Annotated in this window: 66 protein-coding genes and 4 pseudogenes (1 of these 70 only partly in view); 50 read left to right on the top strand and 20 right to left on the bottom strand. The window is 72.4% G+C overall.

Translation table 11 applies throughout. The features are described 5' to 3' along the window. From ACZ7DE_RS03470 to truA, 8 genes and pseudogenes are all read left to right on the top strand, one after another. Nucleotides 1-99: pseudogene (locus ACZ7DE_RS03470) on the top strand (type I methionyl aminopeptidase); the annotation flags it as partial. A gap of 763 nt (nt 100-862) precedes the next feature. Continuing rightward, entirely contained in the window at nt 863-1084 is a 222-nt protein-coding gene (gene infA, locus ACZ7DE_RS03465; RefSeq protein ID WP_003948620.1) for a translation initiation factor IF-1, read from the top strand. 72 nt (nt 1085-1156) lie between these two features. After that, entirely contained in the window at nt 1157-1270 is a 114-nt protein-coding gene (gene rpmJ / locus ACZ7DE_RS03460) for a 50S ribosomal protein L36 (RefSeq protein WP_004984509.1), read from the top strand. Nucleotides 1271-1490: 220 nt separating this feature from the next. Further along, the gene (gene rpsM, locus ACZ7DE_RS03455; RefSeq protein ID WP_020132619.1) at nt 1491-1871 is read left to right on the top strand and encodes a 30S ribosomal protein S13; all 381 of its coding nucleotides are present in this window, start codon (nt 1491-1493) and stop codon (nt 1869-1871) included. A gap of 65 nt (nt 1872-1936) precedes the next feature. Further along, nucleotides 1937-2341: a 30S ribosomal protein S11 gene (gene rpsK, locus ACZ7DE_RS03450; protein WP_010354218.1), complete on the top strand. Its 405-nt coding sequence runs from the start codon at nt 1937-1939 to the stop codon at nt 2339-2341. A 125-nt stretch (nt 2342-2466) separates the two neighbouring features. Further along, a complete protein-coding gene (locus tag ACZ7DE_RS03445) occupies nt 2467-3489 on the top strand; it encodes a DNA-directed RNA polymerase subunit alpha (RefSeq protein WP_003966937.1) in 1023 nt (340 codons plus the stop codon). A 117-nt stretch (nt 3490-3606) separates the two neighbouring features. After that, nucleotides 3607-4089, top strand: a complete 483-nt coding sequence (rplQ, locus tag ACZ7DE_RS03440) for a 50S ribosomal protein L17 (RefSeq protein WP_470757435.1) — start codon at nt 3607-3609, stop codon at nt 4087-4089. A 142-nt stretch (nt 4090-4231) separates the two neighbouring features. Beyond that, on the top strand, nt 4232-5089 hold the full coding sequence (truA, locus tag ACZ7DE_RS03435) for a tRNA pseudouridine(38-40) synthase TruA (protein WP_470757433.1): 858 nt from the start codon (nt 4232-4234) through the stop codon (nt 5087-5089). 55 nt (nt 5090-5144) lie between these two features. On the opposite strand, the gene ACZ7DE_RS03430 is transcribed toward truA, so the two are convergent. Beyond that, nucleotides 5145-6020 (bottom strand): hypothetical protein, encoded by an 876-nt coding sequence (locus ACZ7DE_RS03430; RefSeq protein WP_470757430.1) that lies wholly within the window; start codon nt 6018-6020, stop codon nt 5145-5147. Between the two features lie 435 nt (nt 6021-6455). Between ACZ7DE_RS03430 and rplM the strand changes: the two genes are divergently transcribed. From rplM to glmM, 3 genes are all read left to right on the top strand, one after another. Further along, nucleotides 6456-6899, top strand: a complete 444-nt coding sequence (gene rplM, locus ACZ7DE_RS03425) for a 50S ribosomal protein L13 (RefSeq protein WP_020132189.1) — start codon at nt 6456-6458, stop codon at nt 6897-6899. Between the two features lie 44 nt (nt 6900-6943). Beyond that, on the top strand, nt 6944-7465 hold the full coding sequence (rpsI, locus tag ACZ7DE_RS03420; RefSeq protein WP_470757428.1) for a 30S ribosomal protein S9: 522 nt from the start codon (nt 6944-6946) through the stop codon (nt 7463-7465). 267 nt (nt 7466-7732) lie between these two features. After that, a complete protein-coding gene (glmM, locus tag ACZ7DE_RS03415) occupies nt 7733-9091 on the top strand; it encodes a phosphoglucosamine mutase (protein WP_470757426.1) in 1359 nt (452 codons plus the stop codon). A gap of 95 nt (nt 9092-9186) precedes the next feature. Here glmM and ACZ7DE_RS03410 read toward each other — a convergent pair whose 3' ends face one another. Both ACZ7DE_RS03410 and coaA read right to left on the bottom strand, forming a co-directional pair. Next, entirely contained in the window at nt 9187-10119 is a 933-nt protein-coding gene (locus ACZ7DE_RS03410; RefSeq protein ID WP_470757424.1) for a DUF389 domain-containing protein, read from the bottom strand. A gap of 16 nt (nt 10120-10135) precedes the next feature. Beyond that, a complete protein-coding gene (gene coaA, locus ACZ7DE_RS03405) occupies nt 10136-11104 on the bottom strand; it encodes a type I pantothenate kinase (RefSeq protein ID WP_470757422.1) in 969 nt (322 codons plus the stop codon). A gap of 223 nt (nt 11105-11327) precedes the next feature. On the opposite strand from coaA, the gene glmS reads away from it, so the two are divergent. Next, a complete protein-coding gene (gene glmS, locus ACZ7DE_RS03400) occupies nt 11328-13175 on the top strand; it encodes a glutamine--fructose-6-phosphate transaminase (isomerizing) (protein ID WP_470757420.1) in 1848 nt (615 codons plus the stop codon). A gap of 303 nt (nt 13176-13478) precedes the next feature. Here the strand turns inward: glmS and ACZ7DE_RS03395 are convergent, their stop codons facing one another. Then, nucleotides 13479-15236 carry a M16 family metallopeptidase gene (locus tag ACZ7DE_RS03395; RefSeq protein WP_470757418.1) on the bottom strand — a complete coding sequence of 586 codons (1758 nt, stop codon included), beginning with the start codon at nt 15234-15236 and terminating at the stop codon, nt 13479-13481. Next, the gene (locus tag ACZ7DE_RS03390) at nt 15233-16222 is read right to left on the bottom strand and encodes a hypothetical protein (RefSeq protein WP_470757416.1); all 990 of its coding nucleotides are present in this window, start codon (nt 16220-16222) and stop codon (nt 15233-15235) included. The genes ACZ7DE_RS03395 and ACZ7DE_RS03390 overlap by 4 nt, the downstream gene beginning before the upstream one ends. A gap of 157 nt (nt 16223-16379) precedes the next feature. Between ACZ7DE_RS03390 and ACZ7DE_RS03385 the strand changes: the two genes are divergently transcribed. From ACZ7DE_RS03385 to ACZ7DE_RS03360, 6 genes are all read left to right on the top strand, one after another. Further along, on the top strand, nt 16380-16751 hold the full coding sequence (locus ACZ7DE_RS03385; RefSeq protein ID WP_470757414.1) for a holo-ACP synthase: 372 nt from the start codon (nt 16380-16382) through the stop codon (nt 16749-16751). A gap of 45 nt (nt 16752-16796) precedes the next feature. Beyond that, nucleotides 16797-18236 carry an NAD(P)H-hydrate dehydratase gene (locus ACZ7DE_RS03380; RefSeq protein ID WP_470757412.1) on the top strand — a complete coding sequence of 480 codons (1440 nt, stop codon included), beginning with the start codon at nt 16797-16799 and terminating at the stop codon, nt 18234-18236. Nucleotides 18237-18573: 337 nt separating this feature from the next. Then, nucleotides 18574-19737, top strand: a complete 1164-nt coding sequence (alr, locus tag ACZ7DE_RS03375) for an alanine racemase (protein WP_470757410.1) — start codon at nt 18574-18576, stop codon at nt 19735-19737. Between the two features lie 88 nt (nt 19738-19825). Continuing rightward, nucleotides 19826-21079 carry an alpha/beta fold hydrolase gene (locus tag ACZ7DE_RS03370; protein ID WP_470757407.1) on the top strand — a complete coding sequence of 418 codons (1254 nt, stop codon included), beginning with the start codon at nt 19826-19828 and terminating at the stop codon, nt 21077-21079. Further along, a complete protein-coding gene (tsaE, locus tag ACZ7DE_RS03365; RefSeq protein WP_470757405.1) occupies nt 21045-21578 on the top strand; it encodes a tRNA (adenosine(37)-N6)-threonylcarbamoyltransferase complex ATPase subunit type 1 TsaE in 534 nt (177 codons plus the stop codon). Before ACZ7DE_RS03370 ends, tsaE begins: the two co-directional genes overlap by 35 nt. 162 nt (nt 21579-21740) lie before the next feature. After that, nucleotides 21741-21911 (top strand): hypothetical protein, encoded by a 171-nt coding sequence (locus tag ACZ7DE_RS03360; protein ID WP_470757403.1) that lies wholly within the window; start codon nt 21741-21743, stop codon nt 21909-21911. A 120-nt stretch (nt 21912-22031) separates the two neighbouring features. Here the strand turns inward: ACZ7DE_RS03360 and ACZ7DE_RS03355 are convergent, their stop codons facing one another. After that, a complete protein-coding gene (locus ACZ7DE_RS03355; protein WP_470757401.1) occupies nt 22032-22577 on the bottom strand; it encodes a hypothetical protein in 546 nt (181 codons plus the stop codon). Nucleotides 22578-22689: 112 nt separating this feature from the next. Between ACZ7DE_RS03355 and tsaB the strand changes: the two genes are divergently transcribed. The 4 genes from tsaB to ACZ7DE_RS03335 are packed head-to-tail and all read left to right on the top strand — an operon-like array spanning nt 22690 to nt 25255. Further along, entirely contained in the window at nt 22690-23343 is a 654-nt protein-coding gene (tsaB, locus tag ACZ7DE_RS03350) for a tRNA (adenosine(37)-N6)-threonylcarbamoyltransferase complex dimerization subunit type 1 TsaB (protein ID WP_470757398.1), read from the top strand. Between the two features lie 41 nt (nt 23344-23384). After that, entirely contained in the window at nt 23385-23894 is a 510-nt protein-coding gene (gene rimI / locus ACZ7DE_RS03345; RefSeq protein WP_470757984.1) for a ribosomal protein S18-alanine N-acetyltransferase, read from the top strand. After that, entirely contained in the window at nt 23887-24984 is a 1098-nt protein-coding gene (tsaD, locus tag ACZ7DE_RS03340) for a tRNA (adenosine(37)-N6)-threonylcarbamoyltransferase complex transferase subunit TsaD (protein WP_470757394.1), read from the top strand. Before rimI ends, tsaD begins: the two co-directional genes overlap by 8 nt. 10 nt (nt 24985-24994) lie before the next feature. Then, on the top strand, nt 24995-25255 hold the full coding sequence (locus ACZ7DE_RS03335; RefSeq protein ID WP_470757392.1) for a hypothetical protein: 261 nt from the start codon (nt 24995-24997) through the stop codon (nt 25253-25255). Between the two features lie 24 nt (nt 25256-25279). Here ACZ7DE_RS03335 and ACZ7DE_RS03330 read toward each other — a convergent pair whose 3' ends face one another. The 4 genes from ACZ7DE_RS03330 to ACZ7DE_RS03315 all read right to left on the bottom strand — a co-directional run bounded on the left by ACZ7DE_RS03330 (nt 25280) and on the right by ACZ7DE_RS03315 (nt 31206). After that, the gene (locus ACZ7DE_RS03330; RefSeq protein ID WP_470757390.1) at nt 25280-26311 is read right to left on the bottom strand and encodes a peptidoglycan-binding domain-containing protein; all 1032 of its coding nucleotides are present in this window, start codon (nt 26309-26311) and stop codon (nt 25280-25282) included. A 90-nt stretch (nt 26312-26401) separates the two neighbouring features. Further along, complete coding sequence (locus ACZ7DE_RS03325; RefSeq protein ID WP_470757388.1) at nt 26402-27376, bottom strand: hypothetical protein; 975 nt, start codon at nt 27374-27376, stop codon at nt 26402-26404. Further along, nucleotides 27373-28827: a M48 family metalloprotease gene (locus ACZ7DE_RS03320; RefSeq protein ID WP_470757386.1), complete on the bottom strand. Its 1455-nt coding sequence runs from the start codon at nt 28825-28827 to the stop codon at nt 27373-27375. Before ACZ7DE_RS03320 ends, ACZ7DE_RS03325 begins: the two co-directional genes overlap by 4 nt. Before the next feature lie 75 nt (nt 28828-28902). Further along, the gene (locus ACZ7DE_RS03315; RefSeq protein WP_470757384.1) at nt 28903-31206 is read right to left on the bottom strand and encodes a beta-xylosidase/alpha-l-arabinosidase; all 2304 of its coding nucleotides are present in this window, start codon (nt 31204-31206) and stop codon (nt 28903-28905) included. A 163-nt stretch (nt 31207-31369) separates the two neighbouring features. Between ACZ7DE_RS03315 and ACZ7DE_RS03310 the strand changes: the two genes are divergently transcribed. The 8 genes and pseudogenes from ACZ7DE_RS03310 (at nt 31370) to ACZ7DE_RS03275 (ending at nt 48483) form a co-directional block, all read left to right on the top strand. Beyond that, the gene (locus ACZ7DE_RS03310) at nt 31370-32428 is read left to right on the top strand and encodes a LacI family DNA-binding transcriptional regulator (protein WP_470757382.1); all 1059 of its coding nucleotides are present in this window, start codon (nt 31370-31372) and stop codon (nt 32426-32428) included. Between the two features lie 116 nt (nt 32429-32544). Next, nucleotides 32545-33903, top strand: coding sequence for a glycoside hydrolase family 10 protein (locus ACZ7DE_RS03305; protein WP_470757380.1), 1359 nt, complete (start codon nt 32545-32547; stop codon nt 33901-33903). A 92-nt stretch (nt 33904-33995) separates the two neighbouring features. After that, nucleotides 33996-35050: pseudogene (locus ACZ7DE_RS03300) on the top strand (LCP family protein). Between the two features lie 107 nt (nt 35051-35157). Then, nucleotides 35158-35514 carry a YciI family protein gene (locus ACZ7DE_RS03295; protein WP_470757378.1) on the top strand — a complete coding sequence of 119 codons (357 nt, stop codon included), beginning with the start codon at nt 35158-35160 and terminating at the stop codon, nt 35512-35514. A 199-nt stretch (nt 35515-35713) separates the two neighbouring features. Continuing rightward, nucleotides 35714-36943, top strand: a complete 1230-nt coding sequence (locus tag ACZ7DE_RS03290) for an RNA polymerase sigma factor (RefSeq protein ID WP_470757982.1) — start codon at nt 35714-35716, stop codon at nt 36941-36943. Between the two features lie 152 nt (nt 36944-37095). Further along, nucleotides 37096-41430 (top strand): LamG-like jellyroll fold domain-containing protein, encoded by a 4335-nt coding sequence (locus ACZ7DE_RS03285; protein WP_470757376.1) that lies wholly within the window; start codon nt 37096-37098, stop codon nt 41428-41430. A gap of 147 nt (nt 41431-41577) precedes the next feature. Next, nucleotides 41578-47973: an RHS repeat-associated core domain-containing protein gene (locus tag ACZ7DE_RS03280; protein WP_470757980.1), complete on the top strand. Its 6396-nt coding sequence runs from the start codon at nt 41578-41580 to the stop codon at nt 47971-47973. A 12-nt stretch (nt 47974-47985) separates the two neighbouring features. Further along, nucleotides 47986-48483: a hypothetical protein gene (locus tag ACZ7DE_RS03275; RefSeq protein ID WP_470757374.1), complete on the top strand. Its 498-nt coding sequence runs from the start codon at nt 47986-47988 to the stop codon at nt 48481-48483. A 14-nt stretch (nt 48484-48497) separates the two neighbouring features. Here the strand turns inward: ACZ7DE_RS03275 and ACZ7DE_RS03270 are convergent, their stop codons facing one another. Next, complete coding sequence (locus tag ACZ7DE_RS03270; protein WP_470757373.1) at nt 48498-49673, bottom strand: THUMP-like domain-containing protein; 1176 nt, start codon at nt 49671-49673, stop codon at nt 48498-48500. Nucleotides 49674-49980: 307 nt separating this feature from the next. Here ACZ7DE_RS03270 and ACZ7DE_RS03265 point away from each other — a divergent pair, with 307 nt between their 5' ends. From ACZ7DE_RS03265 to groL, 4 genes are all read left to right on the top strand, one after another. Then, nucleotides 49981-50877: a polysaccharide deacetylase family protein gene (locus ACZ7DE_RS03265; protein ID WP_470757371.1), complete on the top strand. Its 897-nt coding sequence runs from the start codon at nt 49981-49983 to the stop codon at nt 50875-50877. Beyond that, nucleotides 50874-51680, top strand: a complete 807-nt coding sequence (locus ACZ7DE_RS03260; RefSeq protein WP_470757369.1) for a polysaccharide deacetylase family protein — start codon at nt 50874-50876, stop codon at nt 51678-51680. The genes ACZ7DE_RS03265 and ACZ7DE_RS03260 overlap by 4 nt, the downstream gene beginning before the upstream one ends. A 350-nt stretch (nt 51681-52030) precedes the next feature. Further along, entirely contained in the window at nt 52031-52339 is a 309-nt protein-coding gene (gene groES / locus ACZ7DE_RS03255; RefSeq protein WP_020132158.1) for a co-chaperone GroES, read from the top strand. A 112-nt stretch (nt 52340-52451) separates the two neighbouring features. Beyond that, complete coding sequence (groL, locus tag ACZ7DE_RS03250; protein WP_470757367.1) at nt 52452-54077, top strand: chaperonin GroEL; 1626 nt, start codon at nt 52452-52454, stop codon at nt 54075-54077. Between the two features lie 100 nt (nt 54078-54177). On the opposite strand, the gene ACZ7DE_RS03245 is transcribed toward groL, so the two are convergent. The 3 genes from ACZ7DE_RS03245 to ACZ7DE_RS03235 form a co-directional block, all read right to left on the bottom strand. After that, entirely contained in the window at nt 54178-54885 is a 708-nt protein-coding gene (locus ACZ7DE_RS03245; protein ID WP_470757365.1) for an ester cyclase, read from the bottom strand. An 89-nt stretch (nt 54886-54974) separates the two neighbouring features. After that, nucleotides 54975-55748 (bottom strand): SDR family NAD(P)-dependent oxidoreductase, encoded by a 774-nt coding sequence (locus ACZ7DE_RS03240; RefSeq protein ID WP_470757363.1) that lies wholly within the window; start codon nt 55746-55748, stop codon nt 54975-54977. A gap of 96 nt (nt 55749-55844) precedes the next feature. Beyond that, on the bottom strand, nt 55845-56513 hold the full coding sequence (locus ACZ7DE_RS03235; protein WP_470757361.1) for an MOSC domain-containing protein: 669 nt from the start codon (nt 56511-56513) through the stop codon (nt 55845-55847). An 80-nt stretch (nt 56514-56593) separates the two neighbouring features. Between ACZ7DE_RS03235 and ACZ7DE_RS03230 the strand changes: the two genes are divergently transcribed. Then, the gene (locus ACZ7DE_RS03230; protein WP_470757359.1) at nt 56594-57517 is read left to right on the top strand and encodes a LysR family transcriptional regulator; all 924 of its coding nucleotides are present in this window, start codon (nt 56594-56596) and stop codon (nt 57515-57517) included. Between the two features lie 59 nt (nt 57518-57576). Here the strand turns inward: ACZ7DE_RS03230 and ACZ7DE_RS03225 are convergent, their stop codons facing one another. Then, the gene (locus ACZ7DE_RS03225; RefSeq protein WP_057584636.1) at nt 57577-57906 is read right to left on the bottom strand and encodes a WhiB family transcriptional regulator; all 330 of its coding nucleotides are present in this window, start codon (nt 57904-57906) and stop codon (nt 57577-57579) included. Between the two features lie 380 nt (nt 57907-58286). Here ACZ7DE_RS03225 and ACZ7DE_RS03220 point away from each other — a divergent pair, with 380 nt between their 5' ends. From ACZ7DE_RS03220 to ACZ7DE_RS03205, 4 genes are all read left to right on the top strand, one after another. Next, a complete protein-coding gene (locus tag ACZ7DE_RS03220; RefSeq protein WP_003948568.1) occupies nt 58287-58898 on the top strand; it encodes a response regulator transcription factor in 612 nt (203 codons plus the stop codon). Nucleotides 58899-59301: 403 nt separating this feature from the next. After that, nucleotides 59302-59889, top strand: a complete 588-nt coding sequence (locus ACZ7DE_RS03215) for a sigma-70 family RNA polymerase sigma factor (RefSeq protein WP_189718553.1) — start codon at nt 59302-59304, stop codon at nt 59887-59889. A gap of 154 nt (nt 59890-60043) precedes the next feature. After that, a complete protein-coding gene (gene guaB / locus ACZ7DE_RS03210) occupies nt 60044-61546 on the top strand; it encodes an IMP dehydrogenase (RefSeq protein ID WP_470757356.1) in 1503 nt (500 codons plus the stop codon). Nucleotides 61547-61661: 115 nt separating this feature from the next. After that, nucleotides 61662-62786, top strand: a complete 1125-nt coding sequence (locus ACZ7DE_RS03205) for a GuaB3 family IMP dehydrogenase-related protein (protein ID WP_470757354.1) — start codon at nt 61662-61664, stop codon at nt 62784-62786. Nucleotides 62787-62911: 125 nt separating this feature from the next. Here the strand turns inward: ACZ7DE_RS03205 and ACZ7DE_RS03200 are convergent, their stop codons facing one another. Then, nucleotides 62912-64120 carry a nucleotide sugar dehydrogenase gene (locus tag ACZ7DE_RS03200; RefSeq protein ID WP_470757352.1) on the bottom strand — a complete coding sequence of 403 codons (1209 nt, stop codon included), beginning with the start codon at nt 64118-64120 and terminating at the stop codon, nt 62912-62914. Nucleotides 64121-64552: 432 nt separating this feature from the next. On the opposite strand from ACZ7DE_RS03200, the gene ACZ7DE_RS03195 reads away from it, so the two are divergent. Beyond that, nucleotides 64553-66259 (top strand): glycerol-3-phosphate dehydrogenase/oxidase, encoded by a 1707-nt coding sequence (locus tag ACZ7DE_RS03195; protein WP_470757350.1) that lies wholly within the window; start codon nt 64553-64555, stop codon nt 66257-66259. A 98-nt stretch (nt 66260-66357) separates the two neighbouring features. On the opposite strand, the gene ACZ7DE_RS03190 is transcribed toward ACZ7DE_RS03195, so the two are convergent. Beyond that, a complete protein-coding gene (locus ACZ7DE_RS03190; protein WP_470757978.1) occupies nt 66358-67380 on the bottom strand; it encodes a serine hydrolase domain-containing protein in 1023 nt (340 codons plus the stop codon). A 280-nt stretch (nt 67381-67660) separates the two neighbouring features. On the opposite strand from ACZ7DE_RS03190, the gene ACZ7DE_RS03185 reads away from it, so the two are divergent. The 5 genes from ACZ7DE_RS03185 (at nt 67661) to ACZ7DE_RS03165 (ending at nt 78258) form a co-directional block, all read left to right on the top strand. Continuing rightward, nucleotides 67661-69877, top strand: a complete 2217-nt coding sequence (locus ACZ7DE_RS03185) for a serine/threonine-protein kinase (protein ID WP_470757348.1) — start codon at nt 67661-67663, stop codon at nt 69875-69877. A gap of 177 nt (nt 69878-70054) precedes the next feature. Continuing rightward, complete coding sequence (locus ACZ7DE_RS03180; RefSeq protein ID WP_470757346.1) at nt 70055-72763, top strand: protein kinase; 2709 nt, start codon at nt 70055-70057, stop codon at nt 72761-72763. Between the two features lie 149 nt (nt 72764-72912). Then, on the top strand, nt 72913-74661 hold the full coding sequence (locus tag ACZ7DE_RS03175) for a serine/threonine-protein kinase (RefSeq protein WP_470757344.1): 1749 nt from the start codon (nt 72913-72915) through the stop codon (nt 74659-74661). 76 nt (nt 74662-74737) lie between these two features. Continuing rightward, nucleotides 74738-76378: a serine/threonine-protein kinase gene (locus ACZ7DE_RS03170; protein ID WP_470757342.1), complete on the top strand. Its 1641-nt coding sequence runs from the start codon at nt 74738-74740 to the stop codon at nt 76376-76378. A 92-nt stretch (nt 76379-76470) separates the two neighbouring features. Next, nucleotides 76471-78258: a serine/threonine-protein kinase gene (locus ACZ7DE_RS03165; protein ID WP_470757340.1), complete on the top strand. Its 1788-nt coding sequence runs from the start codon at nt 76471-76473 to the stop codon at nt 78256-78258. Here the strand turns inward: ACZ7DE_RS03165 and ACZ7DE_RS03160 are convergent. Continuing rightward, complete coding sequence (locus tag ACZ7DE_RS03160; protein WP_470757338.1) at nt 78255-79244, bottom strand: AraC family transcriptional regulator; 990 nt, start codon at nt 79242-79244, stop codon at nt 78255-78257. The genes ACZ7DE_RS03165 and ACZ7DE_RS03160 overlap by 4 nt on opposite strands. Before the next feature lie 86 nt (nt 79245-79330). Here ACZ7DE_RS03160 and ACZ7DE_RS03155 point away from each other — a divergent pair, with 86 nt between their 5' ends. From ACZ7DE_RS03155 to ACZ7DE_RS03140, 4 genes and pseudogenes are all read left to right on the top strand, one after another. Beyond that, the gene (locus ACZ7DE_RS03155) at nt 79331-80227 is read left to right on the top strand and encodes an MBL fold metallo-hydrolase (RefSeq protein ID WP_470757336.1); all 897 of its coding nucleotides are present in this window, start codon (nt 79331-79333) and stop codon (nt 80225-80227) included. A gap of 31 nt (nt 80228-80258) precedes the next feature. Continuing rightward, a pseudogene (locus tag ACZ7DE_RS03150) lies at nt 80259-81251 on the top strand (serine/threonine-protein kinase); the annotation flags it as partial. A 120-nt stretch (nt 81252-81371) separates the two neighbouring features. Next, complete coding sequence (locus ACZ7DE_RS03145; protein ID WP_470757334.1) at nt 81372-82997, top strand: succinic semialdehyde dehydrogenase; 1626 nt, start codon at nt 81372-81374, stop codon at nt 82995-82997. 29 nt (nt 82998-83026) lie between these two features. After that, nucleotides 83027-84811, top strand: a complete 1785-nt coding sequence (locus ACZ7DE_RS03140; RefSeq protein WP_470757332.1) for a GMC family oxidoreductase N-terminal domain-containing protein — start codon at nt 83027-83029, stop codon at nt 84809-84811. Between the two features lie 78 nt (nt 84812-84889). Here ACZ7DE_RS03140 and ACZ7DE_RS03135 read toward each other — a convergent pair whose 3' ends face one another. Both ACZ7DE_RS03135 and ACZ7DE_RS03130 read right to left on the bottom strand, forming a co-directional pair. Further along, nucleotides 84890-85951 (bottom strand): hypothetical protein, encoded by a 1062-nt coding sequence (locus ACZ7DE_RS03135; protein WP_470757330.1) that lies wholly within the window; start codon nt 85949-85951, stop codon nt 84890-84892. 720 nt (nt 85952-86671) lie between these two features. Then, nucleotides 86672-86980: pseudogene (locus ACZ7DE_RS03130) on the bottom strand (chorismate mutase); the annotation flags it as partial. 329 nt (nt 86981-87309) lie between these two features. Here ACZ7DE_RS03130 and guaA point away from each other — a divergent pair. Further along, nucleotides 87310-88781, top strand: partial view of a glutamine-hydrolyzing GMP synthase gene (gene guaA, locus ACZ7DE_RS03125; RefSeq protein ID WP_470757328.1) — the 5' portion only. The gene runs 109 nt beyond the window's last position; the window shows 1472 of its 1581 coding nt (coding positions 1-1472); the start codon lies at nt 87310-87312; its stop codon lies off the right edge, out of view.

Genomic DNA, 88781 nt, shown 5'->3' with positions numbered 1-88781 from the left:
TTGACGGAGGCGGGGCCGCTGGTGCTGACCGCGGTGGACGGTGGCAGGGCGAAGCTGGCGGAGCACGGTGTGGTGGCGGCGCCGGACCCGCTGGCCTGACGGTGGGACGGTCCGCCGGGCGGAGGCCGGCGCAGCCGCTCGAAGCTTGTGTGGCGCCCCGGCGCCACACCCGCGAGGGCGGCGTCTGGGATTGGTCGACTGGACGGTCATCACGACCGACGGGACGTGGTCCTCGCACTGGGAGCACTCGGTGGCGTTGACGGAGGCGGGGCCGCTGGTGCTGACCGCGGTGGACGGTGGCAGGGCGAAGCTGGCGGAGCACGGTGTGGTGGCGGCGCCGGACCCGCTGGCCCGAGGTCTCCTCCGGGGGCACGGGCGGGTCTTCTCGCCCCCGCCGCCCCTTCCCGTCCCGTCCCTGGGGGCTGCCGCCCCCAGACCCCCGCTTCGGCCCCGAAAGGGCCTCGTCCTCAAACGCCGGACGGGCTGGGGACGCGGACTGGGGGCTGGGGAGGCGGACTGGGGGCTGTGGCCCCAGACCCCCGCTTCGGCCCCCGAAAGGGCCTCGTCCTCAAACGCCGGACGGGCTGGGGAGGCGGACTGGGGGCTGGGGAGGCGGACTGGGGGCTGTGGCCCCAGACCCCCGCTTCGGTCCTCAATAGGTGCTCGTCCTCAGACGCCGGACGGGCTGGGCGAGGCCTGTGTCGCTTAAGGATCTCCCTCGTGGGGCAGACTTCTCGATTCGTGTTTCTGCGGGGGCTGACGTAGACTGACTCGTCGGCTCTCGTGCACCCGCATGTCCGCATGCGCCCGTAAGGGAAAAGGCGGGGGAGCCGATCAAGGTAGTCGATTCGAAGGGCGAAGCGTGGCCAAGAAGCAAGGTGCCATCGAGATCGAGGGCACTGTCGTCGAGTCTCTTCCGAACGCCATGTTCAAGGTCGAGCTCCAGAACGGCCACCAGGTCCTGGCACACATCAGCGGCAAGATGCGTATGCACTACATCCGCATCCTCCCTGACGACCGGGTCGTGGTGGAGCTGTCTCCGTACGACCTGACGCGTGGCCGGATCGTCTACCGGTACAAGTAGATCTTGCCCAGGTCCTCGTGCGCCCCGCGGGCGTTCGGGGTCGGCGGCAACTGACCCGGAGAACCTCACCCAATGAAGGTCAAGCCGAGCGTCAAGAAGATCTGCGACAAGTGCAGGGTGATCCGCCGTCACGGTCGGGTCATGATCATTTGCGAGAACCCGCGCCACAAGCAGCGCCAGGGCTGATCGCACACGGATCACACCCTCTGCATCGATATCGCAGAGACTTCGCGCGACGCGAGCTGAATATGTTCATACGCAGGGCCCGGGCGGGTTCTCCCGCCTGATACCCCCGGTTCGGAGGCCGGGGACCCAGTCCGTACCAAATCTCCCGTTGCGACGGAAGAGGCCGGCGGCTGGGGGTCGGTTCTGCGGAAGACCTCCGAGGATCAACTGGAGCCATTGAATGGCACGCGTTTCCGGTGTCGACATCCCGCGCGAAAAGCGTGTGGAGGTCGCCCTCACCTACGTGTTCGGCATCGGCCGGACCCTTTCCCAGGAGACGCTGGCAGCGACCGGCGTCGACCCGAACACCCGCGTTCGCGACCTCTCCGAGGAGCAGCTCGTCGCGATCCGCGAGTACGTGGACGCCAACATCAAGACCGAGGGTGACCTTCGTCGCGAGATCCAGGCCGACATTCGCCGCAAGGTCGAGATCGGTTGCTACCAGGGTCTCCGTCACCGTCGTGGTCTGCCGGTCCGCGGTCAGCGCACCAGCACGAACGCTCGTACCCGCAAGGGCCCGCGTCGCGCCATCGCCGGTAAGAAGAAGCCGGGCAAGAAGTAGTCCTCAGCGGACGCTCATCAGCGGTCTTCGCTGTAGGACCGACCACCTCCCGTAGGAGTTAATAGATGCCCCCCAAGGGACGTCAGGGCGCTGCCAAGAAGGTGCGCCGCAAGGAAAAGAAGAACGTCGCGCACGGCCAGGCGCACATCAAGAGCACGTTCAACAACACGATCGTGTCCATCACGGACCCGGCCGGAAACGTGATCTCCTGGGCCTCCGCCGGCCACGTCGGCTTCAAGGGCTCGCGCAAGTCCACGCCGTTCGCCGCGCAGATGGCTGCCGAGTCGGCTGCCCGTCGCGCGCAGGAGCACGGCATGCGCAAGGTCGACGTCTTCGTCAAGGGCCCGGGCGCCGGTCGTGAGACCGCCATCCGTTCCCTGCAGGCCACTGGCCTCGAGGTCGGCTCCATCCAGGACGTCACGCCGACCCCGCACAACGGCTGCCGTCCGCCCAAGCGCCGCCGCGTCTGACGCACGGTCGTCTCAGGTTTTTCCGGGTTTCGGGTGGCACGTCTCGTTGGAGATGTGCCACCCGTACCCTTGCAGTACCGAGTCGGGCGTCAAATAGCGGGCGCCCCTGACTGAAGGATTCATCCATGCTGATCGCTCAGCGTCCCTCTTTGACCGAAGAGGTCGTCGACGAGTTCCGCTCCCGGTTCGTGATCGAGCCGCTGGAGCCGGGCTTCGGTTACACCCTCGGCAACTCCCTGCGCCGGACCCTCCTGTCCTCGATCCCGGGTGCGGCGGTCACGTCCATCCGCATCGACGGTGTCCTGCACGAGTTCACCACCGTGCCGGGCGTCAAGGAGGACGTCACCGACCTGATCCTCAACATCAAGCAGCTGGTCGTGTCGTCCGAGCACGACGAGCCGGTCGTGATGTACCTGCGCAAGCAGGGTCCGGGTCTGGTCACCGCCGCCGACATCGCGCCCCCGGCCGGTGTCGAGGTGCACAACCCCGACCTCGTCCTCGCCACGCTCAACGGCAAGGGCAAGCTGGAGATGGAGCTCACGGTCGAGCGTGGCCGTGGTTACGTCTCCGCCGTGCAGAACAAGCAGGTCGGTCAGGAGATCGGGCGCATCCCGGTCGACTCGATCTACTCGCCGGTTCTGAAGGTCACGTACAAGGTCGAGGCCACGCGTGTCGAGCAGCGCACCGACTTCGACAAGCTGATCGTCGACGTCGAGACCAAGCAGGCGATGCGTCCCCGTGACGCCATGGCCTCCGCGGGCAAGACCCTGGTCGAGCTGTTCGGTCTCGCGCGCGAGCTGAACATCGACGCCGAGGGCATCGACATGGGCCCGTCCCCCACGGACGCCGCCCTCGCCGCCGATCTGGCGCTGCCGATCGAGGAGCTGGAGCTCACCGTTCGGTCGTACAACTGCCTCAAGCGCGAGGGCATCCACTCCGTGGGTGAGCTCGTGGCTCGTTCCGAGGCCGACCTGCTCGACATCCGCAACTTCGGTGCGAAGTCGATCGACGAGGTCAAGGCGAAGCTGGCCGGCATGGGCCTGGCCCTCAAGGACAGCCCGCCCGGATTCGACCCGACCGCCGCCGCCGACGCCTTCGGCGCCGACGACGACGCGGACGCGGGCTTCGTGGAGACCGAGCAGTACTGATCGGTTCCACCTCCGGGGCCCGCGCGAGCGGACCCCGGATCTCCGACAGGCGACCGCCTGCTCGGATACTGACCCCGGTACCTGATACGGCCGGGGCAGACACCTAGGAGAAACACCATGCCGAAGCCCACCAAGGGCGCCCGTATGGGCGGCAGCGCTGCGCACGAGAAGCTCCTCCTCGCGAACCTGGCGAAGGCGCTGTTCGAGCACGGCCGCATCACCACCACCGAGGCGAAGGCGCGCAAGCTGCGCCCGTACGCCGAGCGTCTGGTCACCAAGGCGAAGAAGGGCGACCTTCACAACCGCCGTCAGGTGCTCCAGGTCATCACGGACAAGAGCATCGTGCACACGCTCTTCACCGAGATCGGCCCGCGCTACGAGAACCGCCCGGGTGGCTACACCCGCATCACCAAGATCGGTAACCGCCGTGGCGACAACGCGCCCATGGCTGTCATCGAGCTGGTCGAGGCGCTGACGGTCGCGCAGGAAGCCACTGGCGAGGCCGAGGCCGCGACGAAGCGCGCCGCGAAGGACGCCGAGGCTGCTCCGGCCGCCGAGGAGACCAAGGCCGACGCGGCCGAGGAGTCCAAGGACGCGTAAGCGTTCCGCCGGGGACCGTGCGTTCGCGGCTACGGGTTCGTAGCGGCTTCTCGCGCGGTTCTCCGCGCCCCTTCAGGGCGATTGCGGGTCCGTTCCTCTTCAGGGACGGGCCCGCTTTTCGTGTTGCCGAGAGGATCTCTGTGTGAGTGACGAAGTACAGCCCGGGTTCGTGCGGGTGCGGCTGGACCTTTCCTATGACGGTTCCGAGTTCTCCGGATGGGCCAAGCAGGCCGCGGGACGGCGGACCGTGCAGGGGGAGATCGAGGACGCCCTGCGGACCGTCACCCGGTCCGGGGGGACGACATACGAGCTGACCGTGGCCGGGCGGACCGACGCCGGGGTGCACGCGCGCGGGCAGGTCGCCCACGTCGACCTGCCGGAGGAGGTCTGGCGCGAGCATCACGAGAAGCTGCTGAAGCGGCTCGCCGGGCGGCTGCCGAAGGACGTCCGGGTGTGGGCTCTGCGGGAGGCCCCGCACGGCTTCAACGCGCGGTTCTCGGCGATCTGGCGGCGGTACGCCTACCGGGTCACCGACAACCCCGGCGGGGTCGACCCGCTGCTGCGGGGCCACGTCCTGTGGCACGACTGGCCGCTCGACGTCGACGCCATGAACGAGGCCGCCGGGCGGCTCCTCGGGGAGCACGACTTCGCCGCGTACTGCAAGAAGCGGGAGGGGGCCACCACCATCCGCACGCTTCAGGAGCTGAGCCTGGTCAAGGGCCCCGACGGGATCATCACCGCCACCGTCCGGGCCGACGCCTTCTGCCACAACATGGTGCGCTCGCTGATCGGGGCGCTGCTGTTCGTGGGGGACGGGCACCGGGGGGCCGAGTGGCCGGCAAAGGTGCTCGCCGCGGGCGTACGGGACTCGGCCGTGCACGTCGTACGGCCGCACGGGCTGACGCTGGAGGAGGTCGGCTACCCGGCCGACGAACTCCTTGCCGCGCGCAGCAAGGAGGCGCGCAACAGGCGGACGCTGCCCGGGGCCGGGTGCTGCTGAGCCGGCCCCCCGCGCCCGCCTCGCCCCGCCTCGTGCGGGGCTCGGGCCGGCCCGGTCAGCTGTTGGCCGCTGCCGAGGCCTGGGCCTCGCCGCGGCGGCGGATCTGCTGGAAGGTGAATTCGGCCAGGTCGTCGCCCGTGGTGAAGACGGCCGTGTCCTTCGTCGTGACGTCCTTGCCGTTGGTGAAGCCGGTGATCGTGAAGTAGGCGTACCGGCCGTAGGAGTTGGTCGTCGAGCGGCAGATCGCGCCGTTGCAGAACGCCTTCACGTCCCCGCCGGTGAGGGCCTTGACGATGCTCTTGCTGTCGGCCTGGCTCTTGACCTTGAGGGCCTGGGCCTCGGTGTCGAAGACGGCCACCCCGACCGTGACCGCGATGCCGTCCTTGACATAGGTGACGCGCATGACACGGGTGCAGCCGTTGGCCGTGAGGATCTTGGTCAGCGTGCCGGCGGCGCCGGTGGCGCACGTGGTGCTGTCGGCCTTGGGGCCCTTCTTGTACACGGCCGAGCCCATGGTCAGCTGGGTACCGGGAAAGAGCAGGTCAGGACCGTTGGGGGCGGTGTCCTTGGCCTTGCTGGCGACGAATTCCTTCGGGTCCAGCGGGGGCGGGGCGCTGGTCGGCGCGAAGGACGGGGTGGCGGACGCGCTCGGCAGGTCGGCGGTCCCCGGCAGCGAGGACGTCGGCTGGTTCGCCTTGTCGCTGCCGTTCGCCGACACCACGGCCATGGCCACGGCGACGCCTATGGCGAGCGTGGCGAACGCGCCCCCGCCTATGAAGAGCAGCCGGCGGCGCTTGTTGCGCGTCTCGGACGCCTCGGCGAGCGCGGCCCAGTCCGGGGTCCGCCCGTCATCGCCGGTGGTCCACGGCTGCTGGGAGTTCGGTTTCCACGGATCCCACTGGGACTGAGGTCCCCCCTGCCCATAGCTCATGGGCCGCATCTTAGACGGGGAGCGGGGGGTGCTGTTCCGCCTCAACCGGCGCTGGAGTCCCCGGCATTCGGGGCGGGAGTGCGGGCAAACACGACATCTCCGGGTGGTTGGTACGGCATTCTCCCAGGCCGTCGTGCGGGGTGTGGCGCGGGACACTCCGGGCGGAGGTTTCCGGGCCTCGCTCCTGGCGAGAATGTCATGTTCACGGGTGTCCGTCGGCCCCGTTTTGACCCGACCCCCGGGGCGCGGGTATTCTGCTTCTTCGTTGTGTATTGGCTTGCTCTTCTCACGGGACGGGCCCTTACACCGGTCCACCGGGCCGATGACCAGCGACCAGCACGCGGTTTGCGTCACCGCAGTGCGGTCAGGGCTGTCGTGATCGTCTTCGGTGACCTTGTCAGGACCAATTCACTGAAGAAGCGAAGGCTACGAACCGTGCGTACGTACAGCCCCAAGCCCGGCGATGTGACGCGCCAGTGGCACGTCATCGACGCTCAGGACATCGTCCTGGGCCGTCTCGCCACCACTGCCGCGTCCCTTCTGCGGGGCAAGCACAAGCCGATCTACGCGCCCCACGTCGACACCGGTGACTTCGTCATCATCATCAACGCCGACAAGGTGCACCTCTCCGGCAACAAGCGGACCCAGAAGATGGCCTACCGCCACTCCGGGTACCCGGGCGGTCTGCGCTCCGTGCGCTACGACGACCTGCTCGCGAACAACCCCGAGAAGGCCGTCGAGAAGGCCGTCAAGGGCATGCTCCCCAAGAACACGCTCGGCCGTCAGATGCTCTCGAAGCTGAAGGTCTACAAGGGTGACGTGCACCCGCACGCGGCGCAGCAGCCTGTGCCGTTCGAGATCACCCAGGTCGCGCAGTAAGTCCGGCCACACCACCCCAAGCTGAAGAGAATCTGAGGAGAACCGTGGCCGAGACCACTGCCGAGCAGCCGCTCGAAGAGACCGAGCTCGTCGACATCGACAGCTACACCACCGAGTCCGAGGTCCCCGTCGAGGGTGAGTACACCTCGGAGTCCCTGGCCTCCCGCTTCGGCGAGGCCCAGCCGGCGGCCGGCCTGGGCCGTCGCAAGAACGCCATCGCCCGCGTCCGGATCGTTCCGGGCTCCGGCAAGTGGAAGATCAACGGTCGCACCCTCGAGGACTACTTCCCGAACAAGGTGCACCAGCAGGAAGTCAACGAGCCGTTCAAGGTTCTCGAGCTCGACGGCCGCTACGACGTCATCGCCCGCATCTCGGGTGGCGGCGTCTCCGGTCAGGCCGGTGCGCTCCGTCTCGGTGTCGCCCGCGCGCTGAACGAGGCCGACGTCGACAACAACCGTGGCGTCCTGAAGAAGGCCGGCTTCCTCACGCGTGACGACCGCGCGGTCGAGCGCAAGAAGGCCGGTCTCAAGAAGGCCCGCAAGGCCCCGCAGTACAGCAAGCGCTAAGCTTCGCTGCCTGCTCGTACGTATTCCGGGTCGGGCCGGGTTCGGTCCGCCCGCACGTACTCCGAACGCCCCGGCGGCACGCCACAGTGTCGCCGGGGCGTTCGTTTTCTCGCAGCCGTGGGCGTATAACGGCACAAGGTGCTCAAAGGCTTGTGTGATCGGATGTTCAGGGCATCAAATGCCTGAATGCGGGAGCCGCCGCAGACCGGCAAATGCGTCCGACGCGCCCGCACGGCTTTTGAAACTGACGCTTCCTCAGGAGGACAAGTGGGACGACTCTTCGGCACGGACGGCGTGCGCGGTGTCGCCAACGCGGATCTGACGGCCGAGATGGCCCTCGGCCTCTCGGTCGCGGCGGCGCACGTGCTGGCCGAGGCGGGCACGTTCGAGGGTCACCGGCCGGTGGCCGTCGTCGGACGGGACCCGCGCGCGTCCGGGGAGTTCCTCGAGGCCGCCGTGGTGGCAGGTCTGGCGAGTGCGGGTGTGGACGTGCTGAAGGTCGGCGTGCTGCCGACGCCCGCCGTCGCGTACCTCACCGGCGTGCTCGGCGCCGACCTCGGCGTGATGCTCTCCGCCAGCCACAACGCCATGCCCGACAACGGCGTCAAGTTCTTCGCCCGCGGCGGCCACAAGCTCGCCGACGAGCTCGAGGACAGGATCGAGTCCGTCTACGAGGAGCACCGCACGGGCGCGCCCTGGGACCGGCCCACCGGAGGCGGCGTCGGTCGCGTGCGCTCGTACAGCGAAGGGTTCGACCGCTACGTCGCCCACCTCATCGCCGTCCTGCCGAACCGGCTCGACGGGCTGAAGATCGTCCTGGACGAGGCGCACGGCGCCGCGGCGCGGGTGTCGCCCGAGGCGTTCACCCGGGCCGGCGCGGAGATCGTGACCATCGGCGCCGAGCCGGACGGGCTCAACATCAACGACGGGTGCGGGTCCACCCACCTGGACAAGCTGAAGGCCGCGGTCATCGAGCACGGGGCCGACTTCGGCATCGCGCACGACGGCGACGCGGACCGGTGCCTCGCCGTGGACCACACGGGCGAGGAGATCGACGGCGACCAGATCCTCGCCGTGCTGGCCCTGTCCATGCGGGAGCGGGGCGTGCTGCGCTCGGACACCGTTGTCGCGACGGTCATGTCCAACCTCGGCTTCAAGCTGGCCATGGAGCGCGAGGGGATCCAGCTGGTGCAGGCCGCCGTCGGCGACCGGTATGTGCTGGAGGAGATGAAGCAGCACGGATACGCGCTGGGCGGTGAGCAGTCCGGGCACGTGATCATCCTCGATCACGCGACGACCGGTGACGGCACGCTGACCGGGCTCATGCTGGCGGCTCGGGTCGCCGAGAGCGGGCGGTCGCTGCGGGAGCTGGCCTCCGTGATGGAGCGGCTGCCGCAGGTGCTGATCAATGTGCCGGACGTCGACAGGTCCCGGGTCGGGGACTCGGCCGAGCTCGCCGCCGCCGTCGGTGAGGCGGAGCGGGAACTCGGCTCCACCGGGCGGGTGTTGCTGCGGCCCTCCGGGACCGAGCCGTTGGTTCGGGTGATGGTCGAGGCCGCTGACATCGACCAGGCTCGGGCCGTTGCCGGGCGACTGGCCGATGTGGTGAAGTCCGCGCTGGGTTAGCCCGCGGGGCCGTTCCGAGGTGGGGGGCTGGGCGTCGCGGGCCGTGAGGTCGTCGTGGCTTGTCGTGCAGTTCCCCGCCCCCCTGGCCAGCGGTCCTACGCCTTGCTCGACCGTTGCCGTGGCCAGAGGGCCTTCTGGATCAGCAGGGTCAGCGTGCCCGCCAGGATGATGCCCAAGAGGTTCAGCAGCAGTTGCTCTGTCGAGCCCAAGGTCTGGCGGGTGTCGCCGTAGCTGAGGGCCACAGCGGCGTTGGCGGCCGCCGGGACCGTCGTCACCGAGATCGCGACGCCCACCAGGGCGCCGGATTTCGCCGACGTCAGGGAGAGCGTGCCGGCGGCTCCCGCCAGGACGGCGACGATGAAGGAGAAGGCGTCCGGGGCGTAGACGAAGCCGGTCTGGGGGCGGTCGGCGTCCAGTTGCTCCCTGCTGAACAGGCCGAGCGCGTCCATGAAGAGGCTGAAGCCGACCGTCACCGCGATCGCCGCGGCGAAGCCGACCAGCAGGGCGATCAGCGAGCGCAGGGCCAGGCGGGGAGCCCGCTGCACGATCGACGTCGAGACGCCGGCCAGTGGGCCGAACTCGGGGCCCACCGCCATCGCGCCCACGATGAGCACCGCGTTGTCCAGGACCACACCGCAGGCGGCGATCATCGTGGCGAGCGTGATGAACGCGACGTATGTGACGGAGAGCGTCGACTCCTCGTGGGTGGCGTCCGTGAGGTGCTCCCACAGGACCGCGTCGGCGGCCTCGCCCGGCGCCTCGGCCTCGGCCTTGTCGGCGCGCGCCGAGAGCGACAGGTCGATGTTCTCCACGGCGATCGAGCCGGTCTTGTCGAGGCCCAACTGCTGCAGCCCGGTGAGGAGTTCGTCCCCGGCCTCGCGCGCCACGTCGCACAGGACGACATCGCCGGCCGGGTTGCGGGCGGCGCCCGGCACGACGACGAGGTGGGTGGTTCCGACGGTGTTCTCGATCAGTCGGACCGCGGCGTCGGTGACGTCCGACGGTGTGATCAGGCGCAGGTGCAGCATGGGGGCAGGGTAGCCGTCAGAGTTTGCGCAGACTCAGGCGCTGCACCTTGTGGTCCTGGCCCTTGCGGACCACGAGGGTGGCCCGGCCGCGGGTCGGGGCGATGTTCTCCACCAGGTTGGGCTTGTTGATGGTGCGCCAGAGGCCGCGGGCGTAGTCGAGGGCCTCCTCCTCGGAGACCTGGGTGTACTTCCTGAAGTACGAGTCGGGGTTCTGGAAGGCGGTCAGGCGCAGTTTCCGGAACCGGCTGAGATACCAGCGCTCGATGTCCTCGGCGCTCGCGTCGACGTACACGCTGAAGTCGAAGTAGTCGGCGAGGCCGACGCGGGTGCGGCCGTCCTTGCCGGGGAGCGCGGGCTGCAGGACGTTCAGGCCCTCGACGATGAGGATGTCGGGGCGGCGGACGGTGAGTCGGCGGTCCGGCATGATGTCGTAGATCAGGTGGGAGTAGACGGGCGCTGTGACCTCGGCCTTCCCCGCCTTGATGTCGGCGACGAAGCGGGTCAGCGCGCGGCGGTCGTAGGACTCGGGGAAGCCCTTGCGCGACATCAGGCCGCGGGCTTCCAGCTCCTTGGTGGGGAGCAGGAAGCCGTCCGTGGTGACCAGTTCCACGCGCGGGTGCTCCGGCCAGCGGGACAGCAGGGCCTGCAGGAGACGGGCGACCGTCGACTTGCCCACGGCCACCGAGCCGGCGACCCCTATCACGAACGGCGTCCCGGACTGGGAGCCCTGTTCGCCGAGGAAGGTGTTCAGCGCGCCGCGCAGTCCGTCCGTCGCGCCGACGTAGAGGTTGAGGAGGCGGGACAGCGGAAGGTAGATGTCGCGCACCTCGTCGAGGTCGATGACGTCGCCGAGGCCGCGCAGCTTCTCGACCTCCTCGGCGGTCAGCGGCAGCGGCGTCTTCTCGCGCAGCGCGCTCCACTCGCTTCGGGTGAGGTCGACGTAGGGAGTCGCCTCCGGCCTGTGCCGGTGGGCGCTCCGGGGCATCGGGGGGACCGGGGAGATCACACTCCATTGTTAACGGAGTTTGAACGGGACGGTGGGTGGGCTCCGTCACGGTCCGGAGCACAGGCGGCGGGGCGAGGCGCCGGAGCGAGGGGCCGGGCCGGGGTGTGAGGGTCCGTTCGAGGGCGCGTACAGCCGTGGGAATTTCCGAATTCGGGCACGTGGAGGCTCTTTCGGGACGTGATTTCACCGTACGCTGCCGCTCATGTGCGGAATCGTGGGATACGTGGGGTCTCAGTCGGCGCTCGACGTCGTCATGGCCGGACTGAAGCGGCTGGAGTACCGGGGGTACGACTCGGCGGGCGTCGCCGTGCCGGCCGACGGGGGGCTCGCCGCCGCGAAGAAGGCGGGCAAGCTCGTCAACCTGGAGAAGGAGCTGACGGAACGGCCGCTGCCGGCGGGGACGACGGGCATCGGGCACACCCGGTGGGCCACGCACGGCGCACCCACGGACGTCAACGCCCATCCTCATCTCGACAACGCCGGCCGCGTCGCCGTCGTGCACAACGGGATCATCGAGAACTTCGCCGCGCTGCGGGCCGAACTGGGCGAGCGGGGCCACGAGTTGCCGTCCGAGACCGACACCGAGGTCGTGGCGCACCTGCTCGCCGAGGAGTTCTCGGTGACCGCCGACCTCGCCGAGTCCATGCGGCTGGTGTGCCGGCGGCTGGAGGGGGCGTTCACGCTGGTCGCGGTGCACGCCGACGAGCCGGACGTGGTGGTCGGGGCACGGCGGAACTCGCCGCTCGTGGTGGGCGTCGGGGAGGGCGAGGCCTTTCTCGCCTCGGACGTCGCCGCGTTCATCGCGCACACGCGGTCGGCGATCGAGCTGGGCCAGGACCAGGTGGTGGAGCTGCGCCGGGACGGCGTGACGGTCACCGGCTTCGACGGGTCCGCGGCCGACGTGCGCGAGTACCACGTCGACTGGGACGCCTCGGCCGCGGAGAAGGGCGGCCACGACTACTTCATGCTCAAGGAGATCGCCGAGCAGCCCAAGGCGGTCGCCGACACCCTGCTGGGCCGCATCGACGGCTCCGGGGCGCTGACCCTCGACGAGGTGCGCATCCCGGCCGCCGAGCTGCGGGAGATCGACAAGGTCGTGATCGTCGCGTGCGGCACGGCCTTCCACGCGGGCCTCATCGCCAAGTACGCCATCGAGCACTGGACGCGCATCCCGTGCGAGGTCGAGCTGGCCAGCGAGTTCCGCTACCGGGATCCCATTCTCGACTCGCGGTCACTGGTCATCGCCGTCTCGCAGTCCGGCGAGACCATGGACACGCTGATGGCGCTGCGGCACGCGCGCGAGCAGGGTTCCAAGGTGCTCGCCATCTGCAACACCAACGGGTCGACGATCCCCCGCGAGTCGGACGCCGTGCTCTACACGCACGCCGGGCCCGAGGTGGCCGTCGCGTCCACCAAGGCGTTCCTGACGCAGTTGGTCGCGTGCTACCTGGTCGCCCTGTACCTGGCCCAGGTGCGCGGCGCCAAGCGGGGGGACGAGATCCGGGCCGTCGTGCGGGACCTCGCGCGGATGCCCCGCGAGGTCGAGCGGGTGCTGGAGACCATGGAGCCGGTGCGGGAGCTGGCCCGGTCGCTCGCCGGGAAGGACACGGTGCTGTTCCTCGGGCGGCACGTGGGCCATCCCGTCGCGCTGGAGGGCGCGCTCAAGCTGAAGGAGCTCGCCTACATGCACGCGGAGGGGTTCGCGGCGGGGGAGCTGAAGCACGGGCCCATCGCCCTCATCGAGGAGGACCTGCCGGTCGTCGTCGTGGTGCCCTCGCCGCGCGGACGGTCCGTCCTGCACGACAAGATCGTCTCCAACATCCAGGAGATCCGGGCGCGGGGGGCGCGGACCATCGTGATCGCCGAGGAGGGGGACGACGCGGTGGTGCCGTACGCCGACCATCTCGTGCGGATTCCGGTCACGCCGGTGCTGCTGCAGCCGCTGGTCGCGACGGTGCCGTTGCAGGTGTTCGCGTGTGAGCTGGCCACGGCGCGGGGCAACGAGGTCGATCAGCCGCGAAACCTGGCGAAGTCGGTCACCGTGGAGTAGCTCCGCCCCGCCGGGGCCGCCGGTCTGGCCGGCGGCCTGGCCTCCGGCCCCGGCCAGCCGGGGCCGCGCGCCCGCCCTGCGGAAGCCCGCGCGGCTGGTCCGCCGGTCTGGCCCGCGTGTCTGGTCCGGTGGTCTGGCCCGCGTGCCTGGCCTGCCGGTCTGGCCCGGGCGCCTGGCCTGCGTGTCCGGGCCGCCCCGCTTGGCCCCCGTGCCTGGTCCGCCGGTCCGGCCGACGGGTTTGGTGCGCCTGCCAGGCCGTTCTCGGAGTGCCTCGATGGTGTCCGGGAGCGGCCCAGGCGGGCGTCAGGGGCGCCTGCGCTGCCGTCGTGCGGCGAACACCTTCCAGGTCGCGAAGACCAGCGGCGCCTCCAGGATCCAGACGCCCACGACCGCCTCCCACTCCGGGGCGGCGGCCGAGGCCTCGTCGGCCGTGACCACCGCGCACAGCAGGCCCCAGGCCGCCGCGAGCAGGCCGACGAGCCACAAGGCGGTGGTCCAGCCCCAGGTCGAGCGGCCGCCGGCCGCCGCGGCGGAGGCCCGCGGGCGTGGCTGCGGGATGTGGTCGGGCTCGCGGGCCGGCATCGGCACCCTCGCCCGCGCGGGCACGGCCGCGTCCAGCGCCGCGATCCGGTCCGCCGTGACACCCCGGTAGAGGGTCGGCTCCACGGTGACCGAGAAGCCGTCGTGGCCGGTGAGGACGCGGCCGCCGTCGGGACGGGTGGTCATCGCCGCGCAGGCGTCGTAGCGCACGGTGATCGGGCCCCCGGGGGTCAGCAGGCTCACCCCCTCGGAGCCGATGACCAGGGTGACGTCCTCGGACTCCAGGGACTGGTGGCGGGTGCCGGTGACCGCGGCCGTCGAGACCTGCGGGGCGAGGGTCGGGCCCGCCCACTCGACGCCGTGGCCCGGCACCTGCAGGAGCGCGTTGTCCCAGGCCTCCCGGGCGACCTCGTGCAGATCCCGCGTCGTCACCGCGTTCAGCTCCGCCTTGTGCTGCTCGGGGGTGAGGATGCGGTGCCCGAGCAGCAGGCTCAGCGCGTACGAGGGCAGGGTGGCGGCGCCCAGGTCGGGGGTGTCGTACATCTTGAGGAGCTTGCCGCGGACGGAGTCCAGCTCGGCCTGCTCAATACGGCCGGCGCGCAGCCGGGCGAGGGTGTCGACGAAGCCGCCGACGACCGCGTCCTGCTTCTGCGGAAGGGCGTCGGCGTACGCGGTGAGGGTCGCGAAGCCGGCGTCGCGCGGGGTGTAGTCGGCCTCCGCGGTGTAGGAGAAGCCGCCCTCCTGGCGCAGGTCCTGGAAGAGGGCCCGGCCGAGGACGTCCGCGAAGACGTTGGCCGCGGTGGAGCGGCGCAGCACCGAGGTGAGGACCACGTGACCGTCGTCGCCCCTGATGAACGCGGGGGTGGTGGGCAGGGCGCTGGTCGGGGCCGGCGCGGGGAAGCGGGAGCCCTGCGGGAGGGTGAGGTCCAGGCCGTCGGGGACGTGGTCGCTGGTGATCCACAGCACCGCGTTGTCCCTGGTGAAGCGGGTCTCGGCCCAGTGGCGGACCTGTTCGGGCGTCAGGCTCCAGGTGCCGAGCTCGCTGTAGCTGGACAGACCGTAGCTCTGGGCGCCGTAGCGCCACAGCGGCATCTGGTGCTGGGGTCCGCCGCCGCGGCCGGCGGCCTCCGTGCGCAGGATCTCCTTCTCGGTCTCCAGCCGCTGCATCGGCAGGTCCCGCAGTCCCGCGCACACGCTGTTGAGGTACCTGACGACCTCCTCCTCGCTGCCGGTGACGTGGAACAGGGTGTACGTGTTCGCCGTCGCGCCGTTGTAGTGCAGGTCGGACAGGCCGAGGCGGTGCAGGGCGAGGTGCTCGACGAGGTGGGTGACGCCGGCGGTGGCCAGGGTCTCGTCGGCGCGGCCCACCCGGAAGAAGAGACCGGCGGTGATCTCCTTGCCCGAGGCGGGGGCGTAGAGGGTGGGGATGTGGTCGGTGGTGGTGTGGGAGACCAGACCGCTGAGGGCGGCGAGGCCCTCGATGCCGTCGAGGCCGTCCTGCTCGTGGAGGTTCGTGGTCATCGGTGGGCGCCTCCTCGGGCTTCCAGAGCCACCTTGCGGGTCTTGAGGAACGCCGTCGTCCTGTCGGGCAGGTACTGCCAGGGGAACTCCGACGCGCGGTCGCCGAGGAAGGCGAAGTGCGGGGCCGCGTCCTGCCAGTGGTTGCCGAGCGAGAAGGCGAACGCGAACGCGTTGTGCGCGCCGATCGTGTTCCAGTCGGGCCGGTGATCGGCGTGCAGCACGGACACCTGGGCGGCGTGGCGCAGGTCGTCGCGGACCGGCAGGCCCCGCATGTAGGCCGCGTCCTCGCCGCTGTCCAGCTCCAGCCAGTGCTCGATGTGCGCGAGAGCGACCAGGGAGCCGGAGACCGACCCGTCGGGCGCGGCGGTCGCGCACTCCCGCGCGAAGCCGTGCGCCGCCTCCCAGGAGCCGCCCCACTTCGGGCACAGCTGCTGGAGCAGCTGCGTCTGGGCGCGGTAGTGGTGGGGGTGGTGGGCGGACAGCCGGTCGTAGCGGCGGCGCGCCTCGGCCTGCCCCAGCTGCAGACCGCGCGCGGTCAGCAGCCGGGCGGTCCAGGCGGGCGCGTACGCGGGCTGCTCGGCGCACACCTCGATCAGCAGCAGCTCGGCCCGGCGCAGCCAGTCGTGGAACTGGGCGAACTGGTCGCGGGAGACGTGCTGGGCGCGGGCGCCGCTGCGGATGTCCCAGCCGATGTGGATGTACCGCTCGGCGAGCAGCGTCCGCGGCAGCGGGTCGCCGGGCAGCTCGGCGGCCGCTCGCTCCAGGAAGTTCTCGACGCCCGGGATGTCGGCGAGGAGGCCGGCGGCCGTGGTGAGCCGGTCGGCCGAGCCGAGCCCGGCGAAGTAGGCCCGGACGGCCGGCCAGTCCCCGGCCTGCGCGGCGGTGCGCAGCGGCACCAGCTCGGGCGTGTTGTCGTACGGGTCGAAGGTCGGCCCCGAAGAGCCCGGCGGTCTGCCGTTGGTCGTGCCGCTGGTCGTGCTGGTCATGCCCCCGCCCCCTGGCGTCGCCCGTCCGCGGCGCGCGGGCTGGCCCCCCAGGGCGCGCGGCGGTGGAAGTCTGTTTCCGACGTGCTTCCGACTTGACGTGATCAAGTCGCCGCAGGCTAGCAGGGGGCTGTGACGGCGCGGCCTTAGGGTGCTCGGCATGAGCATCATCGGGGTCGGTATCGACGTGGCCGAGATCGAGCGGTTCGCGGCGTCGCTGGAACGGACGCCGGGACTCGCCCAGCGGCTGTTCGTGCAGAGCGAGCTGCTGCTGCCCAGCGGGGAGCGCCGGGGGGTCGCCTCGCTGGCGGCGCGGTTCGCGGCGAAGGAGGCGCTCGCCAAGGCGTTGGGGGCGCCGCCCGGGCTGCTGTGGACCGACGCGGAGGTGTACGTCGAGGACAGCGGGCGGCCTCGGCTGCGGGTGCGCGGCAGCGTCGCCGCGCGGGCGGCCGAACTGGGCGTCACGGGATGGCATGTGTCGTTGAGTCATGATGCGGGCGTCGCCTCGGCGGTGGTGGTCGCCGAGGGGTGAGCCGACCGCGTGCGGCGGCGGGGCGGGCCGGGGCAGACTCGACGTATGCGTACTGCCTACTGCGTCGAGACCGTCCGCCGTGCCGAGCGGGAGCTGATGGCCCGGGTCCCTGAAGGGGCCCTCATGCAGCGGGCCGCCGCCGGGCTCGCCGCCGCCTGCGCGGACCTGTTGGGCCGGGTGTACGGGCGGCGGGTCGTCCTGCTGGTCGGCAGCGGGGACAACGGGGGCGACGCCCTGTACGCCGGCGCGCGCCTCGCCCGGCGCGGCGCGGGGGTCACCGCGGTGCTGCTGGCGCCGGAGCGGACCCACGGCGCGGGACTGGCCGCCCTGTTGCGCGCGGGCGGACGCACGGTCGTCCCGGGCGGCGCCGGAGACGTCGTGCGGCGGGCCGACCTCGTGCTCGACGGCATCGTCGGGATCGGCGGCAAGGGCGGCCTGCGGCCGGAGGCGGCCGCACTGGCCGACCTCGTCGACGACGTACGGGCCGCCGTCGTCGCCGTCGATCTGCCCAGCGGCGTCGACGCCGACACCGGAGAGGTCCACGGGAGCGCGATCCGCGCCGACCTGACCGTCACCTTCGGCGTCCACAAGCCGGGGCTGCTCGTCGACCCCGCACGCGAGTACGCGGGCTCGGTGCGACTCGTCGACATCGGGCTCGGCGGCGAACTGCCCGCCGTGCCCGAGCTGGAGGCCCTGCAGCACGCGGACGTGGCCGCCCTGCTGCCGACGCCGGGCGGCGAGAGCGACAAGTACCGGCGGGGCGTCGTGGGGATCGCCGCCGGGTCCGCCCGCTATCCGGGGGCCGCCGTGCTGGCCGTCGCCGGGGCGCTGCGCGGCGGGGCGGGGGCCGTGCGGTACGTCGGTCCGGCCGGGGACGCGGTCGTCGCGCGGTTCCCCGAGACGCTCGTGTCCGACCAGGGGCCGAAGCAGGCCGGGCGGGTGCAGGCGTGGGTCGTCGGGCCGGGCGCCGGGGACGACGCGGCGACGGTGGCCGAGGTGCTGGCCGCCGAGGTGCCGGTGCTCGTCGACGCCGACGGGCTGCGGCTGGCGGACGCCGCAGCGGTGCGGGGGCGTACCGCGCCGACGCTGATGACGCCGCACGCCGGGGAGGCGGCCGCACTGCTGGGGGTGGCGCGCGAGGAGGTCGAGGGGGCCCGGCTGGCCGCGGCGCGGGAGCTGGCGGCGCGGTACCGGGCGACCGTGCTGCTGAAGGGATCGACGACGCTGGTCGCCGACGCGGGGGGCGCGGGCGTGGTCCGGGTCAACGCCACCGGAACGGCCTGGTTGGCCACCGCCGGGAGCGGGGACGTCCTGTCGGGGCTCGCGGGCTCGTTGCTGGCGGCCGGGCTGAGCGCGCTGGACGCGGGGAGCGCGGGCGCGTACCTGCACGGCCTCGCCGGACGCTTCGCCGCACACGGCGCGCCGGTGGGCGCCCATGACGTGGCCGAGGCGATCCAGCAGGCCTGGAGGGACGTACGGGACTGACGGGGCGTGAGGGAGCGGGCGGCGGCAGGCCGAGGCGCCGGGCTCGGTCGGTCCGGCGCCTCGCCAGGGCCTCCCTCGCCTCGCGAAGCCCGTGGCCGACGACCGGGACGAGGACCGGGAAGCACCTGTCACGTGCGGTGCCGGGGACATCACGAGGTCGGTCAGGGCGTTCGAGGCGAGGACGGCGAGCCCGAAGACCGGCGCGTCGGCCCCGATTCTCTTCCGTCGGAAGGCCCGCGGGGCCGGGGGCGTCCGAAGAAGGGCGACCGGGTCTGCGGGCGGGGGCAGTGGCCCGGCAGCGGAAGGGTTGTCCGGGCGCTCTGAGACACTGGGCGCGATGAGTGAGACTGCCGACCTGCCCGCCGCCCCGTCGCGTGCCCGTGCCGAGATCGACCTGGCCGCGCTGCGGGCCAATGTGCGGACCCTGCGTGCCAAGGCGCCGGGGGCGGCGTTCATGGCCGTGGTGAAGGCCGACGGGTACGGACACGGGGCTGTGCCGTGCGCCCGCGCGGCCGTCGAGGCAGGCGCCACCTGGGTGGGCACCGCCACGCCCGAGGAGGCCCTGGCCCTGCGCGCGGACGGCGGACTGCCGGCCGACGTCAGGATCATGTGCTGGCTGTGGACTCCGGGCGGCCCCTGGCGGGAGGCCGTCGAAGCCGGCCTCGACGTGTCCGTGAGCGGGCTCTGGGCGCTGCGGGAGGTCGAGGAGGCGGCGCGGGCCGCGGGCCGGACCGCCCGGGTGCAGCTCAAGGCCGACACCGGACTCGGACGCAACGGGTGCCAGCCCGGCGACTGGCCCGAGCTGGTGGCGCAGGCCCTGCGCGCCGAGGGCGAGGGGCTGCTCCGGGTCACCGGCCTGTGGTCGCACTTCGCCTGCGCCGACGAGCCCGGGCACCCCTCCATCGCCGCTCAGCTCGGCCGTTTCCAGGAGATGGTGGCGCACGCCGAGGAACGGGGCGTGCGGCCCGAGGTGCGGCACATCGCCAACTCCCCGGCCACGCTCACGCTCCCGCAGACCCACTTCGACCTCGTCCGCCCGGGCATCGCGATGTACGGCGTCTCGCCCAGCCCCGAGCTGGGCTCCTCCGCCGACCTCGGGCTGCGCCCGGTGATGACCCTCGCGGCCTCGCTGGCCCTGGTGAAGCACGTCCCGGGCGGCCACGGCGTGAGCTACGGCCACCACTACGTCACCCCGGGGGAGACGACGCTCGGGCTGGTGCCCCTCGGGTACGCCGACGGTGTGCCGCGGCACGCCTCCGGCACCGGCCCGGTGCTGGTCGGCGGCAAGTGGCGGACGGCCGCCGGCCGCATCGCGATGGACCAGTTCGTCGTCGACCTCGGCGGCGACGAGCCCGGACCCGGCGCGGAGGCGATCCTCTTCGGCCCCGGCGACCGCGGCGAGCCCACGGCGGAGGACTGGGCGCAGGCGGCCGGAACCATCGGATACGAGATCGTCACGCGCATCGGAGTGCGGGTTCCCCGCGTCTATGTGAATGAATGACGCGTCCAGCACCCGTCTCAGGTGAATGAGCAACAAGACGGGTAACCGGGCAGTCAGGTGACGGACTTCGGCCGAAGAGGAGCGGTACGTGAGCGAGAGCAGCGCGGAGGTGGTGGCGAGCGCCGCCACGGCGGTCGTCGCCGCCTCCGCCACGGGGGCGGCCGGAGGCTGGCGCCGGGCGACCGGCATCGCCGGCGCCGCGATAGGCGTGATCGCCGCGGGCGCCGCGGCCGGAGTAGCACTGGAACGGATGACCGTCGGGCGGGACATACGGGCGAAGGCCCGGCTCGCACTCGACTCGGCGGGGCCGTACGGCGGGCTCCGCGGCACTCCGGGCAAGGCGTACGCCGACGACGGCACCGAGCTGTACTACGAGGTCGACGACGTCGAGCCGCAGGGCGGGCCGGCGAACCGGCGGCGCAGGCTCTTCGGCCGCAAGGCCCCGCTCCCCGTCACCGTGGTCTTCAGCCACGGTTACTGCCTGAACCAGGACTCCTGGCACTTCCAGCGGGCGGCCCTGCGGGGCGTCGTACGGACCGTGCACTGGGACCAGCGCAGCCACGGCCGGTCCGGGCGCGGCAACGCCCAGGTCCAGGACGGCGTGCCGGTCACCATCGACCAGCTGGGGCGCGATCTGAAGGCCGTCCTCGACGCGGCCGTGCCGGAGGGGCCGATCGTGCTCGTCGGGCACTCGATGGGCGGGATGACGGTGATGGCCCTGGCCGCGCTGTACCCCGAGCTGATCCGCGAGCGGGTCGTGGCCACCGCCTTCGTCGGGACCTCGTCCGGGCGGCTCGGCGAGGTGAACTTCGGGCTGCCGGTCGCGGGCGTGAACGCGGTACGGCGGGTGCTGCCGGGGGTGCTGAAGGCCCTCGGGCAGCAGGCGGCCCTGGTGGAGAAGGGGCGGCGGGCCACCGCCGACCTGTTCGCCGGGATCATCAAGCGGTACTCGTTCGCCTCGCGGGACGTGGACCCGGCGGTGGCGCGGTTCGCCGAGCGGATGATCGAGGGCACGCCGATCGACGTGGTCGCCGAGTTCTACCCGGCCTTCACCGACCACGACAAGACCGAGGCGCTCGCCGCCTTCACGGACATGCCGGTGCTGGTGCTGGCCGGAATCGGGGATCTGGTCACGCCGAGCGAGCACAGCGAGGCCATCGCCGACCTGCTGGCGGAGGCGGAGCTGGTGCTCGTGCCGGACGCCGGGCACCTGGTGATGCTGGAACACCCGGAAGTGGTCACCGACCGGCTCGCCGACCTGCTCACCCGTGCGGGCGCCGTGCCCGCAGGGGCTACCGTGAACGGTTATGGAAGCACCAGCAGCACCGCACAACCCGGCTGAGCCCGAGCCGGCCGGGAACCGCGCGCAGATCGTCGTCGACTCCCCCGAGCAGATGGGCGAGCTGGGCCGCCGGCTGGCCGAACTGTTGCGCGCCGGCGACCTCGTGATGCTCAGCGGGGAACTCGGCGCGGGCAAGACGACGCTCACCCGCGGCCTCGGCGAGGGGCTCGGGGTCCGGGGCGCGGTCACCTCCCCGACCTTCGTGATCGCCCGGGTGCACCCCTCCCTGGGCGACGGCCCGTCGCTCGTCCACGTCGACGCGTACCGCCTGGGCGGCGGGCTCGACGAGATGGAGGACCTCGACCTCGACGTGTCGCTGCCCGACTCGGTGGTCGTCGTGGAGTGGGGCGAGGGCAAGGTCGAGGAACTGACCGACGACCGGCTCCACCTCCGCATCCACCGGGCCGCCGGCGACACCGCGGACGAGGTGCGCCATGTGACGGTGACGGGGCTGGGCAAGCGTTGGGCCGCGGCGGACCTGACCGTGCTGTCGGCCTGACGCGGCGGACGCGGGCCCGGCCCGATGCGGCCCGGCCGATGAATGTTCCGACAAGACGTCGGCAAAATGTTGCGTTCGGCGTCTTGTCCGTGGTCACATGGTATCAAGTTCGTAGTTAGGTCTACCTAACTACGCCCCGCCCCCGAACCGCAGGAGGCGTCCATGCCGGCCCCCGAGCCCACCCCCCGGCCCTCCCTGCCGTCCCCGGTCGCCGGTGTGTCGATGCGCGAGCTGCTGGCCTCCTGCGCGGCCGCGGAAGCCGTCTCGACGCCGCCGCGGCTGCCCGACCCGGACGTCGCGCGAAGGCCGGTCGAGCACCCCAGGGCTGCCTGACGCCTCCGCCGGCCCACTCCGGCGGGATCACCCGTGCGGATCACCCGCACCGGATCACCCGCACCGGATCACCCTCCTGCCGGATCACTCCTGCCGGATCACTGGATCACCGGATCGCTCCTACCGGATCACGACGATCCCTCGTCCGATCGTCGCGAACGTCCACATCGCGTCGCCGTCCGCGACGGTCTCCCGGATGCCGCCGGTCTTCACGGCCGGGTCGGGCGAGGGCATCGAGCCGTCCAGTGCGGCGCTGAAGCCGATCGTCACGTCGTTCCTGGTGGTGAAGCGCACGACGTGCTCGATGGGCGTGCCGTCGGTGCCGGTGACCGCGCCCGAGCGCGAGGTGACGACGTAGCTGCCCGGGAGCGGGTCCACGCTGCCGGGCGCGACCTTGAACGTGCGCGTGACCACGCCGTTCCCGCCGACCAGCCAGACCCGGTCGTCGTCCAGCGAGTACACGACCCGCTTGCCCCTGCCGGAGCCGCCCGGCAGCGCGGTCGGGTGCCGCGTGTCCCGGGCGGCCTTCCTCGCGGGGGCGTCGCTGCGCTGACGCTCGCCCGGGTCGGCGGGCGCGCTCGCCGACGCCCGGAAGGCGAGGAACCCGACCGTCGCCAGGGCCGCCGCGGTGAGCCCGGCCACGAAAGTCGAGCTGTTGCTTGGCATCGCCGACTATCCCGTCTGTCCCGTACGTCACGTTTCGCGGTGACGTTAGCAGTGATCGTGCCTTTCGACCGGCGCGGCCGTGGCCGAGGCGCGGGAGCCGTAGGCTGTTTGCGTGCTCTTGCTCGCTCTGGATACCGCCACCCCCGCCGTCACCGTCGCGCTGCACGACGGCACGGACGTCATCGCCTCCTCGAGCCAGGTGGACGCGCGCCGGCACGGCGAGCTGCTGCTGCCGGCCGTCGACCGGCTGCTCGCCGGGGCCGGGCTCAGGCTCGACGCCGTGACCGGGATCGTCGTCGGCGTCGGCCCCGGCCCCTACACCGGGCTGCGGGTCGGCCTGATGACCGCCGACACCTTCGGGCTCGCGCTCGGTGTCCCCGTGTACGGCCTGTGCACGCTCGACGGGCTCGCCTACGCCTCCGACCTGGGAGGACCCTTCGTCGTGGCGACCGACGCCCGCCGCAAGGAGGTCTACTGGGCCCGCTACGCCGACTCCCGGACGCGGGTCTCGGGCCCTGCCGTGGACCGGCCCGCCGACATCGCCGAGGAGGTGGCCGGGCTGCCCGCCGTCGGCGCGGGCGCGCTGCTGTACCCGGACACCTTCCCGAACGCGCACGAGCCCGAGCACGTCTCCGCCGCCGCGCTCGCGAGTCTGGCCGCCGAGAGGCTGGCCGCGGGCGAGGAGCTCCCGGCCCCACGACCGCTCTACCTGCGCCGGCCGGACGCCCAGGTGCCGAAGAACTACAAGGTGGTCACCCCCAAGTGACCGACATCGTCAACCCGCCCGGCGAGCCCGTGCTGCGCGAGATGCGCTGGTGGGACATCGAACCCGTGCTGGAGCTCGAGAAGGACCTCTTCCCCGAGGACGCCTGGTCCCGGGGCATGTTCTGGTCCGACCTGGCCCACGCCCGCGGCCCCGAGGCGACCCGGCGCTACGTCGTCGCGGTCGAACCCGGCGCCGAAGGGGATCCCGCCCGCGGCGAGAGGATCGTCGGGTACGCGGGGCTCGCCGCCGCCGGCGACCTCGCCGACGTCCAGACGATCGCCGTCGCCCGCGGCCACTGGGGCACCGGCCTCGGCGGCCGCCTCCTGACGGAGCTGCTGCGCGCGGCCACCGCCTTCGAGTGCGCCGAGGTCATGCTGGAGTGCCGGATCGACAACGTCCGCGCCCAGAAGCTCTACGAGCGCTTCGGCTTCGAGGCCATCGGCTTCCGGCGCGGCTACTACCAGCCGGGGAACGTGGACGCCCTGGTGATGCGCCTGACCGACCCGACGACATCCGTAGCCGGAACACAAGGAACCGAGACCAATGGCTGACGAACCCCTCGTTCTGGGGATCGAGACCTCCTGCGACGAGACCGGCGTCGGCGTCGTCCGCGGCACCACGCTGCTGGCGGACGCGATCGCCTCCAGCGTCGACGAGCACGCCCGCTTCGGCGGGGTCGTGCCCGAGGTGGCGTCCCGGGCGCACCTGGAGGCGATGGTCCCGACCGTCGAGCGGGCGCTGAAGGAAGCGGGGGTGAGCGCGAAGGACCTCGACGGCATCGCGGTCACGGCCGGTCCGGGCCTCGCCGGCGCCCTCCTGGTCGGCGTCTCGGCCGCGAAGGCCTACGCCTACGCCCTCGGCAAGCCCCTCTACGGCGTCAACCACCTCGCCTCCCACATCTGCGTGGACCAGCTCGAACACGGCGCCCTGCCGGAGCCGACGATGGCCCTGCTGGTGTCCGGCGGCCACTCGTCCCTGCTGCTGTCCACCGACATCACCTCCGACGTCCGTCCGATGGGCGCGACCATCGACGACGCGGCGGGCGAGGCCTTCGACAAGATCGCGCGGGTGCTGAACCTGGGCTTCCCGGGCGGCCCGGTCATCGACCGGTACGCGCGCGAGGGCGACCCGGCGGCCATCGCGTTCCCGCGCGGCCTCACCGGCCCGCGCGACCCGGCCTACGACTTCTCCTTCTCCGGACTGAAGACGGCGGTCGCCCGCTGGATCGAGGCGAAGCGCGCGGCGGGCGAGGACGTGCCGGTCCGTGACGTGGCGGCCTCCTTCCAGGAGGCGGTCGTGGACGTGCTGACCCGCAAGGCCGTGCGCGCCTGCAAGGACGAGGGCGTCGACCACCTGATGATCGGCGGCGGCGTGGCCGCCAACTCCCGGCTGCGGGCCCTGGCCCAGGAGCGCTGCGAAGCGGCCGGCATCCGGCTGCGCGTGCCGCGCCCCAAGCTGTGCACGGACAACGGCGCGATGGTGGCGGCCCTGGGCGCGGAGATGGTGGCCCGGGGGCGGGCCGCGTCGAGCTGGGACCTGTCGGCGGACTCGTCCCTGCCGGTGACCGACCCGCATGTGCCTGGCCGCGACCACGGCCACGACCATGTGCACCGGGCCGGCGAGGACAACCTGTACTCATGAGGATCACCGGATGAGCGTCGCGCTGATGTGGGAGGCCCGGGCGGTCGCCGGGCGGGGCGGCGAACTGCTGGCGTGGGCACGGGCGCAGGAGCTGGCCGAACGGCCCCTGCGCCGGGAGACCTTCCGCGGCCCGCAGGACCGCGTACTGGTGATCACCTGGTGGGACGCCGACCACGACGCCGTGCTCCCCGAACTTCCCGATCCTGACGGCGGGTTGGTGACCCGGGCGGTGCACCGGTGGCGGTTCGAGACGGTGGAGGGCGACGACTGAGGGCGCCGGCCGGGAGCCCGGCGGTCAGGGCTCGTCCGTCTCCGCCTCCAGCGAGGCCCGGGTCGCGGGGCCGTAGACGCCGGACTCGTCCTGCAGGACGGCTCGGGTGAGCTGGTAGGCGCCCACCGCGGCCTCGAGCCGGCGGTCGTAGACGCCGTCGGCCTCGCCGCTGTAGGAGCCGGTCTGACGCAGGCGCGCCTGGAGTTCGGCGACCTCGGGGCCGGTGTCGCCCAGACGGAGGACCGGGGGCGCGGACTCCGTCGTGCCGGGCCCGGGGGGCGCGGGGCCGGTCGCGCCGGCGGACGGCTTCGAGGAGGGGCCGGCTGACGGGGAGGCGGGCGCGGAGGCTGTGGCGGAGACGGGAGCGGGGTCGGAGGGGGAGGCGGATCCCGACGGCGTCGACGGCGGCTGCGACCGGGAGGCCTGGGGGGACGACCGTCCGGTCGTCGCCGCGCCCTGGGACGTCACGTCGGGCACCGGCGCCCGGACGCCCTCGGCCAGGGAGCCGTCCCGCGCGGGGCCGTCGTAGACGAGGAAGCCGGCGAGCACGGCCGCGGTCACGGCGATCGCGAGGACGCCTGCGAGAACCAGCAGGTGTACGCGACGGCGTCGGCCGGGGAGCGGTGCGGCGGAGGCATCCGGTCCCGCCCCCGCCCCCTCGCCCACCCCTGCCGAACCGCTTTCCGACAACTCACCGCCGCCGGTGCCGGCCTCGCCGCCCGCGCCGGTGTCGTCGGCCTCGTCGGTCTCGCCGCTCTCGTCCGGTTCTGGGGAGGGCGGCCGTTCGCCGGGGCGCCGGGCGGTCGCCGGTGCGGCCGGACTGCCGGGATCCGCCCCGTCCTGCGGATCCGCCTCGTCCTGCGGATCCGCGTCGTCGCCGAGCACGACGAACGGCCGGATGCGCACCGGATCGAAGTCCTCGGCGGCAGCCGCCTGCGCCGTGCGGTCGCTGCGGTGGGCGTCTGACGCCAGCCGGGCGCAGACGCAAGCGGGGGCGCCGTCCGCGGCCCGGGGTGCACCGCACAACGGGCAGACGCCACGCGGCGGTTCACTCACTCGAGGCCCTTCTCCGGGTGGGCTTCATATCTTATTCAGATCTTCGACACGCCATCTCCCACCCTGCCGCTCCACACCCCGGTGCGGCCCCTACGGCTGGGGCGACGACAGGGCCCACGCGGACGTCAGCAGGGTCGCCCCGCAGAGCGTGAACGCCACCGTGCCGGTCGGCGAGCCGCCGGTCGTCACCAGGCCGACGGCGGTACCGGCGGCGGTGCCGACCGCGGCCGTCACGGCTCCTCGCCACCATGGGGGAGCGGGCCGTACGGCCGTGTCGGCGGGGAGGACGAACGCGTCCCGCAGGTCGGCGCGGACGGCCTCGTGGTCGTCGAAGACGGTGAACGGGGGCCGGTGGTCGCGCAGACGGCCGAGGGGAACCAGCCGGGTGCCGTCGGGCAGGGCGACGACGGCCGGGCGGTCGCCCGTGGTGTGGGCGGTCGCCCCGTGGACGGTGACCTCGAACCCGGCGCCGCCCTCCTCCAGCGCGGGGTGCCACATGACCCGCTGCCAGTGCCGCGTCCCGTCCGGCGCCGTCAGTTCCAGCCAGGTCGTCCTCGGGCCCCGCCACGTCGTCGCCCGGCGGCTGCCGAAGCGGACGCGGGCCGTCGCCGGACGGCCGGGCAGGCGGGCCGTGAGCCGGAAGCGCAGGCCCCGCCGGACCCAGACCAGGGTCAGCAGGAGCGCGACCACCGCGCCCAGGAGGACCGGGACGACCAGATCGTCCTCCGCGGCCGTCTCGTCCGGGTCGGCCGGGAAGCCCCGGGAGTCGCCGGGGGCGTACGCCACGGGAAAGTCCTCGCCCTTGGCGTAGCGGTCGGTGTCGTAGACGCCGAACCGCTGTACGCGGGTGCGGCCCTCGTCGTCCGTCCAGCGCACGCGGATGTCCTCCTCGCCGCCGATGCCGTCCTCCACGACGACGCCGACCGCCGTCTCCGTGGCCCGGTCGAGGGCGTCGGCGTAGAGCCGGGCGTGCACGCCGAGCCAGGCGGCGAACAGGGCGTAGCCGACGAGGGTGACGGCCACGCCGAGCAGGCCGACGCGCAGGGCCGGTCCGGGCCGGGTCATACGGCCCACTCCTTCGGGTCGGCGGACGCCCACAGGGCCCGCACCGGTTCGAGGTCCCCGCTGCGCAGCGCCTCGTACAGCAGTTCGTGCAGGTCGACGACCCTGCCGTCGTCCGGCGCGGTGACGACCGCGGTGAGCCAGCGGCTGGTGTACGTCCAGCCCGTCGTGCACAGCGCCTCCGCGAAGGGCGTGCTGACGGCGGCGGCCACGACGCCGCGGGCGAGCTCCGTACGCGCGTCGGCGGGCACCCGGCGCAGGGCGGGTTCGAGGCGGCGGGCCAGTCGCGGCCAGCTGCCGTCGGCGAGGGCGTCCAGGGCGTGCGCCACGGCCTCGGTCGAGCTGTCCCGGCCGGTCGCGTCCAGGAGGGCGAGACGGGAGTCGAAGCCGAGTTCGCGGAGGCGGTCGTCGGGCAGGTCGAGGACCCGTACCCGGTCCAGTTCGTCGCCCGGCTCCGGTTCGTGGTCCAGCCCCGCGAGCTGCCCGTGGCACCAGGCCTCGACGGCCGCCCCGGTCCGCAGGGTGAGCGGCGTCGCGCCGTACGGCGTCCCGGGGTGGGCCGGCAGCGCCGCCACACGCTGCTCGAGGGGCGGGTGGTCGGCCGTGGCGTACGGGTCGACGGCGTCCTCCTCGGCGGCGGCGCGGGCGGCCCGGCGGGCGACGTGGGGATCGCGCACCGCGGTGTCCAGGGCGTCGTAGAAGTCCTCGGGCCAGGCGTCCTCCTCGGCCAGCGCACCCAGCCAGCGGTCACCCAGCGCCTCGAAGGCGCAGTGCAGCGCCCGGGCCCGGCGCAGCGCCTCGGCGGTGGCCTCGGAGCCCGCGATGCGGGCCGCGTCGGCGTCGGCCGCGGTCTCCGCCTGCCAGAGCCGGGGCCGGGAGGCGCGCAGCAGCGGGGCGGCCGGCGGCGCCAGGAGGCGGATCCGGCCCTCCAGCCGTTCCGCGAGCCGTGCGCGTGCGAACCGCAGCAGCACGTGCCGCCGGTTTCCCAGGTGCCGTCGGTGCCCCAGCTCGTGCGCGATCACGGACGCCAGCTGGGCCTCGGTCAGGTTGCGCAGCAGCGGCAGGCCGAGGAGGAGGACGTGGGTGCGCACACCGCCGGCCTTCGCGCGGCCCAGGGACGCCTGGACGACGGGCACGACGCGGACGAGGAGCGGCTCCCGGAAGTCGAGCCGGTCGGCGACGTCCCGGACCAGCGCGGCCAGTTCGGGCTCGTCCGCGGGCCGTACGGCCCGCCCGGGCAGCGGGCCGTGCACCGCCGTGACGGATCTGGAGACGCCGACCGTCAGCAGGAGCAGCAGCATGGCCGCCGGCCACCTCAGTCCCCAGAGGTACAGCGCGACGACCACGGCAGGCCCGGTGACCGCCCTCGGCAGCCAGGCCAGCACCGCCATGGCGAGGCCGAGCAGCCACTCGCGTGCCCTGTGTTCTTCGGATCCGGATATGGGGGCGTCCATGGTCTTCCCGTCGCGTTCCCGTCCCGTGTCGGACGGTCGGCGGATTCTGACACGGACGCCCCCCGCGGCCGCACCTCAGTTACGCAGAATCTCCACGTCGCAGTGGAGCCGGCGGTCGGCGCCCACCTCGCGCACCGGCCCGGTCAGCCGCACCCGTGCCACCTCCCGCACGTCCGCGCTGGACGCCGCCAGCCGCAGTTCGAGTCTCCCGGGTTCGACGACCCGCCGGCCCTCGCGGTCGGTGAACGCCGACAGGTCCGCGTGGAAGCGGAAGGCGACCCGCGCGGACTCGCCCGCCGCCAGCTCCAGCCGCCGGTAGCCGATCAGCCGGACGTCGGGCCGCGTCACGCTCGCCACCGGGTCGTGCAGATACAGCTGCACGACCTCCGCGCCCGCCAGGTCGCCGGTGTTGCGGACCGTGACGGCCAGGTCGTACGAGCCGTCCGTCGCGATCTCCGCGTCGGGCCCCGTGAAGTCCTCCCAGGCGAACGCCGTGTACGAGCGGCCGTGTCCGAAGGCGTACAGCGGGGTCGGGTCCAGGCTGCTGACCCCGCCCGCCAGGCCCAGCGGAGGCTGGAGGTAGGTCCAGGGCTGTCCGCCCGGCACGCGCGGCACGCTCACCGGGAGGCGGCCCGAGGGGTTCACCCGGCCGGACAGCACTCCCGCCACCGCCGGACCGCCCTCCTCGCCCGGGAAGAACGCCTGGACGACCGCCCCCAGCCGTCCGTGCCAGCGGCCCAGCGCGTACGGGCGGCCGGTGAGCAGCACGAGGACGACCGGGACGCCCGTCGCCACCAGTCCGTCCAGCAGTTCGCCCTGGACGCCCGGCAGGTTCAGGTCGGCCACGTCGCAGCCCTCGCCCGAGGTGCCCCGGCCGAACAGGCCCGCCCGGTCGCCGAGGACGGCCACGCACACGTCCGCCTCCGCGGCGCGCGCGATGGCCTCGGCGATGCCCGACGGGTCCGGGTCCGAGACCCCGCAGCCCTCCGTGAACGTCACCTTCGCGTCGGGCAGTTCGGCGCGCAGGGACTCCAGCAGCGTCGGGATCTCGATGCCCTTCTCCACGCCCGGGTGGTGGGGCAGGACGTGGGAGGGGAAGGAGTAGCAGCCGAGCATCGCCAGCGCGTCCGCCGCCCGCGGGCCGACGACCGCGACCCGGGCGTCGGGGGAGAGGGGCAGCAGGCCGTCGGGGTTGTCCAGCAGCACCACCGACTCCTCGGCCAGCCGGCGGGCCAGGACCCGGTTCGCCGCCGGGTCGAGGTCGACCGACACGGGGGTCTCGGGCCGCCAGTCCTCGTCGAGCAGGCCCAGTTCGCACTTCTGGAGCAGGACGCGGCGGGCCGCCCGGTCGACCAGTTCCTCCGGGACCTCGCCCGCGCGGATCGCGGCGACCAGTGAACCGCCGTAGTACTTCACGGTGGGCAGCTCGACGTCGATGCCGGCAGCCAGGGCGAGGCCCGCCGCCTCCTCGGGGGTGTCCGCGACCCGGTGCAGGGTCTGCAGGAAGCCGATGCCGAAGTAGTCGGCGACGACCGTGCCGGTGAAGCCCCACTCCTCCCGCAGGAGGCGGGTCAGCAGTTCGGGGTCGGCGGAGGCCGGGACGCCGTCGCGTTCGGTGTAGGCCGCCATCACCGAGCGGGCGCCGCCCTCGCGCAGCGCCATCTCGAAGGGGGGCAGCGTGACGTCCGCGAACTCCCGGGTGCCGGCCCGTACCGGGGCCAGGTTGCGGGCGCCCGCCGAGGAGGCGTATCCGGCGAAGTGCTTGAGCGTGGCGACGATCCCGGCCGACTCGAGCCCGCGCACGTAGGCCGTGCCGACCGTGCCCACGAGGTACGGGTCCTCGCCGATCGTCTCCTCGACGCGCCCCCAGCGCGGATCGCGGACGACGTCCAGGACCGGCGCCAGACCCTGGTGGACGCCGACCGCGCGCAGGTCGCGGCCGATCGCCCGGCCCATCTCCTCCACCAGCGTCGGGTCGAAGGCGGCGCCCCAGGCCAGCGGGACCGGATAGGCGGTGGCCCGCCAGGCGGTGAAGCCGGCCAGGCACTCCTCGTGAGCGACCGCGGGGATGCCGAAGCGGCCGGCCGCGGCGATCCGCTGCTGGGCGAGGGCCAGGGCGCGGGCGCCGAGCGCCGGGTCGACGGGCGCGGTGCCGAAGGAACGGGTCAGCTGGCCGAGCCCCCGGGAGATCAGCTCGTCCCAGTCGTAGTCGGCGGTCATCTCGTGCTGGTGCGGGGCGACTCCGTCGCCGTCCGTAGCGGCGCCGACCCAGACGCCGTACAGCTGGGCGGTCTTCTCCTCGAGGGTCATCCGGGAGAGGAGGTCGTCGACGCGGGCGGCGGCGGGCAGGGCGGGGTCACGCCAGGGGGCGGTGGTCATGAAACTCCTGTCAGAGGTCGGTGAGCCACCAGAGGGCCAGTGAACCTGGGGTCCTGTTACGAGCATCCTGTACGAATGTTTCGAGCTGTACTTCGAATGTTCCGGGAACCTATGGCGTCGTACCAGGTTCGTCAAGAGGCCGCGTGGCGATACGATCGCCGCCATGACACCCTCGGAGCCCGTGGAAACGCGGACAGAAGCGCGGCCGACACAGACCGCGACCCTCGCGGAGATCGCCCGCGAGGCCGGCGTATCGGCACCGACTGTTTCGAAGGTCCTCAACGGCCGCGCCGACGTCGCCCCCGCCACCCGGACGCGCGTCGAGGAGTTGCTGCGCGCCCACGGCTACCGGCGCCGCCGCGCCGAGGCGACCCGCTCGCCGCTGATCGACCTCGTCTTCCACGAGCTGGAGAGCGCCTGGGCGATGGAGGTCATCCGGGGTGTGGAGAACGTGGCGCGGGACGCCGGACTGAGCGTGGTGCTCAGCGAGAGCGCGGGGCGGCTCACGCCCGGGCGGACCTGGGCCGACCAGGTCGCCGCCCGCCGCCCGCACGGGGTCGTGCTGGTGCTGTCGGGGCTGGACGAGTCCCAGCGGGCGCTGCTGACCAGCCGGTCCATCCCGTTCGTCGTGATGGACCCGGCCGGCGACCCGGGCGCCGACGTGCCGTCCATCGGGGCGACCAACTGGCAGGGCGGCCTGGCCGCCACCCGGCATCTGGTCGAGCTGGGCCACCGGCGGATCGGGGCGATCAGCGGGCCGCCGCAGATGATGTGCAGCCGGGCCCGGATCGACGGGTACCGGGCCGCGCTGGAGACGGCCGGCCTGCCGGTCGACCAGGCGCTGGTCAAGACCGGCGACTTCCACCACGAGACCGGCTACCGCCTGGGCCGCGAGCTCCTGGACCGCCCCGACCGGCCCACCGCCGTCTTCGCCGGCAACGACCTCCAGGCGCTCGGCTGCTACGAGGCCGCCCGTGAGCTGGGGCTGCGCATCCCCGAGGACGTGAGCGTGGTCGGCTTCGACGATCTGCCGGTGGCCCGCTGGGTGGGCCCGCCGCTGACGACCGTGCGGCAGCCGCTGACGGAGATGGCCGAGGCGGCCGCACGGCTGGTCCTCGAACTGGGGCGGTCGACGTCGCAGGAGGCGCCCACGGCGACCCGGGTGGAGCTGGCGACCAGCCTGGTGGTGCGCACCAGCACCGGGGCGCCGCCGACCGCGTAGGGGAGACCCGCGGCCGGGCGTGGCCGGAAGCCGACGTATTGACGGGTGTCACACACGCCCCCACACTCCTCCGAAGTCAATCGGTTGAACGACCGAAACTTTCGGAGGCACCCGCCATGAGATCCTCCAGAACCTTCTCCCCGAGGTCCGGGCCGGCCGTCCTGGTCACCGGGACCGCCCTCGCCGCCCTGCTCGTCGCCGCTCCCGCGTCCCACGCGGCGGACACCCCGCTGCGCGACCTCGGCGCCGCCAAGGGCAAGGTCGTCGGCACCGCGGTCACCGGCTCCAAGCTCACCGGGACCTACGGCGACATCGCCGCCACACAGTTCTCCTCACTGACCCCCGGCAACGCCATGAAGTGGGCCTCGGTGGAGCCGGCCCAGGGCGCCTTCAACTGGGCGGAGGCCGACCAGATCGTGGCCTTCGCGCAGGCCCACGGCCAGCAGGTGCGCGGCCACACACTGGTCTGGCACAGCCAGAACCCCGGCTGGCTCACCAACGGCAGCTGGACCCCGGCCCAGCTCGGCGGCCTGCTGCGGAACCACATCGACACCGAGGTCGGCCGTTACAAGGGGAAGATCGCCGCCTGGGACGTCGTCAACGAGCCCTTCAACGAGGACGGCACCTACCGCTCCACCCTCTGGTACAACGGCCTCGGCGCCGACTACATCGCGGCCGCCCTGACCCGGGCACGGGCCGCCGACCCGGCCGCCAAGCTCTACGTCAACGACTACAACGTCGAGGGCGTCAACGCCAAGAGCACCGCCCTGTACAACCTCGTCAAGTCGCTGAAGGAGCGAGGCGTCCCGATCGACGGCGTGGGCCTGCAGGCCCATCTGATCGTCGGTCAGGTGCCCGCGACCCTCCAGCAGAACATCCAGCGCTTCGCAGACCTCGGCGTGGACGTGGCCATCACGGAGCTGGACATCCGGATGACGCTGCCCTCGGACGGCGCCAAGTTCGCCCAGCAGAAGGCCGACTACAAGGCGGTCACCGCCGCCTGCGCCGCCGTCGCGCGCTGTGTGAACCTCACCGTCTGGGGCTTCACCGATTCCGACTCCTGGGTGGAGAGCACCTTCCCGGGCCAGGGGGCGGCGACCCCGTACGACGCGAACTACGCGCCGAAACCGGCGTACTACGGCATCGCCGAGGCGCTCGGCGGCACGACCCCGCCGCCGACGGGTGCGTGCACGGCCGCCTACAGCGTGGGCAGCCAGTGGAACACCGGGTTCACCGGCAACGTGACGATCTCCTGCTCGGGTGCCTCGCTGTCGTCCTGGAAGGTGACCTGGACGTACGGCGCGGGCCAGCGGATCACCCAGGCCTGGAACGCCGGCTGCACCCAGTCGGGGGCCGCCGTGACGTGCGTGAACGCCTCGTACAACGGGACGGTCGCGGACGGCGGTTCGGTGACCTTCGGGTTCAACGCCGACTGGAGCGGGAGCAACCCGGCGCCGACGGTGACGCTGGGCTGATCCCGGGCGCGAACCTGAGATTCTCACGAGAAATTCCGCTCGACCTTCGCTTCCTGACAGTTCGCTCATCACTCGGACCTACGGTCCTGCCCGTGACGCGACACGAGGAGCACGGCGAAGACGGCGGCGGAGCGGGCCGGCGGCCGAGAGCGCTGAAGGCCGCCGGCCTCACGCTGGCCGCCGCCCTGGTGCTGGGCATCGGGACGGCGGGCTGGGCCTACTGGCGCCTGGACGACAACATCAGGAGCGTCGACATCGACAACGCGCTCGGCGACGACCGCCCGGCGAAGACGGCCACGACCCCCGCCCCGTCCGGCTCGGCGTCCGCCTCCCCGCTGCCCACCCGGGCCCTGAGCATCCTGGTCCTGGGCTCCGACTCGCGCAGCGGCGCGGAGAACCGGGAACTCGGGGGCGGCGACAGCACCGGCGCCCGCTCCGACACGGCGATGGTCGTGCACGTCGACGCGGGCCGCACGTCCGCCACCGTCGTCAGCATCCCGCGCGACACCTCGTCACCCGCCCCTCCTGCCCGCTGCCCGGCGGCGGCTCGACGGCCGTGGCGCACGGCGCGATGTTCAACACCGCCTACTCGGTCGGCGGTCCGGTCTGCGCCGTCAAGACGGTCGAGTCGATCACCGGCGTCCGGATGGACCACTACGTCGAGGTCGACTTCTCGGGCTTCGCCGAGCTCGTGGACGCGCTCGGCGGGGTCACCGTCACCACCGACGAGGACATCGACGACGACCACAGCCATCTGCACCTCGCGGCCGGCACCCACCGCCTGGACGGCGCCCGGGCCCTCGCCCTGGCCCGCACCCGGCACGGCATCGGCGACGGGAGCGACCTCGGCCGCATAGGCCTCCAGCAGAAACTGGTGAAGGCGCTGCTGGAGCAGATCGCCTCGACGGACCTGCTGACCAGTCCCGCCAGGCTGTACGCCGTCGCCGACGCGGCCACCGCCGCTCTCACCACCGACACCGGCCTGGACTCCCTCTCCGAGCTGGCGGAACTCGGCCGGAGCCTCGAGGGTTTGTCGGCCGACACCGTCACGACGGTCACCATGCCCGTGGCGCCGGCCCCCTCAGATCCCAACCGGGTGGTGGCCCGGGAACCGGCGGCCGGCGAGCTGTGGGAGTCGCTGGGATGAAGTCGCCGCAAAAGAATTCCGGTGACGGTGTCGATCCGGTCCGCTCCCGTTCGACGCAGGGGTGAGAGGCCGGGAAGGACCCGGCCCGACGGACCCGAGGAGTCACCATGCCCCGCTACCTGTCGCTGGTGCGCATCGACGAGAACGACATGCCCGCCGAGGGCCCCAGCCCCGAGCTGATGCAGCGCATGGGGGAGCTGATCGAGGAGATCACCAAGGCCGGCGTGATGCTGGAGACGGCCGGGCTGACCCCGACCGAGCAGGGCACCCGGGTGCGCTACGAGGGCGGCAAGATCTCCGTCACCGACGGACCCTTCACCGAGTCAAAGGAGGCCGTCGGCGGCTACGCGATCATGCAGTGCAAGGACCAGGCCGAGGCCGTCGAGTGGGCCAAGCGGTTCCTGAAGGTCCACGAGGACTTCTGGACGGTGACCTGCGAGGTGCGGGAGATCGCGGAGGGCTGAGCGTCGGGCCGGACGTCCTTGGTCTGAACGCGCGACGGGTGTTCGATGGTGGGCTGTGGAACAACAGCCCGCCTCGGACCCCCGCCACACGTCGTCGCCCCGCCCCGCCCCGGCCCGCCGGACCACGTCGGACGGCCGGACCGCGTCGGACCGCCCCACGACGTCGGACCGCCGCGCCGCCTCGGACCCCCGCGCCGCCATCGAGACCGTCTTCCGTCTGGAGTCCCCCCGCGTCATCGCGGCCGTCGCCCGTGTCGTGCGCGACGTCGGCATCGCCGAGGAGCTGGCGCAGGACGCCCTGGTGGCCGCGCTGGAGCAGTGGCCGCGCGACGGGGTGCCGGACAACCCCGGCGCCTGGCTCACGGCCACCGCCCGGCATCGCGCCGTCGATCTGGTCCGCCGGCGGGAGAACTACGCCCGCAAGCTCCAGGAGATCGGCCGCGACCTGGAGACCACGACCGCCCCGCCCGAGGAGCCCGCCGACCCCGACGGCATCGACGACGACCTGCTCAGGCTCGTCTTCACCGCCTGCCACCCGGTGCTGTCCGCCGAGGCCCGCACCGCCCTCACCCTGCGCCTGCTCGGCGGCCTGAGCACGCCCGAGATCGCCCGCGCCTTCCTGGTCCCCGAAGCGACGGTCGCCCAGCGCATCGTCCGCGCCAAGAAGACGCTGGCCACCAGGAACGTCGCCTTCGAGGTGCCGCACGGGCCCGACCGCGAGGCCCGGCTCGACTCGGTCCTCGACGTGATCTACCTGATCTTCAACGAGGGGTACGCGGCCACCGCCGGCGACGACTGGCTGCGCCCGGCGCTGTGCGAGGACGCGCTGCGGCTGGCCCGGCAGCTGGCGGCCCTGATGCCGAAGGAGCCCGAGGTCCACGGCCTGGCCTCGCTCCTGGAGTTCCAGGCGTCCCGCGCGCCCGCCCGCATCGCCCCCGACGGGACGCCGGTCCTGCTGAAGGACCAGGACCGCCGCCGCTGGAACCGGATGCTCGTCACCCGTGGCATCACCGCCCTGGACCGGGCCCGTGCGGCCGCTGCCGGCGGCCTCCCGGGCCGGTACGCCCTCCAGGCCGCCATCGCCGCATGCCACGCGCACGCGTACCGGTACGAAGACACCGACTGGGCGAGCATCGCCACCCTGTACGGCCTGCTGGCGGCCCGGTTCCCCTCCCCGGTGGTCGAGTTGAACCGCGCGGTCGCCGTGTCGATGACCGAGGGCCCGGCCGCCGCCCTGGCGATCGTCGACACGCTGACCGACGTACCCGCCCTGCAGGACTACCACCTGCTCCCCGGCGTCCGCGCCGACCTGCTGTCCCGCCTCGGCCGTGCGGCGGAGGCACGCGCCGAGTTCGAACGGGCGGCGGCGCTGACGGCCAGCGCGCCCGAACGGCGCCTGCTGCTGCGCAGGGCGACGGAGTCCAACTGACCACTACTGACCGGTCACTTACACCCTGGACCGATCTTGACCGGATGGGCTAACTTTCGCTCCGACCATAAAAATTTCATAGAATTTTCATGATGTGGGGGAACTGAACAATGATGACGCGTGCGCGCATGCGCGGCGTCGGGGGAACCGTTGTGCTCGCGCTGAGTACCGCGCTCGCGGCCGGGCTGCTGCCCGCCGCCGCGGCGGCAGCCGAAGAGGCGAGACCGAACGCACACGGATCACCGAACGCACAGGGGACGCGGACGGACGCCGAGGACGCCCCGCTCACCGAGGCGGAGGCCCGCGACCGGGCCCGGCGGACCGGCCGGAGCGTGGAGATATCCTCGCTCCGCGGCGAGAGCCGCGAGGTCTTCGTGACACCGCAGGGCGACCTGGAGGCGCGGGAGTACCTGCGTCCCGTCCGGGCCAGGGTCGGCGGCGAGTGGAAGCCCGTCGACACGGACCTCGCCAGGACCGCCGAGGGCACGGTCGCCCCCAAGGCGACCACCGTCGGACTGGAGTTCTCCGCCGGCGGCGACAAACCTCTGGTCCGCATGACCAGGGCGGGCAGGGAGCTGGCGCTCTCCTGGCCGGGCCCGCTGCCCGCGCCCGAACTGGACGGCGACACGGCGACCTACCGGAACGTGCTTCCGGACGTCGACCTGCGGATGGGCGCCCAGGAGGACGGCTTCACCCAGTTGCTCGTCGTCAACACCGCCGAGGCCGCGGCGAGTTCCGAACTCGCCCAGCTGCGGCTGAAACTGGCCGCGGACGGCATGGACGTCCGCCAGGAGGCGAGCGGTGGCCTCACCGCGGTCGACAAGGGCGCCGGCAACGCCGTGTTCGAGGCGCCGAAGCCCCTGATGTGGGACTCCAGCGCCGGCAAGGCGGGGAGCGGCACCGCACCGCAGCAGTCCGCCGCCGAATCCGGCACGAAGCCCGCAGCGAATCCGGCGGCGAAGTCCGCCGCGAAGCCGGTTGCGCAGGCCTCGGTGCGGTCCGTGGCCGAGGCGGCCGCTGACCCCGGGTCCGGGCCCGGCGAGGCCGGACCCGGTGAGTCCGGCAAGGTGGCCCCGGTCGGCGTCGGGCTCCCCGCGGGCGGCCGTGAGCTGGTGCTCACCCCCGACCCGGAGGTGCTGAAGGGCAAGGACACCCGGTACCCGGTGTTCATCGACCCGCAGTGGTACTCGCCGCGCGCGGCTGCCTGGACGATGGCGTCGGAGTACTGGGCGTCGTCGCCGCAGTGGAAGTTCAACGGCAAGCCGGACGCCGGTCTGGGCTACTGCCAGTGGGACTACTGCGCCCCGTACGACACCAAGCGGCTCTTCTACCGCGTGCCGACCTCGACCTTCGCGAACCGGACGATCCTGTCGGCGGAGTTCGTGGTCCGCAACACCTGGTCGGCGTCCTGCTCGGCACGCGAGGTGCAGCTGTGGCGCACCAAGGACATCTCCTCGTCCACGACCTGGAACTCGCAGAACGCGTCCGGCTTCTGGGTCAAGAAGCTGGCCACCGAGTCCTTCGCGCACGGCTTCTCGGGCTGCGCCGCCAAGGACGCCGAGTTCGACGTGAAGTCGGCGGTGCAGGAGGCCGCGAACGGCAAGTGGTCGACGATGACCTTCGGTCTGCGGGCGTCGAGCGAGAGCGACCGCTACGGCTGGAAGCGCTTCTCCGACAAGGCGTTCCTGCGCGTGAAGTACAACCGTCCGCCGGGGCAGGTGAAGATGTCGCAGCTTGCCATGGAGTACGGCGGCACCTGCAAGAAGCCGGCGAGCGCGCCCCGGGTGCGCACCCTCGGCAAGATCTACGCGAACAACATCACCGACCCCGACGGCGACAACATCGCGGTCGAGTTCCAGGCCTCCTGGGACTCGGGTGACGGCAAGGGCATGATCGCCCGCTGGAAGCCGGCCCGGACGGGCTACAAGAAGTCCGGCTCGGACTTCGCCATCGCCCTGCCGACCTCGGTGCCGAAGGACAAGCAGGTCAACTGGTACGTCCGTGCCTACGACGGGGCGCAGTACTCGCCCTGGTCGTACGCGGGGGATCCGACGGGCTGCTACTTCGTCTACGACGTCACCGTGCCCAAGGGCCCGTCGATCTCCTCGGGCCACTACCCGGCCTCGGACCCGGAGGACCCGGACGACCCGTGGTACGACGGGGTGGGCCAGTACGGCACGTTCGCCCTCGACTCGGCCTCCTCGGACGTGGTCCGCTACCGCTACGGGTTCAACACCGACCCGTCCGCGGCGCACCAGATCGCCACGACCGGCGGAGCGGGCAAGTCCGTGGAGCTGCTGCCGGCCAAGCCGGGCCTGAACTTCGTCACCGCCCAGGCGTTCGACCAGGCGGGCAACGGCTCGGAGGTCCGCACCTACCAGTTCCGGGTGAAGGCCGGGCAGCCGGAGCGGGCCGTCTGGGGGCTCGACGAGGCGGCCGGCGCCGACCGGTCCGCCGGCACCGCCCCACCGCGGACCGTGCAGCTGCGCGGTGGCGCCGCCCTCGGCGCCGAGGGCCGCACGGGCACCGCGCTGCACCTGGACGGCACGTCCGGGTACGCCGTCTCCGACCTCACCGTCGTGGACACCTCGGAGAGCTTCTCGGTCGCGGCCTGGGTGCGGCTCGACCGGATGCCGGACGCCGCGGCGATCATCGCCGGCCAGCCGGGCAACCACGCGCCGGGCTTCGAGCTGTACTACTCCAAGACCTTTGACCGTTGGGCGTTCAACCAGTACACGTCGGACACCCCCGGGGCGCCCATCGCCCGGGCCATGGCCCCCGCGGCCGGCGACGCCAAGGCGGGCGAGTGGACCCACCTGGTGGGCGTCTACGACGGCAAGGCCAAGCAGCTTCGGCTGCACGTGAACGGCAAGCTGGCCGGATCCACCGCGTACACCACCGCCTGGGAGGCGCGCCGAGGGCTTCAGCTGGGCTCCAGCAGCTACAGCGGCACCCCGGCCTCGTTCTTCCCCGGCACCATCGACGACCTGCGCATCTACGACCGGGCCGTCACCACCGCCGAGGCGGATCGGCTCAACCGGGGCGAGGACCTCACGACGGGGCGCCCGGCACGGGCCGTCTTCCCGATGGACGACGAGGCGGCCGCCACCGAGACCCAGGGTCGCGCGGACGCACAGCCCCTGATCCTGCACGGCGGCGCGACCAGCGGGGCCGACGGCGTCGCCGGCCGGGCCCTGACGCTCAACGGCAGCGACGGCTACGCGGCCACGGACGGCCCGGTGCTCAACACCGCCCGCTCCTACACCGTGTCGGCCTGGGCGAAGCTCCCCGAGGCCGCCGTCACCGGCAACCGCACCGTGCTCAGCCAGAGCGGCACCTACTACAGCCCGTTCTATCTCTCCTACCAGACGTCGGAGAAGACCTGGAGCCTGCGCACCTCCCAGGCGGACGTCCAGGCGGGCAACATCACCGAGCAGCGCGTGGTGGCCAAACAGCCCGCCCGGCCCGGTGAGTGGGCCCATCTGGTGGCCGTCCACGACGCCACCGCCCAGCAGATCCGGCTGTACGTCAACGGCCAGCTCCAGGGCGTCGACGCGGCACCCAAGACCTGGGAGGCCCAGGGCGCCGTTCAGGTCGGCCGGGCCGTCTGGACGGGCAAGTACGTCGACTCCTTCGCCGGCAGCATCGACGAGGTGCGCCTCTTCGACCGTCCGGTCGCCGACGACGAGGTCCGCCAGATGTTCCAGCGGCGGCCCCTGCTCAAGAGCCGGTGGAACATCGAGGACTCCGCCGCGACGGGCTCGCCGACCACGCCGAACTCCGTGTCCGGCGCCGGCCCGCTCACCCTGAGCGGCGGGGCGAAGAGGACGGCCTCCGCCTTCATGGACTCCGGCGCACTGGAGCTGGACGGCGTCGGCGCCTACGCGTCCACCACGTCCGTGCCGGTGGACACGTCCGGCAGCTACACCGTCACCGCCTGGGCCAGCGCGGCGGCGCTCCCACAGAGCGGGGTGTCCCTGGTGAGCGCCGAGGGCGCCTCCCAGAGCGCCTTCTCCGTGCGCTTCGTGCCGGACGCGACGAACCCCGAGGGCCTCGGGCGCTGGGAGCTGGCGGTGCCGGACAAGGACGGTACGGACGCCACGGTCGTCCGCGTCCCGAACAGCGAGTTCTTCGACGCGAGGGAGTGGAACCACCTGGCCGTCGTCTACGACGGGTTCGCCAAGCAGGCCCGGCTGTACGTCAACGGAACACTCCAGACGGTCTCGTGCCGGGACACCGACGGCGACGGCGGATCCGACGAGACGCAGTGCGAGGAACAGGCCTCCTGGGCGGACGACGCGCTGGCCTTCAAGGCCACCAGGTCCTTCCAGATCGGCCGTGCCAAGACCAACGGCGCCTGGGGCGAGTTCTTCCCCGGTCTCGTCGACGACGTCTGGGCCTTCCAGGGCGCGCTGACCGACGCCCAGGTGGAGAAGCTCGCCACGAGCTGGTTCGACGTTCCGACCGAGGTGCCCGGCGTCGGCTGACCGCCGGCGTCCCCCTGTCCATGGCCCGCACGCTCCGTGACGTGGCCTGACCTCCCATGAGGACCTGAACTCGATATGTCCGTCACATCCCGATCGCAACTGCGCAGAGCAGTGCGACGAAGAGTGGCGCTGGCCGTGTCCGCCGTCATGGTGGGCACGGTCCTGCAGACCGCTGCCGCATCCGCCACCCCCAACGCCGGGCACGATCTGCCCGGCCTCCCCTCCGCCGAGAAGCCGGTCAGGGGCGAGGACGCCGCCACCGGCGCACCGCGCGTCCTGGCCAAGGGCCCCCGCACCCCGCAGGCCAGGCCCAGGGCGGCCTGGCCCGAGCCGGGCGAGGCGGTGATCAGCGTGCCGGCCGCCTCGACCGCGGCGGCCGGCCGCCCGGCCAAGGCCGGCTCCCTGCCCCTGACGCTCGCCGCGCCCCGCAGCACGGCCGCGGCGCCCCGGGCCGCCCAGGGCAGCGTCGACGCCCGGGTGCTCGGCCACGCCGCCGCCCGGCGCGCCGGCGTGGACGGGGTGCTCTTCACCCTGGAAGCGGGCGACGGCCGGGGCGACCGGCCCGGAAAGGTCGCCGCCACCGTCGACTACTCCTCCTTCGGCGAGGCGTTCGGCGGCGGCTTCGGCTCCCGGCTCACGCTCGTCGAGCTGCCCGCCTGCGCCCTGGACGCACCGGGCAGGGCCGAGTGCCGCAAGGCGACGCCCGTCGAGACGGTCAACGACACGGAGCGGCACACCCTGACCGCCTCCAAGGTGGCCCTGCGCTCCTCCGGTCCGACCCTCCTCGCCGCCGTCGCCGCGGAGACCGCGGGCAAGGGCGACTACAGCGCCTCCAAGCTGTCCCCGTCCGCGACCTGGGACACCAACCTCAACACCGGCGACTTCACCTGGTCGTACGACATCCCCGTGCCCGACGTCCCCGGCGGCCTCGCCCCCGACCTCGGCCTGTCGTACAACTCGGGGCGGATCGACGGCCAGACCGGCACCACCAACAACCAGTCCTCGTGGGTCGGCGACGGCTTCGACCTGTGGTCCGGCTTCATCGAGCGCCGCTACAAGCCGTGCTACGACGACGGCGTCAAGAACGCCGACGGCAACAAGCCCGGCGATCTGTGCTGGGGCTACGACAACGCGTTCATCACCTTCAACGGCAAGGGCGGCGAACTCGTCCCCGACGGTGACGACACGTTCCGGTTCAAGCAGGACGACGGCAGCCGCATCGAGCGCCTGCGCTCCACCGACCGGGGCAACGGCGACAACGACGGCGAGTACTGGCGCCTGACCGACCCCAACGGCGTGCGCTACTACTTCGGCCACAACCGGCTGCCCGGCTGGACGGACGGCAAGGAGACCACCGACTCCACCTGGACGGTCCCGGTCTTCGGCGACGACTCGGGCGAGCCCTGCCACAAGGCGGCCTTCGCGGACTCCTGGTGCCAGCAGGCCTGGCGCTGGAACCTCGACTACGTCGAGGACCCGCACGGCAACGCCGTCGCCTACTACTACGACCAGGAGAAGAACTCCTACGGCCGCAACCTCAAGGCCAAGGACAACACCCGCTATGTGCGCGGCGGTTCCCTGGACCGCATCGAGTACGGCCTGAAGAGCGGCTCGGTGTACGGCGCCAAGCCGCTCGCCCGGGTCGACTTCACCACCTCCGAGCGCTGCCTGCCGGACTCCAGGACGACCTGCTCGGACATCGAGAAGGACGCCTTCTACTGGTACGACACGCCCTGGGACCTCAACTGCAAGGCCGACAAGGACTGCGACCAGGGCCGTTTCTCGCCGGTGTTCTTCACCCGTGACCGGCTGACCGGCATCACCACCGAGGTCCTCAAGGGCGACACGCCCACCAAGGTGGACTCCTGGACCCTCGGCCACCGCTGGGGCCAGGCCGACGTCGACTACCAGCTGCTGCTGGACTCCGTGCAGCACACCGGGCACACGGCGACCCCGGCGATCACCCTGCCGAAGACCACCTTCACCTACACCCAGCTCGCCAACCGTCTCGACAAGATCGGCGACGGCTACGCCCCGTTCATCAAGGCGCGGCTGTCCACCGTCACCGACGAGTACGGCGGTCAGGTCGACGTCAACTACTCGGCGCCCGCCTGCTCCTTCGACGCCCTGCCGACGCCCGAGAAGAACACCACGCGGTGCTACCCGCAGTTCATCGGCGGCTCCACGGACGACGCGCCCGAACGGCAGTGGTTCAACAAGTACGTCGTCACCTCCACGACCACGACCGACCGCACCGGCGGCGCCCCCGACGGCGTGACGCAGTACGAGTACCTGGGCGGCGCGGCCTGGCACTTCGACGATGACGACGGCCTGACCAAGGAGAAGCACAAGACCTGGTCGCAGTGGCGCGGTTACGGCCAGGTCCGGGTGAAGTCCGGCGGCCAGGGCGGTGACACGGCCATGCGGACCCAGCAGGACAGCTACTTCCTGCGCGGCATGGACGGCGACCGCGAGAACGCCTCGGGCGGCGCCAAGAAGGTCTCCGTCAGCCTCGCCGGCGGCGAGGGCGATCCGATCACCGACCACGAGTCGGCGGCCGGCTTCCTCTACAAGACCGTCGCCTACTCGGGCGTCGGCGGGAAGGCCCTGTCGAAGACGGTGAGCCGGCCCTGGCACCACCAGACCGCCAAGAAGGTCCGGGACTGGGGGACCGTCACCGCCGACTTCACCGGAACCGAGCGCTCCGCGTCCTGGATCTCCGTGGACGGCGGCGCCGGCGAACGCTGGGCGACGACGGCGACCGAGACGTCGTTCGACACCGTGGCCGGCCGCGCCACCCAGGTCGACGAGCTCGGCGACACCTCCACGGCGGCCGACGACCGCTGCACCCGCACCACCTACGCCCCCGGCGCCCTCCTCACCCTCGTCGCACGCGAGGAGACCGTGCTCGGCGCCTGCGCCCGCACCCCGGACCGCGCCAAGGACGTCGTCTCCGACGTGCGCACCGCCTACGACGGCGGCGAGTACGGAGACGCCGCCACCAAGGGCGACGCCACTGGGTCCGCGACGCTCAAGAGCCACAACGGAACCAAGGCCGTCTACCTGGAGTCCCGCGCCACCTTCGACTCCTACGGCAGGCGCCTGACCACCACCGACCTGACCGCCGACGTCGCGGTGACCGGCACGGCGGCGCCCGTGCGCACGGCTCGCAAGGACAGCCGTACGACGACCACCGTCTACAGCCCCACCAGCGGCTTCCCCACCAAGGTCACGGAGACCTCCCCGCCCGCCACCCCGGGCGTCGCGTCGACGGCGCAGGCCACGGTGACCGAGTTCGAGGGGCTGCGCGGCCGTCCGTCGGCGCAGGTCGACCCCAACGGCAAGCGCTCGGAGTTCAGCTACGACGCGCTCGGCCGGTCGAGCAGGATCTGGCTCGCCGACCGGCGCAGCAGCCAGACCCCCAACCACGAGTTCACCTACTTCGTCGAGGAGGGCAAGCCGGTCGCCATCCGCACCCAGACCCTCGACAACAACGGCGATCAGCGTTCCTCGTACGTCCTCTACGACGGCTTCCTGCGCGAGCGTCAGACGCAGGAACCGGGCCCGTCCGGCGGCCGCGTCCTCACGGACGTCTTCTACGACGAGCGCGGTCTGACGGCGAAGTCGTTCGCGCCGTACTACAACGAGGCCGCCCCGGGCCGGACCCTGTTCAAGCCGGCCGACGCGCTCTCCGTGGAGAGCCAGACCCGTCACACCTACGACGGGCTCGGGCGGGAGACCGAGAGCCGGGACATCGCCGGCAACGGTGACGGCGGCGCGGTCCTCGGCATCACCCGGACGATCTACGGCGGCGACCGCACCACCGTGATCCCGCCGGAGGGCGGGACCGCCACCACCGCGATCGCGGACGCCCGCGGTCTCGTCACCGAGCTGCGCCAGCACCACGCCCGCAGCGCCGAGGCCGCCTACGACACCACCCGGTACACGTACACGTCCCGGGGGCAGTTGGAGACCGTCACCGACCCGGCCGGCAACAGCTGGCGCTACGGCTACGACCAGCGCGGCCGCGAGACCAGGGTGGAAGACCCCGACCGGGGCACGACCATCCGCCACTACGACGACCGCGACCTGGTCACCAGCACGGAGGACGCCCGCGGCACCGTTCTCGCCCACCTCTACGACGGCCTCGACCGTCAGACGGAGCTGCGCGAGGGCTCCGCGACGGGCGCGCTGCGCGCGAAGTGGACGTACGACACCGTCAGCGGCGCCAAGGGCCTCCTCGCGGAGTCCACGCGTTACGTCGACGGCGCCGCGTACACCAGCAGGGTCACCCAGTACGACCGCCTCTACCGGCCGATGAAGAGCGAGGTGGTCGTCCCCGAGAAGGAGGGCGCGCTCGCGGGCACCTACGAGACCGGCACCTCCTACCTGCCCTCCGGGCTGGTCAAGGGCGTGAGCTGGTCGGCGGCCGGTTCGCTCCCGGGCGGCGGCGCCTCGTACACCTACGAGCCGGACACGCTGCGGCCGGTCTCCCTGCTGGGCGACGGCTTCACGGCGGAGACCGCCTACTCCAAGACCGGCAAGCCGCTGCAGTACAAGATGGACGGCAACGCCGCCGGGGCCAAGCCGGTCCAGGTCACCAACACCTACGAGTGGGGCACCCAGCGCCTGGAGACCTCGCGGGTTGACCGACAGGACGCGGCCGGGGTCGACCGGTTCAACACCTACCGCTACGACCAGGCCGGCAACATCCTGTCCGTCTCGGACACCTCCCGGACCGGCACCGACACCCAGTGCTTCGGCTACGACCACCTGCAGCGCCTGACCGAGGCATGGACGCAGGACGCCAAGACCTGCGCCGAGGCCCCGGCCGGCGGCGTCGTGGGCGGCCCGGCCCCGTACTGGCAGTCCTTCACCTACGACAAGTCGGGCAACCGTCTCACCGAAACCCTCCACGACCAGTCGGGGGACAGCGCCAAGGACACGAAGCGCGACTACGCGTACCCGCCGGCGGGCGGCCCCCAGCCGCACGGTCTGAAGTCCGTCACGACCAGGAAGCCCGACGGCACGACCGCCACCGCCGACTACGGGTACGACAAGACCGGCAACACCGAGACCCGCGGCAGGCAGAGCCTGCTCTGGGACGCCGAGGGCCATCTGTCCAAGGTCACCGAGCCGGTGGAAGGCGGCGCGCAGAAGGTCACCGAGTACCTCTACGACGCCGACGGACGGCGGCTGATCGGACGGACCGGTTCGGCGACCACGCTCTACCTCGGCCACACCGAGCTCACCCTCGCCAAGGGCGCCGCCAAGGCCAAGGCCACCCGCTACACCGCCCTCGGCGGCGGCAACCAGGCGGTCACCGCCGACGACGGGACCGTCTCCTTCACCCTCGCCGACCACCAGGGCACCGGTCACCTGGCGGTGGAAGCCGCCACCCAGAAGCTCACCCAGCGCCGCACCCTGCCCTTCGGGGGAACGCGGGGCGGGACGCCGGCCGGCTGGGCCGGGAGCAAGGGCTTCGTCGGCGGCACCGACGACACCTCCGACACCGGGCTGACGCACCTGGGCGCCCGCGAGTACGACTCCACGACGGGCCGCTTCCTCAGCGTCGACCCGGTCATGGACCTCACGGACCCGCAGCAGCTCAACGGCTACGCCTACGCCGAGAACTCGCCGGTCACCCACAGCGACTCCACCGGTCAATGGAAGTGGTGGGACGACCTCGTCGGCAAGAGCAAGAAGGTGGGGTCCGGTTTCAAGAACGGCGTCGTCGACGGCTACTACGACCTGGCCGAGGGCTGGTACTCGTTCACCGACACCATGGGGTGGACCGAGGGCAACGCCCAGAAGATCAAGAACGACCGTGCGGGCAAGGGCCTGGTCAGCGTCTACCAGACCGTCCGCGGCCCGGACCAGGGCGGCGCCTGGTACAAGATCTCGTACTGGATCGGGAAGTTCCTCGTCCCGTTCATGCCCGGAGCCGGCGGCACCGGCGCGACCTCGAAGGCGGCGTCGAAGTCCGGCACCGTGGCCAAGGTCGTCAAGGGGGCGCTCGGGAAGCTGTTCTCGGGGGCGGCGAAGAAGGCGGAGCAGCCGAAGGCGGCTCCGAAGATCATCCCGGTGCCTCATGTCAGCACGCGCGGCATCGGCGGCAAGAGCGCGCCCGCCGTGGAGATCCAGAAGGCCCCCGCCGGCTGGACCCACGCCGACCGCATGCAGGACGCGGCGTCCCAGGTCGCGGGCTTCGCCCTCAAGAACTTCTCCAAGCGAAAGAAGGACAAGACCTATGTGGGCGGCTACAACATCGAGACGGGCGACATCGCCCTCGCCCAGTCCGGCGGCTGCAAGCCCGGGCCCAGCTACTGCGCCGAGGGCAATCTCGTGCGCGCCCTGGGCGGTGACCCCTCGAAGGTGCGGTTCACCATCGCCTACACGGTGAAGATCGAGGCCGACGGCCACACCGTCGCCACGATGAAGCCCGTGTGCACGGACTGCCAGTTGGACTACCCCTCACCGTTCCAGTTTCAATTGGGCGCCGTGCCGGAAGAGGGCGGCATCTGGCACAAGCAGCACCGCTGAGGGGAGTGAGCGATGGACGCCATGGAGCTCGAACTGGGCTTGTACGACTGGTCGACACTCCCGTGCCGCAGGTGCGGTTCCGCGGAGCACGTCCCCGCCGAGCTGCGGCGGATCGCCGGTGCGCGGACGCCGCAGGAGGCCGAGCCCAGGGGCATCGAGTCCCACGTGCTGCAGGAGAGCTGGGCGACGCCGACGGTCGTCCCCGTCGCCCGGGTGCTGATGGCCGCTCTCGCGGACCGGAACACCCCGCCCGCCGCCCGCAACCGGTTCCTCGACCTGCTGTGGTCGTTCGTCATCGTGGACGACGACGACCTCGCCGAGGCCTGCAAGGACGCGGTACGGGCCGGAACCTGGTCGCTGTACGAGGAGATCCTGTCCGGCGCGTCGAAGGGCAGCGCCCTCCTCGCCTACTGGCTGGTGAAGGAGGTCGAGACCGAACCGGCTCGGGTGGAGCGGCTCCTGCAGGTGGCAAGGCATCTGCTGCCGGAGGATCTGCACGAGGACGACTGACGCCCTGACCGGTGTCAGACAGTGGCGGGCTTCCCGATCAGCATGGTCGGGGCGCCCGCCACTCGCGTCAGGAACACCGTCGCCGCGTGCGGTCCCTGCGGCCTGGGCAGCGCCTTCCTGCGCAGTTCCTCCGGCTCCACCGCCGACCCCCGCTTCTTCACGGTCAGGACCCCGACCTCCCGCTCCCGCAGCAGCGCCCGCAGCTTCTTGACGTTGAACGGGAGCCGGTCGGTGATCTCGTAGGCGGTGGCGTACGGGGTGGGGCGCAGTTCGTCGGCGGTGACGTAGGCGATGGTCTCGTCGATCAGCCCGCCGTCGAGCTCCCGGGCCACGTCGGCGACCAGATGGGCCCGGATGACGGCGCCGTCCGGCTCGTACAGATACCGCCCGACCGGCCGCACCCGCGGGTCGGGCAGTCCGCCGCCGAGCAGTGAGCGCGGCCCCGGCAGCAGGGTCGCCCGGACGGCTCCCCGCTCGGCGGTCCCGAACCACAGCACCGCCTCCTTCACGTCCCCGCCGTCCGAGATCCACTCGGCCCCGGCCTCGGCCGGGATCGCCTCGTGCGGCACCCCGGGCGCGATCTTCAGGGCGGCCCGCGGGGCGGCGAGGGCGGCGCCGACCGCCCAGGACAGGGGCGGCGAGTAGGCCTCGGGATCGAAGATGCGCCCGCGTCCGCCCCGGCGTGCCGGGTCGACGAACACGGCGTCGTAGCCGCCGGTGTCCACCTCGGTGACGTCCGCCTCGCGCACCTCGATCAACTCGCTCAGCCCCAGCGCGTCGGCGTTCGCGCGTGCCGCCTCCGCCGTGGCCGGATCCCGGTCCACGGCCAGGACCCGGATCCCGGCCCGGGCGAGCGCGATGGCGTCCCCGCCGATCCCGCAGCACAGATCGGCGACGGAGGTGACGCCGAGCGCCCTCATCCGCTCGGCCCGGTAGCCGGCGACGCTCGCCCGCGTCGACTGCTCCACGCCGTTCGGCGTGAAGAACATCCGCTGCGCGTCCTCGGACCCGAACTTCGCCGCCGCCCGCTGTCGCAGCCTGGCCTGGCCGAGGGCCGCGGACACCAGACCGGCGGGGTGTTCGCGGCGCAGCCGGGTGGCGACGGCGAGTTCGTCGGCGGGAGCGGTGTCGCGCACCGCGTCGAGGAGGGCGCGGCCCTCGGGGGTGAGGAGAGGAGCGAGGTCGTTCACCGGGTCATTGTGGGCCAGTCGGTGGATGGTGCGCCTCCGGCGGCGGTGTCGGGCGGAGTCGCGGGGGCGGTGACTGCGAGGATCCGGCGCCATGGGACCTGTCGTACAAAATGATCAGAACGGCACTTCTCGGACACCCTGCTCGCGCCGCCGCAAGGGCACCCGGACCACGCGGTCGCGGACCGCCACAGCCCGGTCCACGGCACTGCGGGCCACCACGGCCGGGGCCACGGCGGTGCGGGTCACGGCCTCGCGGACCGCGACCGTCCGGGCCGCGCTGTTCCGGGCCGCGGTGACGCGGAGTGCGATGACGCGGAGTGCCGTCGCCGTGCTCGTCCTGGCCGCCGTCGCCTCGGGCTGCGCCGGTGGCGGCGCCGGTGGGGCGACCGGGCCCGCGCCGGGCCAGCAGCCCGAGAAGGCCGCGCCCGCCGCGCCGCCGGCCCGCGCCCTGCACGCGTACGCAGGCCGGCTCCGCGCCGCCCACCGGGCCCGGGTCGTCGCGGCGAGGCGCTGGGGCCTGAAGAAGGTCCCGCTGACGCCCCCGGCGCCGCCCGCACACCGGCCGAAGATCTCGACCCGCAAGGGATTCGAGGTGGACGACCACGAGGAACTCGGCCTCCCGCCGGTCTTCACCAAAATCCCGACCACGGACAAGGTCGTCTTCCTCACCATCGACGACGGCGCCGAGAAGGACCCGGCGTTCCTGCGCATGGCGAGCGAGCTGAAGATCCCCTACACCGCCTTCCTCAGCGACTACCTGATCAAGGACGACTACGGCTACTTCAAGAAGATGCAGAACCGCGGCGTGGTCCTGAACAACCACACCCTCCACCACCCCTACCTGCCGGCCCTCTCCTACGCCCGTCAGAAGCGGGAGATCTGCGGCATGCAGGAGGTGATCCGCAAGCGCTACGGCAAGCGCCCCGCCCTCTTCCGGCCACCGTTCGGCAACTACGACCAGGACACCCTGCGCGCCGCGAAGACCTGCGGCGTGCGCTACGCCCCTCTCTGGGCCGAGGAGGTCTTCGTCGACCACTGGGAGTACCGGGAGTGGGACCGCGACCTCCATCCCGGCGACATCGTCCTGAGCCACTTCCGCGGCCGGGGCGACTGGAAGGGAACGATGCCCGACATGATCCGCCGCTTCCTGGACAAGGTCACGGCCAAGGGGTACGCGGTGGCCCGGCTGGAGGACTACCTGTGAGGGCGCGGGGACTGGCGGCCCTCCTGCTGATCCTGACGACCCTGGCCGGCTGCGCCCAGTCCGTCGACCCCATCGAACGCCTGGGCAGGAAGGCCGCCGCGCAGGTGCGGCCACCCGCCCAGGCCGGGCCCCCGCCGTACCGCCGCTGGGGCCTGCCGGCCCCCCTGGCGCCCGCGCCGGACCACCCCTCCCGGGTCCTGGCGGGCAGCCCCGGCTCGGCCCTTCCTCCGGTCGTCGACCACGTCCCGACCACCGACAAGGTCGTCTTCCTCACCTACGACGACGGCGCCGAACGCGACCCCCGGTTCGTCGACATGGTCCGCGAACTGCGCCTCCCCGTGAGCATGTTCCTCACCGACAGCGTGGTGGGCCCGGGCTACGCCCACTTCGCCCGGCTGCAGTCGGTCGGCGCGAACATCCAGAACCACACCCTGGACCACCCGGCCCTGCGCGGCCTGCCCTACGCGGGCCAGCGCGCCGAGATCTGCGGGCAGCAGGACAAGCTCCGGTCCCGCTTCGGTCTGCGCCCGCGCCTCTTCCGCCCGCCCTACGGCGTCTACGACGCCACCACCCGGCGCGCCGCCGCCGACTGCGGCATCGCGGCCGTCGTCCTGTGGCGCGCCGCACTGGGCCCCGACGGCCTCGCCTACACCCGCGGCCCCCACCGCCTCCGCCCCGGCGACGTCATCGCCGTCGCCCCGGACGAGACGACGGCCACGGCCCTGAGGGAACGCACGACGCGACTGCTGCGCCAGGTGCAGGAGCAGGGGCTGACGGTGGGCCGTCTGGAGGACTACGTCTGAGGCGGCTGTGCATCGCCGGCGGGTGCGCCCGTTCCACCTGTCCGGCGTTCGTGGGCGATGCCCGTCCAGGGCCGGAGCGGGGGCCGGGGCCGCGGCAGCCTCCGGTGACGTGCACACGAACACCGGGCGCCGAACACCCCGAGGGGCCACCGAAAACCGGACGACGCGCCGCCGTCATTGGCACTCCGCTTGACCGAGTGCTAATCGCGGTCATAGTCTCGGCTTTGGCACTCCCCACCGGAGAGTGCCAACTACGCGACGGGCAGGTCCGGCACCCGCGACGACGGATCCACCTGGTCGCCACCTCAGACAGTTAACCCCGTGAGATCTCCGAAGGGGGAGGTCGGATCGTGACGACCACCAGCTCCAAGGTTGCCATCAAGCCGCTCGAGGACCGCATCGTGGTCCAGCCGCTCGACGCCGAGCAGACCACCGCCTCTGGCCTGGTCATCCCGGACACCGCGAAGGAGAAGCCCCAGGAGGGCGCCGTCCTCGCCGTGGGCCCGGGTCGCTTCGAGAACGGCGAGCGCCTGCCGCTCGACGTCAAGGTCGGCGATGTCGTCCTGTACAGCAAGTACGGCGGCACCGAGGTGAAGTACAACGGCGAGGAGTACCTCGTCCTCTCGGCTCGCGACGTTCTCGCGATCATCGAGAAGTAATTCACCCAGTTTTGCAGTGAACTGCGCTCCTGGCCCCCGCGACTTTGTGAAGCCGGGCGCTGGGAGCGCAGTTCGTTTCTCCCACGTTTTCCGAGAGGGCTGAACCGCTCCCATGGCGAAGATCCTGAAGTTCGACGAGGACGCCCGTCGCGCCCTCGAGCGCGGCGTCAACAAGCTTGCCGACACGGTCAAGGTGACGATCGGCCCCAAGGGCCGCAACGTCGTCATCGACAAGAAGTTCGGCGCTCCCACCATCACCAACGACGGCGTCACCATCGCCCGCGAGGTCGAGCTCGAGGACCCGTACGAGAACCTCGGCGCGCAGCTCGTGAAGGAGGTGGCGACCAAGACCAACGACATCGCGGGCGACGGTACGACCACCGCCACCGTGCTCGCCCAGGCGCTCGTGCGCGAGGGTCTGCGCAACGTCGCCGCGGGCGCGTCCCCGGCCGCCCTGAAGAAGGGCATCGACGCCGCCGTCAAGGCCATCTCCGACGATCTGCTGGCCACCGCCCGCCCGATCGACGAGAAGTCCGACATCGCCGCCGTCGCCGCGCTGTCCGCCCAGGACCAGCAGGTCGGCGAGCTCATCGCCGAGGCGATGGACAAGGTCGGCAAGGACGGTGTCATCACCGTCGAGGAGTCCAACACCTTCGGTCTGGAGCTGGACTTCACCGAGGGCATGGCCTTCGACAAGGGCTACCTGTCGCCGTACTTCGTGACGGACCAGGAGCGCATGGAGGCCGTCCTCGAGGACCCCTACATCCTCATCAACCAGGGCAAGATCTCCTCGATCTCCGACCTGCTGCCGCTGCTGGAGAAGGTCATCCAGACCAACTCCTCCCGCCCGCTGCTGATCATCGCCGAGGACCTCGAGGGCGAGGCCCTGTCGACCCTCGTCGTGAACAAGATCCGCGGCACCTTCAACGCGGTCGCCGTGAAGGCCCCCGGCTTCGGTGACCGCCGCAAGGCGATGCTCCAGGACCTGGCCGTCCTCACCGGCGCCACCGTCATCTCCGAAGAGGTCGGCCTCAAGCTCGACCAGGTCGGCGTCGACGTGCTCGGCTCCGCCCGCCGCGTCACCGTCACCAAGGACGACACCACGGTCGTCGACGGCGCCGGCGACTCCTCCGAGGTCACCGGCCGCGTCGCGCAGATCAAGGCCGAGATCGAGAACACCGACTCCGACTGGGACCGCGAGAAGCTCCAGGAGCGCCTCGCGAAGCTGGCCGGCGGCGTGTGCGTGATCAAGGTCGGCGCCGCCACCGAGGTGGAGCTGAAGGAGAAGAAGCACCGTCTGGAGGACGCCATCTCCGCGACCCGCGCCGCGGTCGAGGAGGGCATCGTCTCCGGTGGCGGTTCCGCGCTGGTCCACGCCGCCAAGGTGCTGGAGGGCGGCCTGGGCAAGACCGGCGACGAGGCCACCGGTGTCGCCGTCGTCCGCCGCGCCGTCGTCGAGCCGCTGCGCTGGATCGCCGAGAACGCCGGCCTCGAGGGCTACGTCATCACCGCCAAGGTCGCCGAGCTCGACAAGGGCCAGGGCTTCAACGCCGCCACCGGCGAGTACGGCGACCTGGTCAAGGCCGGCGTCATCGACCCGGTCAAGGTCACCCGCTCCGCCCTGGAGAACGCCGCCTCCATCGCCTCCCTCCTCCTGACGACCGAGACCCTGGTCGTCGAGAAGAAGGAAGAGGAAGAGCCGGCCGCCGGCGGTCACAGCCACGGCCACTCGCACTGACCCAGGTCGGTACGCACGGCAGCACCGAGGCCCGGCACCCTGCAGACAAGGGGCGCCGGGCCTCGGCGTCGGTCCGCCGTTCCCGCGGCCGGCGGTGTCGCTACTGCTCCAGGGCGTCCAGCGCGCCCAACTGCCCCATCAGCCCGAGCCGGTCGTACTGCCACCAGGCCTCGACGATCTTCCCGTCCTCCCGGCACCGGAAGATTGTCGTCCCGGTCATGGTGACCTGCTTCCCGGTGGCCGGGATCCCCATGAAGTCGCCCTTGTGGGTGCCGCGCCAGGTCCACCGGTTGCACACGCGGTCCCCCTGCTCGATCTGGTCGTCGAGGGAGAAGGCGAAGTCGAATCCGCCCCGCCACATCTCGACCTCCCGGCGCATCGCGTCCATCCCCATGGTGTCCTGCTCGTTGGCGGGATCGTGGTCGTGGTAGTCCTCGGCGATCAGTCCGTCGAGCGGCGGCAGCTCCCCCCGCGTGCCGACCGTCTCGAAGAACCGCCGCGCCGTCTGCGCGTACAGCTGCTCGTCCCGTACGACGTCGAGATCCGTGAAGGTCGGCATCTCGTCGCACAGGGCCACCAGCTCCCGGAAGACCTTGTCGGTCTCCGGAAGGTTCGAGTTCCGCATCGCCTCCTCGTAGGAGGGGAACTCCACGATCTCGATGAAGTGGGAAGCGTCGGAACGGTCCTTTCCGACCACCGCGTGCGTCGCGGTCCGCTTCCCCCTGGTCTGTTCGACCCATGTGTCCATCAGCCGGTCCATCTCGTCGAACCGGCTGGTCCTGCAGTCGATGAGCTGTACGAACGTCATGACGCCGCCTCCGGCCCCCCTGGGTTCCGGTCCCGTCACGCCCATCTTCCCACCGGAGCGCCGACGTCACCCGCCCACTGCCGCACCCGTCACTGAGGCCCGTACTTCCGTCCCGTCCGCGAGCTGATCCCGCCCAGCAGCGACCGCGGGGTCACCTTCACCAGTCCCATCAGCGCCTTGTAGCGCGGGTCGGGGATCGACAGCGACTTTCCGCGCGCCAGGTCGTGCAGCGCCGACGCGACCAGCTTGTCCGCGTCCAGCCACATCCAGCCGGGGATGTTGTCCGTGCCCATGCCGGCCCGCTGGTGGAACTCCGTGCGCACGAAGCCCGGGCACAGCGCCATCAGCCGCACCCCGCTGCCGGCCAGGTCCTTCGCCGCCCCCTGGGTGAACTGCACGACCCACGCCTTGGAGGCCCCGTACGTCCCGCGCGGCACGAAGGCCGCCACCGACGCCACGTTGACGACCCCGCCGCGCCCGCGCTCCCGCATCGCCGCCGTCGCCGCGGACGTCAGCCGCAGCACGGCCTCGCAGTGCACCTTGAGCATCTTCAGCTCGTCGGCCATGGACACGTCGAGGTAGCGGCCCTTGTTGCCGAAGCCCGCGTTGTTGACCAGCAGGTCGACGGGGTTCTTGCGGTCGCCGAGCCGGGCGGCGACCGCCTCGATGCCCTCGTCCGTCGCCAGGTCGGCGGTCAGCACCTCCGCCTCGATGCCGTGCCGGTCGTGCAACTCCGTCGCCTGCTCGCGCAGCCGCTTGGTGTCCCGTGCCACGAGGACGAGATCGTGCCCGTCCGCCGCCAGTCTGCGCGCGAACGCGGCGCCGATGCCCGCGGTCGAACCCGTAATCAAAGCCGTTGTCATGGCGCAAGGTTAGTGACCCGGAGTGCGGGCGTCCGTTCTCTGCACGCGCCCTCCCGAAGATGAAGGCCCGGTGTGCGTCCGTCCCGTGAGACCGCCTCAGCCTCCGTGCGTCTCGAGGTACTTCCGGGCCGCGGCCAGCGACTCCGGATGCAGGGCCTCGCCCGCCGCGAGCAGCCGGGGCAGCAGTTCCCGGTGCGTGGTGACGGCCTGGAACTGCATCCGGGCCGTCACGTCGTGGTCGGGGACATGGACGATCTCCACCGCGTCCCCCGCGCGGACCTCGCCCGGCGTGATCACCCGCAGGTAGGCGCCGGTCGCCGCCTTCTGCGTGAACCGCTTCACCCACTGCTTCTCACCCACGTGCCCCTGGAAGGTGAGGCACGGTATCCGTCCGGCGCTCACCTCCAGCACCACCTCGGAGCCGATCCGCCAGCGCTCGCCGATGCGGGCGCCCGAGACGTCGAGCCCCGTCGTGGTGAGGTTCTCCCCGAACGCGCCGTTGGCCAGCGTGCGCCCCAGCTCGCGCTCCCACTCGTCGAGGTCCTCGCGCGCGACGGCGTACACCGCCTGGTGGTCGCCGCCGTGATGGCGCAGCTCGCACACCGCGTCCCCGGCCAGACCGCTGGCCCCGACCCCCTTCGGGCCGGGCGCCGAGACCCGCACGGGCCCCTCGACCGGACGCTTGTCGATTCCGGTCAGTCCCTGTGGCTGATCGGTGTACGGCACGGCCTGCGGGCGGCCCAAATTGACAGACAGAAGCCTCATGGCGGCACGGTAGGCGACCCCAGATCAAAGTGTCGAGGCGTTATTCGCGCCGCTGCCCAAGGCTGGCTTATGCTCGCTGGATGATCGAGGCCCGTCATCTCCGCGTGCTGCGCGCCGTCGCCGCCACCGGCTCCTTCTCGGCGGCCGGACGCGAGCTGGGCTGCACCCAGCCGGCCGTCAGCCAGCAGATGAAGGCCCTGGAAGCGTCCGTCGGGACTCCTCTGCTGGTGCGCAGCGGCCGCGAGATGCGTCTGACGCAGGCGGGCGAGGCCCTCGTGCGGCACGCGGTCGGCATCCTGTCCGGGCTGACCGCCGCCGAGGAGGAGGTCGCCGCGATCGCCGGGCTCCGCGCGGGCCGGGTCCGGCTGGTCTCCTTCCCCAGCGGCAGCTCCACCCTCGTCCCCACCGCTCTCGCCGCCCTGCGCGCCGCCCACCCCGGCACCCGGGTCTCCCTGGAGGAGGCCGAGCCGCCGCGGTCGGTCGAGCTGCTCCGGGAGGGCGACTGCGACATCGCCCTCGCCTTCCGCTACGAACGCGCCACGGGCGACGGGGCCGTGACCCGGTCCGGCGAGGGGGAGTGGGACGACCTGGTCGCCCGGCCGCTGCTGACGGACCGGCTGGTCGCCCTCGTGCCCGAGCGGCACCGCCTCGCGCGCGTGGAGTCCGTCGCCATCGGCGATCTCGCCGCCGAGCCGTGGATCGCCGGCTGCCCGCGCTGCCGCGGCCAGCTGGTGCAGGTGTGCGAGCGCGCGGGCTTCACGCCCCGCATCGACTTCGCGACCGACGACTATCCGGCGGTGGTGGGTCTGGTGGGCGCCGGTCTCGGCGTGGCCGTCCTGCCCCAGCTCGCCATCGAGTCGGTTCGGCCCCGGGGCGCCCGCGCGGTCACGCTGGAGCCGGCGGTGCGGCGGGAGATCGTCGCGCTCACCCTGCCCGACCTGGCCCAGGTGCCCGCGGTGACGGCGACGCTGGAGCAACTGGAACGCGCCGCGGCGCGGCAGTGAGAAAGCGGAGGGCACGCGCGCGTGCCCTCCGCTTCAGTCGATCTAGCAGAAACGTTCCTTCATGTGTTCGAGGCGGTGTCCCTCGCGCCCGACGACGCCGACACCAGGCGGTTGCGCGCCCGCCCCATGAGCTCCTCGCGCTCGTCCTCGGTCAATCCGCCCCACACGCCGTACGGCTCGCGTACCGCCAGGGCGTGCGCCGCGCACTGTGCGCGGACCGGGCACCTCATGCAGACCTCCTTGGCCGAGTTCTCTCGAGCGCTCCGAGCCGCCCCGCGCTCACCCTCCGGATGGAAGAAGAGCGAACTGTCCACTCCGCGGCAGGCAGCCAGGAGCTGCCAGTCCCACAGGTCCGCGTTCGGTCCGGGAAGGCGGGAGAAATCTGCCATTGCGTGACCCCTTGTAGCCGTGCTGAGCGGATACGGTGCCCACGACCGTACAACTACGATCTAAGGAGATGAAAATATGACTCATTGCGAATCTAGCCTCAGACACCAGTAAAAGGGAAGAAATAGGGCTAAATGGGGCACGGGTTGTGATGAAAGCTTGAGGGTCCGTGTGGCTGACTCCTCCGTGTCCGGCCCCTCACGTAGAGTGCCGAAGAATGCACGCGGCCCCGTAACTCTTTCGAGTGACCGTCGTTGAGAGTGCGGTGGCGGTTGGAAACACAAAACGCTCGGGCAGGCGTCCGAGACGGTCGACCGCACAGGTGACGATTCGTACCAGCCTGGAGGCACAAGGTGACGCGCATCAGCTGCGGAGGGCGGCCATGACTTCCGTCCTCGTCTGCGACGACTCCCCGCTTGCCCGAGAGGCGCTCCGCCGCGCGGTCGCGACCGTGCCCGGCGTCGAGCGCGTGACGACGGCGGCCAACGGCGAGGAAGTCCTCCGCCGCTGGGGCGCCGACCGCTCGGACCTGATTCTGATGGACGTGCGCATGCCCGGTCTGGGCGGCGTCGAGACCGTACGGCGACTGCTGTCCGCCGACCCCGGCGCACGCATCATCATGCTGACCGTCGCCGAGGACCTCGACGGCGTCGCCCTCGCGGTCGCCGCCGGCGCCCGCGGCTACCTGCACAAGGACGCCTCGCGCGCGGAGCTGCGCGCGACCGTCACCCAGGCCCTCGCGGACCCGACCTGGCGGCTCGCCCCGCGCCGGCTGCGCTCGGCCGAGATGGGCGCGGCGCCCACGCTCACCGCGCGTGAGATCCAGGTCCTCGAAGGCATGAGCCACGGCCGCTCCAACGCGGAGATCGGCCGCGAGCTGTTCCTCTCCGAGGACACCGTCAAGACGCACGCCCGACGGCTGTTCAAGAAGCTCGGCGCCTCGGACCGCGCGCACGCCGTGGCGCTCGGCTTCCGGTGGGGACTGGTCCGTTAGGGGCCGTCCTCGCCTGCCCGGCCCCGCGGCGCCGGACCGGTCCGCGGTGGGACGGGGGCCCTGGGCCGCCCGGCGGATCGGACCGGATTCGCGTGACATCGGTCATTCAGTGAGGGGAGCGGGCTCATGGGCGAACCTCCCTGCTCAGAAGCGGTCTGGAGGCCGGGCGAGAACCCCTCCCGCCGCACGGCGGGCGGGAGCGGCGCGGGGTCCCGGCGGGCGGCCGCTGCTCGTTTCGCCGCGCATGCCGCATCCTTGAGGTGTGGAGTTCCTCGGGGACGAGTCGGTCGAGCGGAAGGGGAGGGCGCAGGGGATGAGTGCCGGCGCACCTGCTCATAACGCTTCGGTGCACAACGACGGGCACGGTGCCGCGGCCGGTCCGGCCGCAGTGCACCATGGACCGATGCGCGATGACGAGGCGGTCACTGCCGTGGGGACGATCGGAGCACTCGTCCATCGCGCCGTGGACGGCGACGAGCAGGCCACTCACGACCTGCTGGCCCACGTCCACCCCCTGGCGCTGCGCTACTGCCGCACCCGGCTGTCCCGGCTGCCCGGCGACGCGCGCCACTTCGTGGAGGACCTCGCCCAGGAGGTCTGCGTGGCGGTCCTGCTCGCGCTTCCCCGCTACCGGGACACCGGCAGACCCTTCGAGGCCTTCGTCTTCGCCATCGCCGCCCACAAGGTCGCCGACCTGCAGCGGGCCGCGATGCGCCATCCGGGCTCGACGGCGGTCCCGTCCGACGAGATGCCCGAACGCCCGGACGACTCGCTCGGCCCCGAAGAACGCGCCCTCCTCAGCAGCGATGCCGAGTGGGCGAAGAAACTTCTGGCCAACCTGCCCGAGAACCAGCGGGAACTGCTCCTGCTGCGCATCGCGGTGGGCCTCACCGCCGAGGAGACCGGCCAGATGTTGGGAATGTCACCCGGAGCGGTCCGAGTGGCCCAGCACCGGGCGCTCAGCAGGCTGCGGGCACTCGCAGAGCAGTAGGGATCCCGGTCACCGGGCCTTCGGTGAACAGGCCGACCGTGCTTTCCGTACGAACATACGAAGCCCGCAGTGATACGCGACCGTGGAATTCGGGCGGTGCGCTTCCCGTTAGCATGGACATCCGCACCGATCAAGGCCATTTGGGGAAGGTGTCATGACTGCCAACGTCGACGGAGTGCCCGCAAAATTCGCGACCCTCGGGCTCACCTACGACGACGTGCTGCTGCTGCCGGGCGCATCCGAGGTGCTCCCCAACGCGGTCGACACCTCGTCCCGCATCTCCCGCAATGTTCGGGTCAACATCCCGCTGCTGTCGGCGGCGATGGACAAGGTGACCGAGTCCCGCATGGCGATCGCGATGGCCCGCCAGGGCGGCGTCGGCGTGCTGCACCGCAACCTGTCCATCGAGGACCAGGTCAACCAGGTCGACCTGGTGAAGCGCTCCGAGTCCGGCATGGTCACCGACCCGATCACGGTGCACCCGGACGCGACGCTGGCCGAGGCCGACGCCCTGTGCGCCAAGTTCCGCATCAGCGGTGTGCCGGTCACCGACGCCGGCGGCAAGCTGCTCGGCATCGTCACCAACCGCGACATGGCCTTCGAGTCCGACCGCTCCCGCCAGGTGCGCGAGGTCATGACCCCGATGCCGCTGGTCACCGGCAAGGTGGGCATCTCCGGCGTCGAGGCCATGGAGCTGCTGCGCAAGCACAAGATCGAGAAGCTTCCGCTGGTCGACGAGGCGGGCCTGCTCAAGGGCCTCATCACGGTCAAGGACTTCGTCAAGGCCGAGAAGTACCCCCGGGCCGCCAAGGACGCCGAGGGCCGGCTGCTCGTCGGCGCGGCCGTCGGCGCCAGCCCCGAGGCGCTGGAGCGCGCCCAGGCCCTCGCCGAGGCCGGCGTGGACTTCCTGGTCGTCGACACCTCCCACGGCCACAACAGCAACGCCCTCAGCTGGATGTCGAAGATCAAGTCGAGCGTCCGCGTCGACGTGATCGGCGGCAACGTCGCCACCCGTGACGGCGCCCAGGCCCTGATCGACGCCGGCGTCGACGGCATCAAGGTCGGCGTCGGACCCGGCTCGATCTGCACCACCCGTGTGGTCGCCGGCATCGGCGTCCCGCAGGTCACGGCCATCTACGAGGCGTCCCTCGCCGCCCGTCCGGCGGGTATCCCGCTGATCGGCGACGGCGGTCTGCAGTACTCCGGCGACATCGGCAAGGCCCTGGCCGCCGGCGCCGACACGGTGATGCTGGGCAGCCTCCTCGCGGGTTGCGAGGAGTCGCCGGGCGAGCTGCAGTTCATCAACGGCAAGCAGTTCAAGTCGTACCGCGGCATGGGCTCGCTGGGCGCCATGCAGTCCCGCGGCCAGGCCAAGTCGTACTCCAAGGACCGCTACTTCCAGGCGGAGGTCGCGGCCGACGACAAGCTCGTGCCCGAGGGCATCGAGGGCCAGGTGCCCTACCGCGGCCCGCTCGGCAACGTGCTGCACCAGCTCGTCGGCGGTCTGCGCCAGACCATGGGCTACGTGGGCGCCGCCACCATCGAGGAGATGGAGACCAAGGGCCGCTTCGTCCGGATCACCTCCGCGGGTCTCAAGGAGAGCCACCCGCACGACATCCAGATGACGGTCGAGGCACCGAACTACAGCAACAAGTAGGCGCCACGCGCGCGTGAGGCACGGCGAGGGCGGCCCCGGAGCATCCGGGGCCGCCCTCGCCGTGCCCGTCGGCGATACTGGAAGACGCTGAACGCATCAGGGAAAGGCCACAGACGTGACTGAGATCGAGATCGGGCGCGGCAAGCGCGGCCGCCGGGCGTATGCCTTCGACGACATCGCCGTCGTCCCCAGCCGCCGTACGCGGGACCCGAAGGAGGTCTCGATCGCCTGGCAGATCGACGCCTACCGCTTCGAGCTGCCGTTCCTGGCGGCTCCCATGGACTCGGTCGTCTCCCCGGCCACCGCGATCCGCATCGGTGAGCTGGGCGGCCTGGGCGTACTGAACCTCGAAGGCCTGTGGACCCGGCACGAGGACCCGCAGCCGCTGCTGGACGAGATCGTCGAGCTGGACGTGGACACGGCGACCCGCCGCCTCCAGGAGATCTACGCGGCCCCCATCAAGGAGGAGCTGATCGGGCAGCGCATCAAGGAAGTGCGCGACTCGGGCGTGGTCACCGCGGCCGCGCTCTCCCCGCAGCGCACGGCCCAGTTCTCCAAGGCCGTCGTCGACGCGGGCGTGGACATCTTCGTCATCCGCGGTACGACGGTCTCCGCGGAGCACGTCTCCGGCTCGCACGAGCCGCTGAACCTGAAGCAGTTCATCTACGAGCTCGACGTCCCGGTGATCGTCGGCGGCTGCGCCACCTACACGGCGGCCCTGCACCTGATGCGCACGGGCGCGGCGGGCGTCCTGGTCGGCTTCGGCGGCGGCGCGGCGCACACCACGCGCAACGTGCTGGGCATCCAGGTCCCGATGGCGACGGCGGTGGCCGACGTGGCCGCCGCCCGCCGCGACTACATGGACGAGTCCGGCGGCCGGTACGTGCACGTGATCGCGGACGGCGGCGTCGGCTGGTCCGGCGACCTGCCCAAGGCGATCGCCTGCGGCGCCGACTCGGTGATGATGGGCTCCCCGCTCGCGCGCGCCACGGACGCGCCGGGCCGAGGCCACCACTGGGGCATGGAGGCCGTCAACGAGGAGCTGCCGCGCGGCAAGAAGGTCGATCTGGGCACGGTCGGCACCATCGAGGAGGTCCTCGCGGGCCCCTCGCACACGCCCGACGGCTCGATGAACTTCTTCGGCGCGCTGCGGCGGGCCATGGCCACGACCGGCTACAGCGAGCTCAAGGAGTTCCAGCGCGTCGAGGTCACGGTGGCGGACTCGGTGCACCGCCGGTAACCCCGGCCGTCCGCAGGATTACGAAAAGGGGCCGGCCGCCTCACCCCGATGAGGCGACCGGCCCCTTTCGCGTGCCCGGGGCACGCATGGGCCGGGGCGTGCGGCGCGGCGGCGCGCGCCCCGGTTCACAGCCGATGCGCCGCCCCCGTGGGGGTGGCCCCCCGGGTGTCCAGCAGCAGCTGCGCCTTCACCGACAGGCCCTGCAGGTCGTACGTCCGGTGCTGCTGGAGGAGGATCGTGAGGTCGGCGTCGGCGGCGGCCTCGTAGAGGGAGTCGGCGCGCGGCACCGGACGGTCCAGGACGTTCCACGACGGGACGTGCGGGTCGTTGTAGCTGACGGCCGCGCCGAGTTCCATCAGACGGATCGCGATCTCGCGCGCGGGGCTGTTCTGCTGGTCGGCGAGGTCCGCCTTGTAGGTGACGCCGAGCAGCAGCACGCGCGCGCCCCGCGCCGACTTGCCGTGCTCGTTGAGGAGGGCGGCGGCGCGCTGGACGACGTAGCGCGGCATGCGGTTGTTGACCTGCTGGGCGAGTTCCACCATGCGCAGCGTGCTGCCGGCGTGGCCGGTGCGGTCCAGGGGCACGGAGTGGCCGCCGACGCCGGGGCCGGGGCGGAAGGCCTCGAAGCCGAAGGGCTTGGTCTCCGCGCAGCGGACGACGTCCCACAGGTCGACGCCCAGGTCGTGGCAGAGGACGGCCATCTCGTTGACGAGGGCGATGTTGACGTGCCGGAAGTTGGTCTCCAGGAGCTGCACCGTCTCCGCTTCCCGCAGGCCACGCGCGCGTACCACCTTGTCGGTGAGACGGCCGTAGAAGGCGGCTGCGGACTCGGTGCAGGCAGGGGTGAGCCCGCCGATCACCTTCGGCGTGGTGGCCGGGGTGAAGGCGCGGCTGCCGGGGTCGACCCGGCTGGGGGAGTGGGCGAGGTGGAAGTCGCGGCCCGCGCGCAGGCCCGACGTCTCCTCCAGGAGCGGCCGCAGGAATTCCTCCGTGGCCCCGGGGTACACGGGTGACTCCAGGATCACGGTGGTGTGCGGGCGCAGGTGTCCGGCCAGGGTGCGGGCGGCTGCCTCCACCTGGCTCAGGTCGAGTCCGCCGTCCGCGTCGCGCGGGGTCGGCGCGCAGATGACGGCGGTGCGCACCCGGCCCAGTTCGGCGGGGTTGGTGGCGGGCCGGAAACCCCCCGAGAGCATCCGGCGCAGTTCGGCGGGGCTGAGCGAGCCGGCCTCGGGGCCGGTGCGGTAACCGATGGTGGGGATGCCTGCGGCCACGGCGGCCTGGGCCAGGGGCAGGCCGAGCGGGCCGAGTCCGATGACGGCGAGATCTGCGGGCATGGCGTATGCCGTCCTTCCCAGTAACCGAGGTGGGACAGGTGCGCAAGCCCTGTGGACAGGATGGGCGAGCGCAATGTCAGACTAGGAGTAAATATGACCGATATGCGGGATTGGTCGACTGTGTTGAACCGGTCGTGTCGGCCGGACCCGTCCGGCCTCCCGGGGCCGGGCCGCGGGCCGGTCCGCGGGCCGGGCCGTGCGGCTCCGCCGGTGTGGGACCGGCGGTGTGGGGCCGGGCGTCCGGGCCCTGGCCGGGCGCGGTGACCGGCTGTGTTTCCCGGGAGGCCGGCTCCGGTTCCGTGAGAGTTGTCCACAGGCTGGGGGCGAGTGGTGGCTGAAGCCGGGCATCAAGGTCAGAATTTGGGCATGGGGGATACGGACGGGGTCTCGCCCTGACAGGGCGCGGCCGGTGACCGACAGCGGGAGGCAGCGGTGAGGACAGCGACACTGGGTCCGGTACAACGAGCCGAGTCACTGGCGGCCATGGCCGAGCGCGAACTGGACGTGTTGGTGGTCGGCAGCGGCGTGGTGGGCGCGGGCACCGCCCTGGACGCCGTGACCCGCGGCCTGTCCACAGGACTGGTCGAGGCGCGGGACTGGGCGTCGGGCACCTCCAGCAGGTCCAGCAAGCTGATCCACGGCGGACTGCGGTACCTGGAGATGCTCGACTTCGCCCTCGTACGGGAGGCGCTCAAGGAGCGCGGCCTGCTGCTGGAACGGCTCGCTCCGCACCTCGTGAAGCCGGTGCCCTTCCTGTACCCGCTCCAGCACAAGGGCTGGGAGCGGCTGTACGCCGGCTCGGGCGTCGCGCTCTACGACGCGATGTCCATGGCGCGCGGCCACGGCCGGGGTCTGCCGATGCACCGTCACCTGAGCCGTCGTCACGCCCTGCGCGTGTCACCCGCCTTGAGGAAGGACGCCCTGGTCGGCGCGTTGCAGTACTACGACGCGCAGATGGACGACGCCCGCTTCGTCGCCACCCTGGTGCGCACCGCCGCGGCCTACGGGGCGAAGGCGGCCAACCGCGCGCGGGTGACGGGCTTCCTGCGTGAGGGCGAACGGGTCGTGGGCGCGCGTGTCCAGGACGTCGAGGCGGGCGGGGAGTACGAGATCCGCGCCCGGCAGGTCGTCAACGCCACGGGCGTGTGGACCGACGACACGCAGGCGATGGTCGGTGAGCGCGGCCAGTTCCACGTCCGCGCCTCCAAGGGCATCCACCTCGTCGTGCCGCGGGACCGCATCAGCTCCACCACGGGGCTGATCCTGCGCACCGAGAAGTCCGTGCTGTTCGTCATCCCCTGGGGCCGGCACTGGATCGTCGGCACGACGGACACCAGCTGGGACCTCGACAAGTCCCACCCGGCCGCCTCCAGCGCCGACATCGACTACCTCCTCGAGCATGTGAACTCGGTGCTCTCGGTGCCGTTGACCAGGGACGACGTCGAGGGCGTGTACGCCGGCCTGCGGCCGCTGCTGGCCGGTGAGTCCGACGCCACCAGCAAGCTGTCGCGGGAGCACACCGTCGCGCACCCGGTACCGGGGCTGGTCGTCGTGGCGGGCGGCAAGTACACGACGTACCGGGTGATGGCGAAGGACGCCGTCGACGAGGCGGTGCGCGGACTCGACCAGCGGGTGGCCGACTGCGTCACGGAGGACGTGCCGCTGCTGGGTGCGGAGGGCTACCGGGCCCTGTGGAACGCGCGGGCGCGGACCGCGGCGCGGACCGGCCTGCACGTGGTGCGGGTCGAGCATCTGCTCAACCGCTTCGGGTCGATGGCGGAGGAACTGCTGGACCTCATCGCCGCGGACCCGTCGCTGGGCGAGCCGCTGCAGTTCGCCGACGACTATCTGCGCGCCGAGATCGTGTACGCCGCCTCCCACGAGGGAGCACGGCACCTGGACGACGTGCTGACGCGCCGCACGCGCATCTCCATCGAGACCTTCGACCGCGGCACCCGCAGCGCCCGCGAGGCCGCCGAACTCATGGCCCCGGTCCTCGGCTGGGACAAGGACCAGGTCGAGCGCGAGGTCCAGCACTACGAGAAGCGGGTCGAGGCCGAGCGTGAGTCGCAGCGCCAGCCCGACGACCAGACGGCCGACGCGGCCCGGCTGGGAGCGCCGGACATCGTGCCGTTCTGAACACCGCCCGCGCGCCGGCGTCCCGAAGGCGGGCGCGCCGGGGTGTTTCACCCGAACGGGTGTCGTGAGGCGGGATCTCCGTTCGGGGCCGGCTCGTTCTACGGGGTGCGAGGACAGAACTCGGCGGCGAGCAGGGCCGGTTCGAGGCCGGGGTCTGCGATCGCCGTCGTGTTCACCCGGAACGTGAGGACACGCCGGCCGCCCGGCACGGCAGCGCTGCGTACGTAACTGCCGGCGATACGGCCGTTGTGCCCCCACACCGTGACGCCGCACGGGAGCTTCGCGGGGAACACGCCCATGCCGTACGAGCCGTGTGCGGCACGGGTGTCGAGCATCTCGCGCAGCCGGCGCGGGGGCAGCAGTTCACCGTCGAGCAGCGCCGCGTAGAAGCGGTCCAGATCGGCGAGCGTGGTCACCAGCTCGCCCGCGGCCCCGGCCACCCGCGGGTCGAGTGCGGTGACGTCGGCCCCGTCCGTGTCGAGGGCGCGGCCGTGCGGGGAGGGCAGAAAGGTGCGGGAGCCGGGAAAGGAGGTGCCGGTCAGACGCAGGGGAGCGATGATCCGCCGCTCGGTCTCGGTGGCGTACGAGTGGCCGGTGACCTGCTCGACGATCAGGCCGAGCAGGACGTAGTTGGTGTTGGAGTAGGCGAAGCGGCCGCGGTCGGCCGGAGGGTGGGTGAGGGCGATTCGGACGGCTTGAACCGCGGTGAGGGGTACGACGCCGCCGGTGTCCCGGGTGAAGTCGTACAGGCCGCTGGTGTGGGTGAGCAGGGAACGCAGGGTCAGCGCGCGCCCGTCGTTTCCCGCCCCGCGCACCAGGCCGGGCAGGTGCGACTCCACCGTGTCGGACAGGGACAGCCGGTGCTCGTCGGCCAGTTGCAGGACGACGGTCGCGAGAAAGGTCTTCGTGATGCTGCCGGCCCGGAAGTGGTCGGACCGTGAGATGCCCGGGCCCGCCTCGGCGTAGCGGGTGCCGCTCTCCTCACGGGCCAGCAGGGCGGCGGCGGGCGCCCTGCCCCGGGTGAGGAGCAGCGGGAGGAGGGCGTCCGCGGGCGATGCGGAGGTCGCCGGTGAGCCGGCTCCGAACGAGCCGAGGAGCGCCAGGGCCACCGGTGCGGCCATCAGGCTCCGAAGCGGCGGCGTCACGGACTCTTCCTTCCTCCCTCTTCTCCTTGCCTTTGGCGCTCATCATCCACGGGCCGGTCCCGCCCACTTCAGGCGGTCCCGGCCCACTCGATCGGCCTTCGTCGCGCTCTTTGGCCGGAGCGTGGTGCACCTTCTGGCCGGAATACTCCACCCCTGGGATGCGGTCCGGATGCCATGAGGGGCACCCTGGGCGTTGGGCACTTGTCGGGTGAGGGACAATGGAGGCTCTGTCAGGGCGGGTTGCATGAGGGGACGCATGTCGGAGGCGGAGCGGGCGGGAACACCCCGTCAGGACAAGAGCGCACGTCTCCTCGCCGGGCGGTACCGGCTGGGAGATGTACTCGGCCGCGGCGGCATGGGGACGGTGTGGCGCGCCGAGGACGAGACCCTCGGGCGCACGGTCGCCGTCAAGGAGCTGCGGTTCCCGGGGAACATCGACGAGGACGAGAAGCGGCGGCTGATCACGCGGACGCTGCGCGAGGCGAAGGCCATCGCGCGGATCCGCAACAACAGCGCGGTGACGGTCTTCGACGTGGTCGAGGAGGACGACCGGCCGTGGATCGTGATGGAGCTCGTCGAGGGCAAGTCGCTCGCCGAGGTCATCCGTGAGGACGGCGTGCTGGAGCCCAAGCGGGCGGCGGAGGTCGGACTGGCGATCCTCGACGTGCTGCGGTCGGCCCACCGCGAGGGCATCCTGCACCGGGACGTGAAGCCGTCGAACGTGCTGATCGCCGAGGACGGCCGGGTCGTGCTCACGGACTTCGGCATCGCCCAGGTGGAGGGCGATCCGTCGATCACCTCCACCGGCATGCTCGTCGGCGCGCCCTCCTACATCTCCCCCGAGCGGGCCCGCGGCCACAAGCCGGGTCCGGCGGCCGACCTGTGGTCGCTCGGCGGTCTGCTGTACGCGTCGGTCGAGGGTTCGCCGCCGTACGACAAGGGCTCCGCGATCGCCACGCTCACCGCGGTGATGACCGAGCAGTTGGAGGAGCCGAAGAACGCGGGTCCGCTGAGGGACGTCATCTACGGCCTGCTCACCAAGGATCCCGCGCGGCGGCTCGACGACGCCGGTGCGCGCGCGATGCTCAACGCGGTGCTGCACGCGCCCGAACCGAGCCACGCCGAGCCGGCCGACGCGACGAAGGTCGTGCCCCTGCCGACGCTGCCGGACAACTCGGGCAAGGGGAGTTCGGCGGGCGCGGAGGCGGGCGAGAAGCTGCGCGGGGCGCTGCGGTCCGTGCGGAAGGCCGCCGTCGCCGCGGGGGCGGCGACCTCGGCGGCCGCGGCCCGCGCCAAGTCGTCGAACGGGACGAGTGCTTCCGGTTCCGTGCGCGCGGACGAGTCTCGGACGGGCGGCGCGGCGCGGAGCTCCGGGGCTCGGGACTCCGGGGCCGCGGCTTCCGCCGCCGCCCCGCCTGCCGTGCCGGCTTCCCCGGCACGGACCGCATCGTCCTCGGCATCGTCCTCGGCGTCGGCTCCTGCGCAGGCGGCCCGTCCGGTGTCCGGGGCGGCCTCCGGATCCGTGTCGTCGTCCGCGTCCGTGCCGGCGGCCCGTTCCGGGAACGGTTCGGGGGGCGGCTCCGCAGCGCGTTCCGGTTCGGGTGCCGCCGTGGGTTCCGGTTCGGGTTCCGGTTCCGGTTCCGGAGGGCACGGCGAGGGTGGCGGGCGCAGTTCCGGGTGGCCCGTCATGACGCCTCCGGACCTGCCGCCGCGGCCCGTGCCCAGGGCCCCGCTGACCGACGTCGTGCCCAAGCGGACGCTGGTGATCATCGCCGTGGTGGTGATGCTCGCGGTGCTCGGCACCGTGCTGGCCCTCACGCTCGGCGGTGACGACGAGGCGAGTGGCGCCAAGGGCGGCGGCGCCGACCGGCCGGTGGCCAGTGACAGCGCCGGCGCCGACACCAAGGAGGACACGAGCGGCGGGACCCGTACGGACGGGGCACAGTCGCAGTCGCAGCCCGCGTCGTCCGGGTCCTCGTCCGGCGGCACGTCCGCGGCCGGGGGCGCCGGATCCGGCGCCCCCGCCACCGGGGACAGCAGGGCGGCGACGACGCACAAGGGCTCGCAGGGCTACTACTCGATCGGGCTGCCCGCGGGGTGGAAGTACAAATCCGCGGACTCCGCGGGCGACCGCTTCGTCGGGCCCGACGGGCAGAAGCTGCTCGTCGCCTGGACGACCACGCCCAAGGACGACCCCGTCGCCGACTGGAAGAACCAGGAGCGCTCCATGAGGCGCTCCCAGTACACGAAGATCCGGATACATCAGGTGGACTACCGCGACTGGAACACGGCCGACTGGGAGTTCACCTACACGGACGGCGGGACGGCGTACCGGACCATCGACCGCGGGTTCGTCGTGAACGACGGTCTCGGCTACGCGCTGATGTACACGGCGAAGGCCGCCGCGTGGGGCAGCGACCTGCGGGAGACCACATGGGCGACGCTGACGGACACCTTCAGGCCGAAGAAGTAGCCGACGCCCGGCAGCGCGGTTCGGGGCGTGAGATCCTGCATCCTCTCTTTGCGGGTTGCCTCCGGCACGTATCGTGAGTGCTTGCGGACCGTACGCATCCAGCTATTCGGCCGGATAAGGCTGTAACGGCACGCAGGACGAACGGAATTGACCGGCCGGGCGGCTGAGGGGGGCAACGTGGACGACTATGCGGGTCGGGTACTCGTCGACCGCTACCGCCTGCCACTGCCGCCCTCCGACGAGTACGAACTCACCGAGTCCCGGGCCTTCGACACCTACAGCGGGCAGGAAGTCCTGGTCCGCCAGGTGCCGTTGCCGGAGGTCGTCGAGGCCGAGGTGCTCGACGCGGAGGGCTTGCCCGAAGGGTTCACCGCACGGGAGCGCGAGGCGCGGCGGCCGGCCGCCCGGGGACCGGGCGCGGGCTCCGGCGCGGGCGCGGGGACACGACGGCCCGCCGACCCCGTCGTACGGCGGGCGATGGAGGCGGCCCAGGCCACGGCGGGCATTCCCGACCATCCGCGGCTCGACCAGGTCTTCGACGTGTTCGCCGAGGGCGGTTCGCTGTGGATAGTGAGCGAACTGGTGGCCGCACGGCCGCTGGCGGCGCTGCTCGCCGAGAAGCCGCTGACGCCGTACCGGGCCGCCGAGGTCGCCTCCGACGTGCTCATGGCGCTGCGGGTGCTGCACGCCCATGGCTGGGTGCACCGGAACATCACCGCCCGCACGGTCCTCGTCTGCGACGACGGCCGGGTCATGCTGACCGGCCTCGCGGTCGGCGCGGCGGAAGAGGCGTTGTGCGGGTACGACCCGGTGCCGGCCGAGGACACGGCGCAGGGCGCGCAAGGGGTGCAGGGCACGCAGGGTGCGCAGGGCGCGGCGGGCCCGAGGGGCACGCAGAGCGGTGGAAACGGTTTCGACGGCGGGGCCGTTGGGCACGGCGGGGCCGCTGGGCACGGTGGCGGTGTCGCGCCTCGGGCTTCCGCGCCCCCGCTCCAGCCGCGCGGCCAGGGCGCCTTCGGCGGGCCGGGCGGTGCGGGCGGTGCGGGCCGGGGCGGGCTCGAGTCCGGGGCGGCGGATCCCGAGGCGGCTCGGCGGGCCGCCATAGAGGCGCGGGCCTCGGGTGCGCTGCCGGTGGCGGCGGGCGAGCCCTCCGGCGGGAGCGGGGCGTCCGGGGCGGTGGCGCGCAGGGCGCCCATGGAGACCGGCGGAGACATCCGCGCCGCGCGGGCCGGAGCGATCGCCGCGTACCGCGCAGGGGCCCGGGCGGCGGCCCGGATACAGGAAGCGCAGGAAGCCCAGCAGAACGGACGGGCGGCCCTGCCCGGCGCCCGCACCCCGGCCGACGGCGAACAGGGCACCGGGGGCGGCAACCCTCCTGGCCGGATCGCCGACCCCTACGGGGTGCAGGGCGCGCCCGTGCCCGCGCCGCACACCCCCTACGTCCCCGGTCAGCCGCCGTACGGCGCGGCCCCGTCGTCGCACGCCGCGCTCACGCCCGTCCCCGGCGCGCCGGTCCCCGTGCCCGGCCCGAGCCAGGGCCAGGGCCCGGGACCGTCGGGCGAGGCGCGGACCGGGGCCGGTTGGGGCGAGCCGACGGCCGGAACTCCCGGGAGCGGCCCCCGGCGTGGGCCCGGCACCGCGCTCGCCGCCGAGCGGGCGAGGCAGGCGAGGATGGCCGTCGTCGGACCGGTCACCGAGCGCTGGGCGCCCGAGCAGGCCGGGCCGGTGCACGAGAACTGGCAGCTGGCCGCTCCGATCGGTCCCGCGACCGACCTGTGGGCCCTGGGCGCGCTGCTCTTCAGGGCCGTGCAGGGGCATGCGCCGTATCCGGAGGAGTCGACGGCCGAGCTGGTGCAGATGGTGTGCGCCGAGCCGCCCGCCTTCGCCGAGGAGTGCGGTCCGCTCCGGCCGGTCGTGGAGTCGCTGCTGCGCCAGGACCCCACCGAGCGCCTCGACTTCGAGGAGCTGCGGGGCTGGCTGCGCTCGCTGGTGCGGTCCGCGCCGGAGCCGGAGGCGGGGACGTATGTCGTGGCCGCCCCGCCCGCCGACCCCCGCCGGCTGCCGATCGTGCGCCGCAGGGGCGAGCTGGTGCGCCGGCGGCGCGCCGGTCTGCCCGCGCCGCACGGGCGGCACAAGCGGGCCCGGCAGGAGACGGGCGGCTCGCCGCGCAGTCTGGGCCGGACCCTGCTCGTGATGATCCTGCTGGTGCTGGCCGCGGCGGTCGCGTACGCCGTGCTGTTCATGCCCAAGGCCGGCGAGGAGGGGGCGGCCGGCCCGGACGCCTCCCCGCGCACCGGGGCCGCCGGGCAGACGACCGGCCAGGCGCCCGAGGCGAGCAGCGAACCCCGGCCCGACCAGACCTCGCCGGGCGCCTCCGCGTCCTCGGAGGCGGAGGCCACCCGCACGCAGACCGGCGGATCCGGTACGGAGGTCGCCGACGGGTTCACCCTCCGCAAGGACGCCGCAGGCTTCCAGGTCGCCGTGGCCGACGGCTGGGACCGCACGCCGAAGAACGGGCGCGGTCAGGTCGTCTACTCGCACGGAAGCTTCGAGCTGATCGTCGTCCCCGGCCGCGACAGCGCGTCGTCCGACGGCAGCGACCCGATGGTCTACCAGCGGGAGAAGGAGAGCGAGCTCCAGCCCTACCGCGACTCCAGCTGGGCCACGGCCTCCGGGCTGCGCACCACGACCGTGGGCACCCGGACCATGGCGGAGGGGCAGTTCACCTGGACCGGCGCCGGCGGCCGTGAGCTGTACGTCCGCAACCTGGCGATCCTGATCGCGGGGCGGTACCACATCGTGCAGGTCAGGGGGCCGGAAGCCGAACGGGACGAGGTCACCCGGCTGTTCGAGCAGGCGTCGTCCACCTACCAGTACACGGGCTGACAACGGGTCGTGGACCTCGCAGGTTGCCTCGTGGGCCCGGAAGCGACAACCGTCACAGTGCTGTCTCCTTGGGACCCCCCTGGTTCCCCGGAAGCGGCCCGGTCCTTACGCTGACCTTGTCAAGAGCATTGCGGGGCAACGTGAATCAGATGCAGGGCCTGCTCCTCGCGGGGCGCTACCGGCTTGCCGACGCCATAGGGAGCGGCGGTATGGGCCGGGTGTGGCGTGCCCACGACGAGGTGCTGCACCGGGCGGTGGCCATCAAGGAGCTGACGGCCGCGCTCTACGTCGCCGAGGGCGACCAGGCGATTTTGCTGGCGCGGACCAGGGCGGAGGCCCGTGCGGCCGCGCGGATCAACCACTCCGCCGTGGTCACCGTCCATGACGTGCTGGAACACGACGGACGCCCGTGGATCGTCATGGAGTTGGTCGAGGGCCGTTCGCTGGCCGACGCCGTCAAGGAGGACGGGCGCGTCGAGCCCACGGAGGCCGCCCGGATCGGCCTGTGGGTGCTGCGGGCCCTGCGCGCCGCGCACTCCGCCGGCGTGCTGCACCGTGACGTCAAGCCGGGCAACGTGCTCCTCTCCCACGACGGCCGCGTCCTGCTCACCGACTTCGGCATCGCCCAGATCGAGGGCGACACCACCATCACGCGGACCGGAGAGGTCGTCGGCTCCGTCGACTATCTGGCCCCCGAGCGGGTGCGCGGCCATGACCCCGGCCCCTCCTCCGACCTGTGGGCGCTGGGCGCGACGCTGTACACGGCGGTGGAGGGGCGGTCGCCGTTCCGCCGCACCTCGCCGCTGAGCACGCTGCAGGCCGTCGTCGAGGAGGAGGCCGCCGAGCCCCGGCACGCCGGTCCGCTCGGCCCGGTCATCACGGCCCTGCTGCGCAAGGATCCCGCCGCACGTCCCGGCACGGGCGAGGCCGAGCAGCTTCTGGCCGAGGCCGCCGAGGGACGGCGTCCCAGCGGTGCGCAGGTCTACGTGCCCACGCAGTTCGCGGGGCCGGACCGGGCCACGGGGGGTCATGCGTCCGCCTCCCACTCCACGGCGCGTTCGGCGTCCCACGCCACGCCCGGCACCTCGTACGTTCCGTTCGCGCCGGAGTCGTCGACGCCGGTGCCCGGCCACCCCACGACCGCCCCGACCGCCGTGGGCCCGACGAACGTCGGACCGAGTCCGGCCGCGCCGTTCCCGCAGGCCGCGCCGGTCGCGCCGACGGGGGCCGCCCAGCCGCCCCGGCGCCGTGGCCGGCTGCGCACCACGGCGCTCGTGGTCGTCGTCGCCGCACTGGTCGGCGGCGGCACGGCGATCGCGCTGCAGAAGTGGGACCAGGGACAGGAGCCGACCACCGGGTCCGGGTCCGGGGCCGGGTCCTCGTCCGCCTCGCCGAGCCCGACGCCCACCGGCGAGCAGGGGACGGCGTCCGACTCCTGGGAGCCGGTCAACGACCCGCTGGGCTTCGGGCTCGCCCTCCCCAAGGGCTGGAAGCGGGAGGTGTACCAGGACGAAGGCGATCTCCAGCAGATCGACTACACGCCCGACGGCGGCAAGCACTTCGTGCGCATCGCCCTCGACAAGTCCCCCGACTTCAGCGACCCCTACGCGCACCAGGTCGACCTCGAACAGCAGCTCAAGCGGCTGGTCGGCTACGAGCGGGTCACCCTGGAGAAGAACGTCTACCGCGACCGGGACGGCTCCGAGTGGGAGTACACCTGGACCGCGCTGGCGAAGGACACGAAATTCCCCGGGCCGCGCCGCGCGATCGAGGAGACGTACGTCTCCCGCGACGGCGCCGAGTACGCGATCTACATGTCCTCGCCCGCCGAGGACTGGGCCACGACCGCCAAGCAGTTCAGGTCCGTGCTGCAGAGCTGGCGCGAGCCGGGTTCCTAGCGTCCGCGGCCGGGGGCGCGGCAGTTGGCCGGACCGCGCCCCGGAGGCCCGGCCTCCGGTGGGGCATGATGGGCCCATGGGGACCGAGGGGGGCGAGGACGCCGTACGGGTCATCGCGGGCCGTTACCGGCTGGAGGCGAGGCTCGGACGCGGCGGCATGGGCGTCGTGTGGCGGGCCACGGACCAGCTGCTGGGACGGCGTGTCGCGGTCAAGGAGCTGATCCAGGACGACACGCTCTCCGCCGAGGAGGCACGCGGCCGCCGCGACCGGACGCTGCGTGAGGCCCGGGCGGTCGCCCAGCTCAGCCATCCGCACATCATCGTGGTGCACGACGTGGTCGAGGACGACGAACGCCCGTACATCGTCATGGAGTTGATCGACGGCGGCTCACTCGCCGACCGGATCGCCGCCGAGGGTCCGCTCGCGCCGAAGGAGGCGGCCCGGATCGCCGTCGCCCTGCTCGGCGCCCTGCGAGCCGCGCACACGGCCGGGGTTCTGCACCGGGACATCAAGCCGGCGAACGTCCTGCTGGAACGCGACAGCGACCGGGTCGTCCTCACCGACTTCGGGATCGCACAGATCGCGGGCGCCACCACGCTCACCGAGACCGGTTCGTTCGTCGGCTCGCCCGAGTACACGGCGCCCGAGCGGATGTCCGGGGCGCGCACCGGCGCGGAGTCCGACCTGTGGTCGCTGGGCGCGCTGCTGTGCACGGCGCTGAGCGGTGAATCCCCCTTCCGGCGCGACTCGTTGGGCGGCATCCTGCACGCCGTCGTGTTCGCCGAGATCCGCACGCCCGCGCAGGCCGCCCCGCTGCTGCCCGTCGTACGGGGGCTGCTGGAGCGCGATCCGGACCGGCGGCTGGGCGCGGCGGAGGCCGAGCGGCTGCTGCGCACCTTCCTGGACACCGGGCGCACGCCGCCACCGGTGTCGTCCGGCTACACCCCGACCCAGGCCGACGTGCCCCGGCCGAGGCCCGACCAGGCCGCCCGGGAGCGCTCGACGCGCGGCGTGCTGGTGGCCGCGCTGCTCGTCGCCGCGATGGCCGGGGCGGGCGTGTCGGCGGCGGCGCTGCTGCTCAACGGGGACGGCGACGGGGGGCGTACGCCCGCGAGTTCGGCGCCGGGTTCGTCGACGAGCGGCACGCCGAGCCGGCCGCAGACGAGCGGCACGCCGAGTCCCTCGCCCTCTCCCAGCGCGTCCCCCACGGCGATCCACGGGACGTACCCGGCCTCGCCGCCCGCTTCCTCCCGCACGTCGGCCCGCGCGCCGTCCGCTCCCTCCGGCTACCGCGTGAGCGACGACCCGGCCGGCTTCGCGCTCGCCGTGCCGGACGACTTCACGCGCGTGCCGCAGGGCGAGCGGGTCTTCTACATGTCGCCGGGTCAGGTCTTCCGCCTCGGCGTCAAGGTCTCCGACGCGCCGTCGGACGGCCCGCTCGCCGTGATGGAGCGGGCCGCCGCCGAGGGCCCGGACACCAACCCGGGCTACCACGACGGCCAGGTCACCGAGACGACCCACGGCGGACGGCCCGCGGCCCTGTGGCAGTTCACCTGGAACGGCTTCAGCGCGGCGGAGGGCCTGCGGCACACGTACGACCTGTGCTGGGAGGAGGGCGGGCGGCTGTACGACGTGTGGGTGTCGGCGCCGGTCGGGAAGGTGCGGGAGGCGCGGGAGTATTTCGACGTCGCGGTCGACACCTTCGTACCCTCGTAAAAAGGAAATAAGGAACGGTGCACGTCACGGGTCTGTGACCGGTGTCCCCGCACAATGGATATCGGCCCGCATGGCGCGATATGGATGGAACCATGAGCCACGACGGGGGAGTCGGCCACGGGCCCGACGAGACGACGAGTTTTGTTCTGCAACCGCCGAACCCGAACCCGAGCGCGAGCGCGAGCCCGAACTCGACCCCGCAACCGCACCCGGGCGTGAACGCGAGCCGGAGCGCGGACCCGGCCGCCGTACCGTCGCCATCGCCTTCGCCATCGCCATCGCCTTCGCCATCGCCATCGCCGTCGCCATCGTCGCCAGAGGCGTCGTCTTGGCCGTCGCCGTCACAGCGGGCACAACCGTCGCCGTCGCCGGTCGGGCCGCCGCCGGAGCCGGGGGTCGGGCGGCTCATCGCCGGGCGGTACCGGCTGCTCGCCAAGCTCGGGCACGGCGGCATGGGCACGGTGTGGCGCGCCAAGGACGAGACGGTGGACCGCGAGGTCGCCGTCAAGGAGCCCCGTGTCCCGGACCAGCTTCCCGAACGCGAACGCGCCAACGCGTTCGAGCGGATGCGCCGCGAGGCACGGGCCGCGGCCCGGCTGGACCATCCGGCGGTCGTCGGCGTGCACGACGTGGCCGTCGTGGACGGACGGCCGTGGATCGTGATGGAGCTGGTGCGCGGGCGCTCGCTCGGCGACGTCCTCCAGGAGGGCACCCTCGGCGCACGCGAGGCGGCCCGGATCGGCCTCGAAGTGCTCGGCGCGCTCGAGGCCGCGCACGCGGCGGGCGTCCTGCACCGGGACGTCAAGCCGGACAACATCCTCCTCGGCCGTCACGGCCGCATCGTCCTCACCGACTTCGGCATCGCCCAGATCGAGGGCGAGACCAACCTGACCGACACCGGCGGCTTCGTCGGCTCGCCCGAGTACATCGCCCCCGAGCGGGTGCTGGGGCAGCGACCGGGTCCGGCCGCCGACCTGTGGTCCCTGGGCGTGGTGCTCTACGCGGCGAGCGAGGGCGTCTCGCCGTTCCGCCGCAGCAACACGCCGGCCACGCTCCAGTCCGTCCTCAACGCGACCCCCGCGCCGCCCGTCGCCGCGCAGGGCCCGCTCGCCGAGGCCGTCAACGGGCTGCTGCAGAAGGATCCGGCGCGCCGCCCGGACGCCGCCCGGGTGCGGGCCCTGCTGGAGGCCGCCGCGAACACGCCCGCGCCCCTGCCCACCCTGGCCGGGGCGCACGCCGAAGTCCCCCGTGCCCGGCGCCGGTTGGGCCGCGCGGCGTGGATCGGGCTCGGCGCGGCCGTCGTCGCGGCGGCGGTGGCGGTGGGCCTGATGATCGCCGACCCGTTCGCGGGGCCGCTGCCGGACGGCTGGAAGACGAGCCACGAGAAGGAGGTCACCGCGACGCTCGCGGTGCCCGACAGCTATGTGCGCGGCGAACCCGCCAAGGACGCCCCGGTCGGCGACCACTGGGTGAGCTACACCGACCCGAGCGGCGCGATCTCGGTCGTCCTGCTGGTCGAACGCAAGGCGCAGGACACCAGCCGGGAGATCAAGGACTCCGCCGCCGCCGAGATGTACGCCGACAACGGCGACTTCAAGGAGTCCGGAAGCTACGAGCTCGACATGCCGAAGGGGCCGCGGACCAGGACGGACGACAACGTGACCTTCCACGGCCGCAAGGCCGCCGGGAACACGGTCGTGTACACCACCACCGACAGTCAGCAGCCCGCTCCGCGGGAGCTCGAGATCCTGTACTACAAGTCCACCGGCGGCGACATGTACAAGCTCATGATCGGCTATCCCGGCAAGGGCGACTTCACCTCGCGGGGCCGCGAGGTGGCCCGCAACGCGATCGCCAACCTGAAGATCGACAAGCTCTAGGCGTGCTGTCCGGGCCGGTCCCCGCTGACTGGCAAGTCCCCGCCGGCCGGCAGGTCCCCGCCGACCGCCGCGGCGCGGTACTTACCCGGTGTGGTGCCGAACTCCCGGCTGAAGGCGTGCGAGAGCGCGTACGGACTGCCGTACCCCGTCTCCCGGGCCACCGCCGCGAGCGGCGCGTCCGTCTCGCGCAGCCGGGCCGCGGCGAGGGTCAGACGCCACCACGTCAGGTACGCCATCGGCGGCCGGCCGACCAGTGCGCCGAAGCGGCGCGCGAGCGTCGCCCGTGAGACGCCCGCCCGGGCCGCCAGGCTGTCACCGGTCCAGGGCGCGGCCGGGTCGGCGTGCAGGGCGCGCAGCGCGGCCGTGGCCACCGGGTCGCCCAGGACGGCCGGCCAGGTACCGGCCGAGGCCCGCGCCAGCCACGCCCGGACCATGTAGAGGAGCAGCAGGTCGAGCAGACCGGTCAGAGCGAGGGAGGAGCCGGGCCGCCGGCCGTCGAGCTCACGGGCCAGCAGGTCGACGGCGGACCGCAGTTCCGGCGGCCGGTCCGCCGTGTCCGCCAGATGCACGACCTGGGGGAGCTCCGCCAGCAGCGGGTGGGCACGGCTGTGGTCCAGGCGGTACTTGCCGCACAGCAGCTCCACTTGGGGTACGCCGCCCGCGTCGTCCGCGCCGCCGGTCACGTCCAGGGGCTCCCTCGGCCCGGCCTCCTCGAACGGCACCGCCCGGGCCGCCGTCGCCGCGTCCACCGGCCGGTCGGCCAGCACATGACCGGCGCCGTGCGGCAGCAGGACGACGTCCCCCGGGCCGAGGGCGATTCCCTCGCCGCCCCGGGGCAGCAGCCAACAGCTCCCCGCGAGGACGACATGGAAGCCCGCGCCCTCGTAGGGGGCGATCCGTGTGCACCAACTGCCGCTCACGCTGAGCCTGTTGGAGTGCGGGCGCCCGGTGCGCACGGAGGAGATCGCGTCGCTCACCACATCCATGGCGCAAGCGTACGTGAGACGTACGCGTATCCGGTTGAGCGATTCGGGCATCGAAACGCTCAACGGTGTCTTCCTAGGCTCCGGTCATGACTGACGAACAGGTGCAGAGTTTCACGGTCGGGGACGTCGAGATCCTCCGAGTGGTCGAGTGGCAGTCCCTCTTCGTGCCCGCGGCCGACCTCGTCCCCGGCGTCGGCCCCGAGGTCTGGAAGGAGCACCGGCACGAACTAGCCCCGGACCACTGGGACCCCGGCAGCGACCGGGTGATGTCGGCGCTGCAGACCTGGGTCGTGCGCAGCGCCGGCCGGACGGTCCTCGTCGACACCGGGGTGGGCAACGGCCGTGAGCGGCCGGGCTTCCCGCACTTCCACCGTCGGCAGGGCGACCTGCCGGGGCGGCTCGCCGCGGCCGGGGTGCGCCCGCAGGACGTCGACGTCGTGGTCAACACGCACATCCACGCCGACCACGTCGGCTGGAACACCGTGGACGTCCAGGGGGAGTGGACGCCGACCTTCCCCCGGGCCCGCTACCTCCTGCCGGCCGCCGACGACGCCCACTTCGGTCCGGCGGGCGGCTACGGCGCGGGACGGCGGGAGGACGACCGCCTGGTCTACGAGGACAGCGTCGCGCCGGTGCACCGGGCCGGGCAGGCCGTGCTCTGGGACGGCCGGTACCGCGTCGACGAGCACCTCACCCTGGAGTCGGCGCCCGGCCACACCCCGGGCTCGTCCGTCCTGCGGGTCGCCTCGCGCGGCGAACGCGCCGTGTTCGTGGGCGACTTGCTGCACAGCCCGGTACAGGTGCTGCGTCCGCGGTGCAGCAGCTGCTTCTGTCTCGATCCGGACCTGGCGGCCGTCCAGCGCGCCAGGATCCTCGAACGCGCCGCATACGAAGGGGAGTTGGTGATTCCTGCACATTTCGCCGGCTCGGGTGCGGTCGAGGTGCGACGGCTCGGCGCGGGACGGTTCGCACTGGGCAGGTGAGGAAGACGTTGATCGTGGTAGTCATGAAGGCATGAGCAACGACGGGGTTCCCGGAGGCGCCGAAGGCCGGACAGTGGACGGCCGCTACCGGCTGCTCGAGCGCATCGGCTCCGGCGCCGTGGGCACCGTCTGGCGGGCCAGGGACGAGCTGGCGGAGCGCGAAGTCGCCGTCAAGGAGCCGCGGTTGCCGGGCGACCCCGAGGACGAGTCCTACCGCCGTGCGGCCCACCGCCTGCAACGCGAGGCCCGGGCCGCCGCCCGCGTCGACCACCCCTCGGCCGTCTCCATCCACGACGTGGTGGTGGAGGAGGGGGCCGACGTCGACGGCGGACTCCCCTGGATCGTCATGGAGCTGATCCGCGGCGAGTCCCTGCACGAGGCGCTGCGGCACGGGCCCCTCGACCCGGCCGAGGCCGCCCGCGTCGGCCTCGCCGTCCTGGGCGCGCTGCGCGCCGCGCACGCCGTGGGCATCGTCCACCGGGACGTGAAGCCCGCCAACGTGCTGCTCGGCACGGACGGCCGCGTCGTCCTCACCGACTTCGGCATCGCGCACACCCCGGGCGAGGAATCCCTCGCCGTGACCGGCCCGTTCGTCGACTCCTCGGAGTTCGTGGCGCCCGAGCGGATGTCCGGACGCGGCGCGGGCCCCGCCTCCGACCTGTGGTCCCTCGGCGTCCTGCTGTACACGGCCGTCGAGGGGCGGCCCCCGTTCCGCGGGACGACCTGGGAGTCCACGCGCGCCGCGATCCTCGCCGCCGACCCGCCCGAGCCGACACGGGCCGGTCCGCTCGGCCCGCTCCTCCTGCGGCTCCTGCGGCGCGCCCCGGACGACCGGCCGACCCCGGAGGAGACCGCGGCCGCCCTGGCGGCGGCAGTGCGTGACCGGCCCGCGCCGCCCCCCGCGGCCGAGGACGCCGAGCCCGGGGACGGGGGTGTGCGGGGACAGGCCCGCGACGAGGCGGAGACGGCGCGGGCGGCGGTGTCCCCCGAAGATCGGGAGCCGCCGGATTCCACCCCGGGCGCCGGGCTCAACGTCCTGATCAGCAGGTTTGTTGCCAGTGAACGCTGGCGTCGTGTGTGCGGTCGGTGAAACCCCATTACCGGCGGGTACCCAAAGTCCTCCGCACGTCATACCCTGCGGCTCATGACGGACTCGCAGGCCCCGGAAAAGGCACCGGCCAAGACCGGTACGAACCCCCTCGCCCCCACTCCCGCCGGCGTGCGCACCGCCGCCGACGTGGTGACCCCGGAGCTGGTCGCCCAGCTCACCAAGGGCGTGACCGGTTCCGGGCGGACGGCCAACCACACGCCGTTCACCGGCGAGAAGCTCGCCGACCTGCCCGAGTCCACCCCCGAGGACGTGCAGAAGGCCTACGAGGCGGCCCGTGCCGCCCAGGCGGTGTGGGCCAGGACGCCCGTACGGGAGCGGGCCGCCGTTCTGCTCCGCTTCCACGACCTGGTGCTCGAGCGCCAGGCCGAGGTGCTCGACCTCATCCAGCTGGAGACCGGCAAGGCGCGCCTGCACGCCCATGAGGAGGTGCAGGCCGTCGCGGTCGCCGCCCGCCACTACGGCCGCAAGGCCCCCGCCTATCTGCGCCCCAAGCGGCACGCGGGCGCCATGCCGACCCTCACGAAGGTCACCGAACTGCGTCACCCGCGCGGTGTCGTGGGTCAGATCGCGCCCTGGAACTACCCGCTGGAGCTGTCGGTCGGCGACGCGCTGCCGGCGTTCGTCGCGGGCAACGCCGTCGTGATGAAGCCGGACACGGAGACCTGCCTGACCGCCCTGTGGGCCCGCGACCTGCTCATCGAGGCCGGCCTGCCCGCCGACGTCTTCCAGGTCGTCCTCGGCGAGGGCCCCGTGGTGGGCCCCGAGGTCGTCCGGCACGCCGACTACGTCTCCTTCACCGGCTCCACCCGCACCGGCCGCGAGGTCGCCCAGGGCGCCGCCGCCCGTCTCGTCGGCGTCTCCCTCGAACTCGGCGGCAAGAACGCCATGCTGGTCCTGGAGGACGCCGACATCGAGAAGGCGGCGGCCGGCGCCGTCCGCGCCTGCTTCTCCTCCGCCGGCCAGCTCTGCATATCCATCGAGCGGCTGTACGTCCACGAGTCGATCGCGGACGCCTTCGTCGAGCGCTTCGCCGCCCGCACCAGGGCCATGCGCCTCGGCACCTCCCTGGCCTACGGCGCGGACATGGGCTCCCTGGTGGGCGAGCGTCAGCTGGAGACCGTGACCCGGCACGTCGAGGAGGCCGTCGCCAAGGGCGCGAAGGTCGTCGCCGGCGGCGTCGCCCGCCCCGACGTCGGCCCGTACTTCTACGAGCCGACCATCCTCGACGGCGTCACCGAGCCCATGTCCGTCTGCTCCGAGGAGACCTTCGGCCCGGTCGTGTCGATCTACCGCTTCACGACCGACGACGAGGCGGTCGGGCACGCCAACTCCACGCCGTACGGCCTGAACGCGTCGGTCTGGACGAAGGACGGCCGGCGCGGCCGGGACGTCGCCTCGCGGCTGCGCTCCGGCACCGTGAACGTCAACGAGGGCTACGCCTCCGCCTACGGCAGCGTCCAGTCCCCGATGGGCGGCATGAAGGACTCCGGTCTGGGCCGCCGCCACGGCTCCGAGGGCATCCTCAAGTACACCGAGGCCCAGACGGTGGCCCAGCAGCGCCTGCTGCCGATGGCGCCCGCGCTCGGCATGGACGACGAGAAGTACGCCCGGTTCATGAGCACCAGCCTGAAGGTGATGAAGACACTCCGGTTGCGCTGAACCACACCCGTTCTCAACGAGGAGAGCCTGTGTCCCAGGATGTCTACGACTACGACGTCATCGTCGTCGGGTCGGGCTTCGGCGGCTCGGTGACCGCCCTGCGCCTCACCGAGAAGGGCTACCGCGTGGGCGTCCTGGAGGCCGGCCGCCGCTTCACCCGGCAGTCGCTCCCCAGGAACTCCTGGGACCTGAAGAACTACCTGTGGGCGCCCAGGCTCGGCATGTACGGCATCCAGCGCATCCATCTGCTGGGCAACGTCATGGTGCTGGCCGGCGCGGGCGTGGGCGGCGGCTCCCTGAACTACGCCAACACCCTCTACGTGCCGCCGAAGCCCTTCTTCGACGATCCCCAGTGGCGTGACATCACCGACTGGGAGGAGGAGCTGAAGCCGTACTACGACCAGGCGCGGCGCATGCTCGGCGTACGGCTCAACCCGACGACGACCCCCTCCGACGTGCACCTGAAGGCGGCCGCGGAGCGGATGGGCGTCGGCGACACCTTCCACCTGGCGCCGGTCGGCGTCTTCTTCGGCGACGGCGAGGACGCGGACGGGACGGCGAAGGCCAGGCCGGGGGAGCAGGTCGCCGACCCCTACTTCGGGGGCGCCGGGCCCGCCCGCAGGGCCTGCACCGAGTGCGGCGAGTGCATGACCGGCTGCCGGCACGGCGCGAAGAACACCCTGAACGAGAACTACCTCCACCTGGCCGAGAAGGCGGGCGCGGTGGTCCACCCCCTGACGACGGTCGTCTCGGTCACGGACGACTCGCAGGGCGGCTACGCCGTCGCCACCCTCCCCACCGACGCACGCCGCAGGGGGAAGGCCAAGGGCAGGGTCTTCAAGGCCCGCCGGGTCGTCCTCGCCGCCGGCACCTACGGCACCCAGACCCTGCTGCACCGGATGAAGGCCAACCGTCAACTCCCCTATTTGTCGGACCGGTTGGGCGAGCTGACCCGCACCAACTCCGAGGCCCTGGTCGGCGCCCAGACCGACGACCGCCGCTACCGCAGGGCGACCGGCCAGGCGAAGGTCGACTTCACCCGCGGCGTCGCCATCACCTCGTCCATCCACCCGGACGAGAACACCCACATCGAGCCGGTCCGCTACGGCAAGGGCTCCAACTCGATGGGCGGTCTGTCGATCCTGCAGGTGCCGTACGCGGAGGGCTCCTCGAGGGTCGCCGGCTGGCTGGCGAACGCGGCCCGCCACCCCCTCCTCGTGCTGCGCTCGCTCTCCAACCGCCGCTGGTCGGAGCGGACCATCATCGGTCTGGTGATGCAGTCCCTGGACAACTCGCTGACGACGTACCTGAAGCCGGCGGGCGTCGGCAAGGGCCTGCTGACGGCACGCCAGGGTCACGGCGCGCCCAACCCCAAGCAGATCAGGGCCGCTTCGGAGGCCGCCTCCGCGATAGCCGCCGACATCAACGGCTTCGCCGGCTCCAACGTGGGCGAGCTCATGGGCACCCCGCTCACCGCCCACTTCCTCGGCGGCTGCCCGATCGGCGACTCGCGCGAGACCGGCGTCATCGACGCGTACCACCGCCTCTACGGCCACCCCGGCATCTCGGTCGTCGACGGCGCCGCGGTCTCGGCGAACCTGGGCGTGAACCCGTCGCTCACCATCACCGCCCAGGCCGAGCGCGCGATGTCGTTCTGGCCGAACAAGGGCGAGGCCGACCCGCGTCCGGCGCAGGGTGCGGCGTACGAACGGCTGAAGCCGGTGGAGCCGGTCAGCCCGGCGGTGCCGGCCGAGGCGTTCGGCGCGCTGCGCCTGCCGTTCCTGGGAATGCCGGCGGTCCCGCCCAAGCAGTAGGACGAAACCGTTCCGGAAAAGGCGAAGGGACCTGCGCCCCCCTCCGAGCGCAGGTCCCCTCGCTGGTCCTGGTGCGCGTTACGCGTGCGTGCCGACCTTGCGGCGACGCGCGACGAACACGGCTCCCGCGCCCGCGACGACGGCGGCGCCGCCGACCAGCCCGATCATCGGGAGCGCGGAGCCGGAACCGGTCGCGGCGAGGCTGCCGCTGATCGGCTTGGCGCCGCCCTGGGGCTTGGCGCCGTCGGTGGGCTTGTCACCGTTCGGCTTGGCGTCGTCGACGCCGTCCGCGTCGCCGCCGGCGGCCAGGATCTCGACGTCGTAGAAGTCCCCGTTGCCGTAGCAGGCGGAGCCCTCGCCGGCGTAGATGGCCTCGCTCAGCGCGAGCGACGAGCCCGCGGGCGCGGACGCCTTGACCTTCACGCGCAGGTCGAGGGACGCGGAGGAGTTCTTCTCCAGGGAGTCGAGCAGCCCCACGAAGGAGCCCGTGACGACCTGCTCACCGTCCTCGTCCTCGTAGGAGTCCTGGTAGCCGCTGGTCCACTTGCCGTCCTCCTTGACCTGGATGACGGCCAGGCCCTCGGACAGCCAGGCGTCGGTGTCGTCGCCGTACTCCAGGAACGCGTCGATGTACACGTTCTTCAGGTCGTGGTCGGAGTCGTTGTCGACGACGAACTCGAAGTCGTGCCATCCGGAACCGGCGACGATCTTGCTCGGCAGGCCCTTGATCTCGGCCGTGAGCTTCTCGTCCAGGTCGAAGGACTTGCAGTCCGTGTACGGGTCGAACGCGTCCTCGCTCTCGCTCGCCGACGGGCTCGCGGAGGCCGTCCCGGAACCGGACGCGGACGGCGAGGCGGTGCCCGTCGCGGTGCCGGTCGGAGTGCCGGTCGCGGTGCCGGTGGCCTGCAGGCTGTCCGACTCCGACGACGAGGAGGCAGACGAGGCGCCGGTCGGCGTCCCGGTGGCGCCCTGGCCGTCCGTGTCGGACGCGGACGCGGTGGAGCCGGCGCTCTCCGTCGAGGACGCGCTCGGGGAGGACGTGCCGTTCCCCTCCGCGACGGCGGGGGGCGCGGACAGCAGGGCGATCGGCGCGACGGCGGCGGTCGCGGCCATGGCGACCATCGTGCGGCGAAGCTTCATGAAGACCTCGGTGGATCCGGTTCGGAGGCCTTCCGCAATGGGGGTGGGGAATGGGCCTTGGTTCGCGAGGTGTGACAGGCGAAGGCCATGAACAGTTGCCCTGTACTCACAGGATCTTTATGTGGTCCGCGTCACGCCGCTCGCGCGGCATGCGGAAGGGCTCATGACGAAGGGCCCATGACGAAGGGCCCCGCGGGACGGATCCGCAGGGCCCTTCTCTATCGTCAGCACCGGCGTCAGGGCAGCGCCGGTGCCGGGGAGCGGCGCCGGGGGGTTGCGCCGCTGGTCTGGACCTCTGGCAGTGGGGGGGCGACGCGTGCAAGGCGTCTGCCCGAAGAGGGACTTGAGGTCGCTCGGGGCTTTCTACGCATCGTGCTGGATGAGCGCGGCCCCCGCAACCGTTTGACCCAGCCCTTGTGCATTTTTGCATTTTCCGCCGGTCGGTCCCGGGCGTCCCCGAGACCGACCGTTCTCTTGGGTGACCGGGCTGCTGTCCCCTGCCGTCCGGTCACTTCCTGGAGCGAGGTCCCACGGCGCACGGCACGAGCCGTACGCCTCATCGCCCCAGCGAGCCACGCGTGGTTCTTCCGGGCCCGCCCCTGGCTGGAGCGGACACCGGGACCAACGACGCCGTCCGGGCTGCGGTCACGCGCCGTACGGGTGAGACGGCGCCCGAACTCACGCCGCCCGAACGCACGCCGTCCGAACGCACGCCCTGGTTCAGACGCGCCCCCGGCACAGTTCGAGCAGCGTCATCGCCAGGGACGTCCCGGGCCTGCCGAGCGCGTCCCGGTAGTGGCCCAGGACCTCCATCTCGCGGGAGAGGTTCACGCGCCGGCCGCCGGAGGTGATCCGCGCCTCCTGGATGACGGCCGAGACGGCCATCCGTTCCTGGATCAGACCGATGATCCGGTCGTCGAGCGCGTCGATGCGCTCACGGGCGCCGGTGATCACGTCGGCGGCCTCGGGGGTACGGGCGCCGGTCACGTCGATGGCGGTCATGGGGGCTCCTGTGTGAGTACGGGCCGCCCCGGAGCGACAGGACCCGGGAGGGAAACGACAGGCGCCCCGGGCCTTGTCGGCCCGGGGCGCCTGGGAAGTCGCTTGTCAGTTGCTCAAGCGGCACGACCATGGCAGCCGGCGGGCCGGGTGCCATAGGTAAAGACGAAGGTCGTGTGCGAGAGCATGCGCCCAGTATGCCGGGCCTCCGGACGGGGTCCAAGACGGTTCGCATGCTGAGACGCGGGGGCGGGCCGGGCGGCGGACGCGGGACGGGCCGGGCGACGGGACGGCGCCACGCCCACTCTCGGTAGAATTGGCCAGCACAGAGACCCCGCCCAAACCGCCGGAAGGCCCCCGTGTCAACAGCGACTCCCGCTGCCGCCGCCCCCGACACCGTCCTGGTCGTCGACTTCGGCGCGCAGTACGCCCAGCTCATCGCCCGTCGAGTCCGCGAGGCGCGGGTCTACAGCGAGATCGTGCCGAGCACCATGCCCGTCGAGGAGATGCTCGCCAAGAACCCGGCGGCGATCATCCTCTCCGGCGGTCCCTCGTCCGTCTACGAGGCGGGCGCCCCCCGCCTCGACCGCGCGATCTTCGAGGCCGGCGTCCCCGTCTTCGGCATGTGCTACGGCTTCCAGCTGATGGCGCAGACCCTCGGCGGCACGGTGGACAACACCGGCGCCCGTGAGTACGGCCGTACCGACCTGCACGTCTCGCGCGCGTCCTCCACCCTCTTCGAGGGCACCCCGGTCGAGCAGGCCGTGTGGATGTCGCACGGCGACGCCTGCTCCGCCGCCCCCGAGGGCTTCACCGTCAGCGCCTCCACGGACGTCGTCCCGGTCGCCGCCTTCGAGAACGACGAGAAGAAGCTGTACGGCGTCCAGTACCACCCGGAGGTCATGCACTCCACGCACGGCCAGCAGGTCCTGGAGCACTTCCTGTACCGCGGCGCGGGCCTCACCCCGGACTGGACCACCGGCAACGTCATCGAGGAGCAGGTCGCGGCCATCCGCGAGCAGGTCGGCGACCGGCGCGCCATCTGCGGCCTGTCCGGCGGCGTGGACTCGGCGGTCGCCGCGGCCCTCGTCCAGAAGGCCATCGGCTCCCAGCTGACCTGCGTGTACGTCGACCACGGCCTGATGCGCAAGGGCGAGACCGAGCAGGTCGAGAAGGACTTCGTCGCCGCCACCGGCGTCCAGTTGAAGGTCGTGGACGCGGAGGAGCGTTTCCTCACCGCGCTCAAGGGAGTCTCGGACCCCGAGGAGAAGCGGAAGATCATCGGCCGCGAGTTCATCCGCGTCTTCGAGCAGGCCCAGGCCGAGATCATCGCGGACGAGGGTCCGGCGGTGGAGTTCCTCGTGCAGGGCACGCTGTACCCGGACGTCGTCGAGTCCGGCGGCGGCACCGGCACCGCGAACATCAAGTCCCACCACAACGTCGGCGGCCTGCCCGAGGACCTCGAGTTTCAGCTCATCGAGCCGCTGCGCAAGCTGTTCAAGGACGAGGTCCGCATGGTCGGACAGGAGCTCGGCCTGCCCGAGGAGATCGTCCAGCGCCAGCCCTTCCCGGGCCCCGGCCTCGGCATCCGCATCGTCGGCGAGGTCACCAAGGACCGCCTCGACCTGCTGCGCGACGCCGACGCCATCGCCCGCGAGGAGCTGACGGCCGCCGGTCTCGACCGTGAGATCTGGCAGTGCCCGGTGGTCCTCCTCGCCGACGTCCGCAGCGTCGGCGTCCAGGGCGACGGCCGCACCTACGGTCACCCGATCGTGCTGCGCCCGGTCTCCTCCGAGGACGCGATGACCGCCGACTGGTCGCGCCTGCCGTA

This window comes from Streptomyces sp. NPDC037083 (assembly GCF_055606485.1).
The sequence above is the reverse complement of the archived record's forward strand: the minus strand, read 5'-3'. Positions and strand labels throughout refer to the sequence as shown.

What these genes read in the sequence shown, in the direction of transcription:
- rpmJ (WP_004984509.1), top strand. Translation starts at nt 1,157, where the DNA reads ATGAAGGTCAAGCCGAGCGTCAAGAAGATCTGCGACAAGTGCAGGGTG.
- rpsM (WP_020132619.1), top strand. Translation starts at nt 1,491, where the DNA reads ATGGCACGCGTTTCCGGTGTCGACATCCCGCGCGAAAAGCGTGTGGAG.
- rpsK (WP_010354218.1), top strand. Translation starts at nt 1,937, where the DNA reads ATGCCCCCCAAGGGACGTCAGGGCGCTGCCAAGAAGGTGCGCCGCAAG.
- ACZ7DE_RS03445 (WP_003966937.1), top strand. Translation starts at nt 2,467, where the DNA reads ATGCTGATCGCTCAGCGTCCCTCTTTGACCGAAGAGGTCGTCGACGAG.
- rplQ (WP_470757435.1), top strand. Translation starts at nt 3,607, where the DNA reads ATGCCGAAGCCCACCAAGGGCGCCCGTATGGGCGGCAGCGCTGCGCAC.
- ACZ7DE_RS03430 (WP_470757430.1), bottom strand. Translation starts at nt 6,020, where the DNA reads ATGAGCTATGGGCAGGGGGGACCTCAGTCCCAGTGGGATCCGTGGAAA.
- ACZ7DE_RS03410 (WP_470757424.1), bottom strand. Translation starts at nt 10,119, where the DNA reads ATGCTGCACCTGCGCCTGATCACACCGTCGGACGTCACCGACGCCGCG.
- coaA (WP_470757422.1), bottom strand. Translation starts at nt 11,104, where the DNA reads ATGCCCCGGAGCGCCCACCGGCACAGGCCGGAGGCGACTCCCTACGTC.
- glmS (WP_470757420.1), top strand. Translation starts at nt 11,328, where the DNA reads ATGTGCGGAATCGTGGGATACGTGGGGTCTCAGTCGGCGCTCGACGTC.
- ACZ7DE_RS03395 (WP_470757418.1), bottom strand. Translation starts at nt 15,236, where the DNA reads ATGACCACGAACCTCCACGAGCAGGACGGCCTCGACGGCATCGAGGGC.
- ACZ7DE_RS03390 (WP_470757416.1), bottom strand. Translation starts at nt 16,222, where the DNA reads ATGACCAGCACGACCAGCGGCACGACCAACGGCAGACCGCCGGGCTCT.
- ACZ7DE_RS03385 (WP_470757414.1), top strand. Translation starts at nt 16,380, where the DNA reads ATGAGCATCATCGGGGTCGGTATCGACGTGGCCGAGATCGAGCGGTTC.
- ACZ7DE_RS03380 (WP_470757412.1), top strand. Translation starts at nt 16,797, where the DNA reads ATGCGTACTGCCTACTGCGTCGAGACCGTCCGCCGTGCCGAGCGGGAG.
- alr (WP_470757410.1), top strand. Translation starts at nt 18,574, where the DNA reads ATGAGTGAGACTGCCGACCTGCCCGCCGCCCCGTCGCGTGCCCGTGCC.
- tsaE (WP_470757405.1), top strand. Translation starts at nt 21,045, where the DNA reads ATGGAAGCACCAGCAGCACCGCACAACCCGGCTGAGCCCGAGCCGGCC.
- ACZ7DE_RS03360 (WP_470757403.1), top strand. Translation starts at nt 21,741, where the DNA reads ATGCCGGCCCCCGAGCCCACCCCCCGGCCCTCCCTGCCGTCCCCGGTC.
- ACZ7DE_RS03355 (WP_470757401.1), bottom strand. Translation starts at nt 22,577, where the DNA reads ATGCCAAGCAACAGCTCGACTTTCGTGGCCGGGCTCACCGCGGCGGCC.
- rimI (WP_470757984.1), top strand. Translation starts at nt 23,385, where the DNA reads ATGCGCTGGTGGGACATCGAACCCGTGCTGGAGCTCGAGAAGGACCTC.
- tsaD (WP_470757394.1), top strand. Translation starts at nt 23,887, where the DNA reads ATGGCTGACGAACCCCTCGTTCTGGGGATCGAGACCTCCTGCGACGAG.
- ACZ7DE_RS03335 (WP_470757392.1), top strand. Translation starts at nt 24,995, where the DNA reads ATGAGCGTCGCGCTGATGTGGGAGGCCCGGGCGGTCGCCGGGCGGGGC.
- ACZ7DE_RS03325 (WP_470757388.1), bottom strand. Translation starts at nt 27,376, where the DNA reads ATGACCCGGCCCGGACCGGCCCTGCGCGTCGGCCTGCTCGGCGTGGCC.
- ACZ7DE_RS03320 (WP_470757386.1), bottom strand. Translation starts at nt 28,827, where the DNA reads ATGGACGCCCCCATATCCGGATCCGAAGAACACAGGGCACGCGAGTGG.
- ACZ7DE_RS03315 (WP_470757384.1), bottom strand. Translation starts at nt 31,206, where the DNA reads ATGACCACCGCCCCCTGGCGTGACCCCGCCCTGCCCGCCGCCGCCCGC.
- ACZ7DE_RS03310 (WP_470757382.1), top strand. Translation starts at nt 31,370, where the DNA reads ATGACACCCTCGGAGCCCGTGGAAACGCGGACAGAAGCGCGGCCGACA.
- ACZ7DE_RS03305 (WP_470757380.1), top strand. Translation starts at nt 32,545, where the DNA reads ATGAGATCCTCCAGAACCTTCTCCCCGAGGTCCGGGCCGGCCGTCCTG.
- ACZ7DE_RS03295 (WP_470757378.1), top strand. Translation starts at nt 35,158, where the DNA reads ATGCCCCGCTACCTGTCGCTGGTGCGCATCGACGAGAACGACATGCCC.
- ACZ7DE_RS03280 (WP_470757980.1), top strand. Translation starts at nt 41,578, where the DNA reads ATGGTGGGCACGGTCCTGCAGACCGCTGCCGCATCCGCCACCCCCAAC.
- ACZ7DE_RS03275 (WP_470757374.1), top strand. Translation starts at nt 47,986, where the DNA reads ATGGACGCCATGGAGCTCGAACTGGGCTTGTACGACTGGTCGACACTC.
- ACZ7DE_RS03265 (WP_470757371.1), top strand. Translation starts at nt 49,981, where the DNA reads ATGACGCGGAGTGCCGTCGCCGTGCTCGTCCTGGCCGCCGTCGCCTCG.
- groL (WP_470757367.1), top strand. Translation starts at nt 52,452, where the DNA reads ATGGCGAAGATCCTGAAGTTCGACGAGGACGCCCGTCGCGCCCTCGAG.
- ACZ7DE_RS03245 (WP_470757365.1), bottom strand. Translation starts at nt 54,885, where the DNA reads ATGACGTTCGTACAGCTCATCGACTGCAGGACCAGCCGGTTCGACGAG.
- ACZ7DE_RS03240 (WP_470757363.1), bottom strand. Translation starts at nt 55,748, where the DNA reads ATGACAACGGCTTTGATTACGGGTTCGACCGCGGGCATCGGCGCCGCG.
- ACZ7DE_RS03235 (WP_470757361.1), bottom strand. Translation starts at nt 56,513, where the DNA reads ATGAGGCTTCTGTCTGTCAATTTGGGCCGCCCGCAGGCCGTGCCGTAC.
- ACZ7DE_RS03230 (WP_470757359.1), top strand. Translation starts at nt 56,594, where the DNA reads ATGATCGAGGCCCGTCATCTCCGCGTGCTGCGCGCCGTCGCCGCCACC.
- ACZ7DE_RS03225 (WP_057584636.1), bottom strand. Translation starts at nt 57,906, where the DNA reads ATGGCAGATTTCTCCCGCCTTCCCGGACCGAACGCGGACCTGTGGGAC.
- ACZ7DE_RS03220 (WP_003948568.1), top strand. Translation starts at nt 58,287, where the DNA reads ATGACTTCCGTCCTCGTCTGCGACGACTCCCCGCTTGCCCGAGAGGCG.
- ACZ7DE_RS03215 (WP_189718553.1), top strand. Translation starts at nt 59,302, where the DNA reads ATGCGCGATGACGAGGCGGTCACTGCCGTGGGGACGATCGGAGCACTC.
- guaB (WP_470757356.1), top strand. Translation starts at nt 60,044, where the DNA reads ATGACTGCCAACGTCGACGGAGTGCCCGCAAAATTCGCGACCCTCGGG.
- ACZ7DE_RS03200 (WP_470757352.1), bottom strand. Translation starts at nt 64,120, where the DNA reads ATGCCCGCAGATCTCGCCGTCATCGGACTCGGCCCGCTCGGCCTGCCC.
- ACZ7DE_RS03190 (WP_470757978.1), bottom strand. Translation starts at nt 67,380, where the DNA reads ATGGCCGCACCGGTGGCCCTGGCGCTCCTCGGCTCGTTCGGAGCCGGC.
- ACZ7DE_RS03185 (WP_470757348.1), top strand. Translation starts at nt 67,661, where the DNA reads ATGTCGGAGGCGGAGCGGGCGGGAACACCCCGTCAGGACAAGAGCGCA.
- ACZ7DE_RS03175 (WP_470757344.1), top strand. Translation starts at nt 72,913, where the DNA reads ATGCAGGGCCTGCTCCTCGCGGGGCGCTACCGGCTTGCCGACGCCATA.
- ACZ7DE_RS03170 (WP_470757342.1), top strand. Translation starts at nt 74,738, where the DNA reads ATGGGGACCGAGGGGGGCGAGGACGCCGTACGGGTCATCGCGGGCCGT.
- ACZ7DE_RS03165 (WP_470757340.1), top strand. Translation starts at nt 76,471, where the DNA reads ATGAGCCACGACGGGGGAGTCGGCCACGGGCCCGACGAGACGACGAGT.
- ACZ7DE_RS03160 (WP_470757338.1), bottom strand. Translation starts at nt 79,244, where the DNA reads ATGGATGTGGTGAGCGACGCGATCTCCTCCGTGCGCACCGGGCGCCCG.
- ACZ7DE_RS03155 (WP_470757336.1), top strand. Translation starts at nt 79,331, where the DNA reads ATGACTGACGAACAGGTGCAGAGTTTCACGGTCGGGGACGTCGAGATC.
- ACZ7DE_RS03145 (WP_470757334.1), top strand. Translation starts at nt 81,372, where the DNA reads ATGACGGACTCGCAGGCCCCGGAAAAGGCACCGGCCAAGACCGGTACG.
- ACZ7DE_RS03135 (WP_470757330.1), bottom strand. Translation starts at nt 85,951, where the DNA reads ATGAAGCTTCGCCGCACGATGGTCGCCATGGCCGCGACCGCCGCCGTC.